A 110,501-nucleotide genomic window follows, 5' to 3' on the forward strand; every position below is an offset into this window, starting at 1 on the left:
CGCCGCGGCTCACCAGCGCATACGGGTTCTGCACCGTGGCCACCCGCGCCAGCCCGTGCTGCTCCGCCAGCCGCACGAACTCGTGCACGCCATAGGGCGTCTCGTTCGACAGGCCGATCGCCCGCACCTTGCCTTGCCGCACCAGGCCGTCCAGCGCCTGCAGCTGCTCGAGGATCGGGGTCTGGGTGCGCTCCTTCTGCGGGTCGTAGTAGATCTCGCCGAAGGACGGCACGGTGCGTTCCGGCCAGTGGATCTGGTACAGGTCGATCACGTCGGTCTGCAGGCGGCGCAGCGAGGCCTCGCAGGACCGCACGATGTCCTGCGGCGTGAGCCCCTGCCCCTCGCGGACCCAGGGCATGCCGCGCGACGGGCCCGCCACCTTGGTGGCCAGCACGATCTTCTCGCGCAGCCCTGGGCGTGCCGCCAGCCAGCGGCCGATGAAGGTTTCGGTGCGGTTGAAGGTCTCGGCCTTGGGCGGCACCGGGTACATCTCCGCGGTGTCCAGGAAGTTGATGCCGCGCTCGACGGCGCGGTCCAGGATCGCCTGCGAATGCGGTTCGTCGACCTGGTCCCCGAAGGTCATGGTGCCGAGGCAGATGGGGGTGACGCGCAGGTCGCCCTGGCCGAGCTGGAGGGTTTGCATGAGGTTACAGCGGTGACAGGCGGATGGATCGGTCGAGCATATTAGCGGCATGCCGGAAGGCCCATCGATCGTCATCCTCAAGGAACAGGTCACGCAGTTCGTCGGCCGCACCATCGAGCGCGTCTCGGGGAACACGACGATCGAGAAGGACCGCCTGCTGCACCAGGAGGTGGAGGCCTTCCGCAGCTGGGGCAAGCATTTCCTGGTGGAGATGCCGGACTTCTGCCTGCGCGTGCATTTCATGCTGTTCGGCAGCTATCGCATCAACGAGGAGAAGAGCTGGGCCGTCCCGCGCCTGTCGCTGGGGTTCGACAACGGCGCGCTGAACCTCTACGCCTGCTCCGTGCGCTTCATCGAGGAACCGCTGGACCTGGTGTACGACTGGTGGGCCGACGTCATGTCGGAGCACTGGGACCCGGCGCTCGCGCGCAGGCGCCTGCGTTCGGTGCCGGACATGCTGGCCTGCGACGCGCTGCTGGACCAGGACATCTTCGCCGGCGTCGGCAACATCATCAAGAACGAGGTGCTGTTCCGCATCCGCGTGCACCCGCTGTCCACGGTGGGCGCCCTGCCCGCGCCCAAGCTGCGCGAGTTCGTCGACCAGGCCCGCCAGTACAGCTTCGACTTCTACGAATGGAAGAAGCAGTTCGTGCTGAAGAAGCACTGGCTCGCGCACACGAAACGGACGTGCCCGCGCTGCAACATCCCGTTCGTCAAGGCGCATCTCGGGCGCACGCAGCGCCGCAGCTTCTACTGCGAGAACTGCCAGGTGAAGTACACCTGAAGGCGCGTGGCTACTGGATGTCGCCGGAAGCGGTGGCGGGACCGTCGATGACGATCTCGGCGGCGGGCGCGGCCGGCGCGACCGGGGCCGGCGGCGCGACCTCGCGCGCCGCGGGACGTTCCCGTTCCCTCTCGCGCTCGGGCGCGGCCTCGGCGGCGCGCGGCGTGGCGGGAGCGCGCCGCACCACCGGCCGGTCTTCCTCGGCCTGCGCGCTCAGCTGCGCACGGCGCTGCGCATACCAGCGCTGCAGGCACTCGCGGTCCTGGCACGCTTCCTCGCGGCGCTGCCATTCCGCGTCGCTGTCCCTCTGGAAGGCGCGCGCATCCGGCGCCGCCCGCTTGGCCCGTTCATGGATGCGGCCCAGTTCGCGGTCCTGCCGTGCGAGGTCCTCGTCGGCGCAGATCAGCTTCTCGGTGGTGGAGCGCGCCTTGCTGCAGTCGAACGAGGGCGAGGTGCGCCGCTCTTCGCGGCGGGGCTGCGGCTCGGGTTCGCTGCGCGCGGGCGGCACGGCGGCGACGCGCTCCGGGGCAGCCGCGGCCGGCCCGGGCTGAGGCCCCGGCGCGGGCCGGGGTTCAAGCTTGGCCACCGGCGCGGCAGCGACCTGCGCCGCGGGAGCCGGCGCCGCGGCAGGCGGCGTCACGGCCGCGGCCGGAGGCGCGACGGCGGTCGCGGGTGCGGGCGCCGCGGGCCGGGCCGCGTTTCCGGCCACCCTGGTGTCCTCGGCGGCCTTGCTCGCCTCCGCCGCAGGCGCGGCGGGCAGTGCCGGCAGGCTCCCGCCCGCCAGCTGCTGCAGCTGGTCCAGTCCCTGCTGGGCGAAGCGCGTGCGCTCGTGCTCCGGCCCCTTGTGCGTGCGGTACAGCGCCAGGCTGCTGGCATACAGCTGCTGGGCGCGCTGGAGCATGGCGTCGCGCTTGGGCACTTCCGGCGACGCGGCGACCTGCGCGTAGTGCCGGCCCAGCTGGTAGTGCGCGTCCGCCAATGGCAGAGGATCGCCCTGGACGTTCTGGGCGGAGCGGCACGCCATCAGGAACGCCGTTTCCGCGTCGCGCGGCTTGCCGGCGGCGGCGGCTTCCTTGCCGGAGAGGATCAGCGTGTTGACGGCGCTGGCCGTGCGGCCCTGCAGGTCCTTGTCGAGCGGCAGCAGGCCGTCCTCGCGGTTGGCCGCCGCAACGATGGGAACGAAGCCGCAGTCCACGCGCGGCGCCGCCACCGCGACCGGGGTGGCGGTGGCCGAAGGGCCACGGCTGGTGTTCGCCGCCGCCACGTCGTCCGCACCGACGCGGTCGCGCGTGGCGCCGACGATCGCCAGTGCCGCAATGAGGCCGGCCCCGAGGCCCGCCGCGAAAACACCCCCACGCCGCCAGTTGATCGCCATGGCCGCGAGACTATCGGCCCGGCAGGCGCGGCCCGGCGGGACGCCGCTGGCGGCTGGCGACAGACCGCTCCTACGCGGCCCGCAGGCGCGCCCGCTCTTCCTCCTGCAGGCGCAGCACGCGGCGCTGCACCTTGCCCGTGGTGGTCATGGGCAGCGCCTCGATGAATTCGATTTCCTTCGGGTATTCGTAAGGTGCGAGCTTGCCTTTCACGTGCAGTTGCAGCTCCGACACCAGTTCCGCGTCGAAGCGCTCGGGGCCGCGCGTGCTGATCGCCCGCGCTTCCGCAACATGCGGCGCCAGCACCACGTAGGCCTTCACCAGCGCGCCGCGCTCGGCGTCGGGCTTGGGCACGACGGCCGCGTTGACCACGGCCGGGTGCTTCACCAGGCAGTTCTCGATCTCGCTCGGGCCGATGCGGTAGCCCGCCGCCTTGAACACGTCGTCCGCGCGGCCCTGGTACCAGAGGTAGCCGTCGGCGTCGCGCGTCGCCAGGTCGCCCGTGCGGCACCAGTCCCCGGTGAACTTGCGGCGCGTCGCATCGGGGTTCTTCCAGTAGCCGAGGAAGAAGATCGGGTCCGGCTCGCCGTGCACGTCGAAGCGGTGCACGGCGACGTCGCCCGGGACGCCGGGCGGGCACTCGTTGCCCTCGTCGTCGATCACCGCCACCCGGTGGCCCGGATAGGGCCGTCCCATGCTGCCCGCACGCGCCGGCCAGCCGGCGCCGTTCGCCGTGTCCCCGTTCATCGCGCAGTTGCCGACGACGTAGTTGATCTCGGTCTGGCCGAACATCTCGTTGACGACGACGCCCAGCTGGTCGCGGCAGTACGCGAACACCGCGTCCCCGACGGCTTCGCCCGCGCTCATGATCGCCTGCAGGTGCAGGGTGAATGGCCCGCGCGGGCGCGGATAGGCCTTCATCATCGCCTTCAGCGCGGTCGGGAAGAGGAAGGTGTGCGTCACGCCGTGCTCCTGCATCAGCGTGAACGCGGTCTCCGGGCTGAAGCGGCCGTTGTAGGCCACGATCGGCCGGCCGAAGTAGAGGCTGGGCAGCAGGGCATCCATCAGGCCGCCGGTCCAGGCCCAGTCGGCGGGCGACCAGAAGACCGCCCCGCTGTCGCTGCCGGCACGCCGCGGGTCGAAGCCGAACCAGTTCTGGCTGCAGACGAAACCCGGCAGGTTGCCGACCAGGGCGCGGTGCGGGATCAGCGCGCCCTTCGGCGGGCCCGTGGTGCCGCTGGTGTAGATCAGCACCGCGCCGTCGTCGGCATGCGTGCTCGCGGCGGTGAAGCCTGCGGCCAGCGTCCCGCGCTGCGCTTCCCATCCCAGGTCGGCCTGCGCGGCCGCGCCACCGACGCCGACCACCGTGCGCAGCGTGGGGCATTGCGCGCGGACCTGGGCGACATGGGCGATCGAGCTCTCGTCGCAGATCGCGACCACCGCCTCGCTGTCCTGCAGCCGGTACTCCAGCGCCTCCGGGCCGAACAGCATGGACAGCGGCATGGCGACCGCCCCGAGCTGGAACACCGCCATGTAGGCGATCGCGGTCTCGAAGCGCTGCGGCATCACGATGGCCACGCGGTCGCCGCGGTGCACGCCGAGCCCCACGAGCAGGTTGCTCATCGCGTTCGCCTCGCGCTGCAGTTCGGCGAACGTGAGGGTGGGACGCTGGGGGTCCCCGTGTGCGCGGATGGCGACCCGCCGCCCGGCGTCCGCTGCCTGCGCCCAGCGCGTGCAGCAGGCCTGCGCGATGTTGAACCGCTCCGGCACCTGCCAGCCGAAGCCGGCGTGCAGCGCCGCCCAGTTGTCACTGCCCTGACTGACCGCCATCGTCCGCTCTCCTATGATCGAGCGAATGTACCAACCGAAGCGCGCGTCCCGCAGCGAGTTTGTCCCGATCCGGAACCTGCGCTACCACGTACGGCTGTGGGGCGAGCCGGGGCCGGGCAAGGTGCCGCTGGTGATGGTGCACGGCTGGATGGACGTCGCCGCGTCGTACCAGTTCGTGGTGGACGCGTTCGCGCGCGACCACTACGTGATCGCCCCGGACTGGCGCGGCTACGGCCTGACCGAGCTGCCGCAGCAGGACAACTACTGGTTCCCCGACTACCTGGCGGACCTCGATTTCCTGCTCGATCACTACGCCGCCGGGGCCCCGGTCGACCTCGTGGGCCACAGCATGGGCGGCAACATCGCCATGCTGTATTCGGGCGTGCGGCCGGAGCGCATCCGCTCGCTGGTGAACCTGGAAGGCTTCGGCATGCCGGCGACGCGGCCGTCGCAGGCGCCGGGCCGCTACGCCAAGTGGATCGGCGAGCTGAAGGCCTTCCATCGCGGCGAGCTGGAGCTCAAGGCCTACGCCAGCCTCGAAGGCGTCGCGCAGCGCCTCATGAAGACCAACAAGCGGCTCACCGCGGACAAGGCGCAATGGCTGGCCCAGCACTGGGCGCAGGAGGACGCCGGCGGCCAGTGGCGCATCCTGGGCCACTCGGCCCACAAGATCGTCAACGCCAACCTGTTCCGCGTGGACGAGGTGCTCGAGATCTACAAGGCCATCCGCGCACCCGTGCTGGCGGTCGAGGCCAGCGACGACAGCCTCGGGCAGTGGTGGCAGGGCCGGTTCACCCTGGACGAGTACCACGAACGTTTGAAGGCGGTGTCCGACCTGCGGCTGGGCCACATCCACGATGCCGGGCACATGCTGCACCACGACCAGCCCGGGGCACTCGCCGAACTGATCGAGGGATTCCTGCCTTCTCCGTGAAAACCCCTGCGGCTGCAAAGCCGCAGTGCGACCGGATTTCGTGAAATTTTGTGGCTGCGGCACAGCGTGCAACCACTTGTTCGTAACAGCGCTTGCCGTAGGAGTCGTCCTACCCCATAGTCAGCCATCTTCGATAAGGGGTGACTCATGTGGAAGTCGGGTGTGACGGCCCTCCTGGCCGCTGCAGTGATGGGGCCGGTCTTTGCGCAGGCGGATGAGTTCGAGCAGGGCGTGGGGACCATGTGGGAAGTGCTCTGGCACCAGAGCGGCACCCCGACCCGGCTGGTCCGCTGGGAACAGGAGATGAAGGTCCGCATCCATGGCGTGAACCTCTCCACCCACAAGGCGCACACCCTCAAGGCGCTGGCCGACGTCGCCGCCGAGGCGGGCGTGAAGCTGGTCGACGTCAGCGACCGCGCCGATGCCGCCACCGTCGCCAACGTCAGCGTCGAGATCACGCCCGACCACATGCTGGAAGAGAACCAGCCCTGCGTGACCTTCCTGAACTTCCAGACCGAAACGCGCATCGACTCGGCCGCCGTGCAGATGCGCAGCCGCGACGCCTGGCGCTGCGCCTACCACGAGGCCATGCACGTCATGGGCGTGCGCGGTCACCCGGCCGGCAAGACCGTGCTGAGCTATTTCCCGTCCAAGGTCGACGGCCTGCTGCCGCTCGACCGCGTGATGCTGCGCGCCTGGTACTCGCCCAAGATGCGCGGCGGCATGACCCCCTTCGAAGTGCTGCCGGTGCTGGCCGACGAACTGGTCGCCTCCATGCCCGATCCGGCCCGCGCCGCCCTGTCGCGCGACCGCTTCTTCTCCCGCACCATCGAGCAGATGCAGGCCTTCGCCGACGGCCGCGGCGACGTGCCCATGATCGTCAAGCGCTCGGGCAAGTCCACCGACGAAGGCATCCGCTTCGGCCGCATGGAAATGAGCTACTTCCTCGGCATCGCCTACCTGGAAGGCACCACCGTGCCGCAGGATTCGACCCAGGCCGTGCGCTGGCTGCAGCGCGCCGCCAACCTGGGCAGCCGCACGGCCCAGGCCCGCCTCGGCGCCGCCACCGCGCGCTAGGAAGCGCCGAAACGCCAGCGACGGGGCCTGCGGGCCCCGTTTGCCTTTGGGGGTCGGCATCACCACCGCCGAGCAAGGAATTGGGGCAAACTGGACGGCTGCCTTCTTCCTGCCGGCCCCATGCCCTTCTCCAGCCCGAACGCGCCGCTCGCGTTTCGCCGCATCCTCAACCGCAACCTCGTCCTGCCGCTGGTGCTCGGCGTCGCCAGTGCCCTGGTGTTCCTGGGCCTGCTCGCCTACCTGGTGTCCGCCCTCGGCGAGGTGGAACGCACCGACCGCATCCTGCAGCGCGCCTCGGCCGCGCAGAAGCTCGACCTGGACATGGAGTCCGGCGTGCGTGGCTTCCTGGTGGCCGGCGACGAACGCTTCCTCCAGCCGTACGACCGCGCGCTCGCCGGCCTCACGACGGAAATGGAGCGGCTCAAGGCCGACGTCCGCGACAACCCGCCGCAGGTCGAGCGCATCGAGCGCATCCAGGCCATGCAGGAGCGCTGGAACAAGGAGTTCGCGCAGGAGCAGGTGCGCAACAAGCGGCAGGATCCCGGCTACGTTTCCCGCTCCCCGCTCGGGCGCGAACTGAAGGACGCGATCCGCGAGGAGTTCGACCAGTTCTTCACCATCGAAAGGCGGCTGCGCGCCGAACGCACGCAATCGGCGAACCAGAACACGCTGACCGGCGCCGTCGCCTTCGTGATCTTCATGCTCGGCGTGGGCGGCCTGATCGCCTGGCGCGGCCGCCGCGACCTGATGGGCCTGTCGGCCACCTACGAGCAGGCCTTCGCGGAACAGGAGCGCCAGGCCGCCACGCTGCAGGCCCATGCGTGGCTGCGCGAAGGGCAGTCGCGGCTGTCCGAGCGCCTGGCGGGCGAACAGCAGCTGCAGGGCGTGGGCCACGGCGCGCTGGAGGCCCTGTCGCAGTACGCGGGCATCGCCGTCGGCGCGCTCTACACGCCCGAGCCCGACGGCGGCTTCCGCCGCGCGGCCACCTGGGGCTGGTCGGCCGACGCGCAGGCCGGCCACGAACGCCTGCCCGCCGGCCGCACGCTGGTGGCCGAGTGCGCGGCACAGCGGCGGCCGATCAAGCTGGACACCGTGCCGCCCGGCTACCTGAAGGTGGCGTCCGCCCTGGGCGAAGCGCTGCCCGGCTCCGTCCTGCTCTCCCCCGTGCTGCACGAGGGCCGCCTCTCCGGCGTGCTCGAGGTCGGCTGGATGCGGCCGCTGGAGCCGCGCGACGAGGAGCTGCTGGTGGCGGCCGGCAACGTGCTGGGCTCCGCCATCGAATCCGCGCGCTACCGCGAGCGGCTGCAGGAAGCGCTGGACCGCACGCAGCAGCTGAACGAGGAGCTGCAGGTGCAGCAGGAGGAACTGCGCACCGCGAACGAGGAACTCGAGGAACAGTCCAAGGCCCTGAAGGAATCGCAGGCCCACCTGGAAAGCCAGCAGGCCGAACTGGAACAGACCAACGTGCAGCTTTCCGAGCAGGCGGACAAGCTGGAGAACCAGCGCGACCAGCTGCGCGAGGCGCAGGTGGCGCTGGAGGAGCGCGCCGCCGAACTGCAGCGCGCGAGCCGCTACAAGTCCGAGTTCCTGGCGAACATGTCGCACGAACTGCGCACCCCGCTGAACAGCTCGCTGATCCTGGCCAAGCTGCTGGCCGACAACACCGGCGGCAACCTCACCGAGGAGCAGGTGAAGTTCGCGGACTCGATCTACAACGCCGGCAACGATCTGCTGAACCTGATCAACGACATCCTCGACATCGCCAAGGTCGAGGCGGGCAAGCTGGAAGTGCGGGCCGAGGCCACGCCGGTCGCCTCCGTCACCTCGGGCCTGCGCGGCATGTTCGAGCCCCTGGCGGCCCGCAAGGGCCTGCAGCTGGAGGTGAGCGTCGCCGAGGACGCGCCGGCTTCGCTGTTCACCGACCGCCAGCGGCTGGAACAGATCCTGCGCAACCTGATGGCCAACGCGCTGAAGTTCACCGAGAACGGCAGCGTCGCCGTGCACGTCGCGCGGCAGCCCGGAGACCGCATCGCCTTCGAGGTGCGCGACAGCGGCATCGGCATCCCGGCTTCGCAGCAGGAGGTGATCTTCGAAGCCTTCCGCCAGGCCGACGGCACCAGCAGCCGCCGCTACGGCGGCACCGGCCTCGGCCTGTCGATCTCGCGCGACCTCGCGCGCCTGCTCGGGGGCGACATCTCCGTCACCAGCGCGCCGGGCCAGGGCAGCACCTTCACGGTGGTCCTGCCGCTCGAGTACAAGGAAGGACTCGCGCAGCAGCCGCTGGCGATGGCGCCGCCCGTGGCCAGCGAGGCGCCCGCCGCTGCGCAACCCGCCCCCACCCCGGCGCCGACCGGCGCGCCCCGGCCGCCCGCCCCCGCCTTCCCCGACGACCGCGAGCAGCCGGCCAACGGGCGCCGCACCGTCCTGGTGGTGGAGGACGACGTGCGCTTCGCCGCCATCCTGTTCGACCTGGCGCACGAGCTCGGCTACCGCTGCCTGGTCGCGCACGAGGCCCAAGAGGGTTGCCAGCTGGCGATGGAGCACATCCCGGATGCCGTGCTGCTGGACATCCTGCTGCCCGGCGACTCCGGCCTGTCCGTGCTGCAGCGGCTGAAGGAAGACCCTCGCACGCGGCACGTGCCGGTGCACGTGCTGTCGGCCGAGGACCGCGCGGAGCCGGCGCTCAGCCTCGGGGCGATCGGCTACGCGCGCAAGCCGGCCACGCGCGAGCAGCTGCAGGAAGTGTTCTCGCGGCTGGAGGAAAAGCTCAGCCAGAAGGTCAAGCGGGTGCTGCTGGTGGAGGACGACCCGCGCCAGCAGGAGAGCGTGAAGGCGCTGATCGGCGACGGCGACGTCGAGATCGTCGCCGTGGCCGAAGGCCAGGCCGCGCTCGACGCGTTGTCGCACTCGGTCTTCGACTGCATGGTGATCGACCTGAAGCTGCCGGACATGTCCGGCCAGGAACTGCTGCGGCGCATGGCGGCCGGCGAGAGCCGCTCCTTCCCGCCGGTCATTGTGTACACCGGCCGCAACCTCACGCGCGACGAGGAAGCCGAGCTGATGCGCTACTCCCGCTCCATCATCATCAAGGGCGCCCGCTCGCCCGAGCGGCTGCTCGACGAGGTGACGCTGTTCCTGCACAAGGTGGAGACGCAGCTGTCCAGCGAGCGCCAGAAGATGCTGCGCACCGCGCGCAGCCGCGACAAGGCCTTCGAGGGCCGGCGCATCCTGGTGGTGGACGACGACATGCGCAACATCTTCGCCCTGACCAGCGCGCTGGAGCAGAAGGGCGCGGAGGTGGAAGTGGCGCGCAACGGCATCGAGGCCCTGCAGAAGCTGCAGGACGGCGCCGGCGACGTCGACATGGTGCTGATGGACATCATGATGCCGGAGATGGACGGCTTCACCGCCACGCGCGAGATCCGCAAGGACCCGCGCTTCCAGAAGCTGCCGGTGATCGCCGTCACCGCCAAGGCCATGAAGGAGGACCAGGAGAAGTGCCTCGCCGCCGGCGCGAACGACTACCTGGCCAAGCCCATCGAGCTGGAACGGCTGTTCTCGCTGATGCGCGTGTGGATGCCGAAGCTGGAGCGGATCTGAGTGCAGCGCAGTCTCGCCGACATCGAAGTGCGGCTGCTGGTCGAGGCCATCTTCCTGCGCTACGGCCACGACTTCCGCGACTATGCGCAGGCCTCGCTCAAGCGGCGGGTGCTGCAGGCGCAGCAGCGCATGGGCGCCGGCTCCATCTCGGCCCTGCAGGAACTGGTGCTGCACGACGCCAAGGCGTTCGCGCGGCTGCTGCAGTACCTGACCGTCCCGGTCAGCGAGATGTTCCGCGACCCGCCGTACTTCCTCGCGCTGCGCAAGCACGTGGTGCCGGTGCTGCGCACCTACCCTTCGCTGAAGATCTGGATCGCGGGCTGCAGCACGGGCGAGGAACCGTACTCGGTGGCGATCCTGCTGCGCGAGGAAGGCTTGCTGGACCGCACCATCCTGTACGCCACGGACATCAACCACGAGTCGCTGGACAAGGCGCGGCAGGGCATCTTCCCGCTGGACTCCATGCAGGCGTTCACGCAGAACTACCAGCGGGCCGGCGGCACCCGCAGCTTCAGCGACTACTACACCGCGGCGTACGGCGGCGCGCTGTTCGACAAGTCGCTGCGGGAGAACATCACCTTCGCCGACCACAGCCTGGCGACGGATGCCGTGTTCTCGGAGACGCATTTCGTGTCCTGCCGCAACGTGCTGATCTACTTCAACCGGGCGCTGCAGGACCGCGCGCTGGGCCTGTTCCACGATTCGCTGGCGCACCGCGGATTCCTCGGGCTGGGCACCAAGGAGACGCTGGAGTTCTCCGCCTACGGCGGCCGCTTCGAGCCCGTGGCCCGGCGCGAACGCATCTACCGCAAGCTGGGTGCCGCATGAGGAGCCTGCCCGCGGACTTCGCTTTCGCCGCCGACGCGGTGGCCATCGGCGCTTCAGCCGGCGGCATCGACGCGCTGAGCATCATCCTGGGCGGGCTGCAGGCGCCCCTGGCCGCGGCCGTGGTCGTGGTGCTGCACCTGCCGGAACAGCACGAGAGCCGCCTGGTGCCCCTGTTCGCCCACCGGCTGGCGGTGCCGGTGCGCGAGGCCAGGCCGCACGCGCCGGTGGAACCGGGCGCCGTCTACTTCGCGCCGCCCGGCTACCACCTGCTGGTCGAGGCGGAGCGCAGCTTCTCCCTCAGCTGCGACGAGCCGGTGCTGTTCTCGCGGCCGTCCATCGACGTCCTGTTCGAATCCGCCGCCGAGGCCTACGGCCCGACGCTCGCCGGCATCGTGCTCACCGGCGCCAACGAGGACGGCGCGCGGGGCCTGGCCGCCGTCAAGGCGCGGGGCGGGCTCACCGCCGTGCAGGACCCGGCCGAAGCTTTACACACCACCATGCCGCTGGCGGCGATCCGGGAAGCCGACCCGCGGTTCGTCCTGCCGCTGGCGGGCCTGCGTTCCCTGCTGCACACTGTGGCCCACCGATGACCGCTGAAACCCCCGACGTCAACGTCCTGCTGGTCGACGACCTGCAGGAGAACCTGGTCGCGCTCGAGGCGCTGATCCGGCAGCCGGGCCGCCGCATCTTCACGGCCCGTTCCGGCGAGCAGGCCCTCTCGCTGATGCTGGAGCACGCCTTCGCGCTGGCGATTCTCGACGTGCAGATGCCTTCGATGAACGGCTTCGAGCTGGCCGAGCTGATGCGCGGCACCGAGCGCACGCGCGGCATCCCGATCGTGTTCGTGAGCGCGGCGGGCCGCGAGCTGAACTACGCCTTCCGCGGCTACGAGTCCGGCGCGGTGGACTTCCTCTACAAGCCGCTGGACCCGCACGCGGTGCGCAGCAAGGTGAGCGTGTTCGTCGACCTGTACCGGCAGCGCCAGGAGCTGCAGGAAGCCAAGGCGCAGCTGCAGCGCGCCGTGAGCATGCGCGACGACTTCATGTCCATGATCGCGCACGAGCTGCGCAATCCGCTGAACTCGGTGTACCTGCAGGCGCAGCTGCGCCGCAAGATGCTCTCCGGTGGCCGCAGCCCCGACCCGCAGGCGATGCTGCACATGGTGGAGCGCGACGAGCGCCAGATCCGCAGCATGGTCCGCCTGCTCGACGACATGCTGGACGTCTCGCGCGCGCGCACGGGCAAGCTGGCCATCGTGCCCGGGCCCTTCGACCTGGCCGCCTCGGCGCGCGCGGTGGTGGAAGCGATCGAGGAGCAGGCCAGCAACTCCGGCGTCACGCTCACGCTGGCCGCCCCCGACACCCTGCCGATCGAAGGCGACGAATTCCGGGTGGAGCAGGTGATCACGAACCTGCTGACCAACGCGCTGCGCTACGGCCAGGGCAAGCCGGTGGCGGTCACGGTGGGCACCAGCGGCACCGAAGCCCTCGTCTCGGTGCGCGACCAGGGCATGGGCATCGCGCCCGCCGACCAGGAGCGCATCTTCCAGCAGTTCGAACGGACCGAGGACGCCTCGCAGATCGCCGGGCTGGGCCTGGGCCTGTACATCGCGCGCCAGATCGCCGAGGCCCACAACGGGCGGCTGGCGGTGCGCAGCGCGCCGGGCGAAGGCTCGGAGTTCATCCTGTCGCTTCCGCTGCCATGAGAAAATGCGATGTCGGATGCCGCGGCCGCACGGCCGCAAGATCCCATCGCATTGAAGGAACATGACAAATGGACGCAGAACGCATCAACCTGATCGGCACGAACCTCTCTGACCTCCAGGTGCGCACGGCGGACCTCCGGAGGTATCTTTGACTTCGATGCCAAGTCGGAGCGCCTGAGGACCGTCACCGCCGCGCTGGAAGACCCGCAGGTCTGGAACGAGCCCAAGAAGGCCCAGGAACTCGGGCGCGAGAAGAAGCAGCTCGATGGCGTGGTCCTGACCATCCAGTCGCTGGAGAGCGAGCTCTCCGACAACCTCGAGCTCTTCGAGATGAGCAAGGAGGAAGGCGACGAGGCCGGCCTGGCCACCATCGAGGCCGAGGCCGCCAAGCTGGAAGCGCTGGTCAAGGACCTCGAGTTCCGCCGCATGTTCAACCAGCCGGCCGACCCGAGCAACTGCTTCCTCGACCTGCAGGCCGGTGCCGGCGGCACGGAAGCCTGCGACTGGGCCAGCATGCTCATGCGGCAGTACCTCAAGTACGCGGAACGCAAGGGCTTCAAGGCGACGGTCGAGGACGAAACCCCGGGGGACACCGCCGGCATCAAGGGCGCCACGATCAAGATCGAGGGCGACTATGCCTTCGGCCTGCTGCGCACCGAAACCGGCGTGCACCGCCTGGTGCGCAAGTCGCCGTTCGACTCCTCGGGCGGCCGGCACACCAGCTTCGCCAGCGTCTTCGTCTACCCGGAGATCGACGACTCGATCGAGATCGACATCAACCCGGCGGACGTGCGCACCGACACGTACCGGGCCTCGGGCGCCGGCGGCCAGCACATCAACAAGACCGATTCGGCGGTGCGCCTGACGCACATCCCGACCGGCATCGTGGTTCAGTGCCAGGACAGCCGCAGCCAGCACAGCAACCGCGACGTCGCCTGGCGGCGCCTGCGTTCGCGCCTGTACGACTTCGAGATGCGCAAGCGCATGGAAGCGCAGCAGAAGCTGGAAGACAGCAAGACCGACGTGGGCTGGGGCCACCAGATCCGCAGCTACGTGCTGGACCAGAGCCGCATCAAGGACCTGCGCACCAACGTGGAGATCTCCAACACGCAGAAGGTGCTGGACGGCGACCTCGACCCCTTCATCGAAGCGTCGCTGAAGCAGGGCGTGTGATGGCGCAGGCCACCCGCGCCCTCCTCTTCGACATGGACGGCACCATGGTGGACTCGATGCCCGCGCACGCGCGCAGCTGGGAGGTCTTCACCCGCCGCCACAACATCGCGATGCCGATCGAGGAGGTGTTGCGCAAGACGACCGGCCGCACCGGCGTGGAGTGCATCCGTGTCCTGATGGGCGACGACGTGCCCGACGACGAAGCGGTCGCGCTGATCAACGAGAAGGAGGCGCTGTACCGCGACTTCTTCGGCGAGGACTTCCGCGAGGTGCCGGGCTTCACGGAGTTCGCGCGACGCGCGGCGCAGCGCCGCCTGCGGCTCGCCGTCGCCACCGCCGGCGACCGCAACAACATCGGCTTCGTCCTGCGGCGCCTGATGCTCGCCACGCCGCCCGACGCGATCGTCGGCGGCGACGAGGGCATCGCCGGCAAGCCCGCTCCCGACCTGTTCCTGGAGGCGGCGCGCCGCGTCACCTCCATCCCGGCCGAATGCATCGTCTTCGAGGACGCACCCTTCGGCATCGAAGCGGCGCGCCGCGCCGGCATGCGCGCGGTGGCGATCTGCACCACCCACGACCCCGACGAACTGGCGGGCCCGCACGTGATCGCCCAGGTGCGCGACTACGAAGAACTCATGAACTCGAACTTTCTGGAGAGCCTCCATGCGTGAAGGACAATCCAAGGTGATCCACCGCGCGGACTACCAGCCGCCGGCCTTCTGGATCGACACCGTCGAACTGGTGTTCGACCTCGACCCCGCCAAGACCCGCGTGCTCAACCGCATGCGCGTGCGCCGCAACCCGGACGTCATCCCGCAGCCGCTGCGCCTGGACGGCGAGGAACTGAACCTCGCCCGCGTGCTGGTCGGCGGCCAGGGCACCTCCTTCAAGATGGAGGAAGGCCAGCTGGTGCTGGAGAACCTGCCGCAGGGCAACGAGCCCTTCGACCTGGAGATCTTCACCACCTGCTCGCCGGCGAAGAACACCAAGCTGATGGGCCTGTACGTCAGCAACGACTCGTTCTTCACGCAGTGCGAGGCCGAGGGCTTCCGCCGCATCACCTATTTCCTCGACCGGCCCGACGTGATGGCCAGCTACACGGTGACGCTGCGCGCGGACAAGCGCAGGTACCCCGTGCTGCTGTCCAACGGCAACCTGGTGGAACAGGGCGAACTGGACGACGGCCGCCACTTCGCCAAATGGGTGGACCCGTTCCGCAAGCCCAGCTACCTGTTCGCGCTGGTCGCGGGCGAGCTGGTCTGCCGCGAGCAGCGCATCGCCTCGCGCAGCGGCAAGGAACACCTGCTGCAGGTGTACGTGCGCGCCGGCGACCTCGACAAGACCGAGCACGCCATGAACTCGCTGATGGCGTCGGTCGCCTGGGACGAGGCGCGCTTCGGCCTGCCGCTGGACCTGGAGCGCTTCATGATCGTCGCCACCAGCGACTTCAACATGGGCGCGATGGAGAACAAGGGCCTGAACATCTTCAACACGAAGTACGTTCTCGCCAACCAGGCCACGGCCACGGACACCGACTACGCCAACATCGAGTCGGTGGTCGGCCACGAGTACTTCCACAACTGGACCGGCAACCGCGTGACCTGCCGCGACTGGTTCCAGCTGTCGCTCAAGGAAGGCCTGACCGTCTTCCGCGACCAGGAATTCAGCCAGGACCTCGCCGGCCAGGCCTCGGCGCGCGCCGTCAAGCGCATCGAGGACGTGCGGGTGCTGCGCACCGCGCAGTTCCCCGAGGACGCCGGCCCGATGGCGCATCCGGTGCGGCCCGACCAGTACCTGGAGATCAACAACTTCTACACCGTCACGGTGTACGAGAAGGGCGCCGAAGTCGTGCGCATGATGCAGACCCTGGTGGGCCGCGAGGGTTTCGCCAAGGGACTGTCGCTGTACTTCCAGCGCCATGACGGCCAGGCCGTGACCTGCGACGACTTCGCCCAGGCCATCGCCGACGCGAACCCCGGGTCGCAGCTGGCGCTGCGCCTGGACCAGTTCAAGCGCTGGTACAGCCAGGCCGGCACGCCGCGCGTGCGCGCCACCACGCATTTCGATGCGGTGTCGGGCATCTACAGCCTGACGCTGTCGCAGTCCTGCGCGCCGACGCCCGGCCAGCCCGAGAAGCAGCCCTTCGTGATCCCGGTGGCGCTGGGACTGCTGGACGCGGAAGGCCGCGAGCTCACCAGCGGCATGCACGTGCTGACGCAGGCCAGCGAGACGCTGACCTTTCCCGGCTATTCCGCGGAACCCGTGCCCTCGCTGCTGCGCGGCTTCAGCGCCCCGGTGGTGCTGGACTACGACTACAGCGACCAGCAACTGCTGGCCCTGCTGGCGCACGACACCGATCCTTTCAACCGCTGGGAAGCGGCGCAACGCCTCGCCACCGGCCGCGCGCTGACCTTCATCCGCACCGAAGGCGAGGTGCAGCTGGATGCGCCGTACGTGGAAGCGATGCGCACCGTGCTGCGCAATCCGCAGCTGGATGCCGCGTTCAAGGAACTGGTGCTGACGCTGCCTTCCGAGACCTTCATCTCCGAGCAGCTGGACGTGGTGGACCCGCAGCGCGTGCACGCGGTGCGCGAGGCCATGCGCGCCCAGCTCGCCACGACGCTGCTGGCCGACTGGGAATGGGCCTACGAGGCGCACCGCGAGAGCGGCGCCTACAACCCCGACCCGGTGTCCAGCGGCCGCCGGGCGCTGGCCGGCCTGGCGCTCACGCAGCTGTGCCTGGCGGCGCGCGCGTCCGGCGACACGGTGTGGCCCGGCAAGGCCTACCAGCGCTTCAAGGACGCCGGCAACATGACCGACCGCTTCAACGCGCTGGCCGCGCTGGTCACCACCGGCCACGAGCTGGCGGCGCCGGCGCTGCAGCGTTTCCATGCGATGTTCAGGAACGAGGCGCTGGTGCTGGACAAGTGGTTCGCGCTGCAGGCCGGCGCCCCCGACCGCGGCGGCAACGTGCTGCCGGTAGTCCGGCAGCTGATGGCGCACCCGGACTTCAACATCCGCAACCCGAACCGCGCCCGCAGCGTGATCTTCAGCTACTGCAGCGGCAACCCGGGCGGCTTCCACCGGCCCGACGCCGCCGGCTACGTCTTCTGGAGCGACCGCGTCATCGAGCTGGACGCGATCAACCCGCAGGTGGCGGCCCGCCTGGCGCGTGCACTGGACCGCTGGAAGAAGCTGGCGGAGCCGCAGCGCAGCGCGGCGCGGGAAGCGATCGCCCGCGTGGCGGGCAAGCCCGACCTGAGCAACGACGTGCGCGAGGTGGTCACCCGCGCGCTGGCCGACTGACCGGAGCCGACATGAGCAACACCTCCCTCACCCGCTACCTCGTCGAGCAGCAGCGCACGCACGGCCACATCCCCGGCCAGCTGCGCCTGCTGATCGAGGTGGTGGCGCGCGCCTGCAAGCGCATCAGCCATGCGGTGAACAAGGGCGCGCTCGGCGACGTCCTCGGCTCCGCCGGCACGGGCAACGTGCAGGGCGAGATCCAGAAGAAGCTGGACATCATCGCCAACGAAGTGCTGATCGAAGCCAATGAATGGGGCGGCCACCTCGCCGGCATGGCCAGCGAGGAGATGGAAGGCATCCACGTGGTGCCCAACCGCTACCCGCGCGGCGAATACCTGCTGCTGTTCGACCCGCTGGACGGCTCGTCGAACATCGACGTCAACGTGAGCATCGGCACCATCTTCAGCGTGCTGCGCATGCCGGAAGACGACCGCGGCGTCGACGAAGGCGACTTCCTGCAGGCGGGCACGAAACAGGTGGCCGCGGGCTACTGCATCTACGGCCCGCAGACCACGCTGGTGCTGACGGTGGGCGACGGCGTGGCGATGTTCACGCTGGACCGCGAACAGGGCTCCTTCGTGCTGACGCAGGAAGACGTGCGGATCCCCGAGGACACGAAGGAGTTCGCCATCAACATGTCGAACATGCGCCACTGGGACGCCCCGGTGAAGCGCTACATCGACGAGTGCCTGGCCGGCAAGGAAGGCCCGCGCGGCAAGGACTTCAACATGCGCTGGGTCGCCTCGATGGTGGCCGACGTGCACCGCATCCTCACGCGCGGCGGCATCTTCATGTACCCGTGGGACAAGCGCGAGCCGGACAAGCCGGGCAAGCTGCGCCTGATGTACGAAGCCAACCCCATGAGCTGGCTCATCGAACAGGCGGGCGGCGCGGCCACCAACGGCAGGGAACGCATCCTCGACCTCCAGCCGAAGAAGCTGCACGAACGGGTGTCGGTGATCCTGGGGTCGAAGAACGAGGTGGAGCGGGTGACCCGCTACCACACGGAGTGAGCCGGGCCTAGTCGCGGTTGCCGCGCCGCCGGTCCAGGTACCAGGCCAGGAAAGGCAGCAGCAGCATCGACCCGGGGATCGCCCACACGAACAGGTAGGGGCTGACGGACGACGCCGAACGCACCATGGCCTTCAGGCGCTCCTTCTCCTCGGGCGTCCACTTGCCGCGGCCCCATCGCTGCTTCATGAGCAGCGGCCAGGCGCCGCGCATGGTGGCGAGTTCGTCGCGGAAGCGCCGCTGCTCGCGGTGGTTGCCGGCGAGCATGGAGCAGAACCAGGCGGGCGCGCGCTTCATCTTGACCTGGTAGGAATGCGTCCGGCCCGGGTCGAAGTCGGGCAGTTCCACCCGCGGCGGGGAACCGGCTTCGTCGGAGGTTTTCCAGAGGCGCATGCGGCAAGGATAGGCGCTTTCCCGCCGGCCATGAGGGAGAGTGGATCCTCCGCTTGGGAGAGCAGCTCTGCCGCGGCTCGCGCTGCCGGCCGGAAGCCGGCCCCGGCCGTGGGGCACGCCAGAGTTGCCCTATAATCGCGGGCTTCGCCGGAGTAGCTCAGTCGGTAGAGCAGCTCATTCGTAATGAGAAGGTCGGGGGTTCGATTCCTCTCTCCGGCACCATGGAATCCTGATCGACTCCAGGACGGGGCCACCTCGCGGTGGCCATTTCTATTTCGGGGCCCCTTCCCCGGAGCCGGGAGCTGGCCCGAGCGCGGCGGGCGCTTCAGCGCGCCAGGTAGCCACCGTCCACCGGGTAATAGCTCCCGGTCACGAACGAGGCCGCCGGAGAGCTGAGCCAGAGCACCAGTTCCGCCACCTCCTCCGGCCGGCCCAGCCTGCCGATCGGGTGGGCTGAGACCAATGCCGCGTTGATGGCCGCGTCGGCCTCCAGCCCGGAGATCATCGGGGTGTGGATGAAGGCCGGACCGACCGAGTTCACCCGCACGCCCTGAGCGCCGTATTCCACGGCGGCCACTTTCGTCAGGCCGACCACGCCGTGCTTGGCGGCGGTGTACGCCGGCGCGGTCGCGAACGCCACCTGGCCCAGGATGGAGGCGACGTTGACGATCGCGCCTCCGCCGTCCTTCAGCATCTGCGCGATCTGGTGGCGCATCCCGTAGAACACGCCCGAAAGGTTGATGTCGATGACCCGCTGCCACGCTTCGACCGGATAGTCGGCCGTGAGGGCGGCATCACCGCCGATGCCCGCGTTGTTGCAGGCGATGTCCAGGCGACCGTACGCGGCGACCGTGCGGTCCACGAGCGCGCCGCACTGGTCGGGTTGCGAGACATCGCACGCGACGAACACCGCCTTCCCGCCGGCCTGCCGCACCAGGCCGACCGTCTCCTCCCCGCCTGCCGCATTCGTATCGGAGACGACGACGCGCGCACCCTCACGCGCATACGCCAACGCGATCGCGCGGCCGATGCCTGAACCGGCGCCGGTCACCAGCGCCACCTTGCCTTCGAGCATGCTCATCTGGAACTCCTTCGACTGGGACGGGCCACGGTGGCCCCGTCACTTGCAGCCAATGTAGGGTCCCACCATCGGGTGTCACTTGACCTGTCGCAAGCGTATCGCCATGCGTGGGAAGGAGATGCAGCCGCGCTAGATCGGCTCGCGGCGCACCACCGCCAGCACGCGCTCGCGCACCGCGTCGGCCGCGGTGCGCAGGCGCAGAGCCGCCTCGAAGTGCTCCCACGTGGCACCGGGGCCCGCGCCTTCGGCATGCGCCTGGGCGGCTTGGCGCACGCCTGCCTCGGCCGCGTTCGCCGCTTGCTCGGCGGCCATCCACTCGGCATGGAGCACCTCGACTTCCACCAGCGCGCGACGCTGCTCGCCCGTGAACAGCATGGGATGCAGGCCGGCCGGCGCGGTGGCGTGGGTGCACTTCGTCATGAACATCTCTTCTCCTGGAGCGGCCCGACCGGCGAGCCGCAGCCCATGATCGGCGACGCCGGCAGACATGCATTTGCGCCACCGCAAACGGCGCCTCGGGATGGAAGCGGCCCGGCGGCCGGCTTTCGCGCGCTTGATCTTGCGCAAGCCGGCGTCAGCCGCCATGGCCAGAATCACCCATCACCGGAGACCCGCATGCGCCACACGATCGTCGCCTTCCTCCTCCTCACGGCAGCCGCAGGCGCGGTGCACGCGCAGTCGCCGGCGCGCGGGCAGTTGCTCTATTCCAACCACTGCATCGAATGCCACACGACACAGATGCACTGGCGTTCGCAGCGGCTGGCGCGCGACTGGGATTCGCTGCGCGAGCAGGTGGTGCGCTGGCAGGCGACGGCACAGCTGCAGTGGAGCGAAGCGGACATCGACGCGGTGGCCCGCCACCTGAACGACACGGTGTATCGCTTCCCGCGTTCGCAGGCGCTGCACACGCCCGTGCGCTGAAGGACCGGGCGATCCGTCAGATCGCTGTCGCGTCCACCCGCGCCACCTGCACCTGCGGCAACAGGCGATCCAGGTCGCCCGGGCTGCACAAGGCCGTGCCGGCGTTGAGCAAGGCCGCCGCGGACGCCGCCATCGCGCTGCGGAAAGCCCGCTCCAGCGGTTCGCCGCGCGCCATCCCCAGCACCAGCGCGCCGAGGAAGCTGTCGCCGGCGCCGATCGTGCTGGCCACCGCGACGTGCAGTGCCGGGGCCTGCCAGGCTTCGCCGGCCGCGACCAGCAACGCGCCCCCGGCACCGAGCGAAAGCGCCACCACCTTCGCCTGTCCCCGGTCGATCACCGCGCGGCATGCGGCAATGCGCTCGCGGGTGCCGGCCAGCGCCGCGCCGGTCAACTCCTGCAACTCGCGCAGGCTCGGCTTGAAGAGGTGGACACGCGCTTCGAGTCCGCCGGCGAGCGCCGCGCCCGACGTGTCCAGCACCAGGCGCACGTCCATCGGCGCGAGGCGGCGCGCCAGCTGCCCATAGGCATCCTGCGGCACGCCGGGCGGCAGGCTGCCGCTGGCGACGACGAAGGCGCATCCGCGCGCGGCGGCGGCGGTCCGGTCCAGGCAGTCCTGCCATTCGGCCGGCGACAAGGCCGGCCCCGGCAGCACGAAGCGGTACTCGCGGCCACTCGCCTCCTCGACCACCGAGAAGCTCTCGCGGGTCTCGCCCGCGATAGTCAGCGCCTCATTGGGCACATGCTCGTCGTGCAGCAACGCGCGCAGCCTTTCGCCCGTGGGACCGCCGGCCGGGTATAGGGCGTTCACGCTGCCGCCCAGCCGCGCGATCACGCGCGCGACGTTGATGCCGCCGCCGCCGGGGTGGACACGCGCCGCGTCGCAGCGCATCTTGTGGGCCGGTTCCACCTTCGCGGTGCGCGTCGAGAGATCGACGGCGGGGTTGAGGGTCAGCGTGAGGATGCGGGGGCTGGCGCTCATGGCTTGCGCACCTGCACGCGCCGGCCTTCGCTGACCGTCGGCGGCGGATAGACGACCACGCTCTGGCCGGCCTGCAATCCCGACTGGATCCACGCCTCGCTGCCGTTGCGGCCGGCCACTTCCACCGGCTGCAGGCGCGCGCGCTTGCCGTCGATGCGGTACACGGCCATGCCCCCGTCGGCGAAGGGGAACAAGGCCCCCACCGGCGCCAGCACGGCCTGGTCCACGCTCTGCGTGATGATCCGCACGGTGACGCGGAAGCCGTCGCCGACCACCTGCCAGGCCGCGGGCGGGCTGTCGAGGTCGATCAGCACCTTCACGCGCTGTTCCTCGATGCCGAGTGCCGACACCTTGGTGAACGCCGCCGGCTCCACGCGCCGGACCCGGCCCTGCACGGGCGGTCCGCCCCAGCGCTCGATCACGGCCCGGCGTCCAGGTTGGGCCTGCACGGCGTCGGTCGTCAGCAGCTCGGCGACCACCTCCATCCGCGCGGGATCGCCGATGTCCAGCAAGGCCGCGCCGGCGGGCAGCGTCGCTTCGCTCGGCTGCGCGACCTTGAGCACGACGCCATCGACCGGCGAGCGCACGGCCAGCGGCTGCCCCGCCTGCACCGGGCCGGGCGGCTGGAGCACCGCCGCGGCCTGGGCGCGCTCCTGCAGCGCCACCTCGCGTTCGGCACGCGCCGCTTCCTGCTCGCGCTGCACCGCGGACAGGGCAAGCCGCGCGCTGTCGAGGCGGGAGGCCGAGAGGAAGCCCTCGCGCGCCAGCTTCTCCGTGCGGTGCAGCTCGAGCTGCGCTTCCTCGACGGCGATGCGGGCGCGGTCGACCCGGGCGCCCGCGCGCTGCACGCCCGCGCTGGCAGCGGCATGCCGTGCGGCCGCCTCGCGCGCCGTGCGGTCGTCGATCATGGAAGACATCACCGGCAGGAGCACGGCCACGGTGTCGCCGGCCCGCACGCGGTCGCCTTCGCGCAGCACGATGCGGGTGAGGCGCGCGGCGACGGGCGCCGACACCGTGTAGCGGTCGCGCAGGCGGGTGCGGCCGTCCTCCTCGATGCCCTGCTCGAAGCGCCCGGCCTGCACCACCCCGGCTTCGACGGCCACGGGCCGCGGCGCGAAGGCCCAGGCCAGCAAGGCGACGATGGCCGCGGCGCCCGCGCCCCAGCCCCAGATCTTGCGATGCATCATGTTCATTCCCTTGTCTTGAGCGCCGCGACCATGTCGAGCGCGTCGATGCGGCGGCGCACGACCATCGCGCTGGCCACGCCCGCGGTCACCACGCAGATCGCCGCCCAGGCGTACGTCCGGGGCTGGATCGCCACCGGGAAGAGGAACTGGTCCGAGCGCATCAGCTGGACCACGCCGTGCGTCAGGGACCAGCCGAGGAGCATGCCCAGCGGCAGCGCGATGGCGATGCCCAGCGCCAGTTCGCCGAGCAGCAGCACGGAGACCTCGCGCCGCGTGAAGCCCAGCACCCGCAGGCTCGCCAGCTCCCAGGTGCGCTCCGCCAGTGCGATGCGCGCGTTGTTGTAGACCACGCCCACCGCGATCACCGCGGCGAAGGCGGTGAGGATGGAGCTCATGATGAGGATGTTGCGCGCGCTCACGTCCTGCATGTTGCGCAGCATGGTCGCCTTGCTGAAGGCGCCCGCCACCTTCGGCAGGCCCTGCGTGGCCTCGAGCACGCGCTCCGCGGCGCCCGCGCCGACGCGGAGGCTGAAGAAGTTGGCCAGGTCGGCATCGCCGAGCGCGCGGTTGAGGGTGTCGCGCTGGATGAAGGCGTTCAGCCCCATCATGTCGCTGACCGTGCGCTCCAGCACCAGCCGCAGCACTTCGCGGCGGCCTTCGCGCACCTCGACCAGCACGGTGTCGCCGGGCTGGAGGCCCAGCTTGTCGGCCAACCGGTCGGTCATCACCAGCCCGTGCGTGCCCGGGGGCCGCGTCGCCTGCGCCACGTCGACGATGCGCTGCAGCTGCGGCACGGCGGGATACGCATCGAGCAGGCCTTTTTCGCTGAGGGAACCATGCGTGTAGCGCACCTGCAGGCGGCGCCCGGGCTCCACCTGCACCACGCCCGGCAGCCGCGCCAGTTCGCGCCCGGCGCCGGCGTCCACCGCATCGGTGGTCCACACGATGATGTCGCCGCGCATGGCCAGGTTGAACTGCGTGTCGACGATCGTGTCCATGGCGTCGCGGAAGAAGTTGCCCAGGATGACGATCGCCACCGAAGCCGCGATGCCGCCGACGGTGACGGCCGCGCGCAGCGGGCGCCGCTCGAGGTTGCGCATGATCATCCGCACCGCGGGACCGAGGCGCAGGCGCGGCAGGCGCTCCAGCAGCGCGCGGCGGTAGCGCCCCGGCGCGGGCGGCCGCATCGCTTCGGCGGCGGACAGGCGCACGGTGGCGCCGATGGCCGTGAGCGTGCCCAGCACCGCCGTGACGACCACCAGCAGCAGCCCGACGGCCGCGAGTTCCGCCCCGAGGCGGTAGCGGAAGCTCGGGAAGCGGAAGAAGTCGGCATAGAGGCCGGTGAGCAGCGTGCCCATCCCCTGCCCCAGCACCAGGCCGAGCGCGAAGCCGCCCAGCACCATGGGCGCAACCAGCTTCAGGTAGTGCCAGGCGATGCTGCGGTTGGGATAGCCCAGCGCCTTCAGCGCCGCGACCTGTTCGCGCTGCGTGGCGACCAGCCTCGCCGTCACCACGTGCAGCAGGAAGCCGGCGACCGCCAGGAAGATGGCGGGCAGGACGGTGCCGAGCACCCGCTGTTCGCGGATCTCGTTGTCCAGCATCGCGTGCGAGCCCTGCTCGTCTCGGCCGTGCGCGGGCGCGCCGCCGAGCCCCGCGAGGCGGCGACTGACTTCGTCCACGACCGCCGGCTCCGATGCGCCCGGGCCCAGCTTGAACGCGACGTGGTTGAACGCGCCGGCCATGTCCAGGGCGGCCGCCAGTTCGTCGTGGTCGACCCAGAAGACGCCGAAGGCGCGCAGGTCGGGCATCCCGTACAACCCGCCGAAGATGTACTCGGGCGAGAGCGCGGTGCCGGTGATGCGCAGCGTCCGGTGCTTGCCGTTCACCAGCGCGGAGACGGCGGCTCCGGGGCGCAGCCGGTGCGCCTCGGCGAAGCTCTCGGTGACCACGGCTTCGAGCTCGCCGCCGGCCCGGCTGCCGCCCTCCGGCCAGCGGCCGGAACGCAGCTGCACGCGATTGAGGCGCTGCGGGCGGTCCACGTCGCGCCCGATCAGTTGCCCGATGACGGGGTCGACGCTGCCGGGCACGGTGACGCGCGCGAAGGTCTCCACCGTCGTCTGCACGTCCAGCACGCCGGGTACTTCGGCCAGGCGGGTGGCCAGGGCATCCGGCGCACGCTTGACCGTCGCGAAGACATCGGCAAAACGCCCGCCGGCGTAGAAGTCGTCGCGCGCCTGCGCGAGGGAGTCCACGGCGGACAGCGTCGCCAGGAAGCCGCCGATGCCGCTCGCGACCACCAGCGCGATCGTGATCGCCTGGCTCCAGAGCAGGCGCAGGTCGCGCAGCACCTTGCGATCGAGCGCGCGCATCGCGGTCACCAGGCCAGTTCGGCCGGCGTCAGGCGGCGTTCCGGCCTGTCGATGCTGGCGATGCGGCCGTCGGAGAGCCGGACGACGCGGTCCGCCATGCCGGAGATGGCCGCGTTGTGCGTGATCACCAGGGCGGTCGTTCCCAGCTCCAGGTTGATGCGCGCGATCACCTCCAGCACCAGCTTGCCGGTCGCGTAGTCCAGCGCGCCGGTGGGTTCGTCGCACAGCAGCAGCTGCGGCCGCTTGGCGATCGCCCGCGCGATCGCCACCCGCTGCTGCTCGCCGCCGGAGAGCTGCGATGGGAAGTGGTGACGCCGCGGGCCGAGGCCCACCAGGTCGACGGCTTCATCCACCGGCATCGGGTCGCGCGCGATGTCGGTCACGAGCGCCACGTTCTCGGACACCGTCAGGCTCGGGATGAGGTTGTAGAACTGGAACACGAAGCCGACGTGTTCGCGCCGGTACGTCGTGAGGGCGTCGTCGGTCGCGCCCGTGAGGGGACGGCCCTGGAACAGCAGCTCGCCCGACGTGGGGATGTCGAGCCCGCCCAGGATGTTGAGCAGCGTGGACTTGCCGCTGCCCGAGGCGCCGAGCAGCACGACGAATTCGCCGGAAGCGACGTCCAGGTCGACGTCGCGCAGCGCGTGCACCGTGGCGTCGCCGCTGCCGTAGCTCTTGCAAAGCTTGCGGCCCCGCAGGACCGGTTCGCCGGTTCCTGGGGACGGGTGCATTCTTCCAGGCGCCGGCACGTTCAGGACGCGTGCGCCGCGCGCCGCTCCGACTCGCCCTGGCAGGCGGTGCACAGCGCGGCCGCCGGCACGGCTTGCAGGCGCGCGGGAGCGATCGCGTCGCCGCACTCCGCGCACACGCCGTAGCTGCCCTCGCGGATGCGCAGCAGCGCCGCGTCGACTTCCGCCAGCTCGCGCAGGGCATGCGCGGTGGTAGCGTCGCTGACGGTGTCCTGCGCCTCGTCGTCGGCGACCTCCTTGAAGTCGGACGGTGCGGCCGGCTCGTCGGCGGCGTGCAGCGCGGTGCCGGCGGCCTCCTGCAGGGTCGCACGCAGCTCGGCCTGGCGGCGGCGCAGCAGCTGCTCCGCGGTGGCGGTGGATGGGGACGCAGTGGTCATCGTGGGCCTTTCGTGATGCCATCGATTCTGGGCGGCCGCGGGCGCCGCGGCTTGATCTCGCGCAACTGCGGCGCGCGGGCGCGCCCCTAACCTGCTGACAGGCGCCGCACCTGCCGGCGCGAAGGCTGGATCCATGAGCGTCCGCAATCTCGATGCCCTCTTTTCGCCCCGCTCCATCGCGGTGGTCGGCGTGTCCACCCGGGCCGACAACCTCGGCGCCATCGTGCTGCGCAACCTGCGCGGCGGCGGGTTCGCGGGGCCGGTCTGGGCGGTGAACCGCCGCGCCGGCGAGGTCGACGGCATGCCGGTCTGCGCGGACGTCGCCTCCATCCCGGGCGTGCCGGACCTGGCGATCCTCTGCACGCCCCCGGCCACGATCCCCCGGCTCGTCGACGAACTCGGGCGCAAGGGCACGCGCGCGGCGATCGTCATCTCCGCCGGCCTGAAGGACCCGATGCCGGACGGCACGGGCACGATCGAGCAGGCCATGCTGGACGCGGCGCGTCCCTGGCTGCTGCGCATCCTCGGGCCGAACTGCATCGGCGCGCTGGTGCCCGGCATCGGCCTGAACGCCAGCTTCGCACCCGGCAATGCCACGCCCGGCCAGTTGGCGTTCGTCACGCAGTCCGGCGCGCTGGCGACCGCCATGCTGGACTGGGCCTCCACCCAAGGGATCGGCTTCTCGCACTTCATCTCGCTGGGAGACAGCGCCGACGTCGATTTCGGCGACCTGCTGGACTACCTGGCGGGGGACGCGCAGACGCGCGGCATCCTGATGTACGTCGAATCGGTGAAGCACGCGCGCAAGTTCATGTCGGCCGCGCGCGCCGCGGCCCGGAACAAGCCGGTGGTGCTGGTCAAGGCCGGGCGCGCCGAGGCGGGAGCGCGTGCCGCCGCCTCGCACACCGGCGCGCTGGCCGGCTCCGACGCCGTGTTCGATGCCGCCGTGCGCCGCTCGGGCATGGTGCGGGTCGACACGCTCGAGGCGCTGTTCGATGCGGCGGAGACGCTGGCCCGTCCGCGCCCGTGGCGCGGCGAACGCCTGGCGATCCTCACCAACGGCGGCGGCGCGGGCGTGCTCGCGGCCGACGCGCTGGCGCTGGCCGGCGGCACGCTCGCCGAACTTGCCCCCGCCACCCTCGCCTCGCTCGACGCGGTGCTGCCTCCGAACTGGTCGCGCGCCAATCCCGTCGACATCATCGGCGACGCGCCGGTGGAGCGTTATCGGGACGCCTTGCGCATCCTCCTGGCCGCGCCCGAAGCCGATGGCGTGCTGTTCATGCACGCGCCCACCGCGATCGTCCCGGCCGCGGAGATCGCCGCGGCCTGCCTGCCGCTCGCGCAGGGGGCGGCCAAGCCGGTCCTCGCCTCCTGGCTGGGCGGCCGCTCGGTGCAGGGGGCGCGGCAGGCCTTCACGGCGGCGGGCCTGTCGTGCTATGCGACGCCGGAGCACGCCGTGGCCGCCTGGCAGCAAGTGGCGCAGTACCACCGCAACCAGCAGGCCTTGCTCGAGTTGCCGGAAGCCCGGCCCGAAGGCCTGGCCGTGGACCGCCGCGCCGCCGAGGAAATCCTCGCCGACGCGCTGCGCGAGCAAAGGGACTGGCTCACCGACGAAGAGGCCATGGCGCTGCTCGCCGCCTACGGCGTGCCCGTCGTGCCGACGCGCCGCGTGCGTGACGCGGAAGAAGCGGCCGACGTGGCGCGCGACATGGGCTTCCCCGTCGCATTGAAGGTCGTGTCGCGCCAGATCCAGCACAAGTCCGACGTCGGCGGCGTCGCGCTGGGCCTCGCGTCGGTGGAGGAGGTGCGCAAGGCCGCCGTGGAGATGCGGCTGCGCGTCGCCGCCCGCAGCCCGCAGGCGCATGTCAGCGGCTACACCGTGCAGCGCATGGTGCGGCGCCCGCGCGCGCGCGAGCTGATCGTCGGCATCGCCACCGACCCGGTGTTCGGCCCCACCGTGCTGTTCGGCGCCGGCGGGACCGCCGTCGAGATCCGGAAGGACCGCGCGCTGGACCTGCCGCCGCTGAATGCCGCCCTCGCCCGCGACCTCGTGGCCCGCACGCGCGTGGCCGCGGAACTGGCTGCGCACCGCGGGACCGCGGGCGTGCACCAGGCCGCGCTGCTCGACACGATCCTGCGCGTGTCGCAGATCGCCTGCGAGCTGCCCATGGTCGCCGAACTCGACATCAACCCGTTGCTCGCGGACGCCGACGGCGTGCTGGCGCTGGATGCGCGCGTGCGCGTCCGCGGTACCGCCGTGGCCGGCGACGCGCACCTCGCGCTGCGGCCCTATCCCGCCGCCCTGGAGGAGTCCTTTGCCAGCGGCGGCGGCAGCCTGGCCCTGCGCCCGATCCGGCCGGAGGACGGCGCGCGGCTGGCGGCGTTCTACGCCAGCGCGCCGGCGCAGGACCTGCGCCTGCGCTTCTTCCACACGCGCCGCGAGGTGCCGCGGTCCGAGCTCGCGCGCTTCTGCCAGATCGACTACGACCGCGAGATGGCCTTCATCGCCCTCGACGGCGAGCGCATGGTGGGCGAAGTGCGCGCGATCTGCGACCCGGACAACCTGCAGGCGGAGTTCGCGATCCACGTCGCCGCGCCATGGCAGCACCGCGGGCTGGGCCGGCGGCTCCTGCAGAAGATGACGGACTACCTGCGCGCGCGCGGCACGGGCGAGATGGTGGGCGAATGCCTGGAAGAGAACGCCGGCATGCTGGCGCTGGCGCGCTCGCAGGGCTTGGTGGTCGCGCCGAACGCCGACGGCACCGTGGCCCTGCGCAGGAAGCTCGCCGGCCCTGGCTGAAGACCGGGCGCGGGCCGCGCGAAGAGGCTCAGGGCCCCGGGCCGATCGTCACCAGGTCCTGCTGCCCCGCCACGTAGGCCTCGGCATACGCCAGCTCGCCGGCGCTCTGCGCATGCAGCCGGAACAGCGGCTGCCCGCGTTCGACCCGCTGGCCGAGCTTCACTTCCATCGTCACGCCGGCGGCGCGCGCCGCGGGCGCCCCCGCCAGCTTGGCCGCCATCGCGATGCGGCGGTTGTCCACGCCGGTGACGACGCCGGCGGCCCGGGCCACGCAATCGGCCGTGTACAGCGCCCGCGGCGGCTCGCGCATGCCGCCCTGTGCGCGGCAGATCGCCTGGAACTTGACCCAGGCGCGGCCGCTGTCCAGCGCGTCGCGCGCCATGGCGCTGCCCTGCCCGTCCGCGGCCAGGCCCGCGATCTCCAGCACGTGGCCGGCAAGCAGCAAGGCGCGCGCCCGCAGGTCGGCCGGCGCGGCCGGCAGGCGCTGCAACACCGCAAGCACGTCCCAGGCCTCGAGCGCCGGGCCGATGCCGCGGCCGACCGGTTCGGCCCCATCGGTCTGCACCACGCGCAGTTGCAGGCCGACAGCCGTCCCGACTTCGACCAGCGCCGCCGTCAGCGCGTCGGCGGCTGCACGGCTGCGCACTTTCGCCGTGGGCCCGACGGGAATGTCGATCAGGACGCGTTCGGAGCCGGCCGACGCCTTCTTCGAGAGCACGGAAGCGACCATCTGCGCGGTGCCGTCCAACTCGAGGGGCCGCTCCACCCGGATCAGCACGTCGTCCGCCGGGCTGAGCTGCACCGCGCCGCCCCAGACCACGCAGCCGCCTTCGCGTTCGACCACGCGCCGCATGGCCGGCAGGGCGAGGTCCACCGGCGCCAGGGTCTCCATCGCGTCCGCCGTTCCCGCCGGCGAGGTGATGGCCCGCGACGAGGTCTTGGGCATGGTGGCGCCGCAGGCGGTGGCGATGGCCACCACGAGCGGCGTGGTGCGGTTGCCCGGCAACCCGCCCACGCAATGCTTGTCCACCACAGGGTGCGACGGCCATCGCAGGCGCTCGCCCACGTCGATCATCGCGCGCGTGAGCGCCACCGTCTCGGCGGCGGACATGCGGTCGCCCGCGCAGGCGGTCACGAACGAGGCCAGGTGCAGGTCGGACAGGCGGTTGCCGGCGACGTCGCGCATGATCGCGAGCAGCTGCGGGTATGCCAGCGGCACGCCGTAGACCTTCGCGCGGATGTGGCGCTGCGAATCGAGCACCGGCGGATGCCGCACGGAGAGGCTCTCGCCTTCAGCCGGGTGCAGCATGCGCCACGCCGCCTCGGACAGGCCCGCTTCCCCGTGGCGCAGCCAGTCGGCGAGCACGTGGTGCACGGTGGCGATCAGCGTCCTGTCGCCCAGGGAGAGCTCCACCCGCGCCTGCGACTGGAAGCCTTCGGCGCGGCAGACGGGGCAGTCCGCACGCATGTAGACAACGGGCGCCTGGTAGGTGTCGATGCCGGCGCGGCGGGCGACGAGGCTGGCGGCGCCCCGGGGCTGCGAGGGCCGCGGCGTCACAGTTCGACGGCCTGCATGTGTTCGGCCACCGTGCAGTCCCACCCGTGCGCCTCCTGCACGCCCAGGCGCAGGCTGTCGGCGGCCACCGGTTCGCCGTGGGTCAAGAACACGCGCTTCGGCGGGCGCGGCAGGCGGCCCAGCCAGGCCAGCAGCTCGCGCCGGTCCGCGTGAGCGGAGAGCGAGCCGAGGTTCACCACCTCCGCGCGCACCGGGATGTACTCGCCGTGGATCTTGATCTCGCGCGCGCCGGCCACCAGGGCCGCGCCGCGGGTGCCCGCGGCCTGGTAGCCGGCGAGCAGGATGGTGTTGCGATGGTCCGGCGCGAACGCCTTCAGGTGGTGCACCACGCGGCCGCCGGTGGCCATGCCGCTGGCGGAGATGATGATGGCCGGGTAGCGCAGGTCGTTGAGCTTGCGCGACTCCTCCACGGTGTTGACGATCCGGGCCGCATGGCACATGCGGTGGCACTGCTCGGCGTCGAGCCGGTGCTCCGCGCGGTGGCGGTGGTAGATGGCCGTCGCGTCCGCCGCCATCGGGCTGTTCAGGAACACCGGCAGGTCGGGGATGCGGCCGGCGCGCTTGAGCTCCGCGATCAGGTACATCAGGGCCTGCGCCCGCCCCACCGCGAACGCCGGCACGATGACGATGCCGCCGCGGGCCGCCGTGCGGTCCACGGTCTCGGCCAGCAACGTGGCCGGGTCCTCCTGCGCGTGCAGGCGGTCGCCGTAGGTGGACTCCATGACGACGTGGTCGACCGCCGGCGGCGGCTCCGGCGGCCGCATCAGGAGGTCGTGGTCGCGCCCGAGGTCGCCCGAGAAGAGCGCGGTGCCGCCGTCCCAGGCGACTTCCACGCTGGCCGCACCGAGGATGTGGCCCGCGGGGTGGAAGTGCATCTGGACGCCCGGGATGGGCTCGAACGCCTGCCGGTACGGGCGCGACTTGAACAGCTTCAGCGCGCGCCGCCCGTCCTGCTCCGTGTACAGCGGCAGGGCCGGCTTGTGCTTCGAGAACGCATGCCGGTTGGCATAGAAGGCGTCTTCCTCCTGCAGGTGGCCTGCATCGGGGAGCAGCAGCCCGCACAGGTCGCGCGTCGCTTCCGTGGCGAACGCCGGTCCGTGGAAGCCCTGCCGCGCCAGCGCGGGGAGATAGCCGCTGTGGTCGATGTGCGCATGGGTCAGCACCACCGCGTCCACCGTGGCGGGATCCAGCGGGAACCGATCCCAGTTGCGCAGGCGCAGCTGCTTCAGCCCCTGGAACAGGCCGCAGTCCACCAGCACGCGGCGGCCGCCGTGCTCGAGGAGGTACTTGGATCCGGTGACGGTGCCGGCGGCACCCATGAAGGTCAGTCGCATTCGGTATTCCGGTCTCGCCGCCGCCGATCGCGGCATGCCGTGACCTTAGGGCCCGCGGGCGTGCCGCGCTTGACCTGCATCAAGCCCACGCGGGCGCGGCTTCAGCCCGCGAGACGGGCCGCGGCCACGCCCGCGATGCCGGCTGCGCCGACCACGAGGAAGCCGCCGAGGACCTGCCCGCCGAAGCCACGGCCACCGACGAACCCGGCGAGCGCCGCCTTGCTCGCCATGTTGGCCAGCACGGCCAGCGCGATGGCGGTGGCGGCGACCGCCACCGTGAGCTCCCCTTGCGCCTGCAGTTGCAGGGTGGAGATGAGGATCGCGTCGACGTCGGCGAGGCCCGAGAGGAAGGCGGCGCCATAGAGACCGGCGGCGCCCAGGTGTTCGCGGGCGAAGCGCACCGCCACGGCGATCGCGGCGAGCAGGAGCGCGAAGCCGAGGGCCGCCTGCAGGTCGAACACCCGCAGCCGCGGCCGGTCGGACCGCTGCTGGCCCGTTCGCGGCGGCGAGCGGCGCCACCGCCAGGCCGCGACGGCGAAGGAAGCGGCGGCCAGCCACACCAGCAGCCCGCCGATGGCCACCGCCAGCCGCGGCTGCAGGATCGCCGTGACCACCGCCATGCGCAGGAACATGACGCCGCTCGCGGCGACCGCACCGGCGGCCGCCGCGCCCGTGGCCGATGCATCCTGCGCCACGGAGCGTGCCAGCGACAGCGTCGCGGCGGTCGACGACACGAGCCCGCCCAGCACGCCGGTCCAGAGCAGACCCTGCTGGTCCCCGCGCCAGCGGGCGGCGACGTGGCCCGCCAGCGACAGGGACGCCACCAGGAGCACGGCGATCCAGAGCCGGAACGGGTTCCACGCCGCGTAAGGTCCGTAGCCGGCGTCGGGCAGCAGCGGGAGCACGGCCGCGGTGAGCACCGCGAGCTGCAGCACCGCGTTGAGTTCCGCCGGCGCGATGCGCCGGATGCCGCCGTGCAGTTCCCGCTTGAGGCCCAGGAGCAAGGCGACGACGGCGGCCGCGCCGGCCGCCAGCAGCACGTTCCCGCGTGCCGCCAGCGCGCCGAGGCCGAAGGTGACCAGCGCGGCGACCGCGGTCGTGATGCTCACGCTGCCCAGCGCCGACGCGGCGCGGCCGAAGGACACGGCGAACAGCACGGCGAGGCCGACCAGGCCGGCGGAGAGCGCCACGGGGGATCCGTCGGCCAGGGCCAGGACCCCGCCCAGCAGGCCGATCAGCGCGAAGGTACGCAAGCCGGCCACGCGTCCACCCTCGGGCTGGTCGCGTTCCTGCCAGCCGCGCTCGAGCCCGATCAGGAGCCCGATCGCCAGGGCGGCGGCCAGCCGCGCCGCCACCTGCATCGCGCCGGGCCAGCTGGAGGGATCGGGGAGGGAAGTCAAGGAAGCGCCGGCCGTCGGATGCCTGGAGGAAAGGACGCACTGTAGGCCAGCCGAGCGCGGACCGCTTGACGCAACGCAAGTCGGCACGCGCGGCGCGGACTATCGTGGAACCTCACTTCGCTGCAAGCAAGGAGGACACCATGTTCAAGTCAAACGTCGGCACGGTCGACCGCGCCCTGCGCATCCTCGCCGGGCTGGTGCTGCTCGCACTGGTCGCCACCCAGGTGATCGGGCTCTGGGGGCTGGTCGGCCTGGTGCCGCTACTCACCGGCCTGCTGGGTTTCTGTCCGCTGTACACGGTGCTCGGCATCCGGACCTGCCCGGCGAGCACGGCCCGGTAGCGCCCTCCGCCGCGGCACGCGCCGCGGCGGAGCACTCCCGGCTAGCGCATCATGCCGCCGCCGAGGGCCATGCGGCGCATCATGCCGCGGTGGAAGGCGGCCATGCCGTCCTGCGCGAGCTCGCTCACTTCGGCCGCGTGGGCCTGGAGCGCGGCGGCGACCTTGGGGTCGGAGGAAGTGCGCGTGACGATCGCACCCGTGGCCGTCATTTCCACCTTCGACACGATCCTGTCGCGGTTGGCGAACAGCACCGGCAGCGTCTCGCTGAAGACGTTGAACTCCCGGCCCTCCTGCAGGCGCTGGGACATGCTGGCGACGTGGGCCTGGATGCTCCGCGCCACCTCGGGGTCGTTCGACTCCGTCACGGTGCGGACCCCGTCCGGCAAACGCGTGACGGAGCGCCGGATCTTCGCGTGGCTGGCGAAGAGATCGCGCACCACCGCCATGTCCGCGGCCGAGCCTGCATCCTGGCGCGTCAGCATGGCGGGCGACAGCATGTGCGAATGGCCACCCCCCATGCCGCCCATGCCGCCCATCATGCCTCCGTGCGGGCCCATGGCGGCGGCGGCGCCGAGCGCGAGCACGGCGGCGGCGCCGGCGGCGAGTTGGAGGAACCTGTTCATCGTGGATCTCCCGTGCCCGGTGGCATGCCGATGGCGCGTGAAGCGCGGCGACCGGGCGCGCCGCCTGCGCTCAGGAACTTGTGGACCAGCATCCCCGCCAGCATGGCCACCACGAACACCGCGGCCTTGGGCTGGCCCGCGGCCATCGACACGATGCCGGGGCCGGGGCAGAAGCCGGCGAGCCCCCAGCCGGCCCCGAAGATGAGCGAACCGACCACCAGGGGCTGGTCGATGTCGCGGCTGGTCGGCAGGTGCAGCGCACCGCCGACGAAGGTGGTGGTGCGCTTGCGCGCCAGCGCGAACGCGAAGAAGCCGACGAAGATCGCCCCGCCCATCACGAGGGCGAGCGACGGGTCCCAGGCGCCGAACAGGTCGAGGAAGCCCTGGACCTTGCCCGGGTCCGTCATGCCCGAGAGCAGGAGACCCCATCCGAACAGCAGGCCGACGAGGAATTCGATCGCGCGATGCATGGCATGGCTCCTTCAGAGGTGGCGGATCAGGAAGACGGTGAGGAAGCCGGTCGCCATGAAGGCGAGCGTCGCGACGAGCGAGCGCGGCGACAGCCGGGACAGGCCGCAGACCCCGTGTCCGCTGGTGCAGCCGGAGCCGTAGCGCGTGCCGAAGCCCACCATCAGGCCGGCCGCCACGATGGCGCCCATGCCCGCGTCGATCCGCGGCACGGGCAGGAAGCCTGCCGGCGCCAGCAGCGCGAACGTGACCGGCGCCGCCAGCATGCCGGCGAGGAACGCGAGGCGCCAGCCGGTGTCCCCCGGCTTCGGCCCGAGCAGGCCGCCCAGGATGCCGCTGATGCCCAGGATGCGCCCGTTGACGAGGATGAAGATCGCCGACGCGACGCCGAGCAGCATGCCGCCGGCGAGCGAGGCCCAGGGCGTGAAATGGGTCCAGTCGATGGTCATGGGGTCACTCCTTCGGTGTGGCGCGCGAACGGGCCGCCTTGCGCGCGGGCGGCCGGTCGCAGCAGAACTGCAGGTAAAGCGTCTCGATGACGGCCAGCGCCTGCGGGCTGGCCAGCGAGTAGTAGATGTTCTTGCCTTCGCGGCGCGTGGTCACGAGCGCGTCCTGCCGCAGCACCGTCAGCTGCTGCGACAGCGTCGGCTGCACGATGCCGAGGGCCGCCTCGATCTCGCCGACGTTGGCTTCGCCTTGCGAGAGGTAGCAGAGGATGAGGAGGCGGTCCGGGTTGGCGAGGACCTTGAGCAGGCCGCACGCATCGCGTGCCGCGGCCTGCATGTGCTCCAGGGGGAATGCGGTGGCTGCCATCGTCTTCATGTCGGTTGATCTGCGGACAGTCTATTGACTTTCAATATATTTGTCAATATATTATAAACAAGCCAAACGAGGAGCCCTTCCATGACCGCCACGTCCCGCCGCCCGCAAGTGCAATCCTTCTTCGACCCCGCGACCTGGACCGCGACCCATGTGGTCCACGACGGCCCCGGCAGTGCCTGCGCCATCGTCGACCCGGTGCTCGACTACGACCCGAAGTCGGGCCGCACCCGCACGGCCTCGGCCGACCGGCTGGCGGCGTTCGTCGGGGAACAGCGCCTGCGCGTCGAGTGGATCCTGGAAACCCACGCCCACGCGGACCACCTCACCGCGGCGCCGTACCTGAAGGCAAAGCTCGGGGGCCGCGTCGCCATCGGCGAGCAGATCACGACGGTGCAGAAGGTCTTCCAGGGCGTCTTCAACCTCGAGCCGGGCTTCCGCCAGGACGGGTCGCAGTTCGACCACCTGTTCCGCGACGGCGAGACCTTCCGCATCGGCGAACTCGCCGGCGAGGTGATGCACGTGCCCGGGCATACGCCGGCCGACGTCGCCTACCGCATCGGCGACGCGGTGTTCGTGGGCGACACCCTGTTCATGCCCGACGTGGGCACGGCCCGCTGCGACTTCCCCGGCGGCGACGCCCACGCGCTGTATGCGTCGGTGCGCCGGATCCTCGCGCTGCCGGGCGAGACGCGGCTGTTCCTGTGCCACGACTATCCGCCGGACTCCCGCCCCGTGGCGACCGAGACGACGGTGGCGGAACAGCGCGCGAAGAACATCCACGTGCACGACGGCGTGTCCGAAGCGGAGTTCGTCGACATGCGCACCCGGCGCGACGCCACGCTCGAGATGCCGGTGCTGATCCTACCTTCCGTGCAGGTCAACATCCGCGCCGGGGAACTGCCGCCGAAGGAAGGCAACGGCGTCGCGTACCTCAAGATCCCCGTCAACGCGCTGTAGCGATGCACCACCGCCTGCCCTCGCTGCCGGTCCTGGACTGGGGCCGCGGCTACGACCGCGAAACGCTCGCGGCCGACGCGCTCGCCGCCGCGATCGTCACCGTCATGCTGATCCCCCAGAGCCTCGCGTACGCGCTGCTCGCGGGGCTGCCGCCCGAGGTGGGCCTGTACGCCAGCATCGCGCCGCTGCTGGTCTACGCCGTCTTCGGCAGCAGCCGGGTTCTGGCCGTGGGACCGGTGGCTGTCGTGTCGCTCATGACGGCGGCCGCGATCGCGCCGCACGCCGCGGCCGGTTCCCCGGCGTACTGGGAAGCCGCGATGGCGCTGGCCCTGCTCTCGGGCGGCATGCTGCTCGCCTTCGGCCTGCTGCGCCTGGGCTTCCTCGCCAACTTCCTGAGCCATCCGGTGATCTCCGGCTTCATCAGCGCATCCGCCCTGGTGATCACCGCGAGCCAGCTGAAGACGCTGCTCGGTGTCCGTGCCGAGGGAGAGACGCTGCCCGCGCTGCTCGCCTCGATCGCCGGCCAACTTCCGCAAGCGAACGCAGCCACGCTCGCCGTGGGCGGCGGTGCGGTGGCCTTCCTGCTGTGGACGCGCGCGCGCCTGCAGCCGCTGCTCCTGCGCCTGGGCGTGGCGCCGCGCGCCGCGGGCATGCTGGCGAAGGCCGGCCCCGTGCTCGCGATCGTGGTGACCACCGCCCTCGCCTGGGCGTTCGACCTGCAGCGGTCCGGCGTGAAGGTGGTCGGGCAGATCCCGCAGGGCCTGTCGCCGCTGACGTGGCCCCGTTTCGATCCGGCGCTGTGGCGCGAACTGCTGGCGCCCGCGCTGTTGATCAGCGCGGTCGGGTTCGTGGAGTCGGTGTCCGTCGGCCACACGCTCGCCGCGCGCCGCCGCGAGCGCATCGAGCCCGACCAGGAACTGGTGGCCCTGGGTGCGTCCAACCTCTCGGCCGCGGTCACCGGAGGGTTCCCCGTGACCGGCGGCTTCGCCCGCTCCGTCGTGAATGCCGACGCGGGCGCCCGCACCCCGTTCGCGGGCGTGCTCACGGCCGCCGGCATCGCGGGGGCTTCCCTGCTCCTGACGCCGGCCCTGTTCCACCTCCCGCAGGCGACGTTGGCGGCCACGATCGTGGTGGCGGTGCTTTCGCTGGTGGACCTGAAGATGCTGCGCGACACCTGGGCGTACTCGCGCGCGGACTTCGTCGCGGCGACCGCCACCATGGCGGCGACGCTGCTCGCCGGCGTCGAGCAGGGCCTCGTGGCCGGCATCGCCGTCTCGCTCGGCCTGCACCTGTACCGCACGAGCCGGCCGCACATCGCGGTGGTGGGCCTCGTGCCAGGCACCGAACACTTCCGCAACGTGCTGCGGCACGACGTGCGCGTGAGCCCGCGGGTGCTGGGCCTGCGCGTCGACGAGAGCCTCTATTTCGCCAATGCGCGTGCGCTGGAGGACGCCGTGAACCGGGAAGTGGCCTCACGCCCGGAGCTGCGCCACGTCGTCCTGCAATGCACCGCGGTCAACGACATCGATGCGAGCGCGCTGGAGAGCCTCGAGGCGGTGATGGAGCGCCTGCAGGCCGGCGGCATCGCACTGCACCTCTCGGAAGTGAAGGGGCCGGTGATGGACCGGCTGCGCAAGACGGCCTTCCTGCGCCACCTGACCGGCAAGGTGTTCCTGTCGCAGTACGAGGCGGTGGCGGCGCTCGCGCCGGAACTCACGAAGGCGGCCCCTCCTCCCCCGGGCGCCGCCGGCGCAGCGTTCCCGACAGCTGCGTTCCCGGCGCGACCGTATTGAAGACCGTGCCGAACTTGCGCACGTTGTCGTGCAGCAGGTCCAGCCGCCGGTCCTCCTCGTCGGTGTCGACGACGATCTCGTAGACGATGGATTCCAGGCGCGGCGGCACGTCCCTCCGGACGCCGTGCACCCGCACCTCCACGCCGCGCAGGCGGAACTTCAGGATCGGGGTGACCCGCTCGATGCCCTTGATCATGCAGGCCGACAGCGCCGCCAGCAGCAGCTCCGCCGGATTGAAGGCGTCGGTGTTTCCCGCGGGATCCGTGTCGAGCGGGATCACCGCCTGCTTGCAGCGCGCCTCGCTGCCGTGCGCGTCACGCCGGCGGGCCGTGACGTCGAATTCCATGAGGGCCATGGCGCATTCCGGCGAGATCGCCGCTCCGGTTGCAGGGACAGTCCCTTCCCCCAGCATGCGCCTGGCGCCACCGGATCCGCTTGTCCTGGATCAACCGGCGCCGCCGGCCGCAGGGAGGGCGGGCGCTTAATCCGGCGCCAATCTTCGCCTCGCACCATGCGGGCTCTTCCAAGGAGCTCGCATGCCACCGCCATCCCCCTGCATCGCCATGGCCTCGCCGCTGCCGCCCGGTGGGCTCGCCGGCACGCGCGAGGCACCGCGGTTCAGCGTCTGCCTGCCCACCGACCCCGGCCGGCCCGCCGTCGAGGCCTTCATCCGGGACGTGTACCGGCGGCGGCACGGGGCGCGGGTGCGCAGCTTCATGCCGGTGCTGGTCTCGCTGCGCGACGCCTCGGGGATCGTGGCGGCGGCCGGGTACCGCAGCGCCGGTGCATCCCCGCTGTTCCTGGAACGCTACCTCGGCGCACCCGTCGAGACGCTGCTGGCCGGCGCCCGCGGCACGGCCCCGGACCGCGGCTCCATCGTCGAGGTGGGGCACCTGGCCTCCGCGCGGCACGGGGAAGGCCGCCGCCTGATCATGGCGCTGGGGCCGCACCTGGCGCGGCAGCGGTTCCAGTGGGTGGTCAGCACCGTCACGCAGGAACTGCGCAGCCTCTTCCTGCGCATCGGCGTCACGCCGCTGACCCTCGGCGCGGCCGATCCCGCCGCGCTCGGCGACGAAGCCGCCGACTGGGGCAGCTACTACGCGCATGCGCCGCTGGTGCTCGCGGGCCACCTGCCACTGGCCCTGCGCCACCTGGCCGGCCGCAACGCAGGGTCGCCGCGATGAGTGCCGTCAGCTCCCCCGCCCCCGCCGCGACGCTCGACGACGGCCACCGTGCCTGGACGCGGGCCGAACTCGACGAGGCCGTGTCGGAGTTCGCGCAGGTGCTGCGCCAGGGCCGGGTCCGCGTGCTCGCCACCTTGCTGGACAACTCCGTCGCCTGGGTGGTCGCGGACCTTGCCGCGGCGCGCTGCGGCAGCGTGCACGTGCCCCTGCCCGCCTTCTTCGCGCCGGAGCAGGTCACGCATGCGCTGCAGGCCACCGGCGCCGACGCTTTGCTGGTGAACGCGGAGACCGCGACACGCTGGCCGGGCGCACCGCAGGCGCGGCATGAAGTCGCGGCGGACCCGGTGGTCCTGCTTCGACTGCCAGGCGTGACGGTGCCCATGCCCGAGGGCACCGCCAAGGTCACCTTCACGTCCGGCACCACGGGAACGCCGAGGGGCGTGTGCCTGCGCGCGGAGGCGATGGACCGGGTTGCGCGCGGCCTGGTGCAGGCGATGGCGCCCTTGCGGATCGAGCGCCACCTGTGCGTGCTGCCCTTCGCCGTGCTGCTCGAAGACATCGCAGGCCTGGCGGCTTCGCGCAGGAACGGGTCGACCTGCGTGGTCGCGCCCCTGGCGCAACTCGGGCTGGAGGGTTCCTCCAGCTTCGACGCGTCGCGCTTCCACGCCGCCGTGCTCCGGCACCAGCCCGACAGCATCATCCTGCTGCCCCAGATGCTGCGGGCGTGGGCGGGCTATCTCGCGGCGACCCGGCAGCGCGCGCCCGCCGGGCTGAAGTTCGTCGCGGTGGGCGGGGCGCCGGTGGGCGCGCGGCTCGTGACGGCGGCCCGTGCGCTCGGCATCCCGGCGTACGAGGGCTACGGGTTGTCCGAAGGCGCCTCGGTGCAGGCCTTGAACCTGCCCGGCGCCAACCGCCCCGGCAGCGCAGGCCGTGCACTGCCGCACGCGCGCCTGCGCGTCGGCGCCGGCGGCGAGATCGAGGTGGCGGGCAGCCTCTTCGCCGGCTACCTCGGCGATGCGCAGGCCGTGCCCGAGTGGTGGCCGACCGGCGACCTCGGGACGATCGACGACGAGGGCTTCCTGCACGTGCAGGGCCGCAGCAGGAACGTGCTGATCACCTCGTTCGGCCGCAACGTTTCGCCCGAGTGGGTGGAAGGTGCGCTCCAGGAACAGTCGGCCGTCGGCGTGGCCGTCGTGTACGGCGAGGCGCAGCCCGCCCTGCACGCCGTGCTCTGGCCGGCGCGCGCGGACGCGTCCGACGCGGCGCTGCAGGCGGCGGTCGATGCCGCCAACGCCGGACTGCCCGACTACGCGCGCGTGCGGCACTGGGTGCGCGCCGCCGCGCCGTTCTCCGCCGCATCCGGCATGGCCACGGCCAACGGACGGCCCCGCCGCGCCGCCATCCTCCAGGCGCACGCCACCGCACTGGCGAACGCTGACCTCTCACGCAACGAACCCACGGAGTCTCCATGAACTTCCACGCACGACTGCTGGAACAGACCGCGGCCGACCGCGCCGCGCTGTTGTCCACGCCGATCATCCAGGGCTGCCTGCGGGGCGAGGTGTCCCTGCCCAGCTACCTCGCGTTCCTGCGCGAGGCGTACCACCACGTGCGGCACACCGTGCCGCTGATGCGCGCGCTGCAGGCACGCATCCCCGCCGGCCGCGGCTGGCTGGGCCCCGCGCTCGACGAGTACATCGAGGAAGAACAGGGCCACGAGGCGTGGATCCTCGACGACATCCGCGCCTGCGGCGGCGACGCGGAGGCGGTGCGCGACGGCCGCGCCGGCATGGCCACGGAAGTGATGGTGGCCTATGCGTACGACACGATCATGCGGCGCAACCCGCTGGGCTTCTTCGGCATGGTCCACGTGCTCGAAGGCACCAGCGTGTCGCTCGCCCTGCTGGCGGCGGACCGCATCCAGGCACCGCTGGCGCTGCCCGACGCCGCCTTCAGTTACCTGCGCTCGCACGGGACGCTGGACCAGGAGCACGTGCAGCACTTCCAGCGGCTGATGGACCGGGTCACCGATCCGGCCGACCAGGACGCCATCGTCCATGCGGCGCGGGTGTTCTTCCGCCTGTATGGCGACGTCTTCCGCGGCTTGCCGCTGCCGCAGGCGCGCACGGCCGGCACGGAGGTGGCGGCATGAAGGCGGCCGAGGCCCGCGTGCTGCTCACGGGCGCCGGCGGCGGCATCGGGCAGGCGACGGCGCGGGCGCTCGCCGCCACGGGCGCCGCGCTGCTGCTGGCCGGGCGCTCGCCCGGCCGCCTCGCCGCCCAGGCCCGGGCCCTGCAGCAGCAGGTGCCCGGCGCGGAGGTCCGCTGGGAAGAAGCCAACCTGCGGGACCCGGGCGCGATCCCGTCGCTCGCCGCCGCGGCCCGCGACCACGCCTGCAACGTGGTGGTGCACGCCGCCGGCCTGCCGCAGTTCGGGCATCTCGACGATTGCGATGCGGCCACGATGGCGCGCGTGCTGGACACCAACCTCCTGGCGCCCATGCTCCTGACGCAGGCGCTGCTGCCGCACCTGCGCACCCTGCCGCGGGCGCAGGTGATCTGCGTGGGCTCCGCGCTCGGCGCGATCGGCCTGCCCGGCTACAGCGTCTATTGCGCCAGCAAGTTCGGCCTGCGCGGATTCGCGCAGGCGCTGCGGCGCGAACTGGCGGACACGCCCGTCCGCGTCCAGTACCTGGGACCCCGCAGCACGCGGACGGCCTTCAACGGGGCGGAGGTGGCAGCCTACAACCGCGCCACCGGCACGGCCATGGATTCGCCCGAGTCCGTGGCGCAGGCGCTTATGGCCCTGCTGGAAGCGGAGGCCGCCGAGCGGTTCCTCGGCTTCCCGGAGAAATTCGCGGCGCGCTTGAACGGCCTCGCTCCCGTGGCGCTGGACGGCGCCTTCGCCACGCACCGGCGCAGCCTTCCCGCGCGCCCCGCAACGCACCTGCAACCCATCGAAGAGGAGATGAAGAATGCCCATTGACCGGACCCCCTTCCTGCGCGCCGCCGGCGCACTCTTCCTGGCGCTGGCCGGCGCGCTGCCGATGGCGGGACACGCGGCGGCCGTGGACGACGCGGTGGCCGAACTGCAACGCGACTGGGAAGTGATCCGCTACCAGACGCCGGCATCGGAACGCGAGAAGCGCTTCGAGGCCCTGGCGGCCAAGGCGCGCAGGGTGAGCGAAGCTTTTCCCGGCCGCAGCGAACCGCTGGTGTGGGAAGGCATCATCGTGAGCTCGCACGCGGGAGAGAAGGGCGGGCTCGGGGCGCTCGGCCTCGTGAAGCAGGCGAAGGCGCTCTACGAGCAGGCGATCCGCATCGACGGCAACGTCCTGGAAGGCTCCGCCTACAACAGCCTGGGCGTCCTCTACGACAAGGTGCCGGGCTGGCCGGTCGGGTTCGGCGACAAGGCGAAGGCCGGCGAACTCCTGCGGCAGGCCCTGGCGATCAACCCCAGGGGCATCGATCCGAACTTCTTCTACGCCGAGTACCTGGCCGGGACCAAACACCCCGAGCAGGCGATCCCGTACCTGGAGCGCGCGCTGCAGGCACCGGACCGGCCCGGCCGCCAGGTGGCGGACACCGGCCGGCGCGAGGAGGCCCGGGTGCTGCTCGAGAAGCTCAGGTCGAAGTAGGACGCGCGAACCGGACGACGGCACGCACCGCGTGGCCGCCCGCGCCGGCGTCGTACACCACCTCCAGCCCGTGCAGCGCCGCGATGCGCTGCACGATGGAGATGCCCAGGCCGCTCCCCGCTTCCACCTGCCCCGGCGGCCGGTGGAAGCGCTGGCCCAGCGCGGCGAGCTGTTCGGGCGGCAGCGGTCCGCCCGCGTTCTCGACTTCGATGCCGTCCTCGCCCATCCGCAGGGCGACGGTGCTACCGGCCGGCGCGTAGCGGGCCGCGTTGTCCACCAGGTTGCGCAGCAGCACCGTGAGCAAGTGGCCGTCGCCCACCAGCGGCAGTGCCGGCCGGCCGGAGGACGGCCAGTCGCACACCAGCTCGATGTCCCGGCGATGCGCCAGCTCCAGGCAATCGCCCATGACCTGTTCGACGATCGCGGGCCAGTCGACGTCGGCCCCCGCGTGGACGGGCGCCGTGCTCTCCGCCCGGGACAGCGCCAGCATCTGCGTCACCAGCCGGTCCATCCGCGCGAGCCCGGCATCCATCTGCTGCTGCGCGCGGGCGCGCTCCTCGTTGCTCCTGGACCGCTTGACCACGTCCCACTGCGCCCGGAGCACGGCCAGCGGCGTGCGCAGTTCGTGCGCCGCTTCCGCGGTGAAGCGCCGCTCGCGCGCCAGCAGGCTCTCGATGCGCGCGAACAGGCTGTTCATCGCGGCGAGCAGCGGCCGCAGTTCGGCCGGCGCCTGCGCATCGGCCACCGGCGTCAGGTTCTCGCCGTCGCGCGCCCCGAGGTCGCCGGTGAGCTCGTGGATCGGGGCGAGGGCCCGCCGCACGGCCCACGCCATCGCGAACAGCAGCACCGGCAGCACCAGCAGCCAGGGGAGGACCTGGCTGCCCACCAGGGACAGCACCAGCTCGTCGCGCTCGTAGGCGGCCTGGCCCGAAGCGACCAGCGCGCCGGAAGGCGCCTGCAGGTAATACAGCCGCCACGGCCGGCCGCCGACCGCCTCGTCCACGAAACCCACGGCATCGCGGCGATACGGCAGGCTGCCGCCCTCGCGGTCGGCGACCTGCAGGCGGCCGTCCTTGTCCCACACCGCGACCGCGAGGTCCCGGACGTCGCTCTCGCCGCTGTCCGGCGCGCCCGGGGCCGGCAACGGCGGCAGCTGCGGCAGGGCCGCCTCGGGCGACGCCGCGGGCCTCTGCGTCGCGAGCACCTGGCGGGCCAGCCGGATCAGCTCCGTGTCGTACAGCTCGTTGACCTGGTAGCGCGCGCGGTCGACGGAGAAGAGCAAGGCCACGCTCCACACGAGCGGCGCGCACGCCAGCAGGTAGAGCATCAACCGGCGCTGCAGGCTCATGGCAGGGGCTCGGGTGCGCCGAGCGCATAGCCGACGCCGCGCACCGTGCGCACGATGCCGGGATCGATCTTGCGGCGCAGGTGGTGGACGTGGACTTCGAGCGCGTTGCCTTCCGGTTCGGCGGCGCTCCAGTCGTAGAGCTTGTCGCGCAGCAGGGCCTTGGACAGCACGCGTTGCGGTTCGAGCAGCAACGCTTCCAGCAGCGCCAGTTCGCGCGCGGTGAGCTCCACCGCCTGCCCTTTCCATCGCACCCGCTTCGCGGCCGGCTCGTATTCGAGCGCGCCGTGCTGCCACACCGGCTGCGCCCGTCCCGACGCGCGGCGCAGCAAGGCACGCAGGCGGGCCGCCAGTTCGTCGATGGTGATCGGCTTGAGCAGGTAGTCGTCGGCACCGGCATCGAGCCCGGCGATGCGCTGGTCCACGCCGTCCCGCGCCGTGAGGATCAGCACGGGCAGCTTGACGCCGCGACCACGCCAGCGCCGCAGCCACTCCATGCCGTCGCCGCCGGGAAGGCCGAGGTCCAGGACGATGGCGTCGTAGGGCGCCGCGAGCATCGCGGCATCCGCCTCGGACCCCCGCACGAACCAGTCGGCCGCGTGGCCCAGCTGGCGCAGGCCCGCGGCCAGGGCCTGGCCCAGGAGCGCCTCGTCCTCGACGATCAGGACACGCATGCAAAGGTCCGGTGCGGGAGGTTCAGGGCATGGCTCCGCGGCTCACGGGGAGCATCCACGGAGCACCGCGCAGCGCAGCCGCGGTGCGAGGCGCAGCACCAGGTCGACGGAGGGTGGTTCGCCCTCCAGGGCCAGGTAGACCACGGCGTACAGCCCGGCATCCACCACCGCCGCGGCGGCCAGCAGCAGCGCGGCGCAGCACACCGCGAGCGCGCGGCGCACCGGCGCGCTGCGGGGCAGGAAAGCGGCAATCCCATGAGCATCCACGCACGGCCTCCACAGGCGGGTCCGCCGGCGGACTGCCGGCGCCGTGGATCGTGGCGGCGCCGGATTGGGATTGGCTTAAGGCCACCTGCGCGGCGTGCGTTCAGGACAGGATCCAGCGCGCCAGCTGCTTCGCTTCGCGCTCGCTGATGGGGGGGCGCTCGTCGCCGTTCGGCATCCGCGCCGGCCCCCAGTGCGGGCCGAGGTTGGCGTCGCTGCCATGGCGGATCACGGCGACCAGCTTCGCCTGCGGCTTGTCCATCTTTCGGTACAGGGCCTTGATGGTCTGGAAGGACGGGCCGATGGCGTGCCGGTCGACGGCGTGGCACTGCAGGCATTGCTTCTCCTGCGCCAGCTTCGCGTCGGCCAGTGCCTGCCCCGGCACCGCGGAGGCGAGGACGATGGCGGCGATCAGGAAGGATTTCATTCGGGCTCCCGGGACTACAGGGCCCGAAGGTAGCTCCGCGGCGGCGCGGACGGTTGATCTGGCGCAAGCGCGAGCCGATCTGGCCCGCGTCCACGGAGATGCGGCGTCACTCGACGAACAGCTCGTTGCGCACGGAGCGGGTGATCGCCGCCACCGCCGGGTGCGTGATGCGCCGCTCCGCCGAGATGCCGTAGAACTCCTCCACCAGGTCGGTGGCGACCCCGAGCGTCACCACGCCGTACTGCCGCTCGATCTCCTTCGCCAGCACCGCCGGGGCGGGGAACGCGCCGCGGCCTTCGCGCCCGAAGGCCTTCATCAGCGCCCCGTCGTCGAATTCGGCGGCGATGCGCGGCGCGATGCCCTGCTCGCGCAACCAGGCGTCCACGCGGGGACGCAGGGCCGAATCCGAGCCGGGCAGCAGCAGGGGAAGGCCGGACAGGCAGCCCGGGAACTTCGCGCGCGCCCGCCGCGCGGTGGTGTCCATGCGCGCCAGCAGGGCCGGCGCCGCGAAGAAGGCGATCCGGCTGCGCCCCAGCAGGTGCGTGAAGGCCTTGACCCCCAGGTGGCCGGGCATCGGCACGTCGGACAGCACCAGTTCCAGCCGCCGCAGCGCCAGGTCGCCCAGCAGCGCGGGCAGCTTGCCTTCGGCGCACTGCAGCCGCAGGGGACTGTCGCCCCGCAGCGCCGGCTCCACCACGTGGTACGCGACGGATTTCGGCACCGAGTCGGCGATGCCGATGCGCAGCAGGGGAGCCGGCGCCCCGGCCCGGTCGCCCCGCAGCGCGTCCTGCAGTTCCGCGCCGAGGCCGAAGATCTCGTCGGCGTACTGCATCACCAGCCGGCCGGCTTCCGTCGGCTCCACGCCGCGGCCCGCCTTGCGCAGCAGGCGCTGGCCCAGGCGCTCTTCGAGTAGGCGGATCTGCCCGCTCAGCGTCTGCGGCGCGAGGTGCAGCTGCTCGCTCGCCCGCAGGACGCCGCCGCTGCGCACGACCGTCCAGAAGTACTGCAGGTGCTTGTAGTTCATGGGGTCTCCGGAAGCTTCGGGATTATCGAAGTGTTTCGCCTCATTTCCGAATTTTCCCGAAGACAGGACGTGCCTACATTCACCTGCCAGGCCGTTGCGGAAGCAAAGGCCTCCATTCCCTGCCGAAAGGAACCGCCATGTTCATCGACCTTCGCACCCCCGGGCTGCGGCTTCCCCGCGGCCGCTCGCACGGCCTGCTGCAGCGCGTGCGCAATGCCTTCCGCCACGCGGCCGGCGAGGTCTCGCACGTGCTGGTGCGCGTGCGGCCCGCTCCGGGACCCCGCGCATCGGCGCTGCGCGACTGCACGATCGAGGTCCGCCTGCACAGCGGCGAAGTGGAAGTGGTGCGCGAGCGCCGGCGCCGGCTGGTCGGCGTGCTCGCGCGCGCCCTGCAGCGCGCGTGGGAGCTGATGCAGCGGCGGCTGGGCCTGTCGCTCCCGCCATCCGCCTCGCGCCGCCTGCAGGCACCGCTGCACGCGCGGCTCCTGCCGGCGCCCTCCCTTCCTTCCACCGGCGAGCGAAACGATGGATGACCTGCACTTCGCGCTGCTGCCCGGCTCGCTGGCACTCGCCTGCGTCGCCGCGGCGCTGGTCGGTCGCCGCCGCGGCGAAGCGCCGCGCGACCTGAGGCTGCTGCTCGCCGCCGGGCCTCGCTGGGTGGCCTCTCCCTCCTCTTCCTTTCGCTACGAGACCTCGCGTGACCGAATTCCTGCTGCAACCCTTCCTGGGCCAGGCCACCTGGCTGTGGCTCCTGTTCGTCGGCATCGTCGCCGCCCTGCTCGCCTTCGACCTCGGCGTGCTGCACCGCGACGACCACGAGATCGAGGTGGCGGAAAGCCTGTGGCTTTCCGCCGGCTACATCGGCGTGGCCGTGCTCTTCGGCGGCTGGCTCTGGTGGCACCTGGGCGCCACCAGCGGCATGGAGTACTTCACCGGCTACCTCATCGAGAAATCGCTCTCGATGGACAACGTGTTCGTCATCGCGCTCATCTTCGGCTTCTTCGCGGTTCCGCGCCAGTACCAGCACCGCGTGCTGTTCTGGGGCATCCTGGGCGTGATCGTGCTGCGCGCCATCATGATCGGCGTGGGCGCGGCGCTCGTCACGCAGTTCTCCTGGGTCCTCTACGTGTTCGGCGCCTTCCTGGTCCTGACGGGCCTGAAGATGCTCTGGATGGCGGACCACCAGCCGAACCTGGAGGCGAACCCGCTGCTGCGGCTGCTGCGCAAGCTGGTGCGGGTCACGCCCGACCTGCGGGGCAATGCCTTCGTGGTGCGCGAGCCGCACCCGGTGAGCGGCAAACCGGTGCTGTGGGCCACGCCGCTGCTGCTCGCGCTGTGCCTGGTGGAGTTCACGGACCTCGTGTTCGCCGTGGATTCCGTGCCGGCGATCTTCGCGATCACCACGGACCCGTTCATCGTCTACACCAGCAACATCTTCGCCATCCTCGGCCTGCGCGCGCTCTACTTCGCGCTGGCGGCGATGATCCATCGCTTCACCTACCTCAAGTACGCGCTGGCGCTGGTGCTGGTCTTCATCGGCGGCAAGATCTTCCTGGTGAACATCACGGGCAAACTGCCGCCCGCCATCAGCCTCGGCGTGACCTTCGGGCTCATCGCCGGCGGGGTGCTGCTGTCGCTGTGGAAGACGCGCGACCGCGGCCCGGGGACCGGCAGGTCCCTCAGTCCAGGAGCATGAACGTGAACAGCACCTTGGCCGCGATGCCGGCGAGCGCCAGGGCCAGCGCGGCCAGCGCCGCCCAGGCGAGCCGGCGCCGGCGCACCCTGGAGGCGGTCGACCCTTGCATCGCGGCAGCCTCGGCGTGCGGGGCCACCGTTCAGTGCGCCGGAGCCGGCAGCGCGGCGGCGTCGTGGCCGGGCGAGGATGCGCCCGGCCGCAGGCGCCCATGCACCTCCAGCACGACGCCGCCGACGCCGGCCACCGCCAGGGCGCCGGCCAGCAATCCGCCGAGCACCGGGATCCGGCTCGCCAGCAGCACCACCAGCAGGGTCAGCGCATAGTAGCCGATCGCCGCGGGAATGCCTTGCGGCGCGCCGACCCGCAGCAGCGGCGGAAGGGTGCGGGCGACGAAGAGCACCCCGACCAGGAAGCCGAGCAGCAGCAGCACGGGATACACCGCGAGCAGCGCCAGTGCCAGCGGGATGCCGAGGATGGTCAGCACCAGCGTCACCGCCACCATCGGCAGCAGGAAGACGGCGGCCAGTCCGGCGGCGAACGCCGTGCCCGGCCGCGCCGCGATGCGCCCCGAAGCACCCGTGCCGAACGACGGTGCGGGCAGCAGGAAGACCGCCGCCACCAGCAGCAGCAGGGCGAGGTAGGACATTTCCGCCGGGGCGGCCGTCGCTCACGCCCGTGTCCGGTTCGCGCCGCACGGGGCCGGTGACCGTCGCACCTTCGGCCTTCTTCAGTTCCGCGGGCCAGACGTAGTCCAGGCGGCCGGCAATGCGCGCATTCGGGCCCAGCTCGACCTGCTCCGCCACCACGCGGACGTCGCCGCGCACTTCGGCGTTGATGGTGACCTTCTGCGCGGTCGCCACCAGCCCGCCGTCCACCCGGCCGTCGATCGTCACGTTGCCGCCGTACAGGGTGGCACCGCGCGCGACCGCTGCCGCCGGCGTCAGGGTGATGTTTCCACCCGTCGCGAACAGTTCGCCCCCGACGGTGCTTTCGATCGTGACGTCGCCGCCGACCGCACGGAGATCGTCCCCGACGGAGGCGCGCACGTCCACGGACCCGCCGGCAAGGGAGGCGTCTCCCTGCACGGGCTGGTCGACGACCACCTTGCCGCCCGCCGCCGTGAAATCGCCTTCGACGGCCGCCGCGGGCCGCACCTGGCCGCCGCCGGCGTACACGTTGCGGCTGGACGGGACGGTTGCGGCCGCGTCAACGGCCGCCGGCGAAGGAGCCTGCGCCCAACCCACGGCGGAGGCGGCCGCCAGGCAGAACGCGACGCAGTGGATGGCGCGACGGCCACTCCCGGAGCGCAAGCGGATGCGAGCCATGGTTCACCCTCCCCTCAGGTGGCGCAGGCGGTCGTCGTACTCGCCCTTGTCGATCTCGCCGCGCGCGAAGCGCTCGCGCAGGATCTCCAGCGGCCGGTCGCCGGCCCCCGCGCGGGAGTTCGTGGCCCAGCGGAACACCGCGGCGACCACGACGATGAGGAGGACCCACCACAGCAGGTGCATCACACCCATCCAGGCCCAGCCGCCGGCGACGCTATCCCATGCCCACATGTGGTTCCACATGACATTCTCCTGGTGATCTGCGGCAACGATAGGCGTGCATCGCCGGTGGGGACTTGATCCCACTCAAGCGGCTGCGGCTGCGGCAGCGGCCGCGGTCATCGCGCAGGCCGCGCGGGCGCGACCCGGCGGTGCGGCAGCACCGGCGCCGGACTCCATTGCGGGCGGTCCTGCCGTCCGCTGTCCACCACCACCACGTAGCGGCCGGCATCCGGCACGACGTCGCGGTCGTCCTGCAGCACCCACATCGTCCGTCCTTCGCGCGCCGCACGCTCGTACTCGGCATCCAGCACCCCGTGGTGGTCCAGCAGGCGGTTCAGCGTGGCCGGGATGCGGATGCACCCCTTGGACTGCGGCGACCCGAGCCGCTGCTCGAGCACGTCGGGATCCGTCGCATGCATCTGCAGCCGCATCTCCACCACGGCGCCGTCGCCCCAGCCCTTGGGCACGCGCTGCCACCCGAGGTCGAAGACGCGCATGCCTTTCGCGCCGTAACCGCGGATGCCGTTCTCGTTGAACGTGCCCTCGGCGCGGAAGTCGGGGTTGCCCACGGTGTGGTCGAAGACCCCCAGCGGCGTTTCGAAATGGTCGAAGCTGCCGGGGCTGCCCGTGGACACCGGCGATGCGCCCACGAGCTGGTAGCTGCCTGCCGCAGAGCGCCACAGCAGCAGGAGCGCCTGCACCTGCGGGTCGCGGTCGACCACCGCGAGGTACTGGGCGCCGGCGGGGAACAGGTTCGCGCGCACGAGCGCGTCTTCCGCGAGCCGCGCATAGCGCTGCACCTCCTCCGCCGGCACCTCCAGCCGGCGGTCCACCACCGACCGGTACAGGGCCGCGAAGTCCGCGGGCGTCGCCGGAGCGGCCGATGCAATGCCGCACGCCGCCGCGAGGCAGGCGCCGGCGACGAGTGCCAGGAAACGTCTTCTGGGAGCACAGGAGTTCATGCGGTGCATTCTGGAAACACGGCGCGCGGCGCGCTTGCGCCAGATCAACTCGCGAACGCCCGCGTTGCCTAAATTGCAAGGGTGGCGATGTCCCACATCCGATCCATCACTCCGGGGAAACCACCATGCGCCATTGCCCCCCGGAGGCTGTCGTGTTCACCGGCAGCGTGAAGTGCACGCGGCGCGCCCGCAGGGCGGAACGGTCCAGGAGCTTCCATGTACAAACGAATCCTTGTTTGCTTCGACGGCAGCGAAACGTCGAACCAGGCGCTCGTGGCCGCGCTGCAGCTGGCACGCGAGGCCGACGGCCGCGTGCGCATCGTCCACGCGTTCGATGCCATGGCCTATCTCACCGGCTACGAGTACGGCGCCCAGGTCTACGATGACGCCCTGCGGTCCGCCGGTGAGATGCTGGACAAGGCCCTCGAGATTTCCAAGTCCTCCGGCGTGCCCGCAGACAAGAAGATGCTCGACATCCCCGGCGCACGGCTCGGCGAAGTGGTGGCCGAGGAGGCCAGGGCGTGGAACGCCGACCTCGTCGTGGTCGGCACGCACGGTCGCCGCGGGATCGGTCGCGTGCTCCTCGGCAGCGGTGCGGAGCAGGTGATCCGGATGGCACCCGTCCCCGTCCTCGCGTTCCGCGCTCGATGAGGTTGGCGCGAGGACTCGCTGCCGCACGCTGCGATCGGGGCCAACCAGCCCGGGCATGCCGGCTCGCGGGGGACTGAACATGTTGTGGCAAGCCCTTCTCTCGGTCCGCGACGCCGGCCGGCTGTACGACATCGCCAGCACGCTCGTCCGGTACGGCTTCGGCGACGTGGTGCGTCGCGCCGGCCTGGCGGACATGCTGGAACGCGCCGGCCGCGCCCTGCACTGGCAGCACGCCGAAGAATTCGCGCACCTGCCGCCGGCTGCGCGCGTACGGCGGGCGATGGAGGAACTGGGGCCGACCTTCGTCAAGCTGGGACAGGTGCTGGCGACCCGCATCGACCTGTTCGACCCGGAGTGGATCGCCGAGTTCAGCCGGCTGCATGACGGCTCGCTGGCCCTTCCCTTCGATGCGGTGCGCGAGCAGATGGTGGAAGACCTCGGCTGCGACCCGGAAGAAGCGTTCGCCACGTTCGACCCGGACCCGCTGGCCACCGGATCGCTCGCGCAGGTCTATCGCGCCCGGCTCCACGACGGCACGGCCGTCATCGTGAAGGTGCGGCGGCCGGGCATCCTGCCTGTCGTCGAAGCCGATCTTCGGCTGCTGGCGCGTCTCGCGCAGCTGGCGGAGGGAGAGATCGATTCGCTGCGCGCTTTCCGGCCGGTGCAGATGGTGCGTGAGTTCACGCAGTCGCTGCGCCGCGAGATGGACTTCGCCTCCGAAGCACGGAACGGCCGACGGGTCGCGGAGAACTTCGCGGCGTACAGCGACGGCGGCGGGCCGTCGGGGCCGCTCGATCAGCCCGGCACGCTGGAGCTGGAACCGGTGATCGTCATTCCGGCCGTCTACTGGGAAAGCGAACGCCTGTGCGTGCAGGAACAGGTGACGGGCATCCCTGGCACCCGCCTGGCGGACGTGGACGCGGCGGGGCTGGACCGGCGGCTGCTGGCACGGCGTGGCGCCCGCGCCGTCCTGAAGATGATCCTCACCGACGGCTTCTACCACGCCGACCCGCACCCGGGGAACGTCTTCTACCTTCCGGGCAATCGGATCGCCTTCATCGACTTCGGCATGGTCGGGCGGCTGCCCGAAGAACGCCGCGAGCAGCTGGTGCGATTGCTGCTGGGACTGGTCAAGCACGACGCGGACGCCGTCGCCGACGTTCTGATGGACTGGACCGGCAAGGCGACGGTGGACGTCGAACGCCTGGTCGAGGACATCGGCCAGTTCGTGGACCAGTACCGCGGCTTGCCGCTGCGGCAGCTGCGCCTCGGCGAGATGCTCGGCGAGGTGGTGCGGATGCTGCGCGAATACCGCCTGGTGCTGCCGTCCGACCTGGCCCTGCTGATCAAGGCCTTCATCACGCTCGAGGGCATGGGCCGGGAGCTGGACCCGGACTTCAACATGGCCGGCGAGGCGCTGCCCGTGCTGGAACACGCGATGCGCGAGCACTATGCCCCGGACGCCGTGCTCGCACGCGGCTGGCGGTCGGCGCGGCAGGTGCTGTCGCTGCTCGGGGGCTTGCCCCAGGACCTGTCCCGGCTGTTGCGCGCGGCACGGGCGGGACGGCTGGACATCCGGGTGGATGTGCCGCAACTCGGGCAGGCCGGCAACCAGGTCGACCGCGCCGCCAGCCGGCTCTCGATGGCCATCGTGATCGCGGCGCTGATCATCGGCTCGTCCATCGTCATGACGGTGCCGGGCGGCCCGAGCCTCCTCGGCCTGCCCTTCTTCGGGCTGCTCGGCTTCGTGGGCGCCGTCGTGGGCAGCCTTTGGCTGATCGTTTCCATCGCACGCAGCGGCAAGGCGTGAAACACGGGTATGGTCCTGAAGTGATGGACCCCACCTGGCGCCGCTGGCCCGCCCTGCGCGGCGGCTTCCTGGCCGTGCTGGCCGCGGCGCTGTTCGGCATCAGCACGCCCCTGGTGCAGCGTGCCGGCGAAGGCGTGGGCCCCTTCACGACCGCCGCGCTGCTGTACGCGGGTGCGGCCCTGCTGGGAGCGGTCATGCGCCGGCACGCTGGCCGGGAAGCGAAGGTCCGGCGGGCGGACCTGCCGCGCCTGCTGGCGATGGCGGCGTTCGGCGCCGTGCTCGGTCCCGTGGCGCTGGCCTGGGGCTTGCAACACACCAGCGGCACCAGCGCATCGCTCATGCTCGCACTGGAAGCGCTGTTCACCGCCGTCCTGGCGCGCTGGCTTTATCACGAAGCCATGGACCGGCGCGTGTGGACGGCGATGCTGTTGCTGCTGGCCGGCGGCGTGCTGCTGGTCGTGGACCGCGGGGCCGCGGGCCGCGCGCAGCTGCTCGGCCTCCTCGCCGTGCTGCTCGCCACCGCCGCCTGGGGCGTCGACAACGCCCTGTCCCGCGGGGTGGCGGAACGCGACCCGGCGCAGGTGGTGCTGGTGAAGGCATCGCTCGGCGCGCCTGCCGCGCTCCTGCTGGCATTCGCCTGGCAAGAGTCCCTGCCGGGCGGGCTGCAGGTCGCGGCCCTGCTTGCCATCGGCGCGACGGGCTACGGCCTCAGCCTGCGGCTGTACCTGCTGGCGCAGCGCGCCTTCGGCGCCGCGCGCACGGGCTCGGTGTTCGCCTTCGCGCCCTTCATCGGTGCGGCAGTGGCCATCGCACTCGGCGAACGCGCGGCGAGCTGGGGCATGGCGGCGGGCGGGCTCCTGATGCTGGCCGGCGTGGTGGTGCACCTGTACGAGCGGCACGAGCACGAACACGCGCATGATCCGCTGGAACACGAGCATGCGCACCGGCACGACGACGGCCACCACGCGCACACGCACGATCCCATGCCCGAAGGCGAGCACAGCCACGGCCACGTCCATGCACCGGTGCGGCACAGCCATCCGCACGTGCCGGACGCGCACCACACGCACCGTCACTAGCCGGAGAACCGGCGAAAGGAGAACCGCATGGATCCCTCCGGCGCCACATCGAGGCACGGCCTCTCCCGCATGATCTTCCTCGCGTGCAGCGCCTGGATGGTCGGCCTGGGCCTGTACTTCCTCTTCGTGCGGCCCTTGCTCCTGCCGGAGGATCCCCGCTTCATCGGCGCGCCGCTCGAGACCATCCGCAGCGCCTTGCCCGGCCTGGAGCGATGGCTGGGGCACGTCTTCAATGTCCTGGGCGGATTCATGGCCGCCTGCGGCATCCTGCTCGCCGTACTGGCATGGAACCTGGACCGCCGCCTTCCCGGCACCTTCCCTGCCTTGTGCGCCGCCGGGGCCGCGAGCGTCGGGCTCATGAGCGCCACGAATTTCGCCATCCACTCCGACTTCCGGTGGCGTAGCCCCGGCGAACGCGCCGATCACCAGCAGCCTGGGTTCGCCGACGGTCTCCCACGCCTTGAAGGGATGCCGAGCACGCGCCCCTGCATCCGGGTGACGGATCCGGGTACACGCCCGCCACCCTCGTCGGTGACGGTCGACATCGAAGAACCCATCATCGCCATCGAGCGCTGGTCCATGTGGCGCGAGAGCCGGCGCGGATCGTCGAGCGCTTCGAAGAGGACCGCGGTGCGGCACGCACGAGACCCTGCGCCTCGTACGGGCGGCGGCCGGCGTTCATGCCCGCCACCGCTTCAACCGCAGCGCATTGCCCACCACCGACACCGAGCTGAGGCTCATGGCCAGTGCCGCCAGCATCGGCGAGAGCAGCCAGCCGGTCCACGGATAGAGGACGCCGGCGGCCAGCGGGATGCCAAGCGCGTTGTAGAGGAACGCGAACACCAGGTTCTGGCGCATGTTGCGTACCGACGCCTCGGACAGGTCCCGCGCGTCCGCGATGGCGCGCAGGTCGCCCTTCACCAGCGTGACCTGCGCGCTCTCCATGGCGACGTCGGTGCCCGCACCCATGGCGATGCCGACGTCGGCGCCGGCCAGGGCGGGCGCGTCGTTGATGCCGTCCCCCGCCATCGCAACCACCAGCCCCTGCGACTTGAACCGGCGCGCCAGTTCCAGCTTGTCCTGCGGCTTCACTTCACCGTGGACCTCGTCGATGCCCAGCGCCTGCGCCACCGACTTCGCCGTCGCCAGCCCGTCGCCGGTCGCCATCACCATCCGGATCCCCTGGCCGCGCAGCCTGGCGATGGCTTCGGGCGTCGTGGCCTTGACCGGATCCGCCACCGCCAGCAAGCCCGCGAAGCGGCCGTCGACCGACAGGTACATGACACTCGCGCCGGTGCCGCGCAGCGCGTCGGCCTCCGATGCCAGCGCCGAGACATCCACGCCGTTCTTGTCCATCAGGGCCGTATTGCCCAGCCCAAGGCTCCGGCCCTCGACCGAGCCGGTGACGCCGATGCCGCTGGCCGATTCGAACGTCTCCGCCTTCGCGAGAGGCAGTCCCTGCGCCTTCGCGGCGGCGACGATGCTGTGGGCCAGCGGATGCTCGCTGCCCTGGTCCAGGCTGGCCGCCAGGCGCAGGACTTCGTCGCCGGTGAACCCGGGCGCCGCCACCGCCTTCCGGAATGCCGGTTTGCCTTCGGTGAGCGTGCCGGTCTTGTCGACGATCAGCACGTCGACCTTGCGCATGTTCTCGATCGCGGAAGCGTCCTTGAACAGCACCCCGCGCCGGGCGCCTTCGCCGGTGGCGACCATCACCGACATCGGCGTGGCGAGCCCCAGTGCGCAGGGGCAGGCGATGATCAGCACGGCCACCGCATTGATCAAGCCGTACACCCAGGAAGGCTCGGGCCCCAGGAAGTCCCAGGCGAAGAAGGTGGCCAGTGCGGCCAGCACCACGCCGACCACGAAGTACCCGGCCACCACGTCGGCCATGCGCTGCATGGGCGCCTTCGACCGCTGCGCCTGCGCGACCATCTGCACGATCTGCGACAGCACGGTGGCGGAGCCGACGCGCTCGGCCCGCATGACGAGCGCCCCGGAAGTGTTCACCGTCGCCCCGATCAGCTTGTCGCCGGGCTCCTTGGAGACCGGCATCGGCTCGCCGGTGACCATGGCCTCGTCGACGGCGCTCCTGCCTTCGACGACGACGCCGTCGACGGGCACCTTCTCCCCGGGGCGCACGCGCAGCAGGTCGCCCTCGTGCACGTGCGCAAGCGGGACGTCCGCTTCGGTCCCGTCGGCCGCGATGCGGCGCGCGGTCTTCGGTGCGAGCCCGAGCAGCGCCTTGATCGCCGCGCTCGCGCCGGAACGGGCGCGCAATTCCAGCACCTGCCCCAGCAGCGTGAGCGAGATGATGGCCGACGCAGCCTCGAAGTACACGGAGACGCGTCCCATCGACACGAAGGACGCGGGAAACACGCCGGGTGCCACCGTGGCCACCACGCTGTAGACGAACGCCGCGCCCGTGCCCAGCGCGATCAGCGTCCACATGTTCGGGCTGCGGTTCACCACCGAGGCCCAGCCGCGGCGGAAGAACGGCGCTCCCGCCCAGAGCACGACCGGCGCGCCAAGAGCGAGCTCGATCCAGGTCTGGGTCCGGGACCCCATGAGCCCCATGGAGTGGCCGAACATCGCCAGCAGCACGCCGGCGACCGTCAGCGGCAGCGTCCACCAGAAGCGCCGCTCGAAGTCCGCAAGTTCCGGATCCTTGCCTTCTTCCAGGCTGGGAAGCTCGGGCTCCAGCGCCATGCCGCACTTCCAGCAGGTGCCCGGATGGTCCTGCCGGACCTCGGGGTGCATGGGGCAGACGTAGACCGTTCCCGAGGGCGCCGGTGCAACGGCCGCGTGCCGGTCACCCTGGTCAGGGTCGCGATGCGCGTGCTGCCCGTGGTGCTGATGGCCATGGTCGTTCATGGGCGGTCTCCGTTGTCGTTCACTGCCCGGCGGCCTGGATCTCCGTGATCGTGTAGTTGCCGTTCGGGTTCGCGGCCCGGAAGCGGACCTTGTCGCCCTGCTTCACCTTGTCGAGCATGGCCGGATCGGAGACGCCGAACACCATCGTCATCGGGGGCATGTCCAGGTTCCTGATCTCCCCGTGCCGCACGGTGATCTTGCCCGCGGCCTTGTCGACCTTGCGGACCTCGCCTTCCGCCATGTCGGCGGCAGCGGCAGCCTGCGGATGGTGAGCGTTGTGGTCCGCCGATCCCGCCGGCTGCGCGGACGCCGTGAACGAAGCGCCGGCGGCGAGAACGCCGCAGAGGAGGATTCGATGCAGTCTTTTCATGGTCTGGTTTCCTTTCATTGCCTGGGCAACACCTTGATCTTCCCGACCATCCCGGCCTGGTAGTGGCCGGGGATCAGGCAAGCGAAGTCGAAGTCCCCGGCACGGTTGAAGTTCCAGACGAGCGTGCCCGCCTTGCCGGCCGCCACGTGCGACATGTGCGGTTCGTCGTGCTCCATGCCCGGGAACTTCTGCATCAGCGCGGCATGCTCGTCGAGCGACTTGCGGTCGCCGAGGACCATCTCGTGCAGCACCTTGCCCTTGTTGCGCACGACGAACTTCACGGTTTCGCCCTGCTTCACCTCGATGTTCGACGGCGTGAAGCGCATGTCGTCGGTCATGGTGACCTCCATCGTGCGCTTGGCGTCGCTCGCTTCGCCGGCGATGCCCCAGGGCTTCTGCTCCTTGGGGACCGGCGCCGCCGCCGTGGCGTGCGCCTTCTCGCCGTGCGCGAAGGCGGAACCGCCCGTCAGCGCGGCGGCGAAGGTGATGCCGGCGAGCGCCAGCGCGTGCTTGGTGTGTTTCATGTTCGTTCCCTTGTTCAATGGCTTCCGTGTCCCGATGCCGGCTTGCGGACGCGCACTTCGACGTCCTTCGCCGCGGGCGCGCCGGCCGCGGAAGGTAGTTTTCCGGGCGCCGTTCCCCCGGCCCGAGCCGGCTCGGGCAGCGCGCCGCCGAACTCGTAGGCGACGGTTCCCTGCGGATGCCGAAACCAGCCCGGGTCCGCGTAGTCGCCCCGCTTCTGCCCGCGCCGGACCTTCACGGTCGTGAACATGCCCCCCATCTCCAGGCCGCCGAAGGGCCCCCGGCCGTCCATCATCTTCTGCGTGTTGTCGGGCAGGGGCATCTCCATCTCGCCCATGTCGGCCATGCCGCGCTCGCCCATCACCATGTAGTCGGGCACCAGCTGCGAGATCTTCTTCGCCACCCCACGATGGTCGACGCCGATCATGGTGGGCACGTCGTGGCCCATCGCTCCCATCGTGTGATGGCTCTTGTGGCAATGGAAGGCCCAGTCGCCCTCCTCGTCGGCGAGGAATTCGATCTGGCGCATCTGCCCCACCGCGATGTCGGTGGTGACTTCATGCCAGCGCGTGCTGCGCGGCGTAGGGCCGCCGTCGGTGCCGGTGACGACGAACTCGTGCCCGTGCAGGTGCATGGGGTGGTTGGTCATCGACAGGTTGCCCACGCGGATGCGCACCTTGTCGCCGTGCCGGACGTTCATCGAGGCGATGCCGGGAAACACCCGGCTGTTGAAGGTCCAGATGTTGAAGTCCGTCATCGTCATGATCTTCGGTGTGTACGCGCCGGGCTCGATGTCGTAGGCGTTGAGCAGGAACACGAAATCGCGGTCCACTTCGTCGATCAGCGGGTGCCGGCCCTTGGGGTGCGTGACCCAGAAGCCCATCATGCCCATCGCCATCTGCACCATCTCGTCGCCGTGCGGGTGGTACATGAAGGTGCCGGGCCGTCGAGCCACGAACTCGTAGACGAAGGTCTTGCCGGGCTGGATGGTGGGCTGCGTCAGGCCGCCGACGCCGTCCATGCCGTTGGGCAGGCGCTGCCCGTGCCAGTGGATGCTGGTGTGCTCGGGCAGCTTGTTGGTCACGAAGACGCGCACGCGGTCGCCCTCGACCACCTCGATCGTGGGTCCCGGCGACTGGCCGTTGTAGCCCCACAGGTGCGCCTTGAAGCCCGGCGCCATCTCGCGCACGACGGGCTCCGCGACGAGGTGGAACTCCTTGACGCCGTCCTTCATGCGCCAGGGCGCGGTCCAGCCATTGAGGGTGACCACGGGGTTGTAGGGCCGTCCGGTCGGCGGCGCCAGCGGGCCCGCCGTGTCCGGCTTGGTCTGGACCACGGGCTCGGGCAAGGCGGCCATCGCGACCTTGCTGACCGAGGCCGCGCCCACCGCGCCGGCGATGGCGCCGACGCCGGTGAGGAAGTTTCGTCTGTTCGACATGGTGTCCTTCGTCGTTCGTCAATGGCCCGCATCGGACGCGGCCGCAGCGCCTGCCGAGGACGGCGCATCGGTGGCGCCGGCTCGCGGCCTGCCGATCAAGGTGGAGGAGAGGGCGGCATCGGCGATCCAGAAGTCGCGCTGCGCCTCGATGGCGGCGATGACGCCGGAGACCTGCTCGCGCGCATCGGCGAGCAGTTCGAACACGCCGATGATCATGCCGTTGTAGCGCAGCAGGTTCTCCTCGGAGATGGTCCTGCGCAGCGGCACGAGCTCGTCGCGCTGGTGCCGCGCCTGGTCGTACGCCGTCCGGTAGGCCGCGTAGCTTTCGCGCGCCTGCGAACCCGCGGCGCGGGCCACCGCCTCGTAGCGCTGCGCGGCGGCGAACGAGCGGGCGTCGAGCGCGGCACTGCGCGTCGCGCCGCCGTCGAACAGCGGCAGGCGGATCTCGAGCTCCCACCCTCGCGTCGTCGACTTCTCGCCGCTGCCCTCGAAGCGCGTGTCGCGGCGGGCGCCGAGCTCCACGTCCAGGAGCTGCGTGGCCAGGTCGACGCCGCGGCCGCGGCCGGCCGCTTCGAGTTCCAGCCGCGCCAGGCGCGCGTCGAGCCGCTGCGAAGCGAGCGCCTGCGAGACCTCCTCCGGCGCCCTCGGTGCCTTCGGCAGTTCCGGCAGGCGCGCGGGCAGCTTCAGCACGCTGGCTTGCTGCTGCGTCAAGCCCAGCTCGCGCACCAGCGCCTCGCGTGCAGCGATCGCCTGCTGCCGCGCGTTCGCGAACCGGGCGGTCGCGTCCGCATAGAAAAGGTGCTGGCGCGCGGCCTGCAGCTTGGTGAAATTGCCGGCCGCCTGCATGCGGCGCGCGAGTTCGGCGCTGGCCTCGGCGGCGTCCTTCACCTGCGTGGCGTACGTCTCGACCTCGCGTGCGGCGACGGCGCGCACCCAGGCCTGCCGCGCGGCCGCCACCTGGTCGACGATGGCGCCGGCCATGCGCACCCTCGCCTGCTCGGAAGCGATCCTCGACACGGCACGGCGCTGCGGCAGCGTGACCAGGTCGAAGAGCCCGACCGACAGCAGGCGCCCCAGCTCCAGGTCGGCGCCTTCGCGCAGCCGCTCGAAGGAGAAGGCGACGCCGCCCGGCAGGCCCCGCTGGCGGGCGGCCGCGACCTCGGTCCACCCCTGGGCCAGCGCCTCCTGGAAGGCGGGGCTGTTGGCGAGCGCGAGCCGGACCGCGCCATCCTGGGTCAGGGGCTGGGCGAGGAGATCGTCGGCCAGCCTGGCCGCCGCTTCGCGCTGCGACGGTTCGTGCTGCAGCTCGGCGCCCGCACCGGTCGCCACCGGCCCCGCCAGCCGGTTGGCTTCGCGCAGTTCGGCTTGCATGTCGGGAGCGGCGCAACCGGCGAGCGCGAGCCCCACGACCGCCACCGCGAGCCTGGAGGTGGCTGTCGGATTCATCGATGGTGCTCCTGGTGGGGCGACGCCGGACGCGCCGGCGCCGCGGCAGGCGCCGGACGCGAAGGCGCGGGCACGGTGCCCTGCGAAGTCCCGCCGCCGTGGATCTCGCGTGCGTAGGCCCGCCAGCCGCCGACTTCACGCACGGTGTCGTTCGCCCGGCGCCAGTCGCCGACTTCGCCGGCGGAGAAGGGGCGGTAGCCGTCGAAGGCGGATGGGTAGGCGGCGTCGGCGGCCGTGGCCGGCGAAGGCGCGGCGGGCGCCTGTGCCCCGGCTCCCGCCCCAGTGGCGAGCGCGGCGGCGGCAATGACGATGTTCCTGGAGATGCGTGGCATGGGTCCTCGCGTGACGACGTGAAGCGTGCGCCGGATCGCGGCAGGCGCGGTCGGCAGGTGCGGCAATGCGGCAGCCAGGCCCGGCAACGCCGGGCCGCGGCTGGTGCTCAGGCGCGAGGGGGTTTGTCGGGGGTGGGCGCGTGCCGCGTCAGCACGCGGGCCGGCCCCGGCAGGGGCTGCAGGAGGTGGGCGTTCTCTCCGAGCCGCAACGCCGGCGGCTCGGAGAGCGCCACGAGGTTGCAGCAGGCCGCGCACACCGGGCACCCGTGGCCGTCGTCCACGGCGGAGGCGGTCGCCTGCGCATCCAACGCCGGCTGCAAGGCCTGCGAGGACGGTTCATCCGCGCCGTCGGTGCGGCCATGCGCATGCGATGCGGCGTCGTGCTCCGCGCCGTGCCCATGCGACGCATGGTCGTGGCCGGCGGCCTGCGTCGTGCCCGCATGCACCGGTCCGCAGAAAAGCATGGCGGCGGCCGCCATCCCCTGCAGGGGAAGCGCGGCCATGAGGAGCCATGCGATGACCAGACGGAGCGTCGACATACCTTTCACATCCTAGCGCATGCCACCGGGAGGGGACGGCCCAGCCCCCGAAGCCCATGCCGCGAGGGTTGCCGTGGGGATGGCGTTCATGGGGGTTGCATCCTGAACCTTCCCCCTGGGGCAAGGTCAAGCCCCTGCTGCCCGGAGGGCCGCGCGCCGGCGGCTCAGCCGCGCGTCACCAGCACCGGCACCGGCGCCAGCCGGATCACCTGTTCCGCACCGCTTCCCAGCAGCAGGCGGCTGGGGCCGCTGCGGCCATGCGTGCCCACGACGATCAGGTCGGCCTGCCAGTCGGCCGCCGCCCTGGCGACCGCATCGCCCAGCCGCAGGCCGAGCTCGTCGACCATCAGCGTGTCCGCGGTCGCGCCGGCGGCCTGCGCCGCCGCAAGGCTGTCCGCCAGGATCTGCCGGCCGCTGCCACGCAGCGCCTCGTACAGCGCGCCGGAGCCGCCACCCGAGGGGTCGTACCCGGTCAGGTACGCGGTGCGGTCCATCACGTGCACCAGCCGCAGCTGCCCGCCGTTCTCGCGCGCCAGCCGGCCGGCGGTCTGCAGCGCGTGCAGCGACGTGTCGCTGCCGTCGACGGGGACCAGGATGCGCTTGAACATGGCTTGCTCCTTTCCGTGCGCGAACGCGCTGCCGCTCAGGGCTTCTGCCAGCTGCGCGACGACAGCGCCAGCTGCAGCGTACGCGGATCCTGCGTGAACAGCAGCGCGGCCTCGCGCGACGACCTTCCCGGAAGATAGTCCAGTTCGAGTTCGCTGCTCTCGAGCACGGTCTCTCCGCGCCGCAGCTCGCCGGCGACGCGCAGTGCCGCGGCCGTGGCGCGTCCGTCGTTGTGCACCTTGAGCCGCACCACGAACTGCCCGCCTTGCGGCGCGACGTCCACGATCTCGATCCGCGGCTGCGGCTGGCCGTCACGCGCTGTGACGGCGTCGACCAGCAGGTAGCCGATGCTCGCTACCAGCAGCAGCAGGCCGACACCGGCCGCGACCCATTCCCAGAACGGCGGCGGCGGCTCGGCGCCGTCCTGGCGCTTCGGGCCGGCCGGGTTCTTCGGGTTGTCGCGCGTGTTCGCCATGTCAGAGGATGAGGCGTGCGGCCGCGGCGCCGACGGCCGCGGGGAAACCGAGGACGGACACCACCTGCAGCGCCGGCGCGAGGCCGAGCCCGTCGAAACGGCCGAAGGTCCAGAGCAGGTAGGCACTGCCCAGCAAGGCGATGGCGTAGCCGGTGATGCTGAAGCGCGCGAGCACGCTCCAGCCGCCGGCGCGGTCCTCCGGCTGGCCGCGGAAGGCCACCGCATAGACGAAGGTGTGCATGACGACCACGGAAACGACCATGAGCAAGGCCCCGCCCCAGGGCGGGAGGCGCAGCGCGATCAGCAGCATCTCCTCGGTCGGTGCCAGGTTGAAGGCCAGGAACAGCGCGCCCACGCCCATGATGAACAGGTCGCTGGCGTAGCGCGCGACGCCGCCCCGTGGCTCCTGCGCCTCGTCCTGGTGGCCCAGCTGCGACTGCGCCAGCAAGGCGCCGATGCTGGCCGGCACCGCCTGCAGCGAGACCTTGCCGACCACTTCCCGCACCGACATCTCCAGGGTCAGCACGCCGAGGAGCGCCAGGACGACGGCCGATGCGACGAACCCGACGCCGTAGGCCACCAGCGCATCGACGAGGTCGTCGCGCAGGCTGAAGGTGGGCTCGAACCCGACATGCCACGACAGCGCCACGAGGAAGGGAAAGAACAGCAGGAGCAGCAGCGCCAGCCTGGCGGAGGGAATGCCGAAGCCCAGCCACCACATCTCCATGGTCATCAGGAGCGGCAGGCCGAAGATCACGGCACCCGCGAACGCGCGCGCGAGCCCGCGCCCGAAGTCCCTGTTGCGATGGTCCGTCTTGCTCATGCGCGGCGAAAGATAGCACCTCGGCAGCAGCCTGGGGTGGCCATCCGGCCGCCGGGATCGGACGCTTCCTACCGACGGAGCGCGCCCCGCCCGACGCCGGGCTGGCTTCCTGCGGCTGACCATGCGGACGCAAAGGAGCACGTGATGAAGAAGCACATCCTGATCGGGTTGGCGGTGGCGCAGGCCGCGGCGCTGGCCTTCGCCCAAGGGGCCGGCCAGGCGGAATTCCGCTGCGGCGGCGTCGGCGACGCGGAACAGCAGCAGTTCAAGGCGCAGGCGGCCGATCACGACATGCTGGTGACCTTCGCCAGCACCACCGGCGCTTACGTCGCCGACGTCGACGTGAAGATCACGGGCGCGGACGGCAAGGTGGTGCTGCAGGCGCGCTGCGGCGGGCCGCTGATGCTGGTGAACGTGCCCGGCTCCGGCCCGCACCAGGTGGAGGCTTCCTTCAACGGGCAGTCGCAGCGCAAGGCGGTCACCGTGGGCAAGCAGCCCGCGCGCCTGTCCTTCACGTGGTCGGTCTCCTGAGGAGCATGCAATGAACGAGAAGCAGGACAAGTCCGCGCAACCCTGGCATCCCGCCGACGAGAAGCCGGCCGGCAAGCACGGCAACGGCGCGCCGATCGGCACGCACAGCCTGACCGGGAGCAGCGCCAACGTCGGCATGCCGCCGAAGGCGAAGGACGCCGAACGTGGCGTGCCGGCCGAGCAGCCGCCCGGCGGCGCGGAAGTGGACCCGCTCGCCGAACCGCGCGCGCAGGGCGGCGACCTCCTCGGCCGCAAATCCTGAGTCGATAGACCGACGGTGCTGCGCCCGCGGCCGGAGCAGGCACGCCGCTTCTACGCGAACGGCGCGCTGCTCGTGAGCGATGCGCCCTTCGGGCTGGGCTGCTTCAGCTTTCTGCGCAGCGGGCCCTGAGCTTCACCCGATCCACTTCGGCAGCCAGGTCGCGATCTGCGGCAGCCAGAACACCGCGGCGAGCAGCAGCAGGCTCATCACGACGTAAGGCACCACGGCGCGGAAGATGTGCGCCATCGTCACCTGCGGCGGCGCCACGCCGCGCATCGTCATCAGCAGCAGGCCGTGCGGCGGCAGCAGCAGCCCGAGCTGCATGCAGATCAGGAACATGACGCCGAACCACACCGGGTCGATGCCGAGGCTCTGCACGATCGGCATGAAGATCGGCAGCGTGATCATCATCATGCTGACCTGGTCGACGAAGATGCCCAGGAAGATCAGCATCAGCATCATGCCCGCCACGATGGCGCCGGTGGACCAGCCCTGCCCCGTGATCAGCTGCACCAGGCCGTTGCTGGCGCCGGAGAAGGAGAGGATCTGCGCGAAGGTGGTGGCGCCCAGGATGATGAAGAGGATCATCCCCGAGATGCCGGCCGTCCCTTTCAGCGCCTTGAGCAGCGCCTCGAAGGTGAGCGCCCGATAGAGCGCGGCGAGCACCAGCGTGGCGAAGGCGCCGAGCGCCGCGCACTCGGTGGGCGTGGCCCAGCCCTGGGCCAGTGCCCCGACCACGATGCCGAAGATCGACAGCGTTGGCAGCACGTAGGCGAAGAACGGCCGCCATCGTTCCCAGCCGGTGTGCATCGGCTGGTCCTCGGTGGCGGGCGCCAGGTGCGGGCTGATGCGCACGCGCAGCACGATCCACAGCACGAAGGCCGCCGACAGGATCACGCCCGGGAGCACGCCGCCGATCAGCAGCTTGGAAATGGAGATGCCCGACAGCGACCCGAGCAGCACGGTCAGGGCTGAAGGCGGGATCAGCATGTCCACCGCGCCGATGGCCATGATCGGGCCGGTGGCGAGCGTCGGGTGGTAGCCCTTGGACAGCATCACGGGCAGCAGCAGCGAGCCGAGCATCGCGGTGGTCGCGATGGTGGAGCCCGAGATGGCGGAGAAAACGGTGCCGGCCACCACGGCGACGACGGCGAGCCGGCCGGGCAGGCGCCGGATGAGCCTCTCGATGCCTTCGATCACCTTCAGTGCGAGGCCGGTGTGGAACAGCACTTCGCCCATCAGCACGAACAGCGGGATCGGCGTCAGCGAGAAGGCGGTGACCGAGCTGACGCTGCTGCGCGCCAGCTGCGCCAGCCCCGCCTCGCCGCCCATGTACAACCAGGCGCCGACGATGTTGACGGTGATGAAGGTCAGCGCCACCGGCATGCCGATGAACAGCAGCACCGTGGAGCCGCCCAGCATCAGCCAGGCGGCGATCACCCAGCCGGACATCATGCGCGCCCCTTCACGCGGCGCTCACCGCTTCGTGGCGCGGGCCGCGTTCGCCGGCGTACAGCCGGCCCATGCGGAAGCCCATCTCGATCGCCAACAGCACGAAGACGATGGGCAGCGGCGCCAGCGACCACCACTCCGGCGTCACCAGCGTCTTGATGTTGACCGCGCCTTCGCGGAAGCTGGCGAGGGCCGCCCGCGCGCCGTACCAGGCCATGAACAGGCAGCAGGCCAGGCCGATGGCATCGCCCACCCACTCCAGTGCCCAGGCCACCTTCTTCGGCAGCGCCTGCAGCAGGATGTCGACGCGGATGTGCTGCCCCTGGCGCAGCAGCCAGGGCGCGACGCACATCGTCAGCAGGTACAGCATCAGCTCCGACACCTCGTTGCTCCACGCGAGCCCCCGCGGCAGGCCGGGGACCGCGATGTTGCGCAAGGCGACGTCCGCCACGATGACGAGCATCATGGCGAACAGGATGAAGCAGCCGGCCAGCGCCAGCGCGGCCAGCAGCTTGCCGAAGGCGTCGGAAGCCTTGCCGGTCACTTGCGCGAGAACAGCGGTTTGAAGCGCCCGGCGATCTCGGGGCTCTGCTTCTCGGCGCTGGCCCAGCCCACCTGGTAGGCCTTGTCGACGAAGGACTTCGAGGTGGCGGCATCGAACTTGATGGTTTCGATGCCGGCCTTCTGCTGGCGCGCCACTTCGTCGGCGGTGTATTGCGCCCAGAACGTGTTCTGCGCCTCCAGCGCGAGCAGCTGCTTTTGCAGGTAGTCGCGCTGCGCCGGCGTGAGCTTGCGGTACGCCGGCAGGTTCATGATCAGCGACACCTCGGCGTCGTAGAAACCGGGGTCGATGCGGAACTTGGTCTTCTCGTGCCAGTTCAGGTCGAAGATGCCGCCGATCGGCCAGCCGTAGCCGTCGACCACGCCGCGCTCGAGCGCCGTGTACACCTCGCCCGGCGGCGTCGTGATCACGTTGGCGTTGAGGGACTGGAAGAAGTCGCGGTACACCGGCGTGATGCGGATCTTCAGGCCTGCCAGGTCGGGCTTCTCGACCTTCTTGTTGGTGTAGATGTGGAACGGCTGGTTCTCCACCATCCGCGCCAGGTACTGCATGTTGCCCTTCTCGTTCCACACCTTGTTGATGGCGTCGAAGGCGCCGTTGCGGCGCTGCTCGGCCACCGGCACCTGCGTGAGCTTCAGGAAGTCGGCTTCCGGCATCACGTTGGTGTAGAAGGCGCCGGTGTTCAGCGCCATGTCCACGACCCCGGTCTTGACCGCGTTGCCGACCTCGAAGGGAGGCATCGCCTTGGGACCTCCGATGAAGTTGATCTGCAGCACGCCCTTGCCCTCGGCGTTGAACTTCTGGATCCACGGCTGCAGTCGCTGCACGTAGATGCCGTTCTCGGCGAACGCGCTCACCAGGCGCAGCGTCGCCTCCTGGGCGGCGGCGCCCGCTGCGAAGCCCGTGGCCAGCAGCAGCGCCGCGGCCTTGTGCACGATGGAAAGCTTCATCTTCAGGGTCTCCTTGCGGTCGCGTCGAACATAAGCGGTGCGGTGATGGGGGTCAATTCAGGGCAGGCGCGAGCATGCGTTCCAGCGCCTGCCCGCTTTCGTCGGCCAGTGCGGCGCGCGCCAGCTCGCCCAGGCGCTGCGCGCCGGCGGGGTCGTCCTCCAGCCGCGGCAGCGCCCCCATCAGCCGCTGGAAGTTGCGCCAGCCGCGCGCATGGGTGTCGCCGTAGCCCTTCACCAGCCGCTGCGAGCGCGCCACCTCCAGCGCGAGGGCCGGATGGAAGGTGGCCAGGCGCCGGACCTCGGCCAGCCAGGCGGCGATGCGTTCGTGTTCCACCGCGTAGCGCAGCGACCGGGGACGCAGGGCGCGCAGCGAGGCGATGGCATACAGCTGCAGGTAGCCGCGCAGGCTGCTGGTGCGGATCACGCGGCCGCTGCGCGTGAAGCGGCCGAGCGTGCCGCGGGCCCAGCCGGTGCCGAGCAGCCAGCGCCCCAGGCGCTCAGGCAGGATGTCGGCGATCTCCTCGACCCGGGGGTGCATGAACTCGTTGATCTGCAGCAGCTGCGTGCCCCCCAGCCGCACTTCGCCGGCGACGCGCTCGAAGCGCGTGCGGCGGGTCTTCAGGTCGGCCACGCGGATCGCGTCCTCGTACGACATCCACAGTGCGAGGTGGCGCGCGGTGTCGAGAAGCACGTCGCCCGTGTCGTGCAGGGGCCGCAGCAGGTCGAGGTAGCGCGCGGCGTAGCCGGCGTCCTGGTAGTCGGCCAGGCGCAGCACGCCGTGCCGCAGCGTGTCGTGCGCGGCCGACGGGAACTCCGCGGCGATGCGCTGCGCCAGCGCCTGCAGCCGCGGCCCCAGCGGCGCGGCGGATGGCACCGGCTGCGGCGCGGGCGGTGCCAGCGCGGCGTCGTGGCCGGCGGCGAAGGCCTGCAGGCTGGCCTTGACACCGACGCCGCCGCGGCGGATGGCTTCCTCGAACTGCGCGCGCGTGAACTGCAAGGCCCCGGACGCGGCCAGCGCGCCGAACAGCGCCGGTGCGATCGGGCCGGCGGACTTCTCGGCCAGCGCCGAGAAGTCCGTGCCGATGAAGCGGGCCGCCGCCGCCTGCGCGCCCTCGAGCAGCTTGTCCGCGTCGACGCGGCCGTCGCCCATCGCCGTGCGCTCGGTCATGGAGTACACGCGATGGGTCGAAACGATGAAGGTCGTGCGCTCCGGCGACACCAGGCCGCGCTGCAGCGCCCGGCCGGCCTCCATCAGCTCGGAGGCGATGACGACGTCGAGTTCGCCGGGGACCGGCCCGAGCGCGAGCACGGGTTGCGCGCCGGCCGGCACGCTCTCCCGCGGGAACAGTTCCAGGTAGTAGACCGTGGCGCCGGTGCGCTGGGCCACGCCCGGCACGGACGTGGCCTGCGCCAGGAAGCCGTTGTGCTCGGCCAGGTCCACCAGCCAGTCGGACAGCACGCCCCCGCCCTCGCCACCCATGGCGAGCAGCGCGATGGTGATGGCGCGCGGGGTGCTCATGCCGCGAGCCCCTGCAGCCGCCGGTCGATGCGGGATTGCAGCCAGCCGATGACCGCCGTCCGCACGCGGTCCTTGAAGCGGTCCCAGCGGGTCGGGTTGTTGATGATCTCGGCGCGGTAGAACGAGGGGCACAGCACCGCCGCGTGCGCGGCCTCGCCGCAGAGGCCGCAGCCGACGCAGCTGTCGACGACCGTGGCGACGGGGTCGGTGCGCAGCGGATCCGGGTTGGGCTTGATCGTGAGCGACGGGCAACCGGACAGGCGGATGCAGGAGTGGTCGCCGGTGCAGGTGTCGGGATCGACGCCGAAGCGCTCGCGCACGACGCGCTGGCCGTCCCCGATGGCCTTGCGCACCAGCGGCTTCACGCGCCGCTGCTTGTTCAGCATGCATTCGGACGATGCGACGATCACTTTCGGCCCCTTGGCCGGCGTGGTCAGCGCTTCGCGCAAGGCGTCGCGCATGCGCGAGAGGCTGTAGGTGTGGTCCACCGTGCGGACCCATTCCACGCCGACGCCGCGCACCGCCTTCTCGATCGGATGGTTGGTCGCGCGGATCGGGTTGCTCGCCTTGGACGAGAGCAGGTCCTGGCCGCCGGTGGCCGCCGAATAGCCGTTGTCGATCACCACCAGCACGTTGTCGGTCTGGTTGAAGACGGCGTTGCCGACGCCGCTGGTGAGGCCGTTGTGCCAGAAGCCGCCGTCGCCCATGATGGACAGCGTGCGCTTGCTCGTCTCGCCCGTGTTGAAGGCGGCCGCGCCGGCCCAGCCCAGGCCGTAGCCCATCGTCGTCGCGCCGATGTTGAAGGGCGGCAGGATCGAGAACAGGTGGCAGCCGATGTCGCAGCTGACGTGGTGCGGGCCCAGCTCGCGTTCGATCAGCTTGATGGCGGTGAAGATCGGGCGCTCGGGGCAACCGGTGCAGAACGACGGCGGCCGCCCGTGCACCTGCGCCGAGGCGTCCTGGATGGCGATCGCCTTCGGGTTGCCCTCCATCGGCGCCGGCGAGCGGGCGGCCGGTGGCAGCGCACGCCCTTCCAGCAGGGCCGGCGCCAGCTGCCCGACGAAGCGCGCGATGCCCTTGAGCAGCACGCCGCCGGTGTACTCGCCCGCCATGGGCAGCACGTCCTTGCCGTGCACCTTCGTCTGCATGGCCGCCTTGCGCAGGATGGCGTGCACCGCCTGCTCGATGAAGTCGGGCTGCCCCTCTTCCACGATCAGGATGGCGCGCTTGCCGGCGCAGAAGCGCGTGAACTCGGCATCGACCAGCGGGTACGTGACGTTCAGGACATAGAGCGGGATGCGCGAGCGGCCGAAGGCATCGGCCAGCCCCAGCAGTTCCAGCGCGCGCAGCACGCCGTTGTAGAGGCCGCCCTGCAGCACGATGCCGAAGTCCTGCGCGTCCTCGGCGAAGAACTCGTTCAGCCCGCGTTCCTGGATGAAGCGCACGGCCGCCGGCCAGCGATGCGCGATCTTTTCCTGCTCGTGCAGGTAGGTCGACGGCGGCAGGGCGATGCGTTCCACGTCGCGCCGCGGCTGCTCCATCGCGTCCTTGAGCGTGAAATCGGCGCGGCGGTTGTCCGTGGTGGTGAAGCTGCCGTGCACGTGGCAGGCGCGGATGCGCAGCTCCAGCATCACCGGCGTGCGGCTGGCCTCCGAGAGTTCGAAGCCCTGCTCCACGGCCCGCACGATGCTCGGGAGGCTGGGACGCGGGTCCAGCAGCCAGATCTGCGACTTCATCGCGAACGCGTGCGAGCGCTCCTGCATGATGCTGGAGCCTTCGCCGTAGTCCTCGCCCACGATGACCAGCGCCCCGCCGGTGACGCCGCCCGACGCCAGGTTGGCGAGCGCGTCGGAAGCCACGTTGGTGCCGACCGTGGACTTGAAGGTGACGGCGCCGCGCAGCGGGTAGTTGACCGAAGCCGCCAGCGTCGCCGCGGCGGTGGCCTCGGACGCGCTGTGCTCGAAGCGCACGCCCAGTTCCTTCAGGATGTCGTTGGCGTCCGTCAGCACGTCCATCAGGTGCGAGATCGGCGCGCCCTGGTAGCCGGCGACGTACGACACGCCCGACTGCAGCAGGGCCTTGGTGACCGCCAGGATGCCCTCGCCATGGAACTCCTGGCCGGCGCCCAGGCGCAGCTTCTCCACCTCGTTCGCGAAAGATCTTTCGGCCATGTCGGACGGCAATCTAGCGGCGCGCGCGTCATTTGGCGAATGGGTTCTGTGGATGTTCTACATTGATGGCGTGAATGATCAGGGTGAACCATTAGGACGAACGTGAACTTCCGCCAACTGGACCTGAACCTGCTGCGCGTGCTCGCGGCGATCCACCGCACCGGTTCGGTGACGGCCGCCGGCCGTTCCCTGGCCCTGTCGCAGTCCGCCACCAGCAATGCGCTGGCGCGGCTGCGGCAGTTCTTCGGCGACGACCTGTTCGTGCGCTCGCCGGCGGGCCTGCAGCGCACGCGCCTGTGCGAGCAGCTGGCCCCGGCGGTCGTGTCGCACCTGCTGTCGCTGGAGGCGCTGGTCACCGGCATGGAGGACTTCGACCCGGCGCGCAGCGACACCACCTGGCGGCTGTCGCTGTCGGACCTGGGCGAGATGCTGTTCCTGCCGCCGCTGGCGTCTGAGCTGCGGCAGCTCGCGCCCGGCACGCGCGTGTCCAACGTCGCGGTGGCCGCGCCCGCGGTGACGGGTGCGCTGGAAGCCCGCGAGATCGACTGCGCCATCGGCATCCTGCAGCCGCGGCACCGCGGCGTGCACGCCGAGTTGCTGTTCCGCGAGCAGTACGTGGCGATCACCGCACCCGCATGGCGGCCCGCCACCGGCCGTGCGGCCGCGTCGCTGACGCGGGCGCAGCTGGCCGCGGCCTCGCTGGTGGTGGCGTCGCCCACCGCCACCTTCCACAGCAGCGTGGAGGAGATGCTGGTCGGCCTGAAGATGGCCGACCGCATCGTGCTGCGGGCGCGGCACTTCAGCGCGCTGCCCGACCTGGTGACCAGCTCCGACCTGCTGGCCATCGTGCCGGCCATGTACGCCCGCAGCCGGCCGGGCCTGCGCACCTGGAAGCTGCCCTTCGCGCCGCACTACGACGTCCGCCTGGTCTGGCACGCCAGCACCGCCCGCGATCCGGCCCAGCAGTGGCTGCGCGGCCTGCTGCACCGGCTGTTCGGGCGGGTGCCGGCCAATCGGCGGGATTGAGCAATCCAATTCGCCCATTCCATTGCGGATCCCTATCATTCCTGCATGCGAATCCGAACCGAATCCAGCCTGCACAAGACGCTGAGCTTCGCGGTGATCCACCTGGCGATCGCCGTGACGCTGGGCTGGCTGTTCACCGGCGGCTTCGTGCTGGGCGGCCTGCTGGCGCTGATCGAGCCGGCCGCCAATACCGTAGTGAGCCATGGGCTCGAGACCTTCGCGCGCAACTGGGGCGGCGATCCGCGGCGCCGCGCCGTGCTGAAGTCGACCCTGCTCGGCGTCTCGCACTTCGTGGTGGCGGTGGCCGTGGGCTTCGCGCTCACGGGCAGCTGGGTCGCGGCCGGCGCCTATGCAGTGGTGGAGCCGCTGGCCAACGCGGTGGCGCACTACTTCTTCGACCGCTGGTGGGAAGGCCGCGGCGAAGCCGCCCCGCTCGCCGCCTAGCACACGCCGGTGCGCGCAAGAGAATTCCTGCGCGCCGGTGCCTGTCGAATGGTCACCGTGGCGGAACCCAGCACCGGCGCGGGTCCGCGAGGAAGCCCACCGGCTTGTCCACAGCCTTCTCCACCGCAGTTGTGGGAATCATCCTACGATTGGTTGCAATCTGATGACAACCGGCCCCCTTCCGCTGCTCTACCGTGACGAGGACATCGTGGCGATCGACAAGCCCGCGGGACTGCTGGTGCACCCGACGCGGCTGGATGCGCACGAGGAGCGCAGCGCGCTGAAGCTGCTGCGCGACCAGCTGGGCCGCCACGTCTGGCCCCTGCACCGCCTCGACAAGGGCACGAGCGGCGTGCTGCTGTTCGCGCTCCACGCGGAGGCCGCACGCGAGTGGGGACTCGCCTTCGAACAGGGCCAGGTCGCGAAGCGCTACATCGCGCTGGTGCGCGGGTGGCCCCCGGCGGCGGGCGAGATCGCGCATCCGCTGGCGCGCGACCCCGAACTGCCCTCGCGCGGGCAGCCGCTGCTGGAGGCGATGACGCGCTTTCGCCGGCTGGACACCTTCGACTGGCCCTTCGCGGTGGACGCGCGGCATCCGACCAGCCGCTATGCGCTGGTGGAGGCGCAGCCGTTGACCGGACGGCGGCACCAGATCCGCCGGCACTTCAAGCACATCGCGCACCCGCTGGTGGGCGATGCCACGCACGGCAAGGGCGCGCACAACCGTGCCGTCGCTGCATGGCTCGGCATCGAGCGCCTGTGGCTGCACGCGGAGGGCATCGAATGGAAGGGGCTGCGGATCGCGGCCGCGCGCGGGCCGGAGTGGGCGTTCAGTCCAGCGCCGCCGTCCGCAAGGGCGCCTTGACCTTTTCCAGCCCGCCCAGGAACAGGTCGCTCACGACCGGCGCCATGTCGTCGTAGGCGAGGCGGCCCTCCGGCTTCATCCACGTGAACATCCAGTTGACCATGCCGAACAGCAGCATCGTCAGGGGCTTGCTCATGGCGGCTTCCTTGAGGTCGGGCCGAAGCGCCGCAACCACGCGCGCGAAGCCGGCGACCACCTCCCGCTCCTTGCCGAGGATGCGATCGCGGTCCTCGGGAGCGAGGAACTTCACGTCTTCGGTCAGGACGCGGTGCTCGTGCTGCGCACTCGCGTATTCCTCGACCAGCCGGCGGACCAGCGCCCGCATCTGGCCCTGCGGCGTGGCCTCTCCCGCCACCGCATCGTCGACGATCGCGCGCAGGCGCGTGACGTGGCCGTCGGCGATGCTCACCAGCAAGGCGTACTTGTCGCGGTAGTAGTGGTAGAGCGTCGCCTTGGAGAGCCCGCACGCCTCGGCCACCTGGTTCATCGAGGTGCCCTGGTAGCCGTGGCGCGCGAACAGTTCGGCCGCCCGCGCGAGGATCGTCTCGCGCTGTTCGTCGTAACCGGCGTGGCGACCGCGACCCATGTTCAGCCGCCGCCGGGCCGCCCCAAGGCGGCTGAAGCCCCCTCGGGGGGCAGCGCAGTACACGTAGTGACAAGCGTGGGGGCGAACATCTAGCGTTCGTCGAAGGAAAGGACGACGTGCTCGGTGAGCGGATGCGCCTGGCAGGTGAGGACGTAGCCGGCGGCGACTTCCTTCTTGTCCAGCGCGAAGTTCCGCTCCATGCGAACCTGTCCTTCCACCAGCTTGGCGCGGCAGGTGCCGCACACGCCGGACGTGCAGGAGTAAGGCACCTCCATGCCGGCTGCGGAAGCCGCGTCCAGGATGCTGGGCTGCTCGCGCGAGAACGGGATCTCGCGCTTCAGGCCGTCGCGGATGAGGGTGATGCGCGCCTTCGCGGCGTCCGTCGGTTCGGACTTGTGGACGACGGCGCCGACCTGGCCGGCCTGCTGCGCGATGCCGAAACGCTCGATGTGGATGCGGTCCTCCGGCACGCCGGCGGCCAGCAGGGCGGCCTCGGCCTCGTCGTTCATCTCGAACGGCCCGCAGATGTACGCGTGGTCGATGGACGCGGCCGGCACCAGCGCCTGCAGGAAGTCGCCGATCTTGGCGCGGTTGACGATGCCGTGGTTGATGTCGAACTCGGTGTGTTCGTCCGACAGCACGTGGTGCAGCACCAGCCGCGTCATGTACCGGTCCTTCAGGTCCTCCAGTTCCTCCTTGAACATGGTGGAGCGCAGCTTGCGGTTGCCGTAGACCAGCGTGAAGCGGCTGTGCGGCTCGCGCGCCAGCACGGTCTTCATGATCGACAGGATCGGCGTGATGCCGCTGCCGCCCGCGATGCCCAGGTGGTGGCGCTGCGCCTGCGGCTCCAGCGGCACGAAGAAGCGGCCCTGCGGTGCCATCACGCTGAGGGTGTCGCCGGGCTTGAGCTGCTCGTTGATCCAGTTGGAGAAGACGCCGCCGCGCACCTTGCGCACGCCGACGCGCAGCTCGCCGTCGTCGACGCCTGCGCAAATCGAATACGAGCGGCGCAGGTCCTGGCCGGCGATGTCCTTGCGCAGCGTGAGGTACTGGCCCTGGGTGAAGCCGAACACGGGGCGCAGGTCTTCCGGCACCTCGAAGGAGACGATCACCGCCTCCGGCGTGTCGGGCTGCACCGCGCGCACGCGCAGCTCGTGGAACATCGGGGTCATAGGGGCTTGAAATGTTCGAAGGGCTCGCGGCAGGCGAGGCAGCGGTACATCGCCTTGCACGCGGTGGAGCCGAAGGCGGAGAGGCGCTCGGTCGCCTGGCTGCCGCAGCGCGGGCAAGGCACCACGCGCTCGTCGCGCCGGAAGATCCGGATCGGGACGCCCTGCGTCCCCGCCTCCGCGGGGACGACGGCGTGCGGCGGCGCGATGCCGTAGTCGTTCAGCTTGCGCTTGCCCTCCTCCGTGATCCAGTCGGTGGTCCACGCGGGCGCACGCCGCAGCGTGGCGCGCGCGGGGCCCAGGCCCTCGGCGCGGATCGCGTCCAGCACGTTCTGCTCGATCACCTCGGTGGCGGGGCAACCCGAGTACGTCGGCGTCAGCACGACCTCCAGCTCCTCGCCGTGGTCGATGACCTCGCGCACGATGCCGAGGTCGCGCACGGACAGCGCCGGCACTTCAGGGTCCAGCACGCCGCCCAGCACTTCCCAGGCGCGCTCCGCGCGTGTCACCACACGCCTCCCGGATACGCACGCTGCAGGTGCTGCATCTCCGCCAGGATGAAGCCCATGTGTTCGCTGTGCACGCCGGCCTTGCCGGTGCTCACGAAGGGCACCGGCGCCGGGACCGCGAGGCCGGCCGCGTCGAAGATGTGCGTGATCTCGGCCAGCCAGGCGTCGTGCAGGTCGCCCCAGCGCGGACCCAGGCCGCTCGCCTGCGCCTGCTCGTCGACGGCATCGGACGCGAACAGCTCCGCGGTGTAGCGCCAGAGGTCGCCCAGCGCACGGTCCACGCGCCGGCGCGACTCCTCCGTGCCGCCCGCCAGCCGCACCAGCCAGTCGGCCGCATGCTGCTGGTGGTAGCGCGCTTCCTTGACGGCCTTGCCCGCGATGGCCGCGAGCTCCGCGTCGCTGGAGGCGGCCAGCCGTTCCCACAGCTGCTTGAAGAAGGTCGCCATCACCGTGTTGCGCACGATGGTGAAGGCGAAGTCGCCGCGCGGCAGTTCCGCCAGCGTGACGTTGCGGTAGTCGCGCTCGTCCCGCAGGAAGGCGAGCTGGTCCTCGTCGTGGCCGGCGCCTTCCAGCGTGCCGGCATGCGTCAGCACGGCGCGGCACTGGCCGATCAGGTCCAGCGCCATGTTGGACAGGGCGATGTCCTCCTCCAGCACCGGCGCGTGGCCGGCCCATTCGGACAGGCGCTGCCCGAGGATGAGGGCGGTGTCGCCGATGCGCAGCAGGTACTGCACGCGCGGGTCGGCGCTGACGCGGATGGAAGCCTGCATGGCGGTGCTCACATGTGGTCCACGGCGTCGGGCAGCTTGTAGAAGGTCGGGTGGCGGTACACCTTGTCCTCCGCCGGGTCGAAGTACATGCCCTTCTCGCCCGGGTCGCTGGCCACGATGTGGTCGGAGCGCACCACCCAGACGCTGGTGCCTTCCTGGCGGCGCGTGTAGACGTCACGCGCCAGCTGGATCGCCATCTTCGGGTCGGCCGCGTGCAGGCTGCCGCAATGCTTGTGGTCGAGGCCGCTCTTGCTCCGCACGAAGACTTCCCAGAGTGGCCACTCGTTCTTCACGTCATTCATGTCTGCTCCTTGCCTTGCTCCCTCCCCCTCTGGGGGAGGGTTGGGGTGGGGGCGCCCCCATCCCGGCCTTCCCCCGGAGGGGGAAGGAGAAATCCATCACGCCGCCTGCGCGTGCGGCTCCTGCTTCCGCGCGTACGCCAGCGCGGCCTCGCGCACCCAGGCGCCGTCTTCCCAGGCTTGCACGCGGGCAGCGAGCCGCTCGCGGTTGCAGGGGCCGTTGCCGCCGACGACGCGCCAGAACTCGTCCCAGTCGATCTTCCCGAAGTCGTGGTGCTGTCGCTCCGCGTTCCACTTCAGGTCCGGGTCAGGCAGTGTCACGCCCAGCAGCTTCGCCTGTTCGACCGAGGCGTCGATGAAACGCTGGCGAAGTTCGTCGTTGGAGACGCGCTTGATGCCCCAGCGCATGGACTGCGCGGAGTTGGGCGACTGGTCGTCCGGCGGGCCGAACATCATGATCGAGGGCCACCACCAGCGGTTGACGGCGTCCTGCACCATGGAGCGCTGCGCATCGGTGCCCTTCTCCATCATCGTCAGCAGGCTCTCGTAGCCCTGGCGCTGGTGGAAGCTCTCCTCGCGGCAGATGCGGATCATGGCGCGCGCGTACGGTCCATACGAGCAGCGGCAGATCGGCACCTGGTTCATGATCGCCGCGCCGTCGACCAGCCAGCCGATCACGCCGACGTCGGCCCAGGTCAGCGTCGGGTAGTTGAAGATGGAGCTGTACTTGGCCTTGCCCGTGTGCAGCGCGTCCAGCATCTGGTCGCGCGACGTGCCCAGCGTCTCGGCCGCCGAATAGAGATAGAGGCCGTGGCCGCCTTCGTCCTGCACCTTGGCCAGCAGGATCGCCTTGCGCTTGAGCGTCGGCGCGCGCGTGATCCAGTTGCCTTCCGGCAGCATGCCGACGATCTCCGAGTGCGCATGCTGGCTGATCTGCCGCACCAGCGTCTTGCGGTAGTGCTCCGGCATCCAGTCCTTCGGCTCGACGAAGTCGCCGGCGGCGATGCGCGCCTCGAAGCGCTCTTCCTGCACCATCTCGTCGGCCGAGCGCACCGGCTTGCGCGCGTCGCCGTCCTTGCCCATGGTGTCCATGGCTTGCGTGTACATGCTGTCTCCCGGGAGGAGGACGGCGAGCTCGACAGTGCTCTACCGACCGTTCGGTAGATAATAGAACGGCTTGGCGGACGACGCAAGCCGGCCGAAGCCAGCAGGTTTGGCTCAGCCGCGACGCCGACGTGGCGCTGCGATGCGCGAGCCGTCGTCCAGCGGCAGCCGCGTCTCCGCCTTGACCTCTTTCAGCACGACACTGGACCGCAAATGCGTCACGCCGGGCAGCTTGAAGGCGATGTCGTGCAGGAAGGACTCGTAGCTCTTGATGTCCGGCACCAGCACCTTGATCACGTAGTCGGCCTGGCCCGTGGTCGCATAGCAGCTGACGATCTGCGGGGCGTCCGCCACCGCCCGCTCGAACCGGCGCACGTCGTCCTCGTTGTGGCGCGTGAGGTTCACCTCGGCCAGCACGGCCAGGCTCAGTCCCACCTTCTCGCGGTCCACCAGCGCGGTGTAGCCGCGGATGATGCCGCTCGCCTCCATCTCCTTCACGCGCTTCCAGCACGGCGTGGAGGAAAGGCCGACCGCCGTGGCGAGCTGCTGCACCGTCTGGCGGGAGTCGCGCTGCAGTTCGGCGAGCAGAAGCACGTCGTGGCGGTCGAGCTGGTTCATTCCTGGAATTCGTCTTTTCGAAGAATGTCATTCTCCAGGAGTTCGGCCGCAGGAGGAAATGGGAAGCACTTTCTCCGCCGCGGCACCTAAGCTTGCCTCCAGGAGACAAGCACGCATGGACGACACGACCACGCGCGACGAACCCATCGTCCGCCCCGAGTACAAGCTCGCCGACAGCCTGTGGGCGCGCAGCGGCGCCGTGTTCCTGACCGGGACGCAGGCTCTCATCCGTCTGATGCTGATGCAGCGGCAGCGCGACGCGGCCGCGGGGCTCGACACGCGCGGCTTCATCAGCGGCTACCGCGGCTCGCCGCTCGGCATGGTCGACCAGGCCGTGTGGAAGGCCGGCCAGAAATTCGAGGAGGCGGGGCTGCGCTTCCTGCCCGCGATCAACGAGGAACTCGGCGCCACGGCGGTGCTGGGCACGCAGCGGGTGGAGGCCGACCCGGAACGCACCTGCGAGGGCGTGTTTGCGCTCTGGTACGGCAAGGGGCCCGGCGTCGACCGTGCGGGCGACGCGCTCAAGCATGGCAACGCCTACGGCGCCTCGCCGCACGGCGGCGTGCTGATGGTGGCCGGCGACGACCACGGCTGCGTGTCCTCCTCGATGCCGCACCAGAGCGACCAGGCCTTCCAGTCGTGGCACGCCCCGGTGGTGGCGCCGGCGAACGTCGCGGAGTATTTGGAATTCGGCCTGTACGGCTGGGCCCTGTCGCGCTTCTCGGGCAACTGGGTCGGCTTCACCGCGCTGTCCGAAGTGGTGGAAAGCGGCGCCACCGTGGACCTGGACCTGGTGAACGCGCGCGTCGCCGCCTGGCAGGACGCGGACACCGTGCGCAGCATCACCGGCTACACGCCGCCGCCCGGCGGCCTGCATTACCGCTGGCCGGACCTGCCTTCGCTGACCATCGAACAGCGCCTCCACGCCAAGCTCGATGCCGTGCGCGCCTTCGCGCGCGTGAACAGCATCGACCGGCACATCGTGGCCAGCGACCGTGCCACCGTCGGCATCGTCACCGCCGGCAAGGCGCACTACGACCTGATGGAAGTGCTGCGCCGGCTGGACATCTCCATCGACACGCTGGCGGCGCACGGCGTGCGCATCTACAAGCTGGGCCTGACCTATCCCATCGAGCCCACGCGCATGCGCGAGTTCGTGCGCGGGCTGAAGGAAGTCCTGGTGATCGAGGAGAAAGGGCCGGTCGTGGAGGAGCAGCTGCGCTCCATGTTCTACAACGCGCCGGAGCGCCCGGTGATCGTGGGCAAGCGCGACGCGCAGGAGCGCCCGCTGGTGTCGGCGCTGGGCGAACTGCGCCCTTCCCGACTGATCGAGACGGTCGCGACCTGGCTGGTCGCGCACTTCCCCGACCTCGATCGCCGGCATCTCGTGCGCGACTTCACGCTGCCCGAACTGCTGTCGAACGCCAGCGATGCGGTCAAGCGCCTGCCCTACTTCTGCGCCGGCTGTCCGCACAACACCTCGACCAAGGTGCCGGAAGGCTCGCACGCGCAGGCCGGCATCGGCTGCCACTTCATGGCCAGCTGGATGGACCGCGACACCGAAGGGCTGATCCAGATGGGCGGCGAAGGCGTGGACTGGGTGTCCCACGCCATGTTCACCAAGGTGCCGCACGTCTTCCAGAACCTGGGCGACGGCACCTACTATCACTCCGGCTACCTGGCGATCCGGCAGGCCGTGGCGGCGAAGGCCACCCTCACCTACAAGATCCTCTTCAACGACGCGGTGGCGATGACGGGCGGGCAGCCGGTCGACGGCGTCATCACCGTCGATGGCATTGCGCGCCAGGTGGAAGCCGAGGGCGTGAAGCAGGTGGTGGTGCTGTCCGATGCCATCGGCAAGTACGACGCCATCAAGCACCGCTTCCCCGCGGGCACCGAATTCCACGACCGCGCCGAACTCGACACGGTGCAGCGGCGCCTGCGCGAGATGCCCGGCGTGACGGTGCTGATCTACGAACAGACCTGCGCCGCCGAGAAGCGCCGCCGCCGCAAGAAGGGCGAGCTGGTCGACCCGGCCCGGCGCCTGTACATCAACGACCGCGTGTGCGAAGGCTGCGGCGACTGCACGGTGCAGAGCAACTGCGTGGCCGTGCAGCCGCTGGAGACGCCGCTCGGGCGCAAGCGCAGGATCGACCAGAGCAGCTGCAACAAGGACTACTCCTGCGCCAAGGGCTTCTGCCCCAGTTTCGTCGGCGTGCTCGGCGGCAAGCTGCGCAAGCGCGCCGGCGCGCTGGGCGGCGGTTCCGCCGACTTCCTGCGGCACGTCGAGGCGCTGCCGCGGCCGGCGCCGCACGTGTGGAACGCGCCCTACGACCTGCTGGTCACCGGCGTCGGCGGCACCGGCGTGGTGACCGTGGGCGCCATGGTGGCGATGGCGGCACACCTGGAAGGCAAGAGCGCCAGCGTGCTGGACTTCATGGGCTTCGCGCAGAAGGGCGGCTCCGTGCTCAGCTTCGTGCGCTTCGCCGATGTCCCGTCGCGGCTGAACCAGGTGCGGATCGACACGCAGCAGGCCGACGCGTTGCTGGCCTGCGACCTGGTGGTGGGCGCCTCGCCCGACGCACTGGCGACCGTGCGGCACGGTCGCACCCGCATCCTGGCGAACACGCACGAGGTGCCGGTGGCCGAGAGCCTGCGCAATCCCGATGCTTCGCTGCGCGTCCCGGAGCTGCTGGAGAAGCTGCGCTTCGCCGCCGGCGCGGACCGCGTGGAGACCCTCGACGCGCAGGCGCTGGCCGAAGCCTTCCTGGGCGATGCGATCTACTCCAACATCGTCGCACTCGGCTCGGCCTGGCAGCGAGGCCTGGTGCCGGTCAGCCTCGAGGCGCTGCAGCGGGCGATCGAACTGAACGGCGTGGCGGTGGAGAACAACAGGCTGGCGTTCTCGCTCGGCCGGCTCGCGGCCGCGGACCCGCAAGCCATCGTGCAGCTGCTGCGCGGCGAAGCGCCCGCACCCGTCGAGGAGGACGCGCTGGACGCGATCCTGGCTCGCGGCATCGCCCACCTGACCGCATACCAGGACGCGGCCTATGCGCAGCGCTACGCGGACTTCGTCGCGCGCGTGCGGCAACGCGAAGAGGCGGTCCAGCCCGGAACGGCGCTGCCTTTCACGCGCGCCGTCGCGCAAGGCCTGTTGAAGCTGATGGCGTACAAGGACGAATACGAGGTGGCGCGCTTGTACACCGACGGTGCATTCCAGCGCACGCTGCAGCAGCAGTTCGAAGGCGACCTGCAGCTGGAGTTCTACATGGCACCGCCGGTGATCAGCCGCGCGCGCGCGGGACAGGCGCCGCGCAAGGTGCGCCTCGGCGGCTGGATGCTGCCGGTCCTGAAGCTGCTGGCGCAGGGCCGCCGGCTGCGCGGCACCGCGCTGGACCTGTTCGGACGCACGGCCGAACGCCGGATGGAACGCGAGCTGGTGGAGGCGTACATGGCGCGCATCGCGACGCTGCTGCCGGCGCTGGATGCGCAGCGGCTGAAGATCGCGACCGAGATCGCGGTGCTGCCGCTATCGATGCGCGGCTTCGGCCACGTGAAGCTGGCCAACGTGGCGCTGGCGCGCGCACGCGAGGCCGCGCTGCTGCACCGGTTCGATCCGGAGACCTATCCCCGGCCGGCGGCAACCCGCACGGCCGGCCAGATCCGCGGCATCCGGGTGACCGCCGTCGCCTGAGCGTCAGGCCTTCGGGATGCGGCCGCGCACCTCGGGCGCCGCCAGGAAGTCGAAGTCGACGCCGCGGTCGGCCTGCGTCACCGTGGTGAGGAACAGCTTGCGGTAGCCGCGCTCCGCCGTGGGTGGCGTGACGGGCTGCTCCTGCGCGCGCCGGGCCAGCTCGGCATCGGACACCAACAGGTTCAACTCCCGCCGTTCCACGGAGAGGCGGATGCGGTCACCGTTGCGCACGTGCGCCAGCGGCCCGCCGATCGCCGATTCGGGCGTGACGTGCAGCACGATGGTGCCGAAGGCCGTGCCGCTCATCCGCCCGTCCGAGATGCGCACCATGTCCTTCACGCCCTGGCGCGCCAGCTTGCGCGGCAGCGGGATGTAGCCGGCTTCCGGCATGCCGGGCGCGCCCTTGGGCCCGATGTTCTTCAGCACCAGGATGTCGTCGGCGCTGACGTCGAGGTCGTCGCGGTCGATGCGGTCGGCCAGGTCCTGCAGGCCCTCGAACACCACCGCCCGGCCCTCGTGCTCCATCAGCTTCGGGTCGGCCGCGGACTGCTTGATGATCGCGCCGCCGGGCGCGAGGTTGCCTTCGAGCACGGCGATGCCGCCCTGCGGATAGATCGGGTTGTCGCGCGGACGGATGACGTCCTGCGGGAACGGCGGCGCGGCCCGCTCCAGCTCCTCGCCCAGCGTGCGGCCGGTGACCGTGAGGGCGTCGAGGTGCAGCAGCGGTTTCAGTTCGCGCAGCAGCGTGGCCATGCCGCCCGCCGCGTCGAAGTGCTCCATGTAGTGCTGGCCGGACGGCTTCAGGTCCACCAGCACCGGCGTCTCGCGGCCCATGCGGTCCAGCGCCTTCAGGTCCACCTCGAGCCCCATGCGCCCCGCGATCGCGGTCAGGTGCACGATCGCGTTGGTGGAGCCGCCGATGGCGAGCAGCACGCGCATCGCGTTCTCGAAGGCCTTCTCCGTGAGGATGCGGTCGATGGTGAGGCGGCTCTTCGCCATCTGCACGGCCACGGCGCCGGTTTCCTCCGCGACCCGCATGCGCGCCGACGTCACCGCCGGCGGCGACGCGCCGCCCGGCACCGTCATGCCCAGCGCCTCGGCGATGCAGGCCATCGTGCTGGCAGTGCCCATAACCGAACAGGTGCCGACGCTCGCCACCAGCTGGTTGTTGACGTCGGCGATCTCCTGCGCGTCGATCGCGTCGGCCCGGAACTGCGCCCAGAAGCGCCGGCAGTCGGTGCAGGCGCCCACCACCTGGCCGCGGTGCGAGCCGGTCAGCATCGAACCGGTGATCAGCTGGATCGCCGGGATCCCGGCGGAAGCCGCGCCCATCAGCTGCGCCGGCACCGTCTTGTCGCAACCGCCGATCAGCACCACCGCGTCCATCGGCTGCGCGCGCAGCATCTCCTCGGTGTCCATGGACATGAGGTTGCGCAGGTACATGCTGGTGGGCTGCGCGAAGCTCTCGCCGATGGAGATCGTGGGGAACTTCACCGGCAGGCCGCCCGCCAGCATCACGCCGCGCTGCACCGCCTCGATGAGCTGCGGCATGTTGCCGTGGCAGGGGTTGTAGCCGCTGGCGGTGTCGGCGATGCCGATCACCGGCCGGTCCAGCGCATGGTCGGTGAGGCCGGAACCCTTGATGAAGGCCTTGCGCAGGAAGAGCGAGAAGCCGGCGTCGCCGTAGTTGACCAGGCCCCGGCGCATGCCGGTCGCCTGTTCGTCGGCGCCGGTCGCCCTGGGATCGGAGGAGGACATGGAGGGCTTTCCTTCGGAACTCACTCGTCGGCCTTCACGCCCGTCTCGTCGATCACCTTCGCCCACTTGGCCATCTCTGCGCGCAGGCGGGCGGCGGCATCCGCAGGCGTCTGCGGCGCCAGCGTGTAGACGCCCTGCTGCAGGAACTGTTCCTTCGCCGCGGGGTCCTGCATGATCTTCCCGATCTCCGCGTTCAGCCTGGCGAGCACGTCGGCCGGCGTGCCCGTCGGCGCCATCACGCCGAAGGTTGACACCACGTCGAAGTCCTTCCAGCCGGACTCGTTGACGGTCGGCACGTCCGGCAGCATGGAGATGCGCTGCGGCGTGGTCACCGCCAGCGCGCGCAGCTTGCCGGCGCGCACCTGCTGCAGGGCGGCGGGCACCGTCTCCGCCGCCATCAGCACCTGGCCGCCGACGAGGTCCGTCATCGCCGGGCCGCTGCCCTTGTACGGCACGTGGATCATGTCGGCGCCGCTCTGCACGCGGAACATCTCCACCGCCATGCGCTGGGGCGCACCGGCCCCGGACGACGCATAGGTCAGCTTCTTCGGGTTCGCCTTGGCGAAGCTCACCAGCTGCTGGAAGCTGGTCGCGGGCACCGAGGGATGCACCACGAACACCAGCGGCACGTAGCCGACCACCTGCACCGGGACCAGGTCCTTCTGCAGGTCGTAGGCCAGCTTGCCGCGCTCCAGCCGCGCCATCGTCGAGTGCGAGGTCATCGCCGCCATCAGCAGCGTGTAGCCGTCGGGCTTCGCCTTGGCCACCAGGTCGGCGCCGATGTTGCCGCCGGCCCCGCCGCGGTTGTCCACCACCACCTGCTGGCCCAGTGCGGTCGACAGGCGCTGCGCCACGATGCGGCCGATCACGTCGGTGGCGCCTCCGGGCGGATACGGCACGACGAGCTTGACCGGCTGCTCCGGCCAGGCGGCCAGCGCGGCCGTGGGCAGCAGGGCGGCAGTGACGAGGGCGGCGCACAGGGCGCGACGGGGGATGACGGGCACGGTTGTCTCCTGGGGTGGCTGCAGGGGTGGGTCGCTGTTAGGCTTGCAGTATCGTCCTGCCGCCCTTTTTTTTCCGGAGTCTCGCATGACCCAAGCCTCCCGCCTCCAGGGCATCTTCTCGCCGGTGCTGACGCCGTTCAACGCCGACTATTCGCCGGACCCGCAACGCTTCGTCCGGCATTGCCGGTGGCTGCTGGACCAGGATGTCGGCCTGGCCATCTTCGGCACCAACTCGGAAGCCAATTCGCTGACCTTGGGGGAGAAACGCAAGCTGCTCGACGCGCTGCTCGAAGCGGGACTGCCCGCCGCGCGCATGATGCCCGGCACCGGCGCCTGCGCGCTGCCGGACGCGATCGAGCTGACCCAGCGTGCCGTGCAGGCCGGCTGCGGCGGCGTGCTGATGCTGCCGCCCTTCTACTACAAGGGCGTCAGCGACGAGGGCCTGTACCGCGGCTTCGCGGCCGTGATCGACGCGGTGGCCGACGAGCGCCTGCGCATCTACCTGTACCACATCCCCCCGGTGTCCGGCGTGCCGATCACGCTCACGCTGATCGAGCGCCTGCTCAAGGCCTACCCGAAGACCATCGCCGGCATCAAGGACAGTTCCGGCGACTGGAAGAACACCTCGGCGATGCTGGAGCGCTTCCAGCCGCAGGGCTTCGACGTGTTCGCCGGCAGCGAGAACTTCCTGCTGGCCAACATGCGCGGCGGTGGCGCAGGCTGCATCACGGCCACGGGCAATGTGAACCCGAGCGCCATCGTGCAGCTGTACAGGACCTGGCGCCAGGGCGACGCCGAGGAACAGCAGAAGAAGCTGGACGCGCAGCGCGCCGCCTTCGCGCAGTTCCCGATGATCCCGGCCATGAAGGCCGCCATCGCGCTCAAGACCGGGCGGGCGGACTGGGCGCACGTGCGGCCGCCGCTGGTGGACCTGGACGCGGAGCAGCAGAAGGCCCTCGGCGCCTCGCTGGACAAGGTGGGGTTCGTGATGCCGAACGCCGGCGCGCTCGCCTGAGCCGCCGCGCCATACTTTCCAATCAAGGAAAGTTATGGAATACTTCGCCGGTCCAGAAACCTTCCTCCGGATCCGGCATGGCCCTCACGCTGCACTACCACCCGCTCTCCTCGTTCTGCCACAAGGTCCTGGTGGCGCTGCATGAGCTCGGCGTCCCCTTCGAAGGACGCTTGCTCGACCTCGGCGACGCGGCCCAGCGGGAGGCCTTCCACCGTCTGTGGCCCACGGGCAAGATGCCGCTGCTCGTCGACGATGGCGAGGTGGTGCCGGAGAGCAGCATCATCATCGAGCACGTCGCGACGCGCCACGCCTGGTCACAGACCTTGCTGCCCGCCGATCCGCGCGAGCAATTGGAGGTGCGGCTGTACGACCGGATCTTCGACCAGTACGTGATGCAGCCGATGCAGGCGGCCGTGGCCGACCGGCTGCGGCAGGCCGGGGAGCGCGACCCGCTCGCCGTCGCGGCCGCCCGGCGCACGCTGGCCATGGCCTACGGCCTCCTCGACCAGCGCATGGAAGGCCGGGAATGGGCCGCGGGTCGGGACTTCTCGATGGCCGACTGCGCGGCCGCGCCTTCGCTCTTCTTCGCCGCGACGATCGAACCCTTCGCGCCCGGCCAACGGCACCTCGCAGCGTATCTGGCCCGCCTGCTGGAACGGCCCTCGGTGGCGCGCGTGCTGGACGAGGCGCGGCCCTACTTCAGGTTCTATCCGGTGCGCGAGAACCTGCCCGCCGCCTACCGGCCGGCAGGGGCCTGACGTGCCGCGCGCGCACGACCCCGCCGAGCTCGACCGGATGTTCTTCGCGCTGTCCGACGCGAACCGGCGCGCGATGCTGGACCGCTTGAGCATCGGGCCCGCGTCGGTCTCCGAACTGGCGGAGCCGCTCGGCATCGCCCTGCCCTCCGCCGTCAAGCACCTGGCCGTCCTCGAAAGCGGCGGCTTCGTCGCGTCGGAGAAGGAAGGCCGCGTGCGCACCTACCGCGCCGATCCCCGGGCCCTGGCGGCCATGGAAACCTGGGTCGCGCAGCGCAAGGCCCGGCTGCATGCGCAGTTCGATCGCCTCGATGCCTACCTCGCCGCACGCGCGTCCCGGAAACGCCCATGAACGGACCCAGCACCTCCCACACCAGCTTCACCATCGACCGCGCATTCGGCGCGCCGCCGGAACGCGTGTTCGAGGCCTGGACCGATCCGGCCGCCAAGCGCCTCTGGGCCGACTGCCACGCGGAGGACACCACCAACTACAGCCTGGACTTCCGCGTCCTCGGCCGCGAGACGCACCGCGTGCGCCACCCGGACGGCTCGGTGCAGCTCGTGGAGAAGGTCTTCTTCGACATCGTGGCCGGCCGCCGGATCGTCTTCGCCTACGACATCGGCGTCGACGGCCGCCGCCTCTCGGTGTCGCTCGTCACCGTGGAGTTCGCCCCTTCCGGCGCCGGGACGCGGATGGTCTACACCGAACAGCTCGCCTACCTCGACGGACACCACGACCTCGCGCAGCGCATGCAGGGCACGGCCGAAGGGCTGGACCGTCTCGCGCTGTTCCTGCAGGAGCCCGGCCTCCCGCAGTGAGGGGCGCCTTCAGCTGACCACGCCGATGTTCCAGGGCACGAACTCGTGGTCGCCCAGGCCGAGGAGTTCGCTCTTGCTGCGCTCGCCGGACGCGACGCGCAACATCAGCTGGAAGATGCCTTCGGCCGCCTGGGGCATCGTCATCGTGCCGTCCAGGATCTCGCCGCAGTTGAAGTCCATGTCCTCGGTCAGCCGGCTGTACATCGGCGTGTTGGTGGCGAGCTTGATCGAGGGCACCGGCTTGGCGCCAAACATCGAACCCCGCCCCGTCGTGAACAGGATCATGTTGGCCCCGCCGGCGATCTGTCCCGTGGCGGAGCAGGGGTCGAAGCCGGGCGTGTCCATGAAGACGAAGCCGCCCTGCGTGACCGGTTCGGCGTAGCGGTACACCGCCATCAAGCCCGTGGTGCCGCCCTTCATGGAGGAACCCAGCGATTTCTCGAAGATGTTGGCGAGGCCGCCCACCTGGTTGCCCGGGCTCACCGCGCCGTTGATCTGCACGTCGCGCCCGGGCGAATACTCTTCCTTCCACCAGCGGATGCGCTCGACCAGCTTCTCGCCGACCGCGCGGCTCACCGCCCGGCGCGTCAGCGTGTGCTCGACGCCGTAGATCTCCGGCGTCTCGGACAGGATGGCGGTGCCGCCGTGGCGCACCAGGATGTCCATCGCCGCGCCCAGCGCGGGGTTGGCGGTGATCGACGAGAAGCCGTCGGAGCCGCCGCACTGCAATCCGACCTTGAGGTGGCGCGCCGACACCGGCACGCGGCGCACGTCGTTCGCCGCCGGCAGCATTCCCCGCACCGCTTCCACCGCCGCCTCGATGGTCCTGCGCGTGCCGCCCGTCTCCTGCATCACGAAGGTGTGCAGCCGCGGGTTGGCCTGCAGCCCCTGCTGCTCCATCAGGCCGGCCAGCTGGTTGCGCTCGCAGCCCAGCCCGATGATCAGCACGGCCGCGAAGTTCGGGTTGCGCGCGTAGCCGCCGATCGTGCGCCGCAGCAGGTCCATCGGCTCGCCGCTCATCTCCATGCCGCAGCCGAGGCCGTGCGACAGCGCCACCACGCCGTCGACCTCCGGGAAATCCTGCAGCCGCTCGGGCGTGAACCATTCCGCCACCTTGTGCACCACCGTGGCGGAGCAGTTCACGGTGGACAGGATGCCGATGAAGTTGCGCGTGCCGACCTGGCCGTCGGAACGCACGTAGCCCATGAACTGCGCCTGTTCGCCCTCCGGCAGCACCGGCGTGGGAACGTAGTCGCGGCCGTACGCGTAGTCGCGGTCGAACTCGCGGAAGCTCACGTTGTGCGAATGCACGTAGGTGCCGGCGGCGATGTCGGTCGCGGCGAAGCCGATGCAGACGTTGTACTTGAGGATCGCCTCGCCCTCGCGGATCGCCCGCGCCGCGATCTTGTGCCCCGCGGGCACCTGGCTGCGGCTCGTGAACCCCTCGCTGGGCACGGCCATGCCGATGCCCACGTCGGTGCGGGCGACCACCACGTTGTCGTTCGGGTGCAGCCGGATGATGGGCCCGGTGACCCGCTTTTCGGACAGTTCGATCATGGCCGCCATGATGCGGCAGCACCGCACGGGCGACAACCCGGCCGCCCCACCCAGGTGCCGGATGCAGCCTTATTTCTCGCGCCCGCCCACCAGCTCCAGCAGCGTGTGCAGGTCCACCGGCTTGGTGCAGTGGTGATCGAAGCCCGCCTCCGTCGCGCGCTGCTGGTCCTGCGCCTGGCCCCAGCCGGTGAGCGCGATCAGGCGGATGCCGCTGCCCCAGGGGGCCGAGCGGATCGCCGCCGCCACCTCGTAGCCGTTCAGGCGCGGCATGCCGATGTCGACCACCGCCACCTCCGGCCGCTGCGCACGCGCGACTTCCACGGCCTGCGCGCCGTCGGAGGCGGTCAGCACCGTGTGGCCTTCCAGCTCCAGCAGCGCCGCCATGGTCTGCAGCGCGTCCGCGTTGTCGTCGGCGAGCAGCACCTTGCGACGGGCACCGGTGGCCGCTTCGGGAACGTCCTTCGTCGCGGCGCCTTCGCGGCCCACCGCACCCACCCCCTGCGGGAGGTGCACCACGAACTCGGAACCGCGGCCCCTGCCCTCGCTGTGCGCCTCGATGCGGCCGCCGTGCATCTCGACCAGGCCGCGGCTCAAGGCCAGGCCGATGCCGAGGCCGCCTTCGGCGCGGTCGATGACCGAGGAGACCTGGGAGAACATGTTGAAGATCTCCTGCCGGTGCTCGGGCGTGAGCCCGATGCCGTTGTCGCGCACCCGCAGCTCCAGCGCCGGCGCGGCGACCTTCGCCTGCAGCACGATCCGGCCGCCCGGGTCCGTGTACTTGGCGGCATTGGACAGCAGGTTCGAGAGGACTTGCGCCAGCCGCACCGGGTCCGCGCGCAACTGCACGGGGGCGGCCGGCAGGTCCAGTTCCAGATGGTGGCGCTTGCCCTCCAGCAGAGGGCGCGCCGTCTCGACGGCCGCATCGACGACCGCGCGCAGCTGGACGTCCTGCAGGCGCAGCTCCAGCTTGCCGCGCGAGATGCGCGAGACGTCCAGCAGGTCGTCGAGCAGCAGCGACATGTGGCCGACCTGGCGTTCGATCACTTCCAGCGCCCAGCGTTGCCGCTCGGGCGCCTGCGCGCCGGCTTTCGCCAGTTGCGCCGCCTGGCGGATCGGCGCCAGCGGGTTGCGCAGCTCATGCGCCAGCGTGGCGAGGAATTCGTCCTTGCGCCGGTCGGCCTGCTGGAGCGCCTGCTGCCCCAGCACTTGCTCGGTCACGTCGTGGCCCTGCGCGAAGATGCCGACCACCCGGCCCTGCGCGTCGCGCACCGGCTGGTAGACGAAGTCGACGAAGCGCTCGTGCGGCGCCGCCTCCGGCGCCGGCTGCAGCAGCAGGCGCATGCCGCGCCCCACGAAAGCCTCGCCGCTCGTGTAGACCCGCGTCAGCAGCGCGTGAAAGTTCTGGTCGCGCACCTCCGGCAGGGCTTCCAGCGCCGGCCTTCCCTCCAGCCGCCGGTGCCCTACCAGCTGGTAATACGACCGGTTCACCATCTCGAAGACGAAGTCCGGCCCGCGCAGCAGCGCGATGAAGCCGGGGGCGTGGTCGAACCACTCGCGCAGCGTGCGCGCCGCGTCCTGCGCCTCGCGGACCAGCCGGTCGCGCTCGCGTTCGGCCGCCACCCGGCCGGTTTCCTCGGTACAGGCGCAGAACAGGCCGCCGATGGCACCGCTCTCGTCGTGGATGGGGCTGTACGACCAGGTGAAGTAGGTCGGCTCCGGGAAGCCGTTGCGCTCCATCACCAGCAGCACGCGCTCGTTCCAGGTCGCGCGGCCGTGCACCATCACCTCTTCCACCTGGGGGCCCAGCACGTCCCAGATGTCCTTCCAGCTGTCCGCCGCGGGACGGCCGAAAGCCTGCGGATGGCGCTGGCCGAGCACCGGGATGTAGGCGTCGTTGTAGATGTTCACCAGCTGCGGGCCCCACCAGACGAACATCGGGAAGCGCGAGTTCAGGCAGATGCTCACGGCGATGCGCAGGCTCTGCGGCCAGCCTTCCGCGGGGCCCAGTGGCGTGGCGGACCAGTCGGTGGCGAGCAGCAGCCGGCCGGTGACGCTCGCCGGCGCGGCGGCACTGCCCTGGTCGCCGCCGAACAGCAGGGGATGGAGGGAGCGTGCCACGGCGCTCACGGCCGGGGCGCCCGGGGCGCGAAGGGGAACATGATGCCGGCAGGATAAGGTTGCGCCGGCTGGCCCGGCTGTAGGACGGGGTGGACGCGCCGGGCATGCCCCTGCCCCGGAAGCACGCAGGCGGCACGCCGCACAATGCGTGCTGTCCGAACCGGAATGCCTGTATGAATGCCACCCTGCCGAACACTCCCGCCGAACCCCGCCTCACCTCGCTCTCCCACGGAGGGGGTTGCGGCTGCAAGATCGCCCCCGGGGTGCTTGCCGAGATCCTCAAGGGCACGGCCCGCCTGCCGGTGCCGCCCGAGCTGCTGGTCGGCATCGAGACGGCCGACGATGCCGCGGTCTACCAGCTGAACGAGGACCAGGCGCTGGTGGCCACCACCGACTTCTTCATGCCGATCGTGGACGACCCGTACGACTTCGGCCGCATCGCCGCCACCAACGCGATCTCCGACGTGTACGCGATGGGCGGCAAGCCCATCCTCGCGCTGGCGCTGGTCGGCATGCCGATCAACGTGTTGCGCACGCAGACCATCGCGCGCATCCTGGAAGGCGGCGAATCCGTCTGCCGCGCGGCCGGCATCCCCCTGGCCGGCGGGCACACGATCGACTCGGTCGAGCCGATCTACGGCCTGGTGGCCCTCGGCCTGGTGCACCCGAAGCGCGTGAAGCGCAATGCCGACGCCCGCGCCGGCGACGTGCTGGTGCTCGGCAAGCCGCTGGGCGTGGGCATCCTCTCGGCCGCGCTCAAGAAAGAGCGCCTGGACGCCGCCGGCTACGAACGCATGATCGCCACCACCACGCGCCTCAACACGCCGGGGCCGGACCTGGCCGCGCTGGAGGGCGTGCACGCGCTCACCGACGTCACCGGCTTCGGGCTGGCCGGCCATGCCCTGGAACTGGCGCGCGGCGCCGGCCTGTCGCTCACGCTGGACTGGTCCGCCGTGCCCGTGCTGGACGGCGTGCGCGAGCTCGCCCGGGCCGGCATGGTCACCGGGGCGTCGGGCCGCAACTGGGCCGGATACGGCGCGGACGTGGCGCTGCCGGCCGGATTCGCGGAAGCGGAACGCGCCCTGCTCACCGACCCGCAGACCAGCGGCGGGCTGCTCGTGTCCTGCACGCCGGAAAGCGTGGAGGAAGTGCTCGCGGTGTTCCGCCGCCACGGCTTCGCCGAAGCGGCCGTGATCGGCCGCGCCGAGGCCGCTGGCGCGTCCGGGCTCGCCGTCCGCTAGCGGAACACCGGCGCCCGCTTCTCCAGCGCCGCCTGCACCGCTTCGCGCTGGTTGGGGCTGCCGACCAGCCGCTGCTGCTCGAAGGCTTCGGCCAGCAGCACCCGCGCCGCATCCACCGGCGTCGCCGTGTTGAACAGGCGCTTGGCCGCGCGGACCGCGTCCGGGTTGCTCGCGGCGACCTGCCGCGCCAGGGCGCGCGCGTCCGCCAGCGGATCGTCGCCGAGCCGCGTGGCGAGTCCCAGCGCGACGGCTTCGGTCCCCGACACCACGCGGCCGGTGAAGGTGAGCTCCCGCGCGACGTCGGGCCGCACCAGCTCGGTCAGCAGCACGCAGCCGGCCATGTCCGGCACCAGGCCCCACTTGATCTCCATCACCGACAGCTTCGCCTCCGGATGGACGCAGCGCACGTCGGCGCCCAGCGCGACCTGCAGGCCGCCGCCGAAGGCGACGCCGTGCACCGCGGCGAACACCGGCACCGGCAGCTCGCGCCAGCCCCAGGACACCTGCTGCCAGAGGTTGGCGAGGCCGTGCGTGCGCGCCACGATGTCGCCCACGCCGCCGCCCGGCATGCCGGCGAGGCCCTGCATGCTGCCCATGTCCAGGCCGGCGCAGAAGCCGCGCCCCTCGCCGTGCAGCACGACCGCGCGGACGGCCGGGTTCGCGCGCAGGCCGGCCATGGCGTCCACGATAGCCCGGAACATCGCCGGGTCCAGCGCATTCATCTTGTCGGGCCGGGCCAGCGCGACCTCGGCCACGCCGTCGGCATCCACCGTCGTCCTGACGCGTTCCTCGTTCATGGGGAGCTCCTTGTCATGGGCGCATTGTTGCGCGAGTCAGCCTTCTGACAGCCGCCCGGTGTCGCGCCCGCGTCCGAGGGAAGCGCGCCCCGCGCCGCATCCGGGGTGTCCCCGCCCGCAAAACTACTTAGGGTCTAACCCCCTTTCTGCGCTGCAGCATGGTCCGCACCATTGGCGGCTTTGACGGGACGTCGTCCCGTGCCCTGCCACGCCATGCCGGAGGAGTGCCTTGTCCGCTGAGACCATCCTGGAAACCCAGGGCCTGACCAAGGAGTTCAAGGGCTTCGTGGCCGTGAACAACGTGGACCTCAAGGTCAGGCGCGGCGACATCCATGCACTGATCGGCCCCAACGGCGCCGGCAAGACGACCTTCTTCAACCTGCTGACGAAGTTCCTGCCGCCGACGCGGGGCACCATCACGTACCGCGGCGTCGACATCACGCACGAGCGGCCGGCGCAGACCGCGCGCCGCGGCATCGTGCGCTCGTTCCAGATCTCGGCCGTGTTCCCGCACCTGACCGCAATGGAGAACGTGCGCGCGGCGCTGCAGCGCAACCTGGGCACCTCGTTCCACTTCTGGAAGCCGGAGAAGTCGCTGCACCACCTGCACGGGCGGGCCATGGAGCTGCTGGCCACCGTCGACCTGCAGGACTTCGCGGACGAACTCACGGTCAACCTGCCGTACGGCCGCAAGCGCGCGCTGGAGCTCGCCACGACCATGGCGCTGGAGCCGGACCTGATGCTGCTGGACGAGCCGACGCAGGGCATGGGCCACGAGGACGTCCACCGCGTGACGCAGCTGATCAAGAAAGTTTCCGAAGGCCGCACCATCCTCATGGTGGAACACAACATGAACGTCGTGTCCTCGATCGCCGACCGCATCACGGTGCTGCAGCGCGGCGCCGTCATCGCCGATGGCCCGTACGCCGAAGTCTCGAAGAACCCGCAGGTGATCGAGGCCTACATGGGCGCGGCCGACACCGAACTGCAGGGGGCGCACTGATGTCGGCGCAGGAAACCCTGAACATCTCCGGCCTGCACGCCTGGTACGGCGAGTCGCACGTGCTGCACGGCGTGGACATGCGCGTCAATGAAGGTGAGGTCGTCGCGCTGCTGGGCCGCAACGGAGCCGGTCGCACGACCACCATGCGCGCCATCGTCGGCCTGACCGGCGCGCGCAAAGGCTCCATCCGCATCCGCGGCGAGGAAGCGATCAAACTGCCGCCGCACCGCGTGGCCAAGCTGGGCGTGGGCTACTGCCCGGAAGAGCGCGGTATCTTCGCCAGCCTGTCGGCCGAAGAGAACCTGATGCTGCCGCCGGAGATCGCCCAGGGCGGCATGAGCGTGGCCGAGATCTACGACATGTTCCCCAACCTGAAGGAGCGCGCGGCCAGCCCCGGCACGCGGCTGTCGGGCGGCGAACAGCAGATGCTGGCGGTGGCGCGCATCCTGCGCACCGGCGCGCGCCTGCTGCTGCTCGACGAGATCTCCGAAGGCCTGGCGCCCGTCATCGTGCAGAAGCTCGCCGAGACCATCCGCACGCTGAAGGCCAAGGGCTACACGATCGTGCTGGTGGAGCAGAACTTCCGCTTCGCCGCGCCGCTGGCCGACCGCTTCTACGTGATGGAACACGGCCGCATCGTGCGCGAATTCGCGCAGCACGAACTGCGCGAGAACATGGGCATGCTCCAGGAATACCTGGGTGTCTGACCGATCGAGAACGACGTTGTTTTACCTGAAGGAGACCTTGCTATGAAACTCAAGACCCTCGTCGCGGCCCTGGCCGTCGGCTTCGGCACCGCCAGCGCCTTCGCCCAGGCCCAGACCGGCCCGGTGCGCATCGGCTTCATCACGGACATGGCGAGCCTGTACGCCGACATCGACGGCCCCGCGGGCGCCGAGATGGTCAAGTGGGCCGTGCAGGACTTCGGCGGCAAGGTGCTCAACCGCCCGGTCGAGGTGCTGACCGCCGACCACCAGAACAAGGCCGACGTCGCCGCCTCCAAGGCACGCGAGTGGATCGACAGCCAGAACCTGTCGCTGCTGATCGGCGGCACCAGCTCGGGCACCAACCTGGCCATGGCCGGCATCGCCAAGGAGAAGAAGCGCCCCTTCATCTCCATCGGCGCCGGCTCCGCCCGCCTGACCAACGAGGACTGCTCGCCCTACACCATCCACTACGCCTACGACACCGTGGCCCTGGCCAAGGTCGGCGGCAGCGCGCTGGTGAAGGCCGGCGCGAAGAAGTGGTACTTCCTGACCGCCGACTATGCGTTCGGCCACTCGCTGGAAGCGGACTCGTCCACCGTGGTCAAGGCCAACGGCGGCACCGTGGTCGGCGCCGTGCGCCACCCGCTGAACGCCTCGGACTTCTCCTCGTTCCTGCTGCAGGCGCAAGGCTCCAAGGCCGACATCCTGGGCCTGGCCAACGCCGGCGGCGACTTCATCAACGCGATGAAGGCCGCCAAGGAGTTCGGCATCACCAAGAGCATGAAGGTCGCCGGCCTGCTGGTGTTCATCAACGACGTGCACTCGATCGGCGTCGCCAACGCCGAGGGCCTGCAGGTCGCCGACAGCTGGTACTGGAACCAGGACGACGAGTCCCGCAAGTTCGCCGCGCGCTTCTTCGAGAAGTACAAGCGCATGCCCTCGTCGCTGCAGGCCGCCGACTACTCGGCCACGATGAACTACCTGAAGGCGGTGCAGAAGGTCGGCACCACCGACACCGACAAGGTGATGGCCGAACTGCGCGGCATGAAGTACAACGACTTCTATCACAAGAACGGCAGCGTGCGCGCCGACGGGCGCATGATCCACGACATGTACCTGTACCAGGTGAAGGGCTCCAAGGAGTCGACCAAGCCCTGGGACTATTACAAGCTCGTGGCCAAGGTGCCGGGCGACCAGGCGTTCACGACGGTCGCCGAGTCCAAGTGCTCGCTGCTGAAGAAGTAAGAAGACCGGGTTGAACCCGTGGGCGGGCCAGCCGGCCCGCCCACCCCACGAGCAGACCACTGCCCCCCATGGAAATATTCGGCATTCCCCACCAGGCCTTCCTCGGCCAGCTCATGCTGGGCCTCGTCAACGGCGCGTTCTACGCCATGCTGAGCCTCGGCCTCGCCGTCATCTTCGGCCTGCTGGACATCGTGAACTTCGCGCACGGCGCGCTGTACATGGTGGGCGCCTTCGCCGCCTGGATCATGCTGGACAAGTGGGGCGTGAACTACTGGTTCGCGCTCGTCCTCGCGCCGCTCATCGTGGGCGCGCTCGGCGTCGTCATCGAACGCCTGTTCCTCAAGCGGCTGTACGGGCTGGACCCGTTGTACGGCCTGCTCCTCACCTTCGGCCTGGCGCTGATCCTCGAAGGCGCGTTCCGCCGCGAGTACGGCGTCTCCGGCCAGTCGTACCAGGTGCCCGAACTGCTTTCCGGCGCCACCAACCTCGGCTTCATGATCCTGCCCAACTACCGGGCCTGGGTCGTGGTCGCCTCCATCACCGTCTGCCTCGCGACCTGGTACCTGATCGAGCGCACGCGCCTCGGTGCGTACCTGCGCGCCGGCACCGAGAACGCGAAGCTGGTGCAGGCCTTCGGCGTGAACGTGCCGCTGATGGTCACGCTCACCTACGGGGCAGGCGCCGCGCTCGCCGGCCTCGCCGGCGTGCTGGCCGCGCCCGTGATCCAGGTGACGCCGCTCATGGGCTCCAACCTGATCATCGTGGTGTTCGCGGTGGTCGTGATCGGCGGCATGGGCTCGATCCTGGGCTCGGTGATCACGGGGCTGGGCCTCGGGGTCGTCGAGGGCTTCACCCGCGTGTTCTACCCCGAAGCGTCGAACGTCGTGGTGTTCGTGATCATGGCGATCGTGCTGATGCTGCGCCCCGCGGGCCTGTTCGGGAAGGAAGCCTGATGTCCACGCCCTCCACCTCCTCCGTGGCCGCCGACCTGCCCGTGGAAGCCCCCAACGCCGCGATCGCCAAGCATGGCGGCGGCGTCGGCAGGGCGACCGGGCTGGTCTACCTGGCGTTGCTGGCGCTGGCGCTGGTCGCGCCCTTGATCGGGCTGTACCCGGTCTTCGTGATGAAGCTGCTGTGCTTCGCGCTGTTCGCCTGCGCCTTCAACCTGCTGCTCGGGTTCACCGGCCTGCTGTCGTTCGGCCACGCCGCCTTCTTCGGCTTCGCGGCCTACATCACCGGCCACACCGTGAAGGTGATGGGCTGGTCGCCCGAACTCGGCATCCTGGCCGGCGTCGTCGTCGCGGCGCTGCTCGGCCTCGCCTTCGGCTTCGTCGCCATCCGCCGCCAGGGGATCTACTTCGCGATGATCACGCTGGCGCTGTCGCAGATGGTCTATTTCCTCTGCCTGCAGGCACCCTTCACCGGCGGCGAGGACGGGCTGCAGGGCGTGCTGCGCGGCAACCTGTTCGGCGTGATCCCGCTGATGGACGACACGGTCATGTACTACCTGGTGCTCGCCATCTTCGTGGCGTGCTTCCTGGGCATCATGCGCATCGTCAACTCGCCCTTCGGCCAGGTGCTGAAGATGATCCGCGAGAACGAGCCCCGCGCCGTCTCGCTCGGTTACGAGGTCGACCGCTACAAGCTGCTCGCCTTCGTGTTGTCGGCCTCGCTGGCCGGCCTGGCCGGGTCGCTCAAGACCCTGGTGATGAAGTTCGCCACGCTGACCGACGTGCACTGGTCCATGTCCGGCGAAGTCATCCTGATGAGCCTGCTGGGCGGCGTCGGCACCTTCTTCGGACCGGTGCTCGGCGCCGGCATCGTGATCGCGCTGCAGAACATGCTCGCCGACAAGGTCGGCGAGTGGGTCACGGTCATCATCGGCGCGATCTTCGTGCTGTGCGTGCTGGCCTTCCGCAAGGGCGTGGTCGGCGAACTGCTGGCCTGGCGCGACCGCCGCAAGGCCCGCGCGAAGGCCTGATGTCATCCAGGTGATTGGAGCCCCCGGCGGCCCGCGCTAACCTGCGGGCAGTTCACGGAGGCTCCATGAAAGAACTCTTCTCGCTCCAGGGCCGCGTCGCCCTCATCACCGGCGGCTCGCGCGGCATCGGCCGCATGATCGCCACCGGCTTCCTGCAGCAGGGTGCGCGCGTCTACATCACGGCGCGCAAGGCCGCGGCGTGCGATGCGGCGGCCGCGGAACTGTCTTCGCTGGGCACCTGCATCTCGCTGCCGGCCGACGTCTCCACCGTCGAGGGCGCGCGCCGGCTGGCCGCGGAGATCCAGCAGCGCGAGCCCGCCCTCGACATCCTCGTGAACAACGCCGGGGCGGCCTGGGGCGAGGACTTCGACACCTTCCCCGAGCAGGGCTGGGACAAGGTGGTGGACCTGAACATGAAGACGCCCTTCTTCCTGACGCAGGCGCTGCACGAGGCCCTGAAGCGCGGCGCGAAGGAACGGCCGGCGAAGGTGATCAACGTCGCCTCGATCGACGGGATCTCGGTGAACCCCTGGGAGACGTATTCGTACAGCGCCAGCAAGGCCGGCCTGATCCACCTGACGAAACGCATGGCGCTGCGCCTGGCGCAGGACAACATCGTCGTCAGCGGCATCGCGCCCGGACCTTTCCCCTCCGACATGAACAAGCAGGCGCGCGACCACGGCGATGCGGTGGCCGAACGCGTGCCGGTGCACCGCATCGGCACCACCGAGGACATGGCGGGCGCGGCGATCTACCTCGCCTCGCGTGCCGGCGACTACGTGGTGGGCGAGACGATCGTGGTGGACGGCGGCGTGACGATCGCGCGGGGCTGAGGCCTCAGAGCGTCCAGTTCTGCGGGCCGCGGCTGGCGATCTTGGCGGCCCCGACCTTGTTGCCCAGCTCGGCGCAGCGCGCCAGCGACCAGCCCTGCTCCAGGCCGTGCAGCAGCGCGCCGCGCCAGGCGTCGCCGCAGCCGGTGGGGTCGACGACGGCGGCGGCCTTCACCGGCGGCACCAGCGTCTTCTCGCCCTGCACCCAGACCTCGCAACCTTCCCCGCCGAGCGTGACCACCAGGCCCTGCACGCGCTTCGAGATCTCCGCGCTGCTCCAGCCGGTGCGCTCGCTGAGCATCTTGCCCTCGTAGTCGTTCACCGTGACCCACGTGGCCTGGCCGATGAAAGCGGCGAGCTCCTTGCCGTCGAACATCGGGAGGCCCTGGCCCGGGTCGAAGACGAAGGGGATGTCCGCCGCCTCGAATTGCGCCGCGTGCTGCAGCATGGCGTCGCGGCCGTCCGGCGAGATGATGCCGAGCTTGATGTCCGCGCGCCTGGCGACCTGCAGGCGGTGCGCCTGCATCATCGCGCCGGGATGGAAGGCCGTGATCTGGTTGTTGTCGCGGTCCGTCATGATCATCGCCTGCGCCGTGTACGTGTCGTCCACGCGCAGCACGAACTCGGAGCTGATGCCCAGCTGCTGCAGCCGTTCCAGGTAGTCGGCGCCGTCGCTGCCGACCGCGCCCATCGGCAGCGGCGTGCCCCCGAGCTGCTTCAGGGCATAGGCGATGTTGCCGGCGCAGCCGCCGAAGTCGCGGCGCAGTGCCGGCACCAGGAAGGAGACGTTCAGGATGTGCAGCTGGTCCGGCAGGATCTGCTCGGCGAAGCGGCCCTCGAAGGTCATGATGGTGTCGAAGGCGAGGGACCCGCAGATGACGGCGGCCATGGTCTCTTTCTGGACTGGATCTCAGGGATAGAAGGCGAGCAGCCGGTAGCCGGCCACGCGGGAGGTGGACGGCGCATCGAGGACGATGCCGACCGAGCGCGACCAGTCGCTGCCGGGCGCGATGGCGCCGTCGGCGGCGCCGAGTTCCGCCGGCGTGAGCACGCGCCGGGCGATCGGCTGGTCCTGGCCGTCGGTGACCGTCAGTTCCATCGCCGGCGCCGCCACCTGCACCGGCGCGGTGTTGCGCAGCGTGAAGGCCAGCCGGTAGGTGTCGTTGCGCAGGCGGTTGAAGCCCGAGCTCTCGATGACGATCGCCTCGATCTGGCGCGGCGGCCCGAGCGTGCAATCGAGGTAGCCGCAGAGGGTGGCGAGCATCGGGCGCAACGCGGGCTGCGACAGCGCCAGCCGGTCGCGGTCCTGGTAGGCGACCTGCCCGAACAGCAGGGCGGCGAGCGCCAGGCTCAGGAAGGCGAGCGCGATGCGCACCATGGGGCGGCGCCACAACGCCTTGCGGCGCGCCTGCCGCACGAAGGACACGTCGTGCAGGCGCGCGCGTTCGCGCTCCTCTTCCTCTTCCTCGTCGTCGATCTCGTCGTCCAGCGACATCGGCCGCGTCGCCGCGGACACCTGGAGGGTCGAGTCGGGCACCACGAGGTCGGAACGGCGGAACACGAACGGCGCGTCCAGCGGCGAGGGTTCCAGGGCATCGGCCTCGACGCCGAAGAAGCTGGAACTGTCGATCGAGCGCTCCCCGCTCGTGGAGGACTGGTACAGCTCGGCGGGACGCGTGTGCAGTTCGGCCGGCCGCGTCGGCCGCGTCGGCTGCTCGGCGCGCGGCGCCGGTTCCGCGGCGCGGCGGGCGAGCGGCGGCGCGATGGGCGCGGGCGGCGGGGGTGGCGGCGCCGCGACCTGCTCGGGTTCGGGCAGGTCGAGGATCGATTCGTCGGCCAGGTGGGCGCGGGCGTCGAAGACTTCGGCGCAGTGGCCGCAGCGCACCCAGCCCTCGGAGATCTTCAGCTGGTCCGGGACGACGCGGAACATCGTTCCGCAGGTCGGGCAGCTGGTGATCATGCTCATGAGCCAGCGATTCTAGTGGCCGCTGGGCGTGGCGGCGCCTACAGGCGGGCCGTCATGAGGATCCAGCCGTCCTCCTCGTCGCCGACCTCCAGCCGCGCGTGCGGCGCATAGGCGGCCTTCAGTTCGTCCGCCTGCCGCGCCAGGATGCCCGCCAGCACCAGCGCGCCGCCGGGCGCGACATGGCCGCACAGCAGGGGCGCCAGCATCTTGAGGGGCGTCGCCAGGATGTTGGCCAGCACCGTGTCGTACCGTCCCTGGGCCCGGTCCGGCAGGCCGGCGGTGAGCTGCACGCCGTTGGCCTGCGCGTTCGCCTCGGTCGACCGCACCGCCGCCTCGTCGATGTCCACCGCGTCGACCGCCGTCGCGCCGAACTTCGCGGCGCCGATCGCGAGGATGCCGGAGCCGCAGCCGTAGTCCAGCACGCGCTGCCCGGCAAGCGGCTGGCGCGCGATCCAGCGCAGGCACATGCGGGTGGTCGGGTGGGTACCCGTGCCGAAGGCCAGGCCGGGGTCGAGCCGGATCACCTCCTGCGCCGCGGCCGGCGGTTCATGCCACGTGGGGACGATCCAGAAGGTGGGCGTGATCTCGACGGGCTCGAACTGCGACTGCGTCAGGCGCACCCAGTCCTGCTCCGGCACGTCGACGATCGCGATGAACCTGCAGCCTTCGAAGAAGTCCTGCGGCGCCAGCAGTTCGGCGGCCTCCTTCGCCTGCGCTTCCTGCGCGAACAGCGCGAGGACCAGGGAGCGCTGCCAGCCGCCCTTGGGTGGCGGCATCCCCGGCTCGCCGAACAGGGCCTGCTCCGCCGGGGTCTGCGCATCGGCATCCTCGACCGACACGCTCAGGGCGTCGAGCGCCTCGAGGGCGTCCCCGACCGCCTCGACGCGGTCTTCCGGGCACAGCAGCCGCAGTTCGAACAAGGTCAGCTCACCGGCGCTTCAGCGCTTGTGATGGGACAGCCACTCTTCGAGGTAGTGGATGTTGGTGCCGCCGGCCATGAACTTGGCGTCCACCATCAGCTCGCGGTGCAGCGGGATGTTGGTCTTGATGCCTTCGACCACCGTCTCGCCCAGCGCGCCGCGCATGCGGGCCAGCGCCTGCTCGCGGGTGTCGCCGTGCACGATGATCTTGCCGATCATGGAGTCGTAGTTCGGCGGCACGAAGTAGTTGTTGTACACGTGCGAATCCACCCGCACGCCGGGGCCGCCCGGGGCGTGCCAGGTCGTGATGCGGCCGGGCGAAGGCACGAAGGTGTACGGGTCCTCGGCGTTCACGCGGCACTCGATCGCATGGCCGCGCAGCACGATGTCGCCCTGCTTGAAGGGCAGCTTCTCGCCCGCGGCGACGCGGATCTGCGTCTTGACGATGTCCACGCCGCTGATCAGCTCGGTGACGGGGTGTTCCACCTGCACGCGCGTGTTCATCTCGATGAAGTAGAACTCGCCGTTCTCGTACAGGAACTCGAAGGTGCCGGCCCCGCGGTAGCCGATCTTCTTGCAGGCGGTGGCGCAGCGGTCGCCGATCTTCTCGATCAGCTTGCGCGGGATGCCCGGCGCCGGTGCTTCCTCGATGACCTTCTGGTGGCGCCGCTGCATGGAGCAGTCGCGCTCGCCCAGGTAGACCGCGTTCTTGTGCTTGTCGGCCAGGATCTGGATCTCGACGTGCCGCGGGTTCTGGAGGAACTTCTCCATGTAGACCGACGGGTTGCCGAAGGCGGCCTGCGCCTCCGCCTTCGTCATCTGCACGGAGTTGATCAGGGCGGCCTCGGTGTGGACCACGCGCATGCCGCGCCCGCCGCCGCCGCCGGCGGCCTTGATGATGACCGGGTAGCCGACGGCCTTGGCGATGCGGCGGATCTCCACCGGGCTGTCCGGCAGTTCGCCCTCCGAGCCCGGCACGCACGGCACGCCAGCCTTGATCATGGCCTGCTTGGCGGACACCTTGTCGCCCATGGTGCGGATGTTCTCCGGCGTCGGCCCGATGAACTGGAAGCCGCTCTTCTCGACGCGCTCGGCGAAGTCGGCGTTCTCGGAGAGGAAGCCGTAGCCGGGGTGGATCGCCTCCGCGTCGGTCACTTCGGCCGCCGCGATGATGGCCGGCATGTTCAGGTAGCTCTGGGGCGAAGGCGCCGGCCCGATGCAGACCGCTTCTTCGGCCAGCTTGACGTACTTGGCTTCGCGGTCGGCCTCGGAATAGACCATCACCGCCTTCACGCCCAGTTCGTTGCAGGCCCGCTGAATCCTCAGGGCGATTTCGCCGCGGTTGGCGACCAGGATCTTCTTGAACATGCTCACTCGATCACGAACAGGGGCTGGCCGTATTCCACCGCCTGGCCGTTCTCGCACAGGATCTGCGTGACCGTGCCGCCCTTGTCGGCCTCGATCTCGTTGAGGATCTTCATCGCCTCGATGATGCAGATCGTCTCGCCTTCCTTCACCTGGCTGCCGATCTCCACGAAGGCCTTGGCGCCTGGCGAGGACGCGCGGTAGAAGGTGCCCACCATCGGTGACTTCACGGTGTGGCCCTTCGGCGCTTCGGGAGCGGCGGGGGCGGCAGCGGCGGCGGGCGCCGGGGCGGCGGCAACGGCAGGCGCCGCCTGCTGCATCACGGCCGGGGCCGGGACGGCGTAGACGCCGGCCGGACCGCCCTTGACGATGCGGACCTTGCCTTCGGCTTCGGTGATCTCCAGTTCGGACACGTTCGATTCCGACACGAGGTCGATCAGCGTCTTGAGTTTGCGCAAGTCCATGGGGAGTCTCCAGCCTCTTTCTTGAGAGCACGCGAATTTACAGCAAAATTCGCTTACGCCGCTCAATTTGCGCGAAGTTACTTGAATTGGGGCGCAAGTTTTTCGCTGGAAGCGAAATGCGCGGCACGGGCCGGCGGCGGCTGGCGCCGTCAGCCCGCGGCGGACCAGTCTTTCAGGTCGCTTTCGGTGACCCGGCCCATTCTACGCTGGCGGACGGCGCCGTCGGGCCCGAGGACCACCGTGTACGGCAAGCCGCCGGTCTGGTTGCCCAGGCTGCGGGCCAGCTCCGTGCCTTCGAGGCCGGCCATCCCGATCGGGAAGGTGACCGGCGTGCGTTGCAGGAACGTACGCACCGCGCTCGGCTGGTCGACCGCCAACCCGACAACTTGCCAGCCTTTGCCGGCATGTTGGCGATAGAAGGCGTCGAGCAGCGGCATTTCCTCCACGCAAGGGGGGCACCACGTCGCCCAGAAGTTCACCAGCAGCGGCTTGCCGCGCAACGAGGCCATCGCCAGCGGCGCGCCCTGCGGCCGGTCGAAGGAGAGGCTCCAGATGCGTTCCACTGCCGCATCGTCCACGGCCCGCGGCCGGTTGCGCCACCACGCCAGCCCGCCGCCCGCAGCGGCGGCCGCGGCCGCGACGCCGGCCACGAGCCAGCGTCGGCGCGCAGCAGACGGTCCGACCCTGTCGGTGCCCGCTTCATCCATGACCGGGCTCCTGCAAGAGGGCGCGCACCGCCGCCAGGTTGCCGCGCGGCGTACGGCCCTTGGCATCCGGCTTGAGCGCGCCGCGCAGGTCGTCGTGGTCGTACACCAGCAGGTGCACGCCGATCGGCTCGCCCAGCTCGGGGCTCATGCTGCTGAGGCTGAGGGCTTCCAAATCCTCGCCGGTGAAGCCGGTCACGGTGCGCGGCGTGTAGTCGACGTTGTGTTCGATCAGGGCGATCTCGGCGGACTTCGGGTCGTCGCAGAACAGCTGCAGGTAGATGTCGGACAGGCGCGTGGCCGTCCCGTGCCAGACGGCGCCGGCCAGGTAGGGCCGGAATTCGGCCAGCCGCTCCATCCAGGTGAGGGCCAGCTTGCGCAGGGCCGCCAGCTCCGCCGGCTGCGTGTCGCCGCAGAAGATCTCGATGTACTCGCGGACGGCCTCCTCGAGGCTGTCGTTGTCCGGCAGCGCGGTGCGGGCGTTCAATCCCAGCTGCTTGACAGCGCGGCGCTTGGCCGGCCCGTACTCCAGGCCTTCCTCCACCACGAGCCGCGCGGCCGTGGCGCAGATCTCCGACTGCAATGCTTCCATCGGCCCGATTCTGCATGGCCGCGGCTGCCCCCGTCGCCGGAGCGTGAAATCCGGACAGTCTGGTGGGACGCGTGTCCCCGCCAGCGCGGGATCGCACGGCCGCGCTTGGCGCTGCCGGGATAATCGCCGCCCATGCACATCCATATCCTCGGCATCTGCGGCACGTTCATGGGAGGCCTGGCCGCACTCGCCCGCGAGGCCGGCCACAAGGTGACCGGCTGCGACGCCGGCGTCTACCCGCCCATGAGCGACCAGCTGCGCGCGCTCGGCATCGACCTCATCGAAGGCTTCGGCACCGAGCAGCTCGCGCTGCGACCCGACGTCTGGGTGGTGGGCAACGTCGTCTCGCGCGCCCGGCTGGCCGACGGCACGCCGCGCTTTCCCCTGATGGAAGCGATCCTCGACCAGGGCCTGCGCTACACGAGCGGGCCGCAATGGCTGGCCGAACACGTGCTGCAGGGCCGCCACGTGCTGGCGGTGGCCGGCACGCACGGGAAGACGACCACGACCTCGATGCTCGCCTGGATCCTGGAACACGCCGGCCTGCAACCCGGCTTCCTGGTCGGCGGCGTGCCCCTGAACTTCAGCGTCTCCGCCCGGCTCGGCAACATGGCGCGGCCTTCGACGCCGTTCGTGATCGAGGCCGACGAATACGACACCGCCTTCTTCGACAAGCGCAGCAAGTTCATCCACTACCGGCCGCGCACGGCGATCCTGAACAACCTGGAATACGACCACGCGGACATCTTCGACGACCTCGCGGCGATCGAGCGGCAGTTCCACCACCTGGTGCGCACGGTGCCATCCACCGGCCGGCTGGTCGTGAACGGCCTCGAGGAAAGCCTCGCCCGGGTGCTGCACCAGGGCTGCTGGAGCGAGGTCCGCACCTTCGGTGCCGCGGTGAGCGACTTCAGCGCCGAAGGCGAGCCGACGCGCTTCGACGTGCTGGAACAGGGCCACCGCGTGGCGCAGGTGGCGTGGGACGTGGGCGGCGTGCACAACCAGCTGAACGCACTGGCGGCCATCGCCGCCGCCCAGCACGTCGGCGTGACGCCGGCCGTCGCGGCCACGGCGCTGCGCGAGTTCCGCAACGTCAAGCGCCGCATGGAAGTGCGCGGCATCGCCAACGGCATCACCGTCTACGACGATTTCGCCCACCACCCGACGGCGATCCGCACCACCATCGACGGGCTGCGCCGCCAGGTGGGCGCGCAGCGCATCCTGGCGGTGTTCGAGCCCCGCAGCAACACGATGAAGCTCGGGACCATGAAGTCCCAGCTGCCGTGGAGCCTGGAGCAGGCGGACCTGTCCTTCTGCCATGCGGGCGGCCTGGGCTGGGACCCTTCCGAGGCGCTGGCCCCGATGGGTGCGAAGGCCAGCGTCGCGCAGGACATTGCGCAGCTGGTGGCGCAGGTGAAGGCGGCGGCCCGCCCCGGCGACCACGTGCTTTGCATGAGCAACGGCGGCTTCGGCGGCTTCCACGCCAAGCTGCTGGAGACGCTGCAGCCCGGCTAGCCCTTGTAGAAGTCGGGCAGCAGCGGTGCCGGCGCCGTCCTGTCGTAGACGACCGGTCGCTCTTCGGGCGGGCGCGAAGGCTCCAGCATCGAATAGTTGAAGACGCTCTGGTCGGGCGGACCGGAGTCCCGCCCGCCCGCCCCACGCGCGCCGGCCCCGCTCGCCCGCTTGGGATTCGAGGTGATCGAGCCCACGACGTACAGCGCCGAGAGGTAGCGCACGAGCTGCGCCTCGCCGAGGCCGGTGGCCTGCTGCAGCTCCGCGAAGTCCATGCCGGGGCGCTCCGACAGTTCGCGCATCAACAGCAGGTGCGCATCGCGCAGCTGCCGCTGCGGCAGGCGCGGCGGCCGGCGGAAGTAGAGCTTCTGCTCGCGGTAATGCGGCGGCAGCAGGTCACGCGCGGTGCGCTGCGCGTATTGCCACATCAGCTGCGAGACGCTGACGCGCGCGAAGTTGGAGGGGATGGAAACGGCGCCGTGGTCGCGGATCAGCCATCCGGCTTCGGCGAAGTCGGCGCAGGTGGTCCCCGGCATCACCGCCGCGCCGAGGCGCAGGTCCACCACCGCCAGCAGGTCGCCGCCGCGCAGCACCTCCCAGGAGCCCGCCGCCAGCGTCGGCTGGTGGTCGGCGATGCTCGAAGCCAGCGCGAACTGGGAGACCATGGCCTGCAGCCACTCGGTGAACTTGTGCAGCACGGCCACGCCCGCCTTGTGCTGGCCGAGGTCGAAGGTCACGGCCGGACGGAATCCCGGCGCCGTCACGGGCAGCGTGAACGCCACGGGCCGGTCCACGTCGGCCAGGGCCAACTGGACGGAGCGGCCGGACGGCACGGCCGGCTGCACCCGCAGGTGCTGGTTCGGCATGACGACGGTGCGGCTGCCTTCCAGCCACCACGCGTCGGCATCCGCGAAGGATCCCAGCTGCCACGTGGCGCGTGCGGACGCGGCTGCGGCGGCGATGTCCGCCGCCGCTTTCTGCTGGCCTTCCGTGTACCCCGCCACGCCCAGGCGCAGCACGGGGATTTCGATCGTCATCCGTTCCCTCCTCGGGCCCTGCTCGGCCGAGTGGAAACCAATATAGCTAGATCGTTACTGGATGTAAACTGTTCTCATGAACGAAGCCGACGACGTTGCTCGACGGACCGTGACAAAGTTGCCATCAGGTCCAGGGATTCGTCCCATCCGATGCACGCATCCGTGATGCTCTTGCCGAATTCCAGGGCTTCCGCGCGGTCCTTGCCGGGCGTGAACTTCTGCGCTCCGCCGACCAGGTGGCTTTCCACCATGACGCCGAACACCCGGCGCGAGCCGCCGGCGATCTGGCCGGCGATGTCGCGCGCGACTTCCAGCTGCTTCTCGTGCTGCTTGCTGCTGTTGGCGTGGCTGCAGTCCACCATCAGGGTGGGCGGCAGCTTCGCGGCTTCGAGCTCGGCGCAGGCTGCTCCGACGCTCGCCGCGTCGTAGTTCGGTGCCTTGCCGCCCCGGAGGATCACGTGGCAGTCGCGGTTGCCGTGGGTCTGCACGATCGCGACCTGCCCGTTCTTGTGCACGGACAGGAAGTGGTGCGGCCGTGCCGCGGCCTGGATGGCGTCGGTGGCGATCTTGATGTTGCCGTCGGTGCCGTTCTTGAAGCCGATGGGCGCCGAGAGGCCCGACGCCAGTTCGCGGTGCACCTGGCTTTCGGTGGTGCGCGCCCCGATGGCGCCCCAGGAGATCAGGTCGCCGATGTACTGCGGCGAGATCACGTCCAGGAATTCGCTGCCGGCCGGGAGGCCGAGACGGTTGATCTCGATGAGCAGCTGGCGCGCGATGCGCAGGCCCTCGTCGATGCGGTAGCTCTCGTCGAGGTAAGGGTCGTTGATCAGACCCTTCCAGCCGACGGTGGTGCGCGGCTTCTCGAAGTACACCCGCATCACGATCTCCAGGGTGTCGGCGTACTTCGCCCGCACCTCCCTGAGCTTGCGCGCGTAAGCCAGCGCCGCATCGGGATCGTGGATGGAACACGGCCCGATCACCACCAGCAGGCGGTCGTCGTTGCCGGCCATGATCTCGTGGATGGCGCGCCGGGTCTGGTTGATCAGCCCCTCCACCGGCGTGCCGCTGATGGGGAAGAACCGGATCAGGTGTTCGGGCGGAGGAAGCACGGTGATGTCCTTGATGCGCTGGTCGTCGGTCTGGCTGGTCTTGTCGACGGGGTGCGCATACCAGGCATCGCTGGCGTTGCTGGTCTTCGGGCTCATGGACGTGCTTTCTCTCGGTTTTGGGGGGCCCAAGAAAAAACCGCCGGGGTTGCCGGCGGTTTTTCGAGGATTCTTTGCGTTTGTCGCGGGTACGCTCAGATCTCTCTTCCGCCGGGGGCGCTGGAGAACCAAAAGTAGCCAAAGAAGAAACCGCGGACGGGACGCATGGCGGCCAATTTAACACAGGGTGCGCGAAAGGCCAGCGCGGCGCGCGGCAAGCGTTGCGCTACCGCCGCAGCTTGTGCCACCACTGGCGGACGCGTTCCAGTTGCGGCTCGTCGAGCGAGGCCAGGTGCGACTCCTCCTGCTCCTCGCGCTGCAGCCACTGCTCGTACATGTCCACCAGCAGCATGCCCTCGCCCATGGTGCGCCAGGCCACCAGCCCGAAGTCGTCGGCCGTGACCATCAGTTCGTCGTCCCACGGACCGGCGTGCAGCAGCCATTGCCCGATCAGCACGCGGAAGTTGTTCAGCGCCTGCAGGTAGCCCGCGTACTCGTACAGGCCGCGCCAGGCCAGGCCCAGGTCGACGACCAGCGCGCGGTGGTCGCGCAGCACCGTCAGCATGTCCATCAGCAGTGGCGCGGCATCGTTGCGCTTGCGGCTCAGGCGCAGCGACGCCACGACGGCTTCGGCGTTCAGCGCCAGGTGCGCCATGCTTTCGGAAAGGATGCGGCTGTCTTCGTCGGCGATCGCGCTGCGCAGGAAATTGCTGATCTCGCCGAAGGTATTGGCGGTCGGCAGGTTGGTGAACCGGTCGAACGGCACACGCGAGGACGAGGGCGGCAGCGTCGAATGCATGGGGGAGCGGAGTATGGCCACGGCCGGGCTGGCCGCGCCAGCCGTCCGGAGCGCCCAGGTCTCCAGGCGGCGGCCTGGCGGTGCCGAACGGTCGGGCCGGCGGACGGGCGGCGGGGCCGCCCCCGCTCTCAGGCCGTGCCGCCGACGGTCAGGCCGTCGATGCGCAGCGTCGGCTGGCCCACGCCCACGGGCACGCTCTGGCCTTCCTTGCCGCAGGTGCCCACGCCGGTGTCCAGCTTCATGTCGTTGCCGATCATGCTGACGCGGGTGAGCGCGTCCGGGCCATTGCCGACGATGGTCGCGCCCTTGACCGGGTACTGGATCCGGCCCTTCTCCACCCAGTACGCCTCGCTGGCGGAGAACACGAACTTGCCGGAGGTGATGTCGACCTGGCCGCCGCCGAAGTTGGTGGCGTACAGG

The 110,501-nt window shown here is 70.7% G+C and carries 110 protein-coding genes and 1 tRNA gene (2 of these 111 running past the window's edge); 45 read left to right on the top strand and 66 right to left on the bottom strand.

The genetic code is table 11. The annotated features are described in order from the left end of the window. Positions 1-643, bottom strand: the 5' portion of a protein-coding gene (locus tag IM787_RS00305) for an aldo/keto reductase (protein ID WP_193674641.1). It extends 416 nt beyond the left edge of the window; 643 of the gene's 1,059 nt are visible here — the first part of the coding sequence; the start codon lies at positions 641-643; its stop codon lies off the left edge, out of view. Between the two features lie 49 nt (positions 644-692). On the opposite strand from IM787_RS00305, the gene IM787_RS00310 reads away from it, so the two are divergent. Continuing rightward, complete coding sequence (locus tag IM787_RS00310; RefSeq protein WP_193674642.1) at positions 693-1,427, top strand: DNA-formamidopyrimidine glycosylase family protein; 735 nt, start codon at positions 693-695, stop codon at positions 1,425-1,427. Positions 1,428-1,437: 10 nt separating this feature from the next. Here the strand turns inward: IM787_RS00310 and IM787_RS00315 are convergent, their stop codons facing one another. Beyond that, positions 1,438-2,802: a lysozyme inhibitor LprI family protein gene (locus tag IM787_RS00315; protein WP_193674643.1), complete on the bottom strand. Its 1,365-nt coding sequence runs from the start codon at positions 2,800-2,802 to the stop codon at positions 1,438-1,440. A 70-nt stretch (positions 2,803-2,872) separates the two neighbouring features. Next, on the bottom strand, positions 2,873-4,630 hold the full coding sequence (locus IM787_RS00320; protein ID WP_193674644.1) for an acetate--CoA ligase: 1,758 nt from the start codon (positions 4,628-4,630) through the stop codon (positions 2,873-2,875). Positions 4,631-4,655: 25 nt separating this feature from the next. Between IM787_RS00320 and IM787_RS00325 the strand changes: the two genes are divergently transcribed. The 10 genes from IM787_RS00325 (at position 4,656) to IM787_RS00370 (ending at position 18,266) form a co-directional block, all read left to right on the top strand. After that, positions 4,656-5,564, top strand: coding sequence for an alpha/beta fold hydrolase (locus tag IM787_RS00325; protein ID WP_193674645.1), 909 nt, complete (start codon positions 4,656-4,658; stop codon positions 5,562-5,564). Between the two features lie 147 nt (positions 5,565-5,711). Next, complete coding sequence (locus tag IM787_RS00330) at positions 5,712-6,641, top strand: SEL1-like repeat protein (protein ID WP_193674646.1); 930 nt, start codon at positions 5,712-5,714, stop codon at positions 6,639-6,641. Between the two features lie 120 nt (positions 6,642-6,761). Next, entirely contained in the window at positions 6,762-10,241 is a 3,480-nt protein-coding gene (locus IM787_RS00335) for a response regulator (protein ID WP_193674647.1), read from the top strand. Then, complete coding sequence (locus IM787_RS00340) at positions 10,242-11,069, top strand: CheR family methyltransferase (RefSeq protein WP_193674648.1); 828 nt, start codon at positions 10,242-10,244, stop codon at positions 11,067-11,069. After that, entirely contained in the window at positions 11,066-11,659 is a 594-nt protein-coding gene (locus IM787_RS00345) for a chemotaxis protein CheB (protein ID WP_193674649.1), read from the top strand. Before IM787_RS00340 ends, IM787_RS00345 begins: the two co-directional genes overlap by 4 nt. Beyond that, on the top strand, positions 11,656-12,774 hold the full coding sequence (locus IM787_RS00350) for a hybrid sensor histidine kinase/response regulator (RefSeq protein ID WP_193674650.1): 1,119 nt from the start codon (positions 11,656-11,658) through the stop codon (positions 12,772-12,774). Before IM787_RS00345 ends, IM787_RS00350 begins: the two co-directional genes overlap by 4 nt. Before the next feature lie 68 nt (positions 12,775-12,842). Beyond that, a protein-coding gene (prfB, locus tag IM787_RS00355) for a peptide chain release factor 2 (protein ID WP_193674651.1) occupies positions 12,843-13,947 on the top strand; the annotation gives its coding sequence in 2 pieces (ribosomal slippage) (positions 12,843-12,923 and positions 12,925-13,947; 1,104 coding nt in all). Then, positions 13,947-14,618 carry an HAD family hydrolase gene (locus IM787_RS00360; RefSeq protein ID WP_193674652.1) on the top strand — a complete coding sequence of 224 codons (672 nt, stop codon included), beginning with the start codon at positions 13,947-13,949 and terminating at the stop codon, positions 14,616-14,618. Before prfB ends, IM787_RS00360 begins: the two co-directional genes overlap by 1 nt. Further along, entirely contained in the window at positions 14,611-17,253 is a 2,643-nt protein-coding gene (pepN, locus tag IM787_RS00365; RefSeq protein ID WP_193674653.1) for an aminopeptidase N, read from the top strand. The genes IM787_RS00360 and pepN overlap by 8 nt, the downstream gene beginning before the upstream one ends. Positions 17,254-17,264: 11 nt before the next feature. After that, a complete protein-coding gene (locus IM787_RS00370; RefSeq protein ID WP_193674654.1) occupies positions 17,265-18,266 on the top strand; it encodes a class 1 fructose-bisphosphatase in 1,002 nt (333 codons plus the stop codon). 7 nt (positions 18,267-18,273) lie between these two features. Here the strand turns inward: IM787_RS00370 and IM787_RS00375 are convergent, their stop codons facing one another. Further along, the gene (locus tag IM787_RS00375) at positions 18,274-18,657 is read right to left on the bottom strand and encodes a hypothetical protein (protein WP_193674655.1); all 384 of its coding nucleotides are present in this window, start codon (positions 18,655-18,657) and stop codon (positions 18,274-18,276) included. Between the two features lie 146 nt (positions 18,658-18,803). On the opposite strand from IM787_RS00375, the gene IM787_RS00380 reads away from it, so the two are divergent. Beyond that, positions 18,804-18,879 (top strand) — tRNA-Thr (locus IM787_RS00380). A 103-nt stretch (positions 18,880-18,982) separates the two neighbouring features. Here the strand turns inward: IM787_RS00380 and IM787_RS00385 are convergent. Then, a complete protein-coding gene (locus IM787_RS00385) occupies positions 18,983-19,732 on the bottom strand; it encodes an SDR family NAD(P)-dependent oxidoreductase (RefSeq protein ID WP_193675473.1) in 750 nt (249 codons plus the stop codon). A 135-nt stretch (positions 19,733-19,867) separates the two neighbouring features. Further along, positions 19,868-20,158 carry a hypothetical protein gene (locus IM787_RS00390; RefSeq protein ID WP_193674656.1) on the bottom strand — a complete coding sequence of 97 codons (291 nt, stop codon included), beginning with the start codon at positions 20,156-20,158 and terminating at the stop codon, positions 19,868-19,870. Between the two features lie 195 nt (positions 20,159-20,353). Here IM787_RS00390 and IM787_RS00395 point away from each other — a divergent pair, with 195 nt between their 5' ends. After that, positions 20,354-20,659 (top strand): c-type cytochrome, encoded by a 306-nt coding sequence (locus IM787_RS00395; RefSeq protein ID WP_193674657.1) that lies wholly within the window; start codon positions 20,354-20,356, stop codon positions 20,657-20,659. Between the two features lie 16 nt (positions 20,660-20,675). On the opposite strand, the gene IM787_RS00400 is transcribed toward IM787_RS00395, so the two are convergent. Genes IM787_RS00400 through IM787_RS00420 form a run of 5 tightly spaced genes read right to left on the bottom strand, consistent with a single transcriptional unit; the run spans position 20,676 to position 26,320 of the window. After that, the gene (locus tag IM787_RS00400) at positions 20,676-21,638 is read right to left on the bottom strand and encodes a 1-phosphofructokinase family hexose kinase (RefSeq protein WP_193674658.1); all 963 of its coding nucleotides are present in this window, start codon (positions 21,636-21,638) and stop codon (positions 20,676-20,678) included. After that, the gene (locus tag IM787_RS00405; RefSeq protein ID WP_227494024.1) at positions 21,635-22,825 is read right to left on the bottom strand and encodes an efflux RND transporter periplasmic adaptor subunit; all 1,191 of its coding nucleotides are present in this window, start codon (positions 22,823-22,825) and stop codon (positions 21,635-21,637) included. Before IM787_RS00405 ends, IM787_RS00400 begins: the two co-directional genes overlap by 4 nt. 2 nt (positions 22,826-22,827) lie before the next feature. Further along, positions 22,828-25,194 carry an ABC transporter permease gene (locus IM787_RS00410; RefSeq protein WP_193675474.1) on the bottom strand — a complete coding sequence of 789 codons (2,367 nt, stop codon included), beginning with the start codon at positions 25,192-25,194 and terminating at the stop codon, positions 22,828-22,830. A 5-nt stretch (positions 25,195-25,199) separates the two neighbouring features. Further along, the gene (locus IM787_RS00415; RefSeq protein ID WP_193674660.1) at positions 25,200-25,925 is read right to left on the bottom strand and encodes an ABC transporter ATP-binding protein; all 726 of its coding nucleotides are present in this window, start codon (positions 25,923-25,925) and stop codon (positions 25,200-25,202) included. A gap of 20 nt (positions 25,926-25,945) precedes the next feature. Then, the gene (locus tag IM787_RS00420) at positions 25,946-26,320 is read right to left on the bottom strand and encodes a TraR/DksA family transcriptional regulator (RefSeq protein WP_193674661.1); all 375 of its coding nucleotides are present in this window, start codon (positions 26,318-26,320) and stop codon (positions 25,946-25,948) included. 133 nt (positions 26,321-26,453) lie between these two features. On the opposite strand from IM787_RS00420, the gene IM787_RS00425 reads away from it, so the two are divergent. After that, positions 26,454-29,120, top strand: coding sequence for a bifunctional acetate--CoA ligase family protein/GNAT family N-acetyltransferase (locus IM787_RS00425; protein ID WP_193674662.1), 2,667 nt, complete (start codon positions 26,454-26,456; stop codon positions 29,118-29,120). A gap of 28 nt (positions 29,121-29,148) precedes the next feature. Here the strand turns inward: IM787_RS00425 and IM787_RS00430 are convergent, their stop codons facing one another. From IM787_RS00430 to IM787_RS00440, 3 genes are all read right to left on the bottom strand, one after another. Next, positions 29,149-30,678 carry a thymidine phosphorylase family protein gene (locus tag IM787_RS00430; RefSeq protein ID WP_193674663.1) on the bottom strand — a complete coding sequence of 510 codons (1,530 nt, stop codon included), beginning with the start codon at positions 30,676-30,678 and terminating at the stop codon, positions 29,149-29,151. After that, the gene (locus IM787_RS00435) at positions 30,675-32,030 is read right to left on the bottom strand and encodes an MBL fold metallo-hydrolase (RefSeq protein WP_193674664.1); all 1,356 of its coding nucleotides are present in this window, start codon (positions 32,028-32,030) and stop codon (positions 30,675-30,677) included. Before IM787_RS00435 ends, IM787_RS00430 begins: the two co-directional genes overlap by 4 nt. Positions 32,031-32,131: 101 nt before the next feature. After that, complete coding sequence (locus tag IM787_RS00440) at positions 32,132-33,430, bottom strand: MgtC/SapB family protein (RefSeq protein WP_227494025.1); 1,299 nt, start codon at positions 33,428-33,430, stop codon at positions 32,132-32,134. Positions 33,431-33,570: 140 nt separating this feature from the next. Here IM787_RS00440 and IM787_RS00445 point away from each other — a divergent pair, with 140 nt between their 5' ends. Beyond that, complete coding sequence (locus IM787_RS00445) at positions 33,571-33,771, top strand: YgaP family membrane protein (RefSeq protein ID WP_193674665.1); 201 nt, start codon at positions 33,571-33,573, stop codon at positions 33,769-33,771. Between the two features lie 41 nt (positions 33,772-33,812). Here IM787_RS00445 and IM787_RS00450 read toward each other — a convergent pair whose 3' ends face one another. Genes IM787_RS00450 through IM787_RS00465 form a run of 4 tightly spaced genes read right to left on the bottom strand, consistent with a single transcriptional unit; the run spans position 33,813 to position 35,684 of the window. After that, on the bottom strand, positions 33,813-34,394 hold the full coding sequence (locus IM787_RS00450; RefSeq protein WP_193674666.1) for a hypothetical protein: 582 nt from the start codon (positions 34,392-34,394) through the stop codon (positions 33,813-33,815). Next, on the bottom strand, positions 34,391-34,864 hold the full coding sequence (locus IM787_RS00455) for a DUF6691 family protein (protein ID WP_193674667.1): 474 nt from the start codon (positions 34,862-34,864) through the stop codon (positions 34,391-34,393). The genes IM787_RS00450 and IM787_RS00455 overlap by 4 nt, the downstream gene beginning before the upstream one ends. Before the next feature lie 12 nt (positions 34,865-34,876). Further along, positions 34,877-35,311 (bottom strand): YeeE/YedE family protein, encoded by a 435-nt coding sequence (locus tag IM787_RS00460; RefSeq protein WP_193674668.1) that lies wholly within the window; start codon positions 35,309-35,311, stop codon positions 34,877-34,879. A gap of 4 nt (positions 35,312-35,315) precedes the next feature. Further along, a complete protein-coding gene (locus IM787_RS00465; RefSeq protein WP_435531131.1) occupies positions 35,316-35,684 on the bottom strand; it encodes an ArsR/SmtB family transcription factor in 369 nt (122 codons plus the stop codon). Positions 35,685-35,765: 81 nt separating this feature from the next. Between IM787_RS00465 and IM787_RS00470 the strand changes: the two genes are divergently transcribed. Both IM787_RS00470 and IM787_RS00475 read left to right on the top strand, forming a co-directional pair. After that, on the top strand, positions 35,766-36,641 hold the full coding sequence (locus tag IM787_RS00470) for an MBL fold metallo-hydrolase (protein WP_193674669.1): 876 nt from the start codon (positions 35,766-35,768) through the stop codon (positions 36,639-36,641). A 2-nt stretch (positions 36,642-36,643) separates the two neighbouring features. After that, entirely contained in the window at positions 36,644-38,434 is a 1,791-nt protein-coding gene (locus tag IM787_RS00475; protein ID WP_193674670.1) for a SulP family inorganic anion transporter, read from the top strand. Here IM787_RS00475 and IM787_RS00480 read toward each other — a convergent pair. Then, positions 38,355-38,789: an OsmC family protein gene (locus tag IM787_RS00480; protein ID WP_435531132.1), complete on the bottom strand. Its 435-nt coding sequence runs from the start codon at positions 38,787-38,789 to the stop codon at positions 38,355-38,357. The two genes, IM787_RS00475 and IM787_RS00480, sit on opposite strands and share 80 nt — an antisense overlap. A gap of 181 nt (positions 38,790-38,970) precedes the next feature. Here IM787_RS00480 and IM787_RS00485 point away from each other — a divergent pair, with 181 nt between their 5' ends. Genes IM787_RS00485 through IM787_RS00505 form a run of 5 tightly spaced genes read left to right on the top strand, consistent with a single transcriptional unit; the run spans position 38,971 to position 43,255 of the window. Continuing rightward, a complete protein-coding gene (locus IM787_RS00485) occupies positions 38,971-39,618 on the top strand; it encodes a thermostable hemolysin (protein ID WP_227494026.1) in 648 nt (215 codons plus the stop codon). After that, entirely contained in the window at positions 39,615-41,090 is a 1,476-nt protein-coding gene (locus tag IM787_RS00490; protein WP_193674671.1) for an AMP-binding protein, read from the top strand. Before IM787_RS00485 ends, IM787_RS00490 begins: the two co-directional genes overlap by 4 nt. Continuing rightward, positions 41,087-41,770, top strand: coding sequence for an iron-containing redox enzyme family protein (locus IM787_RS00495; protein WP_193674672.1), 684 nt, complete (start codon positions 41,087-41,089; stop codon positions 41,768-41,770). The genes IM787_RS00490 and IM787_RS00495 overlap by 4 nt, the downstream gene beginning before the upstream one ends. Beyond that, positions 41,767-42,603 carry an SDR family oxidoreductase gene (locus IM787_RS00500; protein WP_193674673.1) on the top strand — a complete coding sequence of 279 codons (837 nt, stop codon included), beginning with the start codon at positions 41,767-41,769 and terminating at the stop codon, positions 42,601-42,603. Before IM787_RS00495 ends, IM787_RS00500 begins: the two co-directional genes overlap by 4 nt. Next, positions 42,593-43,255 (top strand): tetratricopeptide repeat protein, encoded by a 663-nt coding sequence (locus IM787_RS00505; protein WP_193674674.1) that lies wholly within the window; start codon positions 42,593-42,595, stop codon positions 43,253-43,255. Before IM787_RS00500 ends, IM787_RS00505 begins: the two co-directional genes overlap by 11 nt. Here IM787_RS00505 and IM787_RS00510 read toward each other — a convergent pair. The 5 genes from IM787_RS00510 to nhaR all read right to left on the bottom strand — a co-directional run bounded on the left by IM787_RS00510 (position 43,242) and on the right by nhaR (position 46,989). Continuing rightward, the gene (locus tag IM787_RS00510; RefSeq protein ID WP_193674675.1) at positions 43,242-44,603 is read right to left on the bottom strand and encodes an ATP-binding protein; all 1,362 of its coding nucleotides are present in this window, start codon (positions 44,601-44,603) and stop codon (positions 43,242-43,244) included. The two genes, IM787_RS00505 and IM787_RS00510, sit on opposite strands and share 14 nt — an antisense overlap. After that, positions 44,600-45,274: a response regulator gene (locus IM787_RS00515; protein WP_193674676.1), complete on the bottom strand. Its 675-nt coding sequence runs from the start codon at positions 45,272-45,274 to the stop codon at positions 44,600-44,602. Before IM787_RS00515 ends, IM787_RS00510 begins: the two co-directional genes overlap by 4 nt. A gap of 42 nt (positions 45,275-45,316) precedes the next feature. Next, positions 45,317-45,541, bottom strand: a complete 225-nt coding sequence (locus IM787_RS00520; protein ID WP_193674677.1) for a hypothetical protein — start codon at positions 45,539-45,541, stop codon at positions 45,317-45,319. Between the two features lie 100 nt (positions 45,542-45,641). Further along, on the bottom strand, positions 45,642-45,965 hold the full coding sequence (locus IM787_RS00525) for a c-type cytochrome (protein ID WP_193674678.1): 324 nt from the start codon (positions 45,963-45,965) through the stop codon (positions 45,642-45,644). 106 nt (positions 45,966-46,071) lie between these two features. Next, complete coding sequence (gene nhaR, locus IM787_RS00530; RefSeq protein ID WP_193674679.1) at positions 46,072-46,989, bottom strand: transcriptional activator NhaR; 918 nt, start codon at positions 46,987-46,989, stop codon at positions 46,072-46,074. A gap of 137 nt (positions 46,990-47,126) precedes the next feature. Between nhaR and IM787_RS00535 the strand changes: the two genes are divergently transcribed. Together IM787_RS00535 and IM787_RS00540 are read left to right on the top strand one after the other, a co-directional pair. Further along, entirely contained in the window at positions 47,127-47,522 is a 396-nt protein-coding gene (locus IM787_RS00535; protein WP_193674680.1) for a hypothetical protein, read from the top strand. A 164-nt stretch (positions 47,523-47,686) separates the two neighbouring features. Continuing rightward, on the top strand, positions 47,687-48,685 hold the full coding sequence (locus IM787_RS00540; RefSeq protein ID WP_193674681.1) for a TerC family protein: 999 nt from the start codon (positions 47,687-47,689) through the stop codon (positions 48,683-48,685). Here the strand turns inward: IM787_RS00540 and IM787_RS21640 are convergent. From IM787_RS21640 to IM787_RS00555, 4 genes are all read right to left on the bottom strand, one after another. Next, the gene (locus IM787_RS21640) at positions 48,669-48,794 is read right to left on the bottom strand and encodes a hypothetical protein (RefSeq protein ID WP_255528462.1); all 126 of its coding nucleotides are present in this window, start codon (positions 48,792-48,794) and stop codon (positions 48,669-48,671) included. The genes IM787_RS00540 and IM787_RS21640 overlap by 17 nt on opposite strands. A 30-nt stretch (positions 48,795-48,824) precedes the next feature. Further along, complete coding sequence (locus tag IM787_RS00545) at positions 48,825-49,331, bottom strand: DUF8173 domain-containing protein (protein ID WP_193674682.1); 507 nt, start codon at positions 49,329-49,331, stop codon at positions 48,825-48,827. A gap of 682 nt (positions 49,332-50,013) precedes the next feature. Continuing rightward, entirely contained in the window at positions 50,014-50,253 is a 240-nt protein-coding gene (locus IM787_RS00550) for an SHOCT domain-containing protein (protein ID WP_227494027.1), read from the bottom strand. A 95-nt stretch (positions 50,254-50,348) separates the two neighbouring features. Further along, entirely contained in the window at positions 50,349-51,194 is an 846-nt protein-coding gene (locus IM787_RS00555; RefSeq protein ID WP_193674683.1) for a L,D-transpeptidase, read from the bottom strand. Positions 51,195-51,410: 216 nt separating this feature from the next. Between IM787_RS00555 and IM787_RS00560 the strand changes: the two genes are divergently transcribed. The 3 genes from IM787_RS00560 (at position 51,411) to IM787_RS00570 (ending at position 54,734) form a co-directional block, all read left to right on the top strand. Next, complete coding sequence (locus IM787_RS00560; RefSeq protein ID WP_193674684.1) at positions 51,411-51,845, top strand: universal stress protein; 435 nt, start codon at positions 51,411-51,413, stop codon at positions 51,843-51,845. A gap of 79 nt (positions 51,846-51,924) precedes the next feature. Beyond that, positions 51,925-53,655 carry an ABC1 kinase family protein gene (locus IM787_RS00565; RefSeq protein ID WP_193674685.1) on the top strand — a complete coding sequence of 577 codons (1,731 nt, stop codon included), beginning with the start codon at positions 51,925-51,927 and terminating at the stop codon, positions 53,653-53,655. Between the two features lie 23 nt (positions 53,656-53,678). Beyond that, positions 53,679-54,734, top strand: a complete 1,056-nt coding sequence (locus tag IM787_RS00570) for a DMT family transporter (RefSeq protein ID WP_193674686.1) — start codon at positions 53,679-53,681, stop codon at positions 54,732-54,734. 678 nt (positions 54,735-55,412) lie between these two features. On the opposite strand, the gene IM787_RS00575 is transcribed toward IM787_RS00570, so the two are convergent. From IM787_RS00575 to IM787_RS00620, 10 genes are all read right to left on the bottom strand, one after another. Then, a complete protein-coding gene (locus IM787_RS00575) occupies positions 55,413-57,605 on the bottom strand; it encodes a copper-transporting P-type ATPase (RefSeq protein WP_193674687.1) in 2,193 nt (730 codons plus the stop codon). A 19-nt stretch (positions 57,606-57,624) separates the two neighbouring features. Continuing rightward, the gene (locus tag IM787_RS00580; protein ID WP_193674688.1) at positions 57,625-57,975 is read right to left on the bottom strand and encodes a copper-binding protein; all 351 of its coding nucleotides are present in this window, start codon (positions 57,973-57,975) and stop codon (positions 57,625-57,627) included. A 14-nt stretch (positions 57,976-57,989) separates the two neighbouring features. Continuing rightward, positions 57,990-58,499 carry a cupredoxin domain-containing protein gene (locus tag IM787_RS00585; protein WP_193674689.1) on the bottom strand — a complete coding sequence of 170 codons (510 nt, stop codon included), beginning with the start codon at positions 58,497-58,499 and terminating at the stop codon, positions 57,990-57,992. A 14-nt stretch (positions 58,500-58,513) separates the two neighbouring features. After that, positions 58,514-59,935: a multicopper oxidase family protein gene (locus IM787_RS00590; RefSeq protein ID WP_193674690.1), complete on the bottom strand. Its 1,422-nt coding sequence runs from the start codon at positions 59,933-59,935 to the stop codon at positions 58,514-58,516. A gap of 18 nt (positions 59,936-59,953) precedes the next feature. Then, positions 59,954-61,381 (bottom strand): TolC family protein, encoded by a 1,428-nt coding sequence (locus IM787_RS00595; RefSeq protein ID WP_193674691.1) that lies wholly within the window; start codon positions 61,379-61,381, stop codon positions 59,954-59,956. Further along, complete coding sequence (locus tag IM787_RS00600; RefSeq protein WP_193674692.1) at positions 61,378-61,713, bottom strand: hypothetical protein; 336 nt, start codon at positions 61,711-61,713, stop codon at positions 61,378-61,380. Before IM787_RS00600 ends, IM787_RS00595 begins: the two co-directional genes overlap by 4 nt. 107 nt (positions 61,714-61,820) lie before the next feature. Next, the gene (locus IM787_RS00605; protein WP_193674693.1) at positions 61,821-62,252 is read right to left on the bottom strand and encodes a hypothetical protein; all 432 of its coding nucleotides are present in this window, start codon (positions 62,250-62,252) and stop codon (positions 61,821-61,823) included. A gap of 164 nt (positions 62,253-62,416) precedes the next feature. Further along, a complete protein-coding gene (locus IM787_RS00610; RefSeq protein WP_193674694.1) occupies positions 62,417-62,860 on the bottom strand; it encodes a universal stress protein in 444 nt (147 codons plus the stop codon). A 35-nt stretch (positions 62,861-62,895) separates the two neighbouring features. After that, positions 62,896-63,333 carry a TIGR02588 family protein gene (locus IM787_RS00615; protein WP_193674695.1) on the bottom strand — a complete coding sequence of 146 codons (438 nt, stop codon included), beginning with the start codon at positions 63,331-63,333 and terminating at the stop codon, positions 62,896-62,898. 1 nt (position 63,334) lies between these two features. Next, the gene (locus tag IM787_RS00620) at positions 63,335-64,156 is read right to left on the bottom strand and encodes a TIGR02587 family membrane protein (RefSeq protein ID WP_193674696.1); all 822 of its coding nucleotides are present in this window, start codon (positions 64,154-64,156) and stop codon (positions 63,335-63,337) included. Between the two features lie 144 nt (positions 64,157-64,300). Between IM787_RS00620 and IM787_RS00625 the strand changes: the two genes are divergently transcribed. Continuing rightward, complete coding sequence (locus tag IM787_RS00625) at positions 64,301-64,687, top strand: carboxypeptidase regulatory-like domain-containing protein (protein ID WP_193674697.1); 387 nt, start codon at positions 64,301-64,303, stop codon at positions 64,685-64,687. 10 nt (positions 64,688-64,697) lie between these two features. After that, positions 64,698-64,949, top strand: coding sequence for a hypothetical protein (locus IM787_RS00630; protein WP_193674698.1), 252 nt, complete (start codon positions 64,698-64,700; stop codon positions 64,947-64,949). Between the two features lie 132 nt (positions 64,950-65,081). On the opposite strand, the gene IM787_RS00635 is transcribed toward IM787_RS00630, so the two are convergent. Genes IM787_RS00635 through IM787_RS00655 form a run of 5 tightly spaced genes read right to left on the bottom strand, consistent with a single transcriptional unit; the run spans position 65,082 to position 71,603 of the window. Further along, on the bottom strand, positions 65,082-66,404 hold the full coding sequence (locus IM787_RS00635) for a TRAP transporter large permease (RefSeq protein ID WP_227494028.1): 1,323 nt from the start codon (positions 66,402-66,404) through the stop codon (positions 65,082-65,084). A gap of 10 nt (positions 66,405-66,414) precedes the next feature. Continuing rightward, positions 66,415-66,945, bottom strand: a complete 531-nt coding sequence (locus tag IM787_RS00640; protein ID WP_354004332.1) for a TRAP transporter small permease — start codon at positions 66,943-66,945, stop codon at positions 66,415-66,417. Beyond that, the gene (gene dctP, locus IM787_RS00645) at positions 66,942-67,913 is read right to left on the bottom strand and encodes a TRAP transporter substrate-binding protein DctP (RefSeq protein ID WP_193674699.1); all 972 of its coding nucleotides are present in this window, start codon (positions 67,911-67,913) and stop codon (positions 66,942-66,944) included. Before dctP ends, IM787_RS00640 begins: the two co-directional genes overlap by 4 nt. Positions 67,914-67,965: 52 nt before the next feature. After that, the gene (locus IM787_RS00650; protein ID WP_193674700.1) at positions 67,966-69,432 is read right to left on the bottom strand and encodes an indolepyruvate oxidoreductase subunit beta family protein; all 1,467 of its coding nucleotides are present in this window, start codon (positions 69,430-69,432) and stop codon (positions 67,966-67,968) included. Further along, positions 69,429-71,603, bottom strand: coding sequence for a thiamine pyrophosphate-dependent enzyme (locus IM787_RS00655; RefSeq protein WP_193674701.1), 2,175 nt, complete (start codon positions 71,601-71,603; stop codon positions 69,429-69,431). Before IM787_RS00655 ends, IM787_RS00650 begins: the two co-directional genes overlap by 4 nt. A gap of 102 nt (positions 71,604-71,705) precedes the next feature. Between IM787_RS00655 and IM787_RS00660 the strand changes: the two genes are divergently transcribed. From IM787_RS00660 to IM787_RS00670, 3 genes are all read left to right on the top strand, one after another. After that, positions 71,706-72,629: a LysR family transcriptional regulator gene (locus IM787_RS00660; protein ID WP_193674702.1), complete on the top strand. Its 924-nt coding sequence runs from the start codon at positions 71,706-71,708 to the stop codon at positions 72,627-72,629. A gap of 45 nt (positions 72,630-72,674) precedes the next feature. Next, positions 72,675-73,073 carry a DUF2061 domain-containing protein gene (locus tag IM787_RS00665; RefSeq protein ID WP_193674703.1) on the top strand — a complete coding sequence of 133 codons (399 nt, stop codon included), beginning with the start codon at positions 72,675-72,677 and terminating at the stop codon, positions 73,071-73,073. 163 nt (positions 73,074-73,236) lie between these two features. After that, complete coding sequence (locus tag IM787_RS00670) at positions 73,237-73,938, top strand: pseudouridine synthase (RefSeq protein ID WP_193674704.1); 702 nt, start codon at positions 73,237-73,239, stop codon at positions 73,936-73,938. On the opposite strand, the gene IM787_RS00675 is transcribed toward IM787_RS00670, so the two are convergent. The 7 genes from IM787_RS00675 to IM787_RS00700 all read right to left on the bottom strand — a co-directional run bounded on the left by IM787_RS00675 (position 73,904) and on the right by IM787_RS00700 (position 78,993). Beyond that, positions 73,904-74,524: a TetR/AcrR family transcriptional regulator gene (locus tag IM787_RS00675; RefSeq protein WP_193674705.1), complete on the bottom strand. Its 621-nt coding sequence runs from the start codon at positions 74,522-74,524 to the stop codon at positions 73,904-73,906. The genes IM787_RS00670 and IM787_RS00675 overlap by 35 nt on opposite strands. Before the next feature lie 89 nt (positions 74,525-74,613). Then, positions 74,614-75,696: a 1,2-phenylacetyl-CoA epoxidase subunit PaaE gene (gene paaE / locus IM787_RS00680; RefSeq protein ID WP_193674706.1), complete on the bottom strand. Its 1,083-nt coding sequence runs from the start codon at positions 75,694-75,696 to the stop codon at positions 74,614-74,616. After that, positions 75,693-76,205, bottom strand: a complete 513-nt coding sequence (paaD, locus tag IM787_RS21415; RefSeq protein ID WP_354004333.1) for a 1,2-phenylacetyl-CoA epoxidase subunit PaaD — start codon at positions 76,203-76,205, stop codon at positions 75,693-75,695. Before paaD ends, paaE begins: the two co-directional genes overlap by 4 nt. After that, a complete protein-coding gene (paaC, locus tag IM787_RS21420) occupies positions 76,199-76,972 on the bottom strand; it encodes a 1,2-phenylacetyl-CoA epoxidase subunit PaaC (RefSeq protein ID WP_227494029.1) in 774 nt (257 codons plus the stop codon). Before paaC ends, paaD begins: the two co-directional genes overlap by 7 nt. 8 nt (positions 76,973-76,980) lie before the next feature. Beyond that, the gene (gene paaB, locus IM787_RS00690) at positions 76,981-77,274 is read right to left on the bottom strand and encodes a 1,2-phenylacetyl-CoA epoxidase subunit PaaB (RefSeq protein WP_193674707.1); all 294 of its coding nucleotides are present in this window, start codon (positions 77,272-77,274) and stop codon (positions 76,981-76,983) included. Positions 77,275-77,370: 96 nt separating this feature from the next. After that, positions 77,371-78,378, bottom strand: coding sequence for a 1,2-phenylacetyl-CoA epoxidase subunit PaaA (gene paaA, locus IM787_RS00695; protein WP_193674708.1), 1,008 nt, complete (start codon positions 78,376-78,378; stop codon positions 77,371-77,373). Between the two features lie 111 nt (positions 78,379-78,489). Continuing rightward, positions 78,490-78,993 (bottom strand): Lrp/AsnC family transcriptional regulator, encoded by a 504-nt coding sequence (locus IM787_RS00700; protein WP_193674709.1) that lies wholly within the window; start codon positions 78,991-78,993, stop codon positions 78,490-78,492. Positions 78,994-79,108: 115 nt separating this feature from the next. Here IM787_RS00700 and IM787_RS00705 point away from each other — a divergent pair, with 115 nt between their 5' ends. Next, positions 79,109-82,687, top strand: a complete 3,579-nt coding sequence (locus IM787_RS00705) for an indolepyruvate ferredoxin oxidoreductase family protein (protein WP_193674710.1) — start codon at positions 79,109-79,111, stop codon at positions 82,685-82,687. A gap of 3 nt (positions 82,688-82,690) precedes the next feature. Here the strand turns inward: IM787_RS00705 and IM787_RS00710 are convergent, their stop codons facing one another. Together IM787_RS00710 and IM787_RS00715 are read right to left on the bottom strand one after the other, a co-directional pair. Beyond that, on the bottom strand, positions 82,691-84,445 hold the full coding sequence (locus tag IM787_RS00710) for an IlvD/Edd family dehydratase (RefSeq protein WP_193674711.1): 1,755 nt from the start codon (positions 84,443-84,445) through the stop codon (positions 82,691-82,693). 20 nt (positions 84,446-84,465) lie between these two features. Further along, positions 84,466-85,449 (bottom strand): Bug family tripartite tricarboxylate transporter substrate binding protein, encoded by a 984-nt coding sequence (locus IM787_RS00715; RefSeq protein WP_193674712.1) that lies wholly within the window; start codon positions 85,447-85,449, stop codon positions 84,466-84,468. Positions 85,450-85,534: 85 nt separating this feature from the next. On the opposite strand from IM787_RS00715, the gene IM787_RS00720 reads away from it, so the two are divergent. The 4 genes from IM787_RS00720 (at position 85,535) to IM787_RS00735 (ending at position 88,038) form a co-directional block, all read left to right on the top strand. Then, on the top strand, positions 85,535-86,464 hold the full coding sequence (locus IM787_RS00720; protein WP_193674713.1) for a dihydrodipicolinate synthase family protein: 930 nt from the start codon (positions 85,535-85,537) through the stop codon (positions 86,462-86,464). A gap of 77 nt (positions 86,465-86,541) precedes the next feature. Next, positions 86,542-87,222 carry a glutathione S-transferase family protein gene (locus IM787_RS00725; RefSeq protein WP_193674714.1) on the top strand — a complete coding sequence of 227 codons (681 nt, stop codon included), beginning with the start codon at positions 86,542-86,544 and terminating at the stop codon, positions 87,220-87,222. A gap of 37 nt (positions 87,223-87,259) precedes the next feature. After that, complete coding sequence (locus IM787_RS00730) at positions 87,260-87,571, top strand: ArsR/SmtB family transcription factor (protein ID WP_193675483.1); 312 nt, start codon at positions 87,260-87,262, stop codon at positions 87,569-87,571. Next, positions 87,568-88,038: an SRPBCC family protein gene (locus IM787_RS00735; RefSeq protein ID WP_193674715.1), complete on the top strand. Its 471-nt coding sequence runs from the start codon at positions 87,568-87,570 to the stop codon at positions 88,036-88,038. The genes IM787_RS00730 and IM787_RS00735 overlap by 4 nt, the downstream gene beginning before the upstream one ends. A 9-nt stretch (positions 88,039-88,047) precedes the next feature. Here IM787_RS00735 and IM787_RS00740 read toward each other — a convergent pair whose 3' ends face one another. Both IM787_RS00740 and IM787_RS00745 read right to left on the bottom strand, forming a co-directional pair. Beyond that, the gene (locus IM787_RS00740; RefSeq protein WP_193674716.1) at positions 88,048-89,595 is read right to left on the bottom strand and encodes a UxaA family hydrolase; all 1,548 of its coding nucleotides are present in this window, start codon (positions 89,593-89,595) and stop codon (positions 88,048-88,050) included. A 69-nt stretch (positions 89,596-89,664) separates the two neighbouring features. After that, on the bottom strand, positions 89,665-91,713 hold the full coding sequence (locus tag IM787_RS00745; protein WP_193674717.1) for a hybrid sensor histidine kinase/response regulator: 2,049 nt from the start codon (positions 91,711-91,713) through the stop codon (positions 89,665-89,667). A 173-nt stretch (positions 91,714-91,886) separates the two neighbouring features. On the opposite strand from IM787_RS00745, the gene selD reads away from it, so the two are divergent. Beyond that, the gene (gene selD, locus IM787_RS00750; RefSeq protein ID WP_193674718.1) at positions 91,887-92,954 is read left to right on the top strand and encodes a selenide, water dikinase SelD; all 1,068 of its coding nucleotides are present in this window, start codon (positions 91,887-91,889) and stop codon (positions 92,952-92,954) included. Here selD and IM787_RS00755 read toward each other — a convergent pair. After that, a complete protein-coding gene (locus IM787_RS00755; RefSeq protein ID WP_193674719.1) occupies positions 92,951-93,751 on the bottom strand; it encodes a crotonase/enoyl-CoA hydratase family protein in 801 nt (266 codons plus the stop codon). The two genes, selD and IM787_RS00755, sit on opposite strands and share 4 nt — an antisense overlap. Before the next feature lie 229 nt (positions 93,752-93,980). Here IM787_RS00755 and IM787_RS00760 point away from each other — a divergent pair, with 229 nt between their 5' ends. The 6 genes from IM787_RS00760 to IM787_RS00785 all read left to right on the top strand — a co-directional run bounded on the left by IM787_RS00760 (position 93,981) and on the right by IM787_RS00785 (position 99,520). Then, the gene (locus tag IM787_RS00760) at positions 93,981-94,754 is read left to right on the top strand and encodes an ABC transporter ATP-binding protein (RefSeq protein ID WP_193674720.1); all 774 of its coding nucleotides are present in this window, start codon (positions 93,981-93,983) and stop codon (positions 94,752-94,754) included. Further along, positions 94,754-95,461, top strand: a complete 708-nt coding sequence (locus tag IM787_RS00765) for an ABC transporter ATP-binding protein (protein ID WP_193674721.1) — start codon at positions 94,754-94,756, stop codon at positions 95,459-95,461. Before IM787_RS00760 ends, IM787_RS00765 begins: the two co-directional genes overlap by 1 nt. Before the next feature lie 42 nt (positions 95,462-95,503). Beyond that, positions 95,504-96,706: an ABC transporter substrate-binding protein gene (locus tag IM787_RS00770; protein ID WP_193674722.1), complete on the top strand. Its 1,203-nt coding sequence runs from the start codon at positions 95,504-95,506 to the stop codon at positions 96,704-96,706. Positions 96,707-96,774: 68 nt separating this feature from the next. Further along, positions 96,775-97,659: a branched-chain amino acid ABC transporter permease gene (locus tag IM787_RS00775; RefSeq protein WP_193674723.1), complete on the top strand. Its 885-nt coding sequence runs from the start codon at positions 96,775-96,777 to the stop codon at positions 97,657-97,659. Continuing rightward, the gene (locus IM787_RS00780) at positions 97,659-98,687 is read left to right on the top strand and encodes a branched-chain amino acid ABC transporter permease (RefSeq protein WP_193674724.1); all 1,029 of its coding nucleotides are present in this window, start codon (positions 97,659-97,661) and stop codon (positions 98,685-98,687) included. The genes IM787_RS00775 and IM787_RS00780 overlap by 1 nt, the downstream gene beginning before the upstream one ends. A gap of 65 nt (positions 98,688-98,752) precedes the next feature. Then, positions 98,753-99,520, top strand: coding sequence for an SDR family oxidoreductase (locus IM787_RS00785; protein WP_193674725.1), 768 nt, complete (start codon positions 98,753-98,755; stop codon positions 99,518-99,520). Positions 99,521-99,524: 4 nt separating this feature from the next. On the opposite strand, the gene IM787_RS00790 is transcribed toward IM787_RS00785, so the two are convergent. The 7 genes from IM787_RS00790 to IM787_RS00820 all read right to left on the bottom strand — a co-directional run bounded on the left by IM787_RS00790 (position 99,525) and on the right by IM787_RS00820 (position 105,528). Next, positions 99,525-100,406: a carbohydrate kinase family protein gene (locus IM787_RS00790; RefSeq protein WP_193674726.1), complete on the bottom strand. Its 882-nt coding sequence runs from the start codon at positions 100,404-100,406 to the stop codon at positions 99,525-99,527. Positions 100,407-100,427: 21 nt separating this feature from the next. Continuing rightward, positions 100,428-101,483: a DUF3426 domain-containing protein gene (locus IM787_RS00795; RefSeq protein WP_193674727.1), complete on the bottom strand. Its 1,056-nt coding sequence runs from the start codon at positions 101,481-101,483 to the stop codon at positions 100,428-100,430. A gap of 38 nt (positions 101,484-101,521) precedes the next feature. After that, positions 101,522-102,403, bottom strand: coding sequence for a 50S ribosomal protein L11 methyltransferase (gene prmA / locus IM787_RS00800; RefSeq protein WP_193674728.1), 882 nt, complete (start codon positions 102,401-102,403; stop codon positions 101,522-101,524). A gap of 18 nt (positions 102,404-102,421) precedes the next feature. After that, the gene (gene accC / locus IM787_RS00805) at positions 102,422-103,771 is read right to left on the bottom strand and encodes an acetyl-CoA carboxylase biotin carboxylase subunit (protein WP_193674729.1); all 1,350 of its coding nucleotides are present in this window, start codon (positions 103,769-103,771) and stop codon (positions 102,422-102,424) included. 2 nt (positions 103,772-103,773) lie between these two features. Further along, positions 103,774-104,232 (bottom strand): acetyl-CoA carboxylase biotin carboxyl carrier protein, encoded by a 459-nt coding sequence (gene accB / locus IM787_RS00810; protein ID WP_193674730.1) that lies wholly within the window; start codon positions 104,230-104,232, stop codon positions 103,774-103,776. Positions 104,233-104,381: 149 nt separating this feature from the next. Continuing rightward, on the bottom strand, positions 104,382-104,939 hold the full coding sequence (locus tag IM787_RS00815; RefSeq protein ID WP_193674731.1) for a TlpA family protein disulfide reductase: 558 nt from the start codon (positions 104,937-104,939) through the stop codon (positions 104,382-104,384). Next, positions 104,932-105,528: a hypothetical protein gene (locus tag IM787_RS00820; protein WP_193674732.1), complete on the bottom strand. Its 597-nt coding sequence runs from the start codon at positions 105,526-105,528 to the stop codon at positions 104,932-104,934. The genes IM787_RS00815 and IM787_RS00820 overlap by 8 nt, the downstream gene beginning before the upstream one ends. A gap of 132 nt (positions 105,529-105,660) precedes the next feature. On the opposite strand from IM787_RS00820, the gene mpl reads away from it, so the two are divergent. Next, positions 105,661-107,043 (top strand): UDP-N-acetylmuramate:L-alanyl-gamma-D-glutamyl-meso-diaminopimelate ligase, encoded by a 1,383-nt coding sequence (gene mpl / locus IM787_RS00825; protein ID WP_193674733.1) that lies wholly within the window; start codon positions 105,661-105,663, stop codon positions 107,041-107,043. Here mpl and IM787_RS00830 read toward each other — a convergent pair. From IM787_RS00830 to tldD, 4 genes are all read right to left on the bottom strand, one after another. Next, a complete protein-coding gene (locus tag IM787_RS00830; RefSeq protein WP_193674734.1) occupies positions 107,040-108,077 on the bottom strand; it encodes a hypothetical protein in 1,038 nt (345 codons plus the stop codon). The two genes, mpl and IM787_RS00830, sit on opposite strands and share 4 nt — an antisense overlap. A gap of 74 nt (positions 108,078-108,151) precedes the next feature. Next, positions 108,152-109,282 carry a 3-deoxy-7-phosphoheptulonate synthase gene (locus IM787_RS00835; protein WP_193674735.1) on the bottom strand — a complete coding sequence of 377 codons (1,131 nt, stop codon included), beginning with the start codon at positions 109,280-109,282 and terminating at the stop codon, positions 108,152-108,154. A 226-nt stretch (positions 109,283-109,508) separates the two neighbouring features. Then, positions 109,509-110,081 carry a hypothetical protein gene (locus IM787_RS00840; RefSeq protein WP_193674736.1) on the bottom strand — a complete coding sequence of 191 codons (573 nt, stop codon included), beginning with the start codon at positions 110,079-110,081 and terminating at the stop codon, positions 109,509-109,511. A 128-nt stretch (positions 110,082-110,209) separates the two neighbouring features. Continuing rightward, positions 110,210-110,501, bottom strand: the final stretch of a protein-coding gene (gene tldD, locus IM787_RS00845) for a metalloprotease TldD (RefSeq protein WP_193674737.1). The gene runs 1,169 nt beyond the window's last position; only the last 292 of its 1,461 coding nucleotides appear in the window; its start codon lies beyond the right edge, outside the window — the gene reads right to left on this strand; its stop codon occupies positions 110,210-110,212.

This window comes from Ramlibacter pallidus (genome assembly GCF_015070875.1).
GTDB classification, from domain to species: domain Bacteria; phylum Pseudomonadota; class Gammaproteobacteria; order Burkholderiales; family Burkholderiaceae_C; genus Ramlibacter; species Ramlibacter pallidus.

Excerpts from the sequence above, each read along its gene's own strand:
- IM787_RS00310 (WP_193674642.1), top strand. The coding sequence starts at position 693 with ATGCCGGAAGGCCCATCGATCGTCATCCTCAAGGAACAGGTCACGCAG.
- IM787_RS00315 (WP_193674643.1), bottom strand. The coding sequence starts at position 2,802 with ATGGCGATCAACTGGCGGCGTGGGGGTGTTTTCGCGGCGGGCCTCGGG.
- IM787_RS00320 (WP_193674644.1), bottom strand. The coding sequence starts at position 4,630 with ATGGCGGTCAGTCAGGGCAGTGACAACTGGGCGGCGCTGCACGCCGGC.
- IM787_RS00325 (WP_193674645.1), top strand. The coding sequence starts at position 4,656 with ATGTACCAACCGAAGCGCGCGTCCCGCAGCGAGTTTGTCCCGATCCGG.
- IM787_RS00330 (WP_193674646.1), top strand. The coding sequence starts at position 5,712 with ATGTGGAAGTCGGGTGTGACGGCCCTCCTGGCCGCTGCAGTGATGGGG.
- IM787_RS00335 (WP_193674647.1), top strand. The coding sequence starts at position 6,762 with ATGCCCTTCTCCAGCCCGAACGCGCCGCTCGCGTTTCGCCGCATCCTC.
- IM787_RS00345 (WP_193674649.1), top strand. The coding sequence starts at position 11,066 with ATGAGGAGCCTGCCCGCGGACTTCGCTTTCGCCGCCGACGCGGTGGCC.
- IM787_RS00350 (WP_193674650.1), top strand. The coding sequence starts at position 11,656 with ATGACCGCTGAAACCCCCGACGTCAACGTCCTGCTGGTCGACGACCTG.
- IM787_RS00360 (WP_193674652.1), top strand. The coding sequence starts at position 13,947 with ATGGCGCAGGCCACCCGCGCCCTCCTCTTCGACATGGACGGCACCATG.
- pepN (WP_193674653.1), top strand. The coding sequence starts at position 14,611 with ATGCGTGAAGGACAATCCAAGGTGATCCACCGCGCGGACTACCAGCCG.
- IM787_RS00370 (WP_193674654.1), top strand. The coding sequence starts at position 17,265 with ATGAGCAACACCTCCCTCACCCGCTACCTCGTCGAGCAGCAGCGCACG.
- IM787_RS00375 (WP_193674655.1), bottom strand. The coding sequence starts at position 18,657 with ATGCGCCTCTGGAAAACCTCCGACGAAGCCGGTTCCCCGCCGCGGGTG.
- IM787_RS00385 (WP_193675473.1), bottom strand. The coding sequence starts at position 19,732 with ATGCTCGAAGGCAAGGTGGCGCTGGTGACCGGCGCCGGTTCAGGCATC.
- IM787_RS00390 (WP_193674656.1), bottom strand. The coding sequence starts at position 20,158 with ATGACGAAGTGCACCCACGCCACCGCGCCGGCCGGCCTGCATCCCATG.
- IM787_RS00395 (WP_193674657.1), top strand. The coding sequence starts at position 20,354 with ATGCGCCACACGATCGTCGCCTTCCTCCTCCTCACGGCAGCCGCAGGC.
- IM787_RS00400 (WP_193674658.1), bottom strand. The coding sequence starts at position 21,638 with ATGAGCGCCAGCCCCCGCATCCTCACGCTGACCCTCAACCCCGCCGTC.
- IM787_RS00405 (WP_227494024.1), bottom strand. The coding sequence starts at position 22,825 with ATGATGCATCGCAAGATCTGGGGCTGGGGCGCGGGCGCCGCGGCCATC.
- IM787_RS00410 (WP_193675474.1), bottom strand. The coding sequence starts at position 25,194 with ATGCGCGCGCTCGATCGCAAGGTGCTGCGCGACCTGCGCCTGCTCTGG.
- IM787_RS00415 (WP_193674660.1), bottom strand. The coding sequence starts at position 25,925 with ATGCACCCGTCCCCAGGAACCGGCGAACCGGTCCTGCGGGGCCGCAAG.
- IM787_RS00420 (WP_193674661.1), bottom strand. The coding sequence starts at position 26,320 with ATGACCACTGCGTCCCCATCCACCGCCACCGCGGAGCAGCTGCTGCGC.
- IM787_RS00425 (WP_193674662.1), top strand. The coding sequence starts at position 26,454 with ATGAGCGTCCGCAATCTCGATGCCCTCTTTTCGCCCCGCTCCATCGCG.
- IM787_RS00435 (WP_193674664.1), bottom strand. The coding sequence starts at position 32,030 with ATGCGACTGACCTTCATGGGTGCCGCCGGCACCGTCACCGGATCCAAG.
- IM787_RS00445 (WP_193674665.1), top strand. The coding sequence starts at position 33,571 with ATGTTCAAGTCAAACGTCGGCACGGTCGACCGCGCCCTGCGCATCCTC.
- IM787_RS00450 (WP_193674666.1), bottom strand. The coding sequence starts at position 34,394 with ATGAACAGGTTCCTCCAACTCGCCGCCGGCGCCGCCGCCGTGCTCGCG.
- IM787_RS00455 (WP_193674667.1), bottom strand. The coding sequence starts at position 34,864 with ATGCATCGCGCGATCGAATTCCTCGTCGGCCTGCTGTTCGGATGGGGT.
- IM787_RS00460 (WP_193674668.1), bottom strand. The coding sequence starts at position 35,311 with ATGACCATCGACTGGACCCATTTCACGCCCTGGGCCTCGCTCGCCGGC.
- IM787_RS00465 (WP_435531131.1), bottom strand. The coding sequence starts at position 35,684 with ATGAAGACGATGGCAGCCACCGCATTCCCCCTGGAGCACATGCAGGCC.
- IM787_RS00470 (WP_193674669.1), top strand. The coding sequence starts at position 35,766 with ATGACCGCCACGTCCCGCCGCCCGCAAGTGCAATCCTTCTTCGACCCC.
- IM787_RS00475 (WP_193674670.1), top strand. The coding sequence starts at position 36,644 with ATGCACCACCGCCTGCCCTCGCTGCCGGTCCTGGACTGGGGCCGCGGC.
- IM787_RS00480 (WP_435531132.1), bottom strand. The coding sequence starts at position 38,789 with ATGGCCCTCATGGAATTCGACGTCACGGCCCGCCGGCGTGACGCGCAC.
- IM787_RS00485 (WP_227494026.1), top strand. The coding sequence starts at position 38,971 with ATGCCACCGCCATCCCCCTGCATCGCCATGGCCTCGCCGCTGCCGCCC.
- IM787_RS00490 (WP_193674671.1), top strand. The coding sequence starts at position 39,615 with ATGAGTGCCGTCAGCTCCCCCGCCCCCGCCGCGACGCTCGACGACGGC.
- IM787_RS00495 (WP_193674672.1), top strand. The coding sequence starts at position 41,087 with ATGAACTTCCACGCACGACTGCTGGAACAGACCGCGGCCGACCGCGCC.
- IM787_RS00500 (WP_193674673.1), top strand. The coding sequence starts at position 41,767 with ATGAAGGCGGCCGAGGCCCGCGTGCTGCTCACGGGCGCCGGCGGCGGC.
- IM787_RS00505 (WP_193674674.1), top strand. The coding sequence starts at position 42,593 with ATGCCCATTGACCGGACCCCCTTCCTGCGCGCCGCCGGCGCACTCTTC.
- IM787_RS00510 (WP_193674675.1), bottom strand. The coding sequence starts at position 44,603 with ATGAGCCTGCAGCGCCGGTTGATGCTCTACCTGCTGGCGTGCGCGCCG.
- IM787_RS00515 (WP_193674676.1), bottom strand. The coding sequence starts at position 45,274 with ATGCGTGTCCTGATCGTCGAGGACGAGGCGCTCCTGGGCCAGGCCCTG.
- IM787_RS00525 (WP_193674678.1), bottom strand. The coding sequence starts at position 45,965 with ATGAAATCCTTCCTGATCGCCGCCATCGTCCTCGCCTCCGCGGTGCCG.
- nhaR (WP_193674679.1), bottom strand. The coding sequence starts at position 46,989 with ATGAACTACAAGCACCTGCAGTACTTCTGGACGGTCGTGCGCAGCGGC.
- IM787_RS00535 (WP_193674680.1), top strand. The coding sequence starts at position 47,127 with ATGTTCATCGACCTTCGCACCCCCGGGCTGCGGCTTCCCCGCGGCCGC.
- IM787_RS21640 (WP_255528462.1), bottom strand. The coding sequence starts at position 48,794 with ATGCAAGGGTCGACCGCCTCCAGGGTGCGCCGGCGCCGGCTCGCCTGG.
- IM787_RS00545 (WP_193674682.1), bottom strand. The coding sequence starts at position 49,331 with ATGTCCTACCTCGCCCTGCTGCTGCTGGTGGCGGCGGTCTTCCTGCTG.
- IM787_RS00550 (WP_227494027.1), bottom strand. The coding sequence starts at position 50,253 with ATGTGGAACCACATGTGGGCATGGGATAGCGTCGCCGGCGGCTGGGCC.
- IM787_RS00555 (WP_193674683.1), bottom strand. The coding sequence starts at position 51,194 with ATGAACTCCTGTGCTCCCAGAAGACGTTTCCTGGCACTCGTCGCCGGC.
- IM787_RS00560 (WP_193674684.1), top strand. The coding sequence starts at position 51,411 with ATGTACAAACGAATCCTTGTTTGCTTCGACGGCAGCGAAACGTCGAAC.
- IM787_RS00565 (WP_193674685.1), top strand. The coding sequence starts at position 51,925 with ATGTTGTGGCAAGCCCTTCTCTCGGTCCGCGACGCCGGCCGGCTGTAC.
- IM787_RS00570 (WP_193674686.1), top strand. The coding sequence starts at position 53,679 with ATGGACCCCACCTGGCGCCGCTGGCCCGCCCTGCGCGGCGGCTTCCTG.
- IM787_RS00575 (WP_193674687.1), bottom strand. The coding sequence starts at position 57,605 with ATGAACGACCATGGCCATCAGCACCACGGGCAGCACGCGCATCGCGAC.
- IM787_RS00580 (WP_193674688.1), bottom strand. The coding sequence starts at position 57,975 with ATGAAAAGACTGCATCGAATCCTCCTCTGCGGCGTTCTCGCCGCCGGC.
- IM787_RS00585 (WP_193674689.1), bottom strand. The coding sequence starts at position 58,499 with ATGAAACACACCAAGCACGCGCTGGCGCTCGCCGGCATCACCTTCGCC.
- IM787_RS00590 (WP_193674690.1), bottom strand. The coding sequence starts at position 59,935 with ATGTCGAACAGACGAAACTTCCTCACCGGCGTCGGCGCCATCGCCGGC.
- IM787_RS00595 (WP_193674691.1), bottom strand. The coding sequence starts at position 61,381 with ATGAATCCGACAGCCACCTCCAGGCTCGCGGTGGCGGTCGTGGGGCTC.
- IM787_RS00600 (WP_193674692.1), bottom strand. The coding sequence starts at position 61,713 with ATGCCACGCATCTCCAGGAACATCGTCATTGCCGCCGCCGCGCTCGCC.
- IM787_RS00605 (WP_193674693.1), bottom strand. The coding sequence starts at position 62,252 with ATGTCGACGCTCCGTCTGGTCATCGCATGGCTCCTCATGGCCGCGCTT.
- IM787_RS00610 (WP_193674694.1), bottom strand. The coding sequence starts at position 62,860 with ATGTTCAAGCGCATCCTGGTCCCCGTCGACGGCAGCGACACGTCGCTG.
- IM787_RS00615 (WP_193674695.1), bottom strand. The coding sequence starts at position 63,333 with ATGGCGAACACGCGCGACAACCCGAAGAACCCGGCCGGCCCGAAGCGC.
- IM787_RS00620 (WP_193674696.1), bottom strand. The coding sequence starts at position 64,156 with ATGAGCAAGACGGACCATCGCAACAGGGACTTCGGGCGCGGGCTCGCG.
- IM787_RS00625 (WP_193674697.1), top strand. The coding sequence starts at position 64,301 with ATGAAGAAGCACATCCTGATCGGGTTGGCGGTGGCGCAGGCCGCGGCG.
- IM787_RS00630 (WP_193674698.1), top strand. The coding sequence starts at position 64,698 with ATGAACGAGAAGCAGGACAAGTCCGCGCAACCCTGGCATCCCGCCGAC.
- IM787_RS00635 (WP_227494028.1), bottom strand. The coding sequence starts at position 66,404 with ATGATGTCCGGCTGGGTGATCGCCGCCTGGCTGATGCTGGGCGGCTCC.
- dctP (WP_193674699.1), bottom strand. The coding sequence starts at position 67,913 with ATGAAGCTTTCCATCGTGCACAAGGCCGCGGCGCTGCTGCTGGCCACG.
- IM787_RS00650 (WP_193674700.1), bottom strand. The coding sequence starts at position 69,432 with ATGAGCACCCCGCGCGCCATCACCATCGCGCTGCTCGCCATGGGTGGC.
- IM787_RS00655 (WP_193674701.1), bottom strand. The coding sequence starts at position 71,603 with ATGGCCGAAAGATCTTTCGCGAACGAGGTGGAGAAGCTGCGCCTGGGC.
- IM787_RS00665 (WP_193674703.1), top strand. The coding sequence starts at position 72,675 with ATGCGAATCCGAACCGAATCCAGCCTGCACAAGACGCTGAGCTTCGCG.
- IM787_RS00670 (WP_193674704.1), top strand. The coding sequence starts at position 73,237 with ATGACAACCGGCCCCCTTCCGCTGCTCTACCGTGACGAGGACATCGTG.
- IM787_RS00675 (WP_193674705.1), bottom strand. The coding sequence starts at position 74,524 with ATGGGTCGCGGTCGCCACGCCGGTTACGACGAACAGCGCGAGACGATC.
- paaE (WP_193674706.1), bottom strand. The coding sequence starts at position 75,696 with ATGACCCCGATGTTCCACGAGCTGCGCGTGCGCGCGGTGCAGCCCGAC.
- paaC (WP_227494029.1), bottom strand. The coding sequence starts at position 76,972 with ATGCAGGCTTCCATCCGCGTCAGCGCCGACCCGCGCGTGCAGTACCTG.
- paaB (WP_193674707.1), bottom strand. The coding sequence starts at position 77,274 with ATGAATGACGTGAAGAACGAGTGGCCACTCTGGGAAGTCTTCGTGCGG.
- paaA (WP_193674708.1), bottom strand. The coding sequence starts at position 78,378 with ATGTACACGCAAGCCATGGACACCATGGGCAAGGACGGCGACGCGCGC.
- IM787_RS00700 (WP_193674709.1), bottom strand. The coding sequence starts at position 78,993 with ATGAACCAGCTCGACCGCCACGACGTGCTTCTGCTCGCCGAACTGCAG.
- IM787_RS00705 (WP_193674710.1), top strand. The coding sequence starts at position 79,109 with ATGGACGACACGACCACGCGCGACGAACCCATCGTCCGCCCCGAGTAC.
- IM787_RS00710 (WP_193674711.1), bottom strand. The coding sequence starts at position 84,445 with ATGTCCTCCTCCGATCCCAGGGCGACCGGCGCCGACGAACAGGCGACC.
- IM787_RS00720 (WP_193674713.1), top strand. The coding sequence starts at position 85,535 with ATGACCCAAGCCTCCCGCCTCCAGGGCATCTTCTCGCCGGTGCTGACG.
- IM787_RS00725 (WP_193674714.1), top strand. The coding sequence starts at position 86,542 with ATGGCCCTCACGCTGCACTACCACCCGCTCTCCTCGTTCTGCCACAAG.
- IM787_RS00730 (WP_193675483.1), top strand. The coding sequence starts at position 87,260 with ATGTTCTTCGCGCTGTCCGACGCGAACCGGCGCGCGATGCTGGACCGC.
- IM787_RS00735 (WP_193674715.1), top strand. The coding sequence starts at position 87,568 with ATGAACGGACCCAGCACCTCCCACACCAGCTTCACCATCGACCGCGCA.
- IM787_RS00740 (WP_193674716.1), bottom strand. The coding sequence starts at position 89,595 with ATGATCGAACTGTCCGAAAAGCGGGTCACCGGGCCCATCATCCGGCTG.
- selD (WP_193674718.1), top strand. The coding sequence starts at position 91,887 with ATGAATGCCACCCTGCCGAACACTCCCGCCGAACCCCGCCTCACCTCG.
- IM787_RS00755 (WP_193674719.1), bottom strand. The coding sequence starts at position 93,751 with ATGAACGAGGAACGCGTCAGGACGACGGTGGATGCCGACGGCGTGGCC.
- IM787_RS00765 (WP_193674721.1), top strand. The coding sequence starts at position 94,754 with ATGTCGGCGCAGGAAACCCTGAACATCTCCGGCCTGCACGCCTGGTAC.
- IM787_RS00770 (WP_193674722.1), top strand. The coding sequence starts at position 95,504 with ATGAAACTCAAGACCCTCGTCGCGGCCCTGGCCGTCGGCTTCGGCACC.
- IM787_RS00775 (WP_193674723.1), top strand. The coding sequence starts at position 96,775 with ATGGAAATATTCGGCATTCCCCACCAGGCCTTCCTCGGCCAGCTCATG.
- IM787_RS00780 (WP_193674724.1), top strand. The coding sequence starts at position 97,659 with ATGTCCACGCCCTCCACCTCCTCCGTGGCCGCCGACCTGCCCGTGGAA.
- IM787_RS00785 (WP_193674725.1), top strand. The coding sequence starts at position 98,753 with ATGAAAGAACTCTTCTCGCTCCAGGGCCGCGTCGCCCTCATCACCGGC.
- IM787_RS00790 (WP_193674726.1), bottom strand. The coding sequence starts at position 100,406 with ATGGCCGCCGTCATCTGCGGGTCCCTCGCCTTCGACACCATCATGACC.
- IM787_RS00795 (WP_193674727.1), bottom strand. The coding sequence starts at position 101,483 with ATGAGCATGATCACCAGCTGCCCGACCTGCGGAACGATGTTCCGCGTC.
- accC (WP_193674729.1), bottom strand. The coding sequence starts at position 103,771 with ATGTTCAAGAAGATCCTGGTCGCCAACCGCGGCGAAATCGCCCTGAGG.
- accB (WP_193674730.1), bottom strand. The coding sequence starts at position 104,232 with ATGGACTTGCGCAAACTCAAGACGCTGATCGACCTCGTGTCGGAATCG.
- IM787_RS00815 (WP_193674731.1), bottom strand. The coding sequence starts at position 104,939 with ATGGATGAAGCGGGCACCGACAGGGTCGGACCGTCTGCTGCGCGCCGA.
- IM787_RS00820 (WP_193674732.1), bottom strand. The coding sequence starts at position 105,528 with ATGGAAGCATTGCAGTCGGAGATCTGCGCCACGGCCGCGCGGCTCGTG.
- mpl (WP_193674733.1), top strand. The coding sequence starts at position 105,661 with ATGCACATCCATATCCTCGGCATCTGCGGCACGTTCATGGGAGGCCTG.
- IM787_RS00830 (WP_193674734.1), bottom strand. The coding sequence starts at position 108,077 with ATGACGATCGAAATCCCCGTGCTGCGCCTGGGCGTGGCGGGGTACACG.
- IM787_RS00835 (WP_193674735.1), bottom strand. The coding sequence starts at position 109,282 with ATGAGCCCGAAGACCAGCAACGCCAGCGATGCCTGGTATGCGCACCCC.
- IM787_RS00840 (WP_193674736.1), bottom strand. The coding sequence starts at position 110,081 with ATGCATTCGACGCTGCCGCCCTCGTCCTCGCGTGTGCCGTTCGACCGG.